This is a genomic window from Undibacterium hunanense, assembly GCF_014284335.1.
Lineage (GTDB): Bacteria > Pseudomonadota > Gammaproteobacteria > Burkholderiales > Burkholderiaceae_D > Undibacterium > Undibacterium hunanense.
This window is the reverse complement of sequence record NZ_JACOGF010000007.1, coordinates 115,343-221,167: the sequence shown is the minus strand read 5'-3', so window position 1 is coordinate 221,167 and position 105,825 is coordinate 115,343. Positions and strand designations below refer to the sequence as shown.

Here is a 105,825-nt window from a genome sequence, read left to right as displayed (position 1 = left end):
AAACAAAAACAAAAACAAAAACAAAAACAAAAACAAAAACAAAAACAAAAACAAAAACAAAAACAAAAACAAAAACAAAAACAAAAACAAAAACAAAAACAAAAACAAAAACAAAAACAAAAACAAAAACAAAAACAAAGTCAACAGCAACAGCAACAGCAACAGCAACAGCAACAGCAACAGCAACAGCAACAGCAACAGCAACAGCAACAGCAACAGCAACAGCAACAGCAACAGCAACAGCAACAGCCTCACCACGTTTCACGCATCGTTCTTCTCAATTCCCACCTTTACAGTCCTGTACGAATTGATTGGCTATCCATTAAGAAGCTCACAAATAAAATACAAATTTCCTTAAACAATCCAAAAAATGTCGTAAACGTACAATACACACTGCAATCAAGCGGGTAGTATCCACATCATGCATAAGACTGACATAAGCACCAAGGCGCAAACTCATATCTGGCCGGCCAGTGGGCAGGTGGCTGAGCATGTGTTGATGTATGTGGTGCGGGATACCCGTGGTAGTGGTCTGGATGGGCCGGATCAGTTGAATCATTTTCCCGCTTCGCCTTTTTGTTGTATTACCTGGATGCTGGAAGGGGAACTTGCTCTGGTACAGCAAGGTAAAGCGGAACGTGACCAGCGTTTGCCACAGATATTTCTGGCTGGATGTCAGAGTCAGTATGGGATTTCCGGGAATATCGGTGAACGGCATAGTTTTATGGCGGTGTTTTATGCGGATGCTTTTCATGCCTTGTTTGAACTGGATTTGTCGATAGTGCAAGATCTCTTTGTCGATGCCCGGACAAGTTTGAATTTGCAGGGCCGGGCTTTGCTGGAAGCGGTTGCCCTGGCCAGGGATGATGCAGAACGGTGTCAACTGATAGAAAGCCATGTGGCGCAATATGCCAGTCCTTTGTTTGCCAACCCCTGGTCGCGCTTGCGCAAGATGGGGCAAAATCTGAGCCTGCGACTGAGTTGCAGTTTGCTTGGTGTCGGTGAGCGTCAGGTACAAAGACGGGCCAGAAAAGAAGCAGGTTTACCTTTATTGGGCTTGTCCAGATTGTGGCGTGCCAAGCGCAGCCATAGCCAGGTCTTGCTTGGTCTGGGGCAGGGGCATACGCCAAATTGGGCTGAGCATGCCAGCACCCAGGGTTATGCCGATCAATCTCACCTGATCCGCGATTGCAAAGATATTTCGGGTCGCAGTCCACAACAATTGCTGAACGATGCCAGGAACAGGGAAAGCGACTGGATGTATCGTTTGTAGCAGCTTCCAAATCTTGAGAGCAGGAATATATGAATACAAATCAGCGCCTGCATTCCCTCGACAATCTCCGGGCCATCATGATGTGGCTGGGCATCGTGGTGCATGTGTCGGTCAATTACATGGTCAATCCGGCACCTACGCCCTGGCGTGACAGCCAGACCAGTTTGCTGGCAGATTTGTTGATTATTTTTATCCACGCGTTTCGCATGCCGGTGTTTTTCATACTGGCTGGTTTCTTTGTTGCCATGCTGGCTGCACGGCGTGGAACTGCGGCCATGTTGCGGCAAAGAGTGCGCAAGCTGGTTTGGCCTTTTTTGCTGTTCTGGCCTGCGCTGTCTATCGCCATGGGTTTGCTGGTGGCGGTGTATGCGCATTTGAATGCGTATGGAACGATAGGTGTGGACTTCGCGGTTATTCCGCAAATTCCGGACCGGCCCCAGGTATCGTTGCTGCATTTGTGGTTCATCTATTACCTGTTTTTGTATTGCCTGGCGTATGCCTTGCTGCTGCGTCTGTCTGTCCATATTCCCTCTGGGTGGCAGGGGGGCTTTGCCAGAGTCTGGAAAATACTGGGCATGAACTGGTGGGGTATATTCTTGCTGGCCTTGCCGCTGGCTGTAGCGGGTGGTTTTTATCGCAGTGGTGTTGTTACTCCGCTGGGTTCGTTCGTGCCTCATCCGGCAGAGTTGATACACAGCGGTCTGTTTTTCACATTTGGTATTTTTCTTTATCGCTATCAGAGCGAGTTGCTGGAAAATTTTGCACGCAAAAGCTGGTTTTACATGATTGCCGGCTTACCAGTGTTCATCGTGTTTTTGGGCGTGATCAAGCATGTTGGTGGCGCAGAACCGGTAAGCTACGGCATGCAGTGGGTAATGGCATATTTATACAATTGCGTCAGCTGGCTCTGGAGTTTTGCCCTGATTGGTGTATTCCTGCGCTATCTGCCAGGTCAGAATCGTGTGCTCACCTATATGGCCGACAGTTCTTACTGGGTCTATCTGGTACACATGCTGGGAACCATAGGATTTGGTATTTTGCTGTATCACAGTCCCCTGGCTGCTGTAGCAAGAATGATTTGCAATATCCTGCTCACGACATTGTTTTGTCTGCTCAGCTATCATTTTCTGGTGCGCCGCCGTTTCATGGAAGGTTTTTTAAATGGCGGTACACACAAACAGCTTACTGGTCTGGATACCGCAGCAATCCGCCCGAATCAGTGAGTTCACCAAGGGTTTGCCATATCTGTTTTGCCGGTCTCAGCTTATGAGGTAAACGCATTTCCTTCTATTACGAAATGAGTTCTAATAGCACGTACTTTGGTGCATGATACAGGCATCAATATAGTTGCTTCTGAGGATAGGGAATAAGGATATGCAAACTTCAAATAACAAGGCAGGTGTATCAGCATTGCCCAGTGGACATGGTGCTCGCTGGTGGAAATCTTTCGGGCCGCAAATCGTAGTCGGTCTGGCCGCCGGGATACTGGTTGGTCTGGTGGCGCGTAACATGGGCACACAAGGAACAGAAGCGAACTGGCTGCAGGTTGCTCTGGGTGCGGTCGGTAATGCCTATGTCGGCTTGTTGAAACTGATGATCCCACCGCTGATTCTGACTGCAGTGGTCAGCAGTATCGCCAATCTGCGGCGTTTGCAAAATGCGGCGCAACTGGCGACACAAACCCTGATCTGGTTTGCCATTACAGCCTTTATCGCCGTTGCCATTGGTCTGGCGATTGGCTTGCTGGCGAACCCGGGTGCCGGTGCCGTGGTCGATGCAGCCAAGGCAGGTGCGCCGTCAAGGACCGGTTCCTGGTGGGCCTTTTTAAATCAGATACTGCCAGGGAATATTCTGGGTATGACAGCCAGCAGTTCAGTGAAACTGGTGGGTGAGAAGGCAGTTGCCAGCACGCAGCTTGGTTTTAACGTCTTGCAGTTACTGGTGATTTCTATTGCCGTGGGTATTGCCGCAATCAAGATTGGTGACCGTGCAGAACCCTTGTTGCGTTTTGTCGATGCAGTCGGTGGCGTAGTGCAGAAAATACTGTGGTGGATTATTCGCCTGGCACCCTTGGGCACGCTGGCATTGCTGGGTGATGCAGTCGCCAGTTATGGCTGGGATGCGCTGGGTTCACTCGCCAGTTTCAGCGCTTCAGTGTATGTCGGCCTGTTGCTGGTATTGTTTATTGTGTACCCTGTGCTGATACGCATCCATGGCTTGTCAGTGCGCCAGTATTTCAGTGGTGTCTGGCCAGCAGTGCAACTGGGATTTGTTTCGCGTTCATCCATGGGCACCATGCCGCTGACTGAGCGTGTCACAGAACGTTATCTGGGCGTGCCACGTGAATATGCAGCCTTCGCTGTGCCCTTGGGCGCAACCACCAAGATGGATGGCTGCGCTTCGATTTATCCGGCGATTTCGGCGATTTTTATCGCGCAATTTTATGGCTTGCATCTCGATGTCACGCAATTGGGCCTGATCGCCCTGGTGTCAGTACTTGGCTCTACCGCGACCGCGGGCACGACGGGGGCAACCGTCATGTTGACGCTGACCCTGTCTACTGTTGGCTTGCCGCTTGAAGGTGTAGGCTTGCTGCTGGCGGTGGAGCCCATCATCGACATGGGGCGTACTGCAGTCAATGTGGCCGGCCAGGCCCTGGTGCCAACCATTGTCGCCAAGCGTCTGGGATTACTGAATCTGGAACTTTACAATGCCGAGCGCACGGCAGAGGCGCTGGCAGCAGAACCGGTAGAGTTGGCAAAGGCGGCATAAGTTAAGTAATAGACATAAACCGCATAGGCGGGCACCTTCGGTAGCATCTCAGTCTTGATTTTTCGGCGGATGTTGATGACAGCCGTACACAGAAAAATGATGGATTTGATATGTCAGAGCCATAAGTTTCTTTGCCAAAATTACCAGTCTGCATCTGTCTTGCAACACTATCTGAGGTTGCGCTTGTCAGTCGACTGGTATTGTTAAATACTGCCACTGAGCTGGTTCCGCAATCTCCGTCTTTGTCCTTTGGAACGCATTTCATTCCTGTTCATAAATGCGTTCTGTTCATTCCTGTTGTAACAGACGAAGTGCCAGGCTTCATTTGAAAGCCGTTGATCGTGCGTGCAATTGTCTTGCTGTTTTTGTTTTTCGCCTCTACAGACGTGTTTTCCCGTCAGCAGACTGGCGAACGCGAATTGCATTTTACGTCCTCTCTCAGTGAGGCTGGCGAAGCATTCGCCGATAGCAAGCGCTTGCTGGAAAAAGTATGCTATCAATATGGACTCGTATGCAGCCTGGCGGCTTATCCATCCGGCCGTGCCATCAAGATGTTGCAGGATGGTGAAACTGCTGGAGAGTTACCCCGGTTTGAAGAATTTCAAAACATGGCACCAACGGCGGTTCGTGTGCCTGCTGCTCTGGGGCAGTTGAGCTTTAGCGTGCTGACCCATGACAAGGCATTCATCGTCAAAACCATGAATGACCTGAGCGGGCATAAAGTATTTTATGTACGTGGTAATGCTGCCATTGCATTGCACAAGGACGCGGGACAAATGATTGCCGTCAATTCGGAACAGGATTGCGCCAGCATGGTGTTAAGAAAATTGGGCGATGCCTGCATCATCACCCGCTCCATGGCGCGCAAGATACTTGAAGCCAGTCATCAGGCGGCAGACACTTATTTTCTACAAGACCTGTTTTCCAAGCCGGTCTATATCTACCTGTCGCCCCGGTATAAGTACCTGCAAGAACCCTTTGATCAAATTCTCAGGCATGTACGGGCGGAAGAAAAAATTGCCCAATAAGGTAAATTAATACAAAGGTATTTACCTAAGTATTGATTTGAGCTATATTAGTCTGCGCTATATTGATGCGCATGTCTGCCGCTCATGTGCAATTTTCAGCCAACTGTCAGGCAACATTTATGCAACTAGACCAACTGTTTTCTGCCCTGAGCGACACTACCCGGCGCGCGGTATTGGCACGTCTGTGTAAAGGACCGGCGGCAGTCAGCGAACTGGCGCAGGATTTCGATATGGCACTGCCATCATTTACCCAGCATTTGCGGGTACTTGAAGACTCCGGCCTGGTGATGTCGGAAAAAAACGGCAGGGTCAGGACATACCAACTGGCACCACAGGCCTTAAAAGAAGCCGAACTCTGGCTATCCCGGCAGCGCAGCGATTGGGAAAGTCGCTTTAATCAACTCGATGAATATTTAAACAAAATGAAGGAGAATCGCGATGTCTGAAGTGACTGCAGAGGAAAACAAAGAAGAAAACAAATTTGATCTGGTACTGGAACGTATCGTCGATATCCCGCCATCACTGGTCTGGGCGGCCTGGACCACGCCCGCGCATCTGGTCGAATGGTTTACGCCCGCCCCCTGGAAAACAGTAGACTGTGAAATTGATTTGAAAGCTGGCGGTATCTTTCGTACAGTCATGCAGTCACCCGAAGGCGTCAATCACGACAATGTCGGCTGCTATCTTGAAGTCGTTCATGGTCAGAAACTGGTGTTTACCGATGCCCTTGGCCCCGGGTTTCGCCCTACCGGCAATGCTTTCATGACTGCCATCATCACATTTGAAGCCCATGACGCGGGAACAAAGTACAAGGCAGTCGTCCTGCATAAAAATGCAGAAGACAAACAGAAACATATGGACATGGGATTTCATCAGGGTTGGGGAACTGCACTCGATCAGCTGGTCGCCCACATGAAAAAACTCAATTGACGGAAAACCGACCGCATGCAGCATGAGCTCGCTTTTTTACATACCTCGCCGGTACATGCGGACAGCTTTGAAGCCCTGGTGCAGGAACTGGCACCAGGACTCAGGGTGCATCATCAGGTCGCACCGCCCTTGCTGGCAAGTGCCCAGCAACTGGGTGCTTCCGATGCAACTGTCGTCAGGGATGTTGAACATGCGATGCAAGAGGCTGCGGCCAGTGGTGCACGTCTGGTGGTATGCACATGCTCTAGAACTCATTTCATAAATAGGGATGAGTGCGAGCAAGGCGATTCGGGATGCAGTGCAAGGCGTCGTCGCGCAGCTAAGGCTGGTGCCTTAGCAAGCGGCGCAACGAAGCAATGCGCCCGAATCGCCAGCTCCCGAAGGGTTTGCCTCATAACGCGTACTGGACTGCGTTGAACTCGTTGTCAATAGACTCGCTATTGACTGCCTCGTCCGCCTTGCCAGCCCGCGTTATGAGACAAACGCATCTCACCCCTATTTATGAAATGAGTTCTGGCATAGGTGGCGTGGCAGAGCGCATGTCAGTGCAGGCAGATTTTCATACAGCCAGAATAGATCGCGCCATGGCTGACAGTGCTGTCGCCTTGGGCCCACGTATTTTGCTGGTGGCAGCGCTGGAAACCACCTTGTTGCCAACCACTGAATTACTGATGGAATCAGCCCATGCACTGGACAAGCCTGTCAGCATCAGCAATTTGCTGGTCAGTGATGCATGGGCATATTTCCTGCAAGGCGACAGCGACGCTTATCTGCAAGCGATCAGCACGGCAGTCAGAAACCAGATGCAGAAGCATGCGGCCGATATCGATGTCATCGTATTGGCACAGGCATCCATGGCATCTGCAGCACAGACATTGTCTGGCATAGGCAGGCAAGTTTTGTCCAGCCCCAGGCTGGGTGTCGCACGCGCAATCAGTTTTTTGCAACAAGGCTGAATACGCAAGCCGGGGCTGTGATGGCTTTATTCCGGCATTTAACTTTGCTGATAAATCGCGAAAACGGCACCTTGCGGATCGGCCAGAACCGCAAAGCGACCAGTATTGGGAATGTCGCTGGGCGCGACATAGGTAGCAGCACCCAGGGCCTGGGCTTTGGCGGCGGATGCATCACAATCTTCCACACTGAAATACGCCAGCCAGTGTGACGGTGCCATAAGGCCATCTGGCAAGGCCATCATGCCGCCTATGGGTGTGCCGTTATGCTGCCATTCTGTATACGTCATGCCACCGCCTGTACCGGTGCTTGCACCCCAGCCAAACAAGGCGGTGTAATACGCTTCTGCCTTTGCCGTATCGCTGGTATTGAGCTGTCCCCAGCAAAAGGCACCAGGTTCATTGTGGACGCCCAGACCCGTGTTCTTGCCGGGTTGCCAGATATTATGAAACGCACCGGCAGGGTCTTTCAATACTGCCATGCGGCCCAGATCATACACATCAAATGCAGGCATCACGATTTCCCCACCCAGTTCGGCACAGTGTTTTGCTGTTGCTTCTGCGTTCTCGCTGGATATATAAATCATCCAGTGTGGAGGTATGCCGGCCTGACGTTCAGCATGCAGGGTATAAGCGGCAGCGGCATCGTTTCCCTTGCGCTGGAAAATGGTGTACACGCCTTCCGGTCCCATGTCCTGGTCATTGGCAGTCCAGCCGAAAAGTTCACCATAAAATGCCTTGGCGGCCTTTTGATCATTGGTGGCAAGTTCTACCCAGCAAAATGCGCCAGGTTCATGTGCAGTAACGGTACTCATGTTCATATCTCCTTATGTTGATATCTTCTCAGGTTGGAAGCAGGATATGTTTACAACGGTTCACAACTGTTCACTACGGTTCACTATGTACACGACGGACACATATCCTGGAGCGCAGAAGCGCGGGCAGAGCTTGCAGAATTATAGGCCTCCGATGTCAGATTGGAATATTTATCTGCTGACTGCATGAAATTGCATGAGATTGCATCGGCTTATTATTTTGCCCGGTATTGCAGAGTCTGATATTGCTATAGCGCATCATGCAAAAGCCTGGTGTTATGCTATTGTCTTGACCCGCATTTCATCTTTCTGAATCACAATGAAAATATTCCATCACGATCTTTCCGCATTCAGTTACAGCTGCATAGCGGCACTGCTGCTTTTTGTTGGCAATTGCCATGCACAGACAGTCGCTTTCACTTTTGATGATGGTCCCCAGTTAGAGCAGACACCAAAGCTAAGTCCTCAGCAACGCAATCAAGCCATGCTGGATGCCCTGGCCAGACATGGTGTATCGGCGGCCTTGTTTGTGACGGGAGACAATGGCGCGAATCAGCCTGCCGGTTATGCGCTGGCCAAAGCCTGGTCCGATGCCGGACATGCGATAGGCAACCACAGCATGACGCATCCTGATCTGCATAGCGAGAAAGTCAGTCTGGCCCAGTACCAGCAAGAAGTACTCGACTGCGACAAGATCATCAGCAGCTTGTCCGGTTATCAGAAATGGTATCGCTATACCTATTTGCGTGAAGGCAATACGCCAGAAAAACGTGATGGCATGCGCAGTTTTTTAAAACAGCAAAATTATAGGAACGCCTATGTCAGCCTGGACACCAGCGACTGGCGTTTAAATGAAAAACTGACAGCAGTGCTGGAAAAAAATCCGCAAGCGGATGTGACCCCCATCAAGCTGGCTTACCTTGCCCATGTGCGACAACGCGCAGAAGCTTATCGTGCTTTGTCCTGGCAATTGCAGGGGCGCGATATTCCGCAAATCATACTGATGCACCATAACCTCATCAATGCCATGTGGCTGGGTGAGGTGATACAACAATTTCGTGACATGGGCTGGACATTTACCACGCCGGCAGCAGCGTTTAAAGACCCTGTCTATCAATTGATTCCGGAACGCGCAGCGGCAGGGCAGAGTCTCTTGCTATCGATGGCAAAAACCCTGGGCTTGGGCAAGTTTGCCGGATGGGAGCGACTGCTTGATGATGGCGATTTTGAAATTGAGGCATTGAAGCAACAAGGCTGGTAGCAGGCAGATAGAACACAGGCATCACGCAAAGTGACTTTGGTATATGATTGACAGGCACGGTGCAGCAAGCTGTTGCCTTCATGAAATGCACTGACATGCCAGAATGTGACAAAGCGATTATTGCTTTGTCACTAAAGCTGGTTCAGGGTATTTCTCCAGAGGATGCCTGAGGTTGATGAGTTTGGATACTTCGTTTGAAAGCCAGAATGGCAACCCGCGTGACAGCCAGCATGTGCTGGCACTTTACCGCCTCATCCTGGCGGGAATCGCTCACAAAGTCCCCCATGATGAATTATTGCAACAGTTGATTGGCAGCCTGGAACAGAACTATGCGGGTTGTGTGGCTATTCTGTTATTGGCTGGTGCTGATGAAGACCGGCTTGCAGAATGGTTTGCCGCCAGTCTGTCTCAGGACGAACTGAACAGCCTTGTCACCCAGTCAACTGCGCAAGACATATTCGCCATGCTGGGCAGGTCGACAGAAGAGATAGTCGGGGCAGATGTTTTGCTGGAGGCCAGCGTTTTTCGACAGACCAGCCCGGACAACACGATGCTTACGCCACAGCTATGCCTTATGGGCTGTGTGCCTGTCCGCCGTGCCGGGCAAAGCTTGCTGGGCGGACTGATATTGCTGCAACGGGCAGATCATGCATACACCCGGTTGCCAGAGCAGGTGCTGTCCGAACTTCCAGGCATGATCTCCACCATCGCCGAATACCGTGCCGATCAGAAAAAAATACAGGTAGCACACGATATTTCGCGCAAAAGTCACGCCAATATGATGCGCATGGCACTGGCGATAGAAGGCAGCGCAACCGGTATCTGGGACCGGGATATCCAGTCTGGCGAAATTCATTATTCACCCGGCTGGAAAGCCATACTCGGCTATGCCGACAATGAAGTATCCAACCGCATAGAAGACAGTTATACGCGCCTGCATCCGGAAGACCGGGCCTACGTGCAGGACACCATGCAGGCGCATTTCGAAGGCAAGACAGAAAGTTATGTCGTCGAACACCGGGTCCGCTGCAAGGATGGAAGTTATAAATGGATATCCAGCCGTGGCAAAGTGGTCAGCCGGGCAGAAGATGGCAAGCCCCTACGCATGCTGGGCACCACGACCGATATCACCACCATGCGCGCGTTGTCAGAGCGTCTGCAACAAAGCGTTGACCTGGTGACCTGCCTGACCAATGAAGTACCAGGCCTTGCCTATCAGTACCGCATGCAGCCGGATGGCAAGGAGTGTTTTTCCTATGTCAGCGAAGGCATACGCGATATCTATGAACTGACGCCGGCACAAATGAAGGAATGCGTGGACGTGATTCATGCACGTATTCATGCTGAGGATTTTCCGGCTTACCGGGCGGCTATCCTGACATCGTCAAGCCGTCTGGAACATTTGCATCACGAATACCGCGTCAATCTGCCGCAGCAAGGCATGCGCTGGCGTCAGATGGATGCGCGACCACGTCGCTTGCCAGATGGCGAAACTCTGTGGCATGGTTTCATCACTGATGTGACAGAACGCAAACGCATAGAGCAGGAATTGCAGGAACTGGCGACCATCGATTTTCTGACGCAAATTCCTAACCGGCGCAGTTTCATGGGCCGCATGGAAGAAGAACTGGCCCGCATACAGCGTGGGGCCGGTAAGGCATCTGCGGTATTGATGTGTGATCTGGACAATTTTAAAATCATCAACGATACCCATGGTCATGCCGTCGGCGATCTGGTACTCAGACATTTTGCCCATATCCTGGACGATGAATTGCGCAAGACAGATTACGCTGGCCGTGTGGGCGGCGAAGAATTTGCCGTCGTCCTGGCTGGTGCGAATGTGTCGGAAGCGACCGTGTTTGCACAAAGGGTACAAAAGCAAATGCGCGAAACGCCGGTCAATGCGAATGGACAAATTATTCCTGTCACCGTCAGCATAGGCATTGCCGTCATGCAGGCCAGCGATATTGACGCTGATGTGTCGCTGTCACGCAGCGACATGGCTTTGTATCAGGCCAAGGAAAACGGTCGTAACCGCATCATCGTTGCGGTAGATGGCTGATCTGCATATTGAAATCTGCACACTGAAATTCGCATGGAAGTTCGTGAATTGAAGTTTGTGCCTTGAATTCACGCATTTAATTCGATCTATGCGCTTTGCCTGTGTGCCACAGGTCAGGCGCGGGCCAGCCACTCTTCACGGCTCATCACGTATACTGCCGTATCCATGTCATACCAGCGTTCTATGCCACGGTACTGCATGCCCAGCTTTTTCATGACGTGGGCGGATGCCTGGTTTTCCTGATGGCAGACCGCAAATAAAGAATCACCCTTGACCGTCTCAAAGGCAAATGTTGCCATGGCCTGTGCAGCTTCTGATGCATAGCCCATATTCCATTTATCCTTGCGCAGGCGCCATCCAATTTCCAGTGGGTTGGCCGGGTCGCGTCCCAGATATTGTATGCAACCGGCACCGATGATTTCATTGGTGTCCAGTTCGATGAAGCTCCACCACGAAAAGCCGAATTCTACCCAGCGTCCCTTGACGCGTTCTATGACAGACAGGGTTTCTTCCGGCGTTTCTGGTTTGCCTGTGATGTAACGCATGACTTCAGGCTCACTGTTCATGCGCGACAGACCTTCAAAATGGCTGTCAGTAAATGGTTCCAGGCGCAGGCGTGCAGTCGTGAGTATGGTCATGGTCTGACAAGTTGGAGTGGACAAGCCTGTGAGTGTAAGCCCGAAAGCTGACTGTTTCAAGTGCCTCGCAGACTGCCCGGTTTTTTGCCAGAACCAAAACAATCGTCAGGCCCGTAGCACATCCCTGACAAATACGGTAAGGTCGCTGGACTGTGGCATGACACCTGCCTGGTACATCATGTCGCCGACGAAGCCGCGATGGTAAGTGGCATGATTGACGACATGCATCAACATTTCCTGGCAGCTCATGACGCCCTGGCCGCCACCGATGAAATTGAAATGGATGACGCGTTCCAGATCAGCTTCGCTGAGATCCCGGGCAAAATCCCGGTACCACTGATCCATATTTTTTACGGCATCCCACAATTCGTGCAATGGCGGTGTACTGGCCGTATTGCGATCCTGATAGCCATGCTGTTGCCCCAGCAGATGCGCACGAAACACATCATCGATGACGTGGACATGATTCATGGTGTGCAGCATATTGCCAAAGCGCGTCGCCCGGGGGCGCAGGACTTCTTCCTCTGGTATGGCATTGAGCATGGAAAACATCTTGTCATCCGCCCAGGCCTTGTAGTGGGTCAGCATGCGTATATTTGAAAGCGCGGTCATGGCTCTGCTCCGTTTTTGTGTCAGCAGGCAGAATAAGCTTTTTAAGATGGAGGAAATAGATACAGATTGCTGTAATTGAGAGAGATACAAATTGAGATACAAATTAAGATGCAAATTGAGATACAAAGAGACATGCTATTTGTGTATGTACCCATAATTGAAAAAGCCACCACAACACATGGTTCTGATGGCTTTTAATTTCAACAGCACGGGCTTGCAACCGGGGTTGCAACTTTGATGGGTCTATTTCTTGAACTTCGCTTCCGCAATACGATCGGCAACGACACTGGTTGGCAAGCCTTCTGCGTCGGCGCGGGCAAATACTTCTGCCAGGGTGTCACCAATACGGCGCACGTGGGCGACCATGCCGTCTTCCGGCGTGTTCAGATATTCATAGCACACCTTGATGATGCCACCGGCATTGATGACAAAGTCAGGCGCATACAAAATACCCTTTTGACGGCAGATTTCACCCATCTCCGGTGTTGCCAACTGGTTGTTGGCACCACCAGCAACGATCCTGGCTTTCAGGCGTGACAGTGTGTCCGGGTTCAGGGTGGCACCGAGGGCGCATGGTGCGTAGATGTCGGCTTCCACATCATAGATGGCATCGATGGCGACGACTTCTGCGCCCAGCTCTTCCTGCGCGCGTTTCAGTGCAGCCTGATCGATATCCGTCACGATAAGTCTGGCACCGGCTTCTTTCAACTGACGTGCATAGTCATAACCGACATGACCCAGACCTTGCAGTGCCACGGTCAGGCCATCAAAGCTGTCACGTTTTAAATGGTGTTTTACCGCAGCCTGGGCACCAACAAAGCAGCCCAGGGCAGTGTAAGGGGATGGATCACCACGGTCACCCAGTCCGGCTACGTAGCTGGTTTTGCTGGCAACATTGGCCATGTCGGCCGGGCTGGTGCCGACATCTTCTGCCGTCACATAACGACCGCCAAGACGCTCCAGGGCCTCACCCAGAGCTTCAAACAGGGCAGGGGTCTTGTCAGTTTTGGGGTTGCCGATGATAACGCTTTTGCCACCACCGATAGGCAGGCCGGCAACTGCGTTCTTGTAGGTCATGCCGCGCGACAGGCGCAATACATCACGTACAGCTTCGGCTTCATCTGCATAATTCCACATGCGGCAGCCACCCATGGCCGGGCCAAGATTGGTGTTGTGAACTGCGATGATGGCTTTCAGGCCGGATTTGGCTTCAGAAGCGAACACGACTTGTTCGTGGTCGTCGAAATTGATTTCATTAAATACAAAGGCGGTCATGCTTATGGCTCCGCGCGGATTAACCAGACGATCTGCCTGATCAGGCAGATGCGGTCATACCGCAAAAAAGTTAATAAATCGAATAAGTTTTTGGTGCTGGCCTGCAAATAAAAAAGCCTTTGATCACTGGTTGGTGTAATCAAAAGCGTGGGTCGGTGATTGTGTCACGCGCTGCGCAGTATAGGGTAAGAGGGGTGGAAACTCAATCTTGCCAAGAGGCTACGGCAGTGGAATATGGTTCAGGCAGCAGCGCTGATTTGCGTCAGTTCCAGCAATTCTTGCAGATAGCGTTCCTGGGTTTTCAGGCAAAACCCGCTGGAGTAGGGATTCATGAAGCCATGCCTGCTACCTTTGACCAACTCTGCCGCATGACCGCGTCGGCGCAAGTCACTGACCAGTTCTGCCGGTTCAAAGGCCGCTTCCTGTTCGGCAAAGATCAGACGTGCAGGGCAGCCTGGCTGTATGTCACGGTGTTCACGTATGCGTGATCCGTAAAACAGTACCGCCTGTTGCAGATTTGCCATAACCGGATTTTCGCTATTGAGCCATAACGCACTTGCACCGGCACTAAAACCGATGGCATAGCGCAGGCTGGACTGGTTGTCCCCGATTAAACGGGACAGCTTGTCTGCATAGGCAGCAACCCCACCCTGGGCGATAAACGCATGATAGGCCAGAGTTTCGGCCGGGTATTGTATGGTTTCACCGCTAAACGGCGAGGCAATCAGGCAGGGTAAGGGAAATTGTCTGGCAAAGCTGGCAATCGCCGGTGTATTGCCAAAAACATCCGTGACGATCAATAAGACAGGTGGTGAGACAGTAGGTGATGCTGATACGGGCACAATAAGAAGCTGGATGAACGCGAAAGAGGGCGCAGCCTACCGGACTTGTCGCAACATTGCAAGAAATATTGCCATATGACTACTTCTCACCACTAGCTTCAGGAAATCATGCGCGTTGACACCGTACTGTCTGCTCATGGATACTGCGTAACATATTGGAACTTTTTGTTACAAATCAGGTTTTTACCGCCTTATTCCCATGACTCATTACGGAGATTCACCATGTTGCGACCCAGTCTGATTGTCTTATCCCTTGCCCTGGCTTTGAGTGCCTGTAGCAAAGGAAACAAAGACAGTAAGGAATCAGATCAGGCAAAAGCTGCCAAAGCATTGGATAAACCTTTACTGGTAACAGAAGAGGATTTACAGCTTATACAGAACAGTGCCCTGTCTTCCGGCCCCGTGATTACCGGCTCGATACAGCCTGAACGCAAGGCAGATTTGCGGTCTGAATTATCGACCGTGGTCTTGCAGGTACTGAAAGAAAACGGTGAAACAGTCAAACGCGGCGATTTGCTGGTGCGCCTGGATGATACTTCCATCCGCGACAGCCTGCATTCGGCGGAAGAAGCGGCACGCGCATCGGCCCAGACGCTGGAACAGGCAGAACGCCAGTTTCAACGCCTGAAAACCCTGCGTGCCTCCGGCATGACATCGACGCAATTACTGGAAGATGCAGAAATGCGTCGCAATAACGCCCAGAGCGATCTGGTGGCAGCCAGGGCGCGCTCAGTCCAGGCCCGGCAGCAATTGCAACGCACCGAAGTGCGTGCACCATTTGATGGGGTCGTCAGCGAACGCAAGGTGTCGGCCGGTGATACTGCCCAGATAGGCAAGGAACTGGTAAAAGTGATAGACCCGACCAGTATGCGTTTTGAAGGCCTGCTGTCTGCCGACAAGGTCAACAATGTCAAGATCGGGCAAATGGTCAGCTTCCGCGTCAATGGTTACGGTAATCAGGGCTTTACCGGCAAGGTCAAGCGTGTTGATATGGCAGCGAATGCCACGACCCGGCAGGTTGAAGTACTGGTGGCATTTGCCGACAGCAATCCACCGCGTGTTTCTGGCCTGTATGCCGAAGGACGGATCGAGACCGGTTCCACCCAGACCTTGATGATCAAGAGCACGGCACTGCTGCGGGATGGCGACAAAGCCTATGCCTGGCGTGTCAGGGATGGCTTGCTGAAGAAAGTCAGCCTCATCGTTGGTGAACGTGATCCGCGCCGTGGTGATTTTGAAGTCCGTAGCGGTTTGGTCAATGGCGACAAGGTGGTACGTAATCCGGTATCGACCCTGATGGATGGGCAAAAGGTGCAGATGATTGCCTCTGTTGCATCCAACGTCCCTACCGCAAGTGCACCAGCTGCCGCACCCGTAGTTGATCCGGCGTCAGCTTCAGCCGCATCCGCATCCGCAGCCGCAACTACAGCCTCCACACCACCAGCCGGGAAATAAGCCATGTTCCTCTCCGATTTCAGTATCAAGCGCCCGGTGGCGATGATCGTGATCATCATCACCCTGATGTGTGTGGGTTTGCTGGCGCTCAAGAAACTCAAGGTTAACCAGATTCCCGATGTGGAAGAACCGGTGCTGTCCATAGGTATCCCTTACCCGGGTGCGTCACCGGAAACCGTCGAACGCGAGATCATCAATCGCCTGGAAAAATCCCTGCAAAGCATTACCGGCGTGTACCAGGTACGATCTACCGCCAATGAGGGCAGTGCCAGTATCACCATCGTCTTCAACTTCAACAAGAACATGATTGAAGCCTCGGAAGAGGTCAGGAATGCGATTGCATCGATACGGTACAAGATGCCGGTGGAAATGCGTGAGCCCGTCATCGAAAGACGGGATCCCTCGGCACAACCCATCATGCAACTGGCGCTGACGTCGGAGGGCCTGACCCATGCAGAAATTTCACGCATGGCAGAAGATGAATTGTCCGATAAATTCCGCGCCATAGATGGGGTGGCAACAGTCTCCGTCGATGGTGCCTTGAAGCGAGAACTGACCGTCTTGTTACGCGCACAAAAACTGCGTGAATACAATGTGTCGGTAGCAGAAGTGGTAACCGCTCTGCGCAACCAGAACACCACCGCACCGGTAGGCAAGGTCAGGGGCAGGCTGGACGAACAAAGCATACGCCTGATCGGGCGCATAGAATCACCTGCCGAATTCCAGAACATCGTCATCAAGCGACGTGGCAATGAACTGGTCAGACTGGCGCAGGTGGCCGATATTGCCGACAGCTTTGCTGAAATCAATGGTTTCAGTGTGCGTAATGGCCAGCCGAACGTGGGTATCTCCATCACTCGCTCACGCGATGCCAGTACGGTCACTGTTGCGGGCAAGGTACGCACCCTGGTTGCTGACATCAACAAGACTTTACCGGCAGGTACCAAGATTGAAGTCACCCAGGATGGCGGCAAGGATGCACAAAGCAGCCTGAACAATGTGATCGAATCGCTGATGTTTGGTGCCGTGCTGACGATCTTCGTGGTGTATGTATTCTTGAATTCCTGGCGTTCCACGCTGATTACCGCGATGAGCTTGCCGACTTCGGTGATCGCCGCCTTTATCGCGGTCTGGCTGTGTGGCTTTACGCTCAACTTCATGACCCTGCTGGGTTTGTCGCTGGCGATTGGTGTACTGATCGATGATGCGATTGTGGTGCGGGAAAATATCGTGCGGCATATGGAAATGGGTTCTGACCGACGTACTGCCGCCAGCAACGGTACCAAGGAAATTGGTCTGGCAGTGGCCGCCACCACCTTCTCCATCATTGCCGTGTTTATTCCTGTGGCTTTCATGCCTGGTGTGTCGGGTGAATGGTTCAGACCCTTTGCACTGACAGTGGCCAGTTCAGTTCTGGTCAGTCTGTTTATCTCTTTCACGCTCGACCCCATGCTGTCTGCGTATTGGGGTGACCCGGTCGGGCATCATCTGGAACCCAAGCGCGGCATCAGCCTGGTATTGGCCAGATTCAATACCTGGTTTGATCATCAGGCCGACCGTTACGGTAACGTGATCGCCTGGGCCTTGCATCACCGCGTCTGGATGGCATTGATTGCTGCCCTGAGTTTTGCCGGGGCACTGGCCCTGCACGCGGCCAAGGGTGGCACCAGCTTTTTGCCTACGGCTGACAATGGCACCATCATGATCGATGTCCGCACGCCATCCAGTTCCAGTCTGGAGTATGGCCGCCTGAAAGTGGAAAAAGCAGCCGAGCTGGCGCGTACCATCAAGGAAACCAAGGTCACCAACAGCATCATCAACAGTACTGGTGGTCGTGTGTATGTGGATATTGGCAAGAGTACCGAACGAGTACGGTCAGCAGTAGAGATCGCGGTTGAATTGCGCAAAAAAGTCGGCAGCATCATCGGAGCTGAATATGTGGTGCAGGACGATTTGCAAAATGGTGGCCGCAAGCCGGTGCAGATACAGTTTTCTGGCCCTGATTCGCGCAAGCTGATGCAGATCGCCAATGACTTCATGGAAAAGCTGAGCAAGGTCAATGGTGCCGTCGATGTCGGTTTATCCGAGCAGGATCCGAAAGATGAATTGCAGATAGAAATGGATCGTGGTCTGGCAAATTCACTCGGTATTTCCGTCAATGATGCGGCGCAGGCCCTGCGTGTGGCATTTGCCGGTGTCGAGATCGGTGACTGGGTTGATCCTACCGGTGAAGCACGCGATGTCGCAGTACGTCTGCATCCGGAAGACCGCATCAGCGCTGAAAACATAGAGCGGCTGCCAATCGCCGTGGCTGGCAGTGACAAGATGGTTCCGCTGGAACAGATTGCCACCATCACCATGGGCAAGGGTCCGGCCAAGATTCAGCATACTGATGGCAAGCGCATGATTGCCGTATCTGCCAATGCCCAGGGCAGGTCGCCTGGTGAAGTAACAGCAGATGCGCTGGCAATCGCCAAGTCAATCAATTTCCCTACCGGTTTCGGTATTGAGTTGGGTGGTGCTGCACGCTCGCAAAAAGAGCTGTTTACTGAAATGACGATTGCGCTGGTATCCGGCATCGGCCTGATGTACCTGATTCTGGTCATGCAGTTTGGTTCTTTCACCGCACCTATCGCCGTCATGCTGTCGCTGCCGCTGAGCCTGATCGGTGTGGTGGTGGCTTTGCTGCTGACCAAGGGTACACTGAACCTGATGAGCTTCATCGGCATCATCATGCTGATGGGACTGGTGGCAAAAAATGCGATTCTCTTGCTGGATTGCGCCCGCAAGCGGGAAGAAGAAGGCTTTGACCGTGAAGAGTCATTGATGTATGCCGGCCGCAAGCGCCTGCGTCCTATCCTGATGACCACCTTTGCCCTGATTGCCGGTATGCTGCCGGTAGCCATTGGCCTGGGTGAGGGCGGTGAATTCTACCGTCCACTGGCGATTGCGATCATTGGCGGCACCATCACGTCAACCTTCCTGACTCTGCTGGTCGTGCCGACTTTCTATGACAGCATAGAAATCAGCTTTGACCGCATGATGGCAAAATTCCGTCGCCGCGAAGCGCGCTGGAATACGTTTTTTGCCTTCGTGCTGACCTTCATCGAAGCCTTGCTGACCTTGCTGATGATACGGTTTATTTATCGCCTGCCGTTCAAGGCCTGGCGCTTGATGAATGGGCGTCCGGCTACGGCCTAGCCGCCGGATGCAGTATCTGAAGCAAAATACCCACCTTGCCGGTGGGTATTTTTTTGTTTCGTATGGCATTGCACAACAAAAAGAATTTTTATAATTTATAAATTATTTTCTGTAAAACCATCCATAACCATATTGATCTGCACCCATGAGTATTTTGCGTTGACGTATGGCAGAGCTATTATCCATGCGGGTTTTCACTTGATTGAGTGAGCTGCGGATGACTGATTTCAATGATCGTCTGGCATCATTTTCCTGAGGTCGAAATTCTTGCCTCGCCGTGCACGATATTCTTCACTATTCCGTAGCATTTTCAGGCTTGACGGCATCCCCGCAAATACGGATACTTCGCCCACTGTTTTTCTGGTTGATCGTCACATGAACAGCCAGCAAAACCTGTCTACTTTCCATCGCAAATAATTCCGGCCTTTAAAAAAGGCCGTTTGTCTTGGTGTGATAAAAACAATTGAACAGGAGAGACGAATGACTCAATCCGTGACTGTGGATAGTGCCGACCAGGCGCGAATGCCAAAACAGATACCGTATATTATTGCCAACGAAGGCTGTGAACGTTTCAGCTTTTATGGCATGCGCAATATTCTGACACCATTTCTGATTACCAGCCTGCTGTTGTCCATGCCGGAAAACATGCGTGCCGGTATGGCAAAAGAAGTGTTTCATACCTTTGTCATCGGTGTTTATTTTTTCCCATTGCTGGGTGGTTGGCTGGCTGACCGTTTCTTTGGTAAATACAATACGGTGTTCTGGCTGAGTCTGGTGTATTGCTGTGGCCATGCCTGTCTGGCGATTTTTGAAGATAATCGAAACGGTTTTTATACCGGACTCTTTTTGATTGCCTTAGGGTCGGGTGGTATCAAACCGCTGGTCACGTCGTTTGTCGGCGATCAGTTTGACCAGTCCAACCGGTCTCTGGCACAAAAGGTATTTGACGGCTTTTACTGGATCATCAACTTCGGTTCTTTCTTTGCATCCCTGCTGATGCCTATCTTCCTGAAGAAACTGGGTGCCAGCATTGCGTTTGGCATCCCTGGCTTGCTGATGTTGATTGCTACCATTATTTTCTGGTCTGGCCGCAAGAGGTATGTGCATGTCAAACCTGCACCACGTGATCCGCATTCTTTCCTGAACGTCGTGCGTACTGCATTGACCACGGATGCCCCGGGTCAGGCAAAGAGCGGTTACTACATGGCTGTGCTGGGGGCCTTGCTGGCAGTCGGCTCCCTGTTCCTGATTCCTAAAGTCGGTATCGTTGCTGCTTTGTGCCTGGCGCTGGTGCTGGTACTCGGTTTTGGCGGCATGGGCGCATGGATGCAACTGGAACGTGCCCGTGGTGTGCATCCTGACCATGCGGTAGATGGCGTCCGTTCCGTATTGCGCATACTGGTGGTATTTGCCCTGGTGACACCGTTCTGGTCCCTGTTTGATCAAAAGGCATCAACCTGGGTATTGCAGGCAGATAAAATGACCAAGCCGGAATGGTTTGAACCTGCACAGATGCAGGCGCTGAATCCCATGCTGGTGATGTTGCTGATTCCATTCAATAACCTAGTGCTGTACCCGCTGCTGAAACTCAGGGGCATGGAACTGACACCCTTGCGTCGCATGGGCCTGGGGATTGCATTTTCCGGCCTGGCCTGGATTGTCGTCGGTTTCATGCAGTTAGCTATCGATGGTGGCAATGCGATCGAAATCACCTGGCAAATACTGCCGTATGCCTTGCTGACTTTTGGCGAAGTACTGGTATCGACCACCGGTCTGGAATTTGCCTATAGCCAGGCACCATTGGCGATGAAAGGTGTCATCATGAGCTTCTGGAATCTGTCAGTGACTATCGGTAACCTGTGGGTCTTGCTGGCCAATTCCAGCGTCAAGAGCGATGCCGTGACCGAACAGATCAAGAGCACAGGCATGAGCGTTACTGCCTTCCAGATGTTCTTTTTTGCCGGCTTTGCCCTGCTGGCTGCTTTCCTGTTTGCCCTGTATGCAAGGGGTTACAAGATGCAAAATAATTACCGGCAAGCCGGGTGATATATTTTTCCGGTAAGCTGGGCTAAGCAAAAAGCCGCATGATTCATCATCATGCGGCTTTTTTGTATTGGCAAGCTATTGGTAATCTATCAAAGCGGATGGCCGTTGGTACTCTTAACGCAGGGTTTCTGTCAGTACCCGGCCTTCTGAACCTGATGGCGGACGTACTCTTAACAAATGCGCCAGGGTAGGGGCAATGTCCATGACTTCGGCGTATTGGCCATAAGCGCCTGGTTTGAACCATGGCTTGCCCATGAATACCAGCGGCACGTTGGTGTCATAGCTGTAGGGGGAACCATGTGAAGTACCATGGGAACCGCTACCGAAATACCAGTAAGGCTTGGTAACCAGCATGATGTCGCCAGAGCGCTGTCTGTTCCAGGCACGTTGCATCAGCGTGCTCAGCCTGTTTTGTGGCAGGGTACCGTTTTCAAACTGGGTACGGGTAAAACTGTTGGCAATGCCGGGTACGGTCAGGGCAAATCTGGCTGCTGCCGTTTCTACGTCTTCACGTTTCAAGCCTTTTTGTTCTATGAGTTTGTAGTCGAGCAGGATGCTGGGATTGCTCCAGGTGGACGCCAGTTTGTCCTGACCAAATTTCTCGGACAGGTACTTGTTCATACCTTCCAGTACTTTCTTGCCATCCAGTCTTTGCGCATCACGCCTGGTTGCTTGTGAAAATTCCGGTACGTTGGGGAAGCCGTGGTCAGCCGTCAGCACTACCATGGTGTTGTCCAGACCTACACGCTTGTCCAGGTAGCTGAAGAATCCGGCCAACTGGCGATCCAGTCTTTGCAGGTGGTCATGCGACATGCGGCTTTCCGGGCCGAAGCTGTGGTTCACATAATCGTGACTGGACAGGCTGATACCCAGTACATCCGGCACACCAGCGCCGTTCTGGCCCAGTTTTTCGCCTTCTATTGCGGCACGGGCAAAATCCAGGGTCATTTCATCCAGATATGGCCCAGTGTTGAGCTTGCCATAATATTCGGCATCGGGTTTGCCTGATTTGCTGGTGTAAGTGAAAGGAAAACGCTTGTCTTTTTCACTGGCATCGCTCAGCAGATTATCGTTGGCGTCATTGGCATAGGCTGCATCGGGCAGCAAGGGACGCCATTCTTTGCCGTAGAACCGGTCTTGTGGCTTGCCTGTCTGGTATTGCTGCACCCATTCAGGATGGTTTTTCATGTAATAAGTGGAACTGGCAAAGTTGCCGGTTTTCCCCATATACATATAGGCCGTACCTGCCTTGCCCGCCAGCAGAATCGCTCCCCTGTCCTTGCCGGATACGGTGATGACCTTGCTGCGGTCGCCGCTGGCATAACGCAATTCATCGCCCAGTGTGCTGACGCGCAGATTGGCTGGCGATGTACCATCGCTGGCCTTGGTTTCTTCACCGATATAGGTGTATGCCGTATCTTCCGTGCAATATACGGATGCCAGCGTTACCGGGTCTACCCAGTTATTGGCAATGATGCCATGCTGGTAAGGATAGGCACCTGTCAGCACCGCAGAGTGGCCGACTGCCGTCACTGTCACGCCATGCGCCTGATGTGCATCGCTAAACCAGGCACCCTGGTCCAGCAGACGGCGAAAACCACCCTGACCGAACTGATCGCGGTAACGTACAACTTGCTCTTGTGGCAAGCCGTCCACAACCAGCACGACCACCAGCTTGGGCTGGGCCGGTTTTTCAACTGCATAAACCGGCGTAGCGCACAGCGCGCTGGAGGCGGCAAGGCAGGTCAGTAAAAATAATCTACGCATGGGCTGCGTGGTGCGCAAGGCGGCTGGCAGTAGGGTCTTCATGAATGAGATAAGGTCCTGGTTGGTTACAAAAATGAAAGCAAAAGCAAGTGGATGAAACAGGCAAACAAGCCAGCGTAAATACATTGGCAAAAAAAAGCCGACTATCATTCTGGTCGGCGTGGCTGAGGCGGCTGGCTAACACCATGCTGCGGCAACATGCATAGGGCAACTCGGGCAATGACAGCACGGTCCGGAGTTGTCATTGCGATAGCTATTTGTGTTGCGAAGCAAAAACATTCAATCAAGAATTGTATTTTATTACTTTACACCCAGTTACCTGACGGTAAAATGAAACTGCAATCCTGATCCTGTTAAGCTTTAACATTGCCAGAAATCGAGTCATTCTTGAGCGAAGATACTACTGATACCTACCTGTTCGACATCACGCCGACTGCTATTGTAGTCATCATTGATGACAAGCTGGTGAAACTCAATCAGGCCGCAGTGTCCCTGCTTGAGGCCAGCGATGAACAAAGTTTGCTGGGTCTTTCCGTCAACGACTTTATTCATCCGCTGGATCAGCCACGATCCCAGGGGCGTCTGAGGAAACAGGGCGAAGCCTGGACCAATGCCCCCAGCAAGTTTCGCATACACACCAGCAAGGACAATTACCGCATGCTGCTGGTACGTAGTCGTGCCATACAGTTTCAGGGCCAGGAAGCCGTCATGATCAGCGGCATGGACGTGACTGAACACAATGAGATGGAAGAACAACTGCGCCTGAGTGAATTCAATTTCCGGCGTTTGTTTGAAAATATGCAAGATGTCTACTACCGTACCGATGTCCGGGGCATAGTCCAGAAGGTCAGCCCGGCCATACGCACGGTACTGGGTTATGAGCCGGAAGAGATAGAAGGGCTGGAAGTGGAAGCTTTTTATCCTTCCATGACTGACCGTGATGCCTTCATGAAGGCAATACTTGAATTTGGCATGGTGACCGATTTCCCCGGACGCATGCTGCACAAGGATGGCACGCTGATCGATATCTCGGTCAATAGCCAGGCACTGTATGACGATGAGGGGCAGTTTTCCGGTGTGGAAGGCATATGCCGCGATGTCACCCAGCGCAAAATGCTGGAACGCGAACTGCAACGCCTGGCCACGACTGATTCGCTGACTGGCATTGCCAACAGACGTGCTTTTCTTGAATATGCCGAACATACCTTCAAAAGTTGCCAGCGTTATCAGACACAAATGACTTTGCTGATGCTGGACCTGGATTTTTTCAAGAACATCAACGACCAGTACGGGCATCAGTGTGGTGACCAGGTGTTGCTGCGCTTTGCTGAAACCGTCAAGGTGGAACTGCGTGAGTCTGATCTGTTCGGCAGGCTGGGCGGTGAAGAATTCTGCATTATCCTGCAGCAGGCCAGTCGCACCGAAGCGATGCTGGTGGCGGAGCGCATACGCAGCAATGTGCAGTCACTGATGCTGACATCGGCTTCGGGTGAGGTGATCATCCTGACAGTCAGTATCGGTATCGCGACCTACAGAATCGAAGACGATCGCCTTGGCCGTTTGCTGGAACGTGCGGACAAGGCTTTATATCAAGCCAAAAGCCATGGCCGTAACCGGGTTACCTGGGAAGCCTAGAGGCCGGGCTTTTCCCAGTTACAGGCTACCCACTGATCAGGCGCTCAAGCTCAAAATCAGTAACAGATAAATGAGCAAAGAACATCCTGCCACGAACAGCAAGGCTATCGTGCGCCACAGGCTGGCAGCTATTCCCAATTGATAGGCTTGACGTAACTGCCTGAACATATGGACGGGTGGCACAAAAACAAATAGCAGTATTGCTGCGGTGCTGAAGCTCAAGGTATTCAGTATGGCCGTCGTCATCAGAAGCAGGGCCATGAAGGACAGGGAATACAGTGAAAACACCGCATGATCAAACATGCTGAATCTGCGCTTGAAGATGAACAGCAGCCATAAAAACGGCAATGAGATAGGCATGAGCATAAAGGCAAGCTTCGATGCATTGCTCTTCATTTTGTATAAGGTCAATTCAGGCGTATTGACCGCATGCCTGATTTTTTCCTGTATGCCCGGGAGAGAAGAGGTAACTGTTATCTTTTGTTTTGTCTCCGCTTCTTTTGTCTGTTTCTCTTCTATTTTTTTTAACAGTTTTTCATCCAGTTTTTGCGCTATTTTTCCCATGGCATCATAGGTGCCGTCAGCTTTTTTCTGGCTGGTTTCACCATTGTTCATGCCGAGTAAATTCAAGGAGCTTTCCAGTGCAGTGATCGCTGACTGAAGATTGGATATATTTTGATCCAGTTCTTCCAGTTTCGGGTCTCCTGCCGGCAGTTGAGCACGTTCACTTTGCAGGGTTGTCAGCTTCGCCTGATTATCTTGTAATGCCTTGCTGATACCTACTTTAGTCTGTGGTTTGTCAGAAATGCTCTCGAGCGGATTACTCGTCGTGAAAGAAAACACAAAGAACATCAAGAAGATCAAAAACAAAAACAGGGCCAAAGGCGATACATGGCGCGTGCGCTGGCCTTCTATATAGTCGCGGGTTAATTTTCCAGGAGACCAGATCAGTTTTGGAATAGTCCGCCAGGCCTTGGTCTCAAAGTGAAGTAAACCGTGTAAAAGCTCTTCTACCAAATGCAGGAGTGAGCGATGTATATGTGCCGCTTGTCCACAGGCATGGCAAAATGCTCCTTGCAGGCTGGTGTTGCAATTGGCGCAGGCATGATGATGTTCATCAGCGCTGCTTGCATGTGCACCGCCTTTTTGTGCTTCGTTGACCAGCACGGCTGCTGTTGCCACATCTGTCGCGATTTCCACGTCCACGTTCATACATTTGCTCTCTGATTTTTTGATTGTGCACTATATTGAGCTTCCCTCAGTCCGGCAAGATAGCACAAAATCAGGTGTGGATTTGATAGTATGCCAAGATTTTTCCCGCCATTGTGGTATCAAAAATCAAGGCGACGGACAAGCAAGTTGAGATTGTTCCCATGGAAGTATCCAGGGTGTCTGGCGATGCCAGTGCCAGGAAAGTCGATTTCATACTCGCCAATCCCAACCAGATCCTGATGCGCAAACAGCAGGCATCAAAGGCTTTATCGAACCGCTGAGTACATCCACGCTGTAAAACGCCATACGTGCTAAACAAAACGCATCACCATATTGCTGTGGTGATGCGTTTTACTTTGATGAATTTCATGGACTTACTGGTGAGCGGTGATGGCACTAAAATATACATCCCGCCTTGTCACAACCAGCCGGATTTCCTGAAACGGTAATACAGGTAAGCACAGGCCGAGAACATGATACCTACCGCCATCGGGTAACCATAATGCCATTCCAGCTCTGGCATGGCCTTGAAGTTCATACCCCAGATACCGGCAAAAGCAGTAGGTACTGCAAAAATCGCAGCACCTGCTGCCAGACGCTTGTTGACTTCACTCTCATCAATCGCGACCATCGACAAGTTCACCTGTATCGCCGTGCTGATGGTGTCACGTATGGTTTCGATTGAGGTATTGATACGGTACAGGTGATCATATACATCGCGGAAATACTCCTGTGTATTCACGCACAGGGCCGGCACGCGGCCGCCAAACAGTTTGCTGCTGGCTTCCATTAACGGCGTTACAGCATGTTTGATCACCATGATCTTGCGTTTCAACTGATACAGGCGCTGGATATTGGCGCGTTCACTGCCCTTGGTGAAGATCTGTTCTTCTATCAGTTCCAGTTCATTTTCCAGCGCTTCCACTACCGGGAAGTAGCGGTCAACGATGGCATCAATCAAGGCATAAAAGACAAAGGATGAACCATGCTTGAGCAGATGCGGTTCACGCTCGCAACGCTGGCGTACGCCCAGGAAATTCTGCTGGCAGCGGTTACGCACGGACAGTACATAATTTTCACCAACAAAGAGATTCAGTTCTCCGATGTTCAGCTCACCATTGATCATTTCCACCGTATGGATGACAGCAAACAGGGAATCCCCATATTCCTCTATCTTCGGTCTTTGATAACCATGCCGTGCATCTTCAACAGCTAGTTCATGCAAGTCAAACTCGACCTGCATTTCCTGCAATTCTTCATCCGAAGCATCGCGCAAGGCCACCCAGACGAACTGGTCCTTATGTTGTACATAGTCGCTGATTTCTGCCACGGATATATCGGACAGTTTACGACCTTCCTGGTAAGTGACGCAGTTGATTAACATAGATGGTGTAGTCTGGATGATAGGAAGGAACGATACAGATTTTAATGTAGCACTATCGTACTGGCAAAACTATATTTCCAGTATTTCCTGCCATTTCCAGCCATTTCCAGCCATTTTCTGGCCTTATACTGTTGGTTCAGCATCAGGAACCGGTGGTAGCAGGCGCTCGTATTCTTTGCGGACCATTTTATAACATTCGCAGACGCGGGCTTCCATTGCAGGGCGGTCCAACACTTTGATATGACCACGCCTGACGGCTATCACTCCATCCTTTTGCAATTGACCAATTGCCTGCGTCACATTCTCGCGACGTACCCCCAATAAATGGGAAATCATTTCCTGGGTGATGACGATATCTTCTGAATGCAATCTATCCATACTCATCAATAGCCAGCGGCACAGTTGCTGATCGAGTAAATGGTGCTGATTGCAGACGGCGGTTTGTGATGTCTGACAAATCAGGGCTTGCGTGTACAGCAAAGAATACTGCTGCAACTTGCCACCCAGGGAAAATCCCCTTTTCATGACCTTTCTGCTGAGTTTGTATGCCTTGCCGGTACTTTGTACTTTCGTGCTGGATGGCATACTGTCGCCACCCATAAAAATGGAAATACCCACCATACCTTCATTGCCTACCAGTGCCACTTCACTGGATGAGCCATCTTCCAGTGCGTAGATGAGCGAAACGATGCCAGAGATAGGGAAATAGAGAAAATGGACATGGTCACCAGATTCCAGCATGATCCACTTCAAAGGGAGAGAAACCAATTCCAGATCAGGCAATATGCGCTCAAAGTCTGCCGCTGGTAAGGCTGCCAATATACTGTTTTGCTTTGGATTTTCAGACCACACTGCCTTGCTGTTTTTTGTCCTACGCACCTTGAGGTAGGTTGTTTTGTCTATCGCAGGCTTGTGCAGTCTGTAACTTCAAGGGACTCTACAGGGTTTCTCTTCCAAACAACAGGCGATATTGCCTGGATAGGAGAAATAAGCCTGCTGTTTTTTAAATACATACGATGTGCTACCCCTGTGTATTTTTTGCCAAGAATTGAATCCAGCAATGAAGGCTGTGTAGACCGGTAAAGAGCGTGCCATAGCACGACTACAGTGCGTCATAGACTGTCAAAAAGGGATCAGGTCATCAGTAAATGGCAAAAAAATACCAGAAAAACAACTCCACGGTTATTTCGGACATCACTTGATAGGTATATCAGAAAGTCATACTGCTTTCTGAAGAGGCACATGCCCAATCAGGACTAAGTTAAGGCAGCGATCGAGATCTTGTCGAGATGTCTATAAATGAATTGGACTCAAGCAGATGCATCACTCGCCAGAGCTTGTACCAGAGCTGCTTTGAGGGCACCGGCAGCAAGCGGTTTGTGCAATAAGAGGGCGGCATGCCCCTGGGCTTCGCGCAGGCGTTCTGGATGGGTGTCGCCAGTGACGATGATGGCTGGCAAGACAAGTTTTTTGTCTGGCGTATTGTGGCTGATAGCCTGGCGTACGGCACGGATGATGTCACCGCCGGTGACGCCGCCGCGCAGGCGATAGTCGGTGAGCAAGACATCGGGTAGCTTTTCTGCGGTTTTTGCAAGAGCGTCTTGCATGCCCTCCGCCAGACTGACATGGCAACCCCAGCTTTGCAATACAGCGTGCAAGCCTGCTCTGACGGCTTCATCATCGTCTACCACCAGTACGGCAATGCCTTGCAAGAGCAAGCAGTCTGGCTCGGTATCGACGCAGGCCTGATCATCCGGGTTGGCATGACGTTCCGTTTTGCGCATGCCTTGCAACGGCAGTACCAGCGAAAACACTGAGCCCTTGCCGGGCCGGGAGGCGACTTCTATGCTGGCTCCCATACTGCGGGCCAGGCCCTCGGCTATCGCCAGGCCCATGCCCAGACCCTTGCGGTGATCTCTTTCCACATTTCCCAATTGATGAAACTCGCGAAATATTTCCTGATGCTTGTCAATCGGTATGCCTATGCCAGTATCCCACACTTGTAGCATGACATGCTGTTGCCTGCGGCGTGCTGCGACCAGCACGCCACCGCTTTGCGTGTAGCGCAAGGCGTTGTTGACCAGGTTGCGCAAGACCAGCGCTATCAGTTGCGGGTCACTTTCTATCCAAATATCGCTGGACCGGGTGCGGTAGAGCAGTTTTTTCTTGTAGGCTTGCGGTCCAAATTCCTCACCCAGCTTATTCAGTATGCTCATCAAGTCCATGCGTCTTTGCTGGGGATTCAGGACCCCTGCTTCTATGCGTGAAAAATCAAGCAGGGTTTGCAGCATTTCACTGGCGGCAAGATTAGCTGCACTGGCATGCTGCACCATAGTGACCTGCCTGGTATTAAGGTCCGAGCTTGCCAGCGCATCAAGGAACAAACTCAATGCATATACTGGCTGGCGCAGATCATGACTGGCTGCTGCCAAAAATCTGGTCTTGGCCATGTTGGCCGATACAGCCAGCGCCGTCTTTTCTTCCAGTTGCTGCACCAGCAAGGTATTTTGCAAACCCAGACGAATGGAGGCAATGATGGATTTATGATGGTTGCGCGCAAACACCAGTTGGCTGATCAATAAAATCATCATGCCGAAACCTATCCCCCAATAATAAGGTCCGCCACCGCGCAGCCAATACAGGCTGATCTGGGCAAGGAAAGGTGGAGTGATCCAGAGCCAGTACAAAGGCAGTGACGCTGATAAGATCGGTACAGAAGCTGCCGCCAGGCCGCCAAAAATGGTCAGCATGAACATCGAAAAAGCAAAATTTTCCGGATCAAAAAACAGCACAGGTATAGCCACCCACAGTAAACTGAAACCGCAGACAGAGAGGGCGTAAATGCGTTCCAGTACTTGATAACTGGCAGCAGCGTTATGGTGTCGTACTAGCAGGAAAATCAGCGTATAAGCCGAACCGGCGGTCGCCCATTGCCAAGCAAGGTTTTGTTGCGACGGGAGCATCAGGCTGATAGTCAGGCTCATCAGCATCATGGTGACCCAGTTGCAACCTGTGAGCCAGTTGATACTGAGGGCAGCATGGGCATGCAAGGCCTTTCTCACGCTGCCTGGTGGCAACCTTGGCGTGGCGCTGATGGCGGTACTCATGACCTGCTGCTTACTTTAACAGGCCCAGATCGCGCGCCCGCCGTATGGCTTGCAAGCGATTGATCACGCCCAGGCCATTGAGGAGGGCGGTCACGTGATTCTTGACGGTTTTTTCTGCCAGGCCCAATTGCAGGGCGATATCGCGATTTGTCATCCCTTTTTCCAGCATCAGCAGTACATCGAGTTGCCTTGCCGTTAGCGGGTTTAATGCTGCCAGTATGTCTGCGCCAACCTGGCGGGCACTAGCCGGTGCACCGCCAGTCAGGGCTAGTTTGATGGCATTGATCACATCGGAGGAAGTCTTGCTTTTGGGTACAAAAGCTGCAGCACCCAGCTTCATCATGCGCTGTATGGTCGCATCGGATTCATCGGCAGATACCAAGACCACGGGTGCACGGCCTGCACGTTGCGACAAGGCATGGATCAGGCTGCCACCATCGGCATCGGGCAGCCCGCAGTCGAGCAGGACGGCATCGAGTGGGGTGTGGTATTCGGCCTGTTCCAGTGCTTCGGTAGCCGTGCCTGCCATGTAGATGCTGGCACCGCCAGGCAGGGCAGACACCAGCATGGCCAGACCTTCGCGCACCAGTGCATGGTCATCTATGATCAGGATTTTGTAAGGCATGACAGGCTTTCATGAAGACCTACAAAGTGCTCTGGCTCAGCGCTAACAAATGCATGTTTTTTGTCCGGGCCAGTTCAGTTCTCATCATAAGGCAAGCATTCCTGCGTTGTCCAAACCGGGACTTTGGTCCCGGTCACATGGCAAGGGGAGATGCTGATTCTAATATTCATCTGTGTCATCAAGTGCTCACGCCGCTTTTTTTGGCCTGGCTTTGGGCAGGATGCACTGACGCATTATAGGTGATTCTATACCTGGTTATTTCAAGAAAATTTCTTAATGGGGCACATCATGAGTACACAAACACACAACACTTTTACAAAGGAAGATTGCCAGTTGCAACTGCAATCCTCGCTTGAGCCATTATTGGAGGCAGGCTTTATATCCCACGATTGCTATGCAAAAGTCTATGCCGAGCTTGATCAGTTTTATGCACTGCTACGCGCAGAGGATACCGATAGTGACGAATACTGGACAATATTCCAGCGACAGTTTGATTTCATCAACGCAGGGCCAGGTACGGTCAAGGTGCCGATGAATGCCGCCAATCTCTGCCCTGAGCCACGGCCCTTGTTGATAGCGGCCAATACTTTGAGGTTTGAATTCAACCGCAATGTCGCGCAGCAGACCAGGATGCGCGGTGGCCCGCGTGCCCAGCAGTTTGACCAGGCCCGTGAAGCACTGGCTGTTAGCCTGGGTATCAAAAATTCCAAAGACCTTGCCATCGTGCGCAATGCCAGTGAAGCCAATAATGCCATCAATGGTGGCTATCGAAAATGGAGCAAACCTGGTGCTGACGGCACAAGAGATAATATCGTCTTGTGGGACCAGAATCATCCAACCAATCTTGCTGCTTGGCAATTGCGTGGCGGCAAAATAGTAAAGGAACCCACTCACGATTCAGGCGAGGGCGGGCACATCTTCGATATCCATCTGGTCAGATTGCCTGAGAAGATAAGGCCAGAACAGGTGGCGGAGTATTTCATCACGCATATCAATGAACACACTCGCTTCGTCTCTTTCTCTGAAACATCCAATGGCAATGGGATGCGTATCCCTGAAATGGCGATACAGAGTATCTGGAAACATGTAAAGGAGAATGCAGCGCTGCACAACTGCCATATACACATAGATGGCACCATGGCTTTTGGCGCGCGTCAACTCGATTTTTCACAACCCTTCTGTCATAGCTTCGTATCCAGCTGTCACAAATGGTTTCTGGGGCCGAAAGAAACCGGCATCCTGTATGTGGATCCGGCCAAGGCAAAAAACTTTGAACCCAATATCTTTGCCTATGACTATAAGATAGATATCCTGAACTGGAACAATCTACCTCAAACTGCTGAGCGCTTTGAATTGCTGGGCCAGCGCGATGACGTCAACATCATCACCTTGAGCTTGACAGAATTAATGTGGAAGAACATAGGATATCCACGTGCATACGCGCGGGTGAAAGAGCTGGCGGGTGTACTGATGACTGAGCTGAAAAAAAATAACTGGACAGTCACTACCCCGGATGATCCTGCCATGAGCCTGGGTGTGGTGTGGGTTGATGTGAAGCAAGGGTCGCAAATAAAAAAACTCAGCGACGAGCTTTACGACAAAGGTATTGCTGCTTCATTTGATCCAAAAACAAACCGTCAAAGTGAAAAAAAAGTCAGGCTGTGCCCGCATATTTACAACACCATGGCGGACATCAGGACCGCTGTCAATATCATGACTAGATGGCGCGATTCTGTTGCTTGATCATGCGCATTATCAGCGTTGTATTCAAGCGGTAAAAACGCACTATGCATAGCTCATTTATGGCTCGCTTGACGACGGCGAGCCATATCTGAATGCTGAGAAATTGAACGCCTGCTAATCGATTGCAGCCTTTAAGGGATATGACAGGTCAAGCTTTCTTTTGCAGTGACTTATCCACTTTCCTCTGCAATACAAAAATAGGCTGCGCCCATTCTGTATCTTTTTTCTTCTTGCTGGTGATCAGCGTCAGTTCGGACGGATCATAAACGTCGGTGTTATGCGTCAGTGGTGTGGTCATTAGGTACTGGGCATCGGTATTTTTCAGGAACTCGCCAACCAGCTGGATATTACGTATATCCAGATGGGCGAAGGGTTCATCGATGAAGACAAAACCACCGGAACCATCGTCAGATTTCAGCAAGCCTATCAGCAGGATCAGTGACTTCATGACTTGCTGGCCGCCGGATGCTTCGCCGTCATTCATGCCTATCGGGCCCTTGCCGTCAAACTTGAAGCGCACGTGCAAGCCAGCCTGGGCCAGTTGTATGTCGTCATTTTCCAGCTTGACCGGGTCGGTATGTACTTCTATGCCTGCCAATTCACCGAGTTGTTTGATGTTCTTGCTGTACGACTTGATCGTGAAGCGCAATCTGTCCATATAGGCGGCGCGGGCATTCACGGTGGCTTCTATCGCCCGGTTATTCTGGTAGCGACGTTCATCGGTTTCTGCCTGGCGGCCTTGCAGCAGGGCATTCAGGCGGGTGTACTGATCGACGACGGTGGAATCGGTTTCCCAGTCATCGCGCGCCAGGTTATTGGTCAGGCTGCGTATGCGTAATTCGATCTGATGGACGTTTTCATGTTCGGCCACCAGTTCCTTGCGGTGCGAGGCACGTTTCCAGTTATGCGGCAGGGTATGCCAGGTATCACGCATGGCACGCAGGGTTTCAAACTGGACCTTGCGTTCTTCGGCATGGCGTTTTTCTGATGTGCGCAATTGTGCTTCCGCATCGGCAATCGCTGCCTTGGCCTGTTCCCATTTCAGATGGGCGACCGAGCGTTGTTCGGTGGCGGCTTTCAGCAAAGGTGCGATTTCTCCAAGACGGCCGCCGACTTCCATGCGCTGTTGTTTCAGCGGCTGAGTATTGCGGCTGGCTTCTTCAAATTCCGCATGACGGGCACTCAGTTCTTTTGCCGCATCCACACCTGCCAGACGTGCCTTGTAGGCGCTGATTTCACCTGCCAGTTTGCTGATCTGCATGGTCAGCACATCTTCTTGCGATTGCAGGCGCGGCAAAGACTTCAGCAAGGCTTCCAGGCGCTGGGTACGGCCCGCATTACCAAAGCGATAGCGCGACACTTCAACGAACAGCGAACGGCCACCACGGCGCTCGAAATGATAGGCGTCAGGCGTGATCCATTCCTGGTTCTTCGGCAACTTCATGCCCAGTTCAATCGAACCTACGGTATCAATGCGCTGCAATTGCTCGATCAGCCAGCCCGGAGCCTGACCGGTGAAGTTGACGACAGACAGCAGGCTCTGGTCCTTGACCACCGGTGCGCTGATGCGGTCTGGCACGATAAAGTGGCTGTAACGCTGTTTTTCACCAATGCGGTAAGCAGCAGAGGCGTCAGTTGCCTTGTCCAACAAGATGACTGAGGTATAACCGCGCAATACACCTTCCACTGCGGCCTGCCATTTTGGATCGGTGACTTCGACGATCTCTGGCAACATGCAATGCGGGATATTGGCATCCGTCAGGGCACGGCGCATCTGGCGCACATTTTCCGGATCGGGCAGGGCAGATTTACCTTGCAGGGCGGCGATGGTTTCCATCTCGCCAGCGATACGCTGGGTCAGGGCATCACGTTCCAGTTTCTGGCGTGACAGCTCGGCTTCTTTTTTCTCCAGATCGTCAGCGATATTGGCGACATCGGCATCCGCTTCGGCGGCCAGTTTTTGCAAACGCGCCTTTTGTTCCAGCAGGCTTTCTTGCGGCTTCAGTTTGCTGTTGATCTGTCCCAGCTTTTCACGCAAGGATGATTCTTCTGTTTCCAGTGCGGCTTCTGCCTGCTTGGCATCGGACACTTGCTGCGCCTGTTGCGCCAGGTGCTGGCGACGGTCAGACAGCGCATGATCTTGCGTCTTCAGGAAACGCTTGCTGGCACGCAGGGTTTGGCTGGTGCTGCCAGCCTGTTCCAGTGCTTCATGGTATTGCAGGGTGGGCAGTATCTCTTCCTGCAGATCGCGTTTTTCCTTGCTCAGGCTTTCATATTGATGGTAATTGGCAACGCGCAGGCGCAAGCCTTCGAGGTTGGTTTTTGCACCTTCAAGTTCTGTTTCAAAACGCTGCAATTCGGTTTCTGTATCACGCTGATGGCGTTTCGCATCATCATAGGCATCCAGCACTTCCTTGTCGCCAAATACCTGGAACACCAGGTCCAGCAACTGGCGTGGTGCGTATTCACACAGCTTGTCAGTCTCCCCCTGTTCCAGTGCCAGCACCTTGCCCATGGCATTCGACAAACCGGCATGTGACAGGCGCTTGCGATAGCTTTCCACACCCAGCCAGTCATTCGCTTCCTGCACTTCTTCTATTTCGGTTTTGCCGCTGCGCATCAGGTATTGGCGCTTCCAGTCACCGCCATTTTTTTCTATCTTGCAGAACAGCGTAACTTCATCTTCATACAGGCCCGACATGCGGAAAGGGCGGTTGGAAATCTGCGGGCCCACCGCACTGTTATCCACCACTGCGCGTATCCATGCCGTTTGCTGGCCAGAGTGACGGGCATAATGTTTATATGAACGTCCCATCGAACATTCCAGGCCAAACAGGGTGCGCAAGGCATCCAGCAAGGTGGTTTTACCAGAGCCATTTTGCCCGGCGATGGTGATGATCTTGGCATCCAGCGGGATGTTCTTGATGCGTTGCCAATAATCCCAATGGACAAGTTCCAGCGATTTGATATGAAACATGGTTCTTATTCTTTTCCGGTATGGATGTTGAGATCAGCATTGCTGTCAGTAGCGGCATCAACCTGGATATCTGCGGCAGTTTGCGTTGTGTCGTCTTCGCCTGCTGCGGCTGCAGCAACTGGCTCAATGCTATCTGCGGGTTCGATGATGGCTGGTGTGCGCGGTGCCGGGATCTGGAAAATATCTGACAGCGCACCATTGATGATGCGGTCTTTCAGGGTATCGGTATCCATCAGCAAATCCAGCAACGGCCCTTCCAGTATCAGGTCTGCCTTGCGCTCGATAAAACCGACGCGTGCCAACTGGCCCAGGTTCATGTCCATACGGGTTTTCTTGCCCAGTTTTTCACCAAAGTCTGCCAGCAGGGCACGGTAAGAAATACCTATCGAGGTATCTTCTGCACGCGGCATGGGTTTGTCCTTGCCGAACATATCGTTTTGGTCTTCTTCTGCCAGTTGATGGGCTTCCTGGCGTTCACGCTTGGGCAAAATAATCAGCGACCACAACACGACCAGCAGGGCCACACCGTCGCGTGCCAGGCCGAAATTATTGTTTTGCCAGGTTTCTTTGGTGCCGAATACTTTGGATTCACTATCGCGTGTCAGTGCCAGGGTGACATAGTCGGCATACACGTTATCAACAAACTTCATGCCGCAGGCTTTCAGACGTGTGTCGATTTCTGTGCGGAATATTTCATCTGACAGCGCACGTTTGACCAGCTTGTCTTCACGGCGCAGGGTCTGGTGCGCCAGCAAGCGGGCGATCAGGATTTGTGCATCTTCGGTCATGGTGTTTCTCTCGTTGGTGCTGAGGTGGCAGAAGGCAAGGGTGCTTGTTCAGCGACGGTGGCCGTTTTTACCCTAGTGGCTGGCGTGCTGGCCACAGTCGGTATGGTACTCAGGCTGGCGATGGAAATCGCGGCCACATGATCATCATGTACCTTTTGCATTTTGTCTTTGGAATTGAATACCAGCGGCAGACGGGCCAGAATAGCCGTGGCACCCTGCAAGGCAGATTCATTGGCGTCGCCCAGCAAGGGCAGCATGGAGGCGCGGTAAGAAGCAATTGCAAAACTCGATGGCAGCAAGATATCCTGCAAGACTATCGGCTTGTCGCTGGCATCGGCTTCAGTCAGCAAGGCCAGCCAGTGATCCAGTTCATGCAGGGCATCGCTGTCTTCATTGGCGACCGACGGTGCATTTTCACCGGCAGGCAGGGCACCGGCCAGGGCAGATACGCGGTGGCTCAGTAATTCGCTTTCTGCCACGTCTATCATTTCTGACGGCGTGATAAACATGGGCGTCACAGGCTTTGCCAGCGCATCGTCTGCCAGGGATGCCAGGTCTTCTTTTTGCAAGAGCCAGGTCTTGATATCCGTTGTCGACAGGCCAGACTGCCCCAGATGCACGCGCTGGCGTTCGATCTGGTTCAGGGCCCGCGAAAACATGCCCTGCATGTTCAGCAGCGCACTCTGGGCACGGCCTATGGCCTGCGCCGCTTTGTGGGTGGCCGAATCGGCCCGGCTGTCATTGGTGATGGCATGAATGATCTGCGAGCCTTTTTCTACCCAGTCGCAGGCGGTATGCCATTTTTGCTGGGCCGTGCGCAACTGGAATTCGGAACCGGAGGCAATCGCATCCGAAAATTCTTCTGTCAGTTCTATCAGCCGTCCCAGCAGATGATGCAACTGCTCTACCGATACGCCACCCACTGCCTGCGCACCGGCGACCTGGGTCAGCATATAGCTCATTTCGGCCTGGTCATTGTGCTCTTCGATATGCAGCAGCGATTCCAGCGCCGCCAGCACATTCCTGGCGGTCGGGGTGATGCGATACACAGACTGACTGGCATCCCAGATCAGCAAACCGGTGGTGCGCAGGCGCGACAGCACGGTTTCCAGCGCGTCCGGTTCCAGATAGGCCAGTTTGGTATTGATATCGGCACGGCTCAGCGACGGTGTTTCCACGTCTGCTGTCAGTTCACGCAAGACCAGCAGGCGTAGTAATACACCGTTGAATCCGCCATGAAACAGCGCCGTGAACGCCTGCAATACAGGCTGGGCACGTCTCAGGGGGAATACAGCGGAAACGTCGTCAGGAGTGATGCCAGTTTTGAAATACGTCTGCAGAGCGAGGTCTTCCCCGGTCTGGACGTGAGCGTCGTCACTAAAATTCTGCATGCTTTATTTAATGATTCCTTGCTTTTTTATTCGTATATTTAGCGCTTATTTTACCTTACGTTGAGTAAGCGTCGGCTCAATAAGTCAACAAGACATGTGCATGTGAAATTAGCAATATTTATTCCAAAGGAGCGCGAGCCTTTTTGAATTTGTTAATTCTTGAATTTGAGTCCCGCTAATTACGCCCCTACCACTCATAACACTTGCATTATTTAGCTTCGCTATTTCTAGACTGAGGGTCTTTCAACTGTGATGCAGCGAATTCTTTGGTTCTGTTCTGTTCTGTTCTGGTGGAGCACAAGCACAGGTGAGAAAACTATTGGCTATCAGTACAGCTTGAAAAATTTTAGGCATAGTGAGAGAGGTATTAAAAGTGACAATCCATCACGTTAGCACGTGGAAAATTTTGCATGTTGCACAACTAAATAAATATAACAATTATTTATTTTATTGCTATTTAGGGGCAAGCTGTCACGAATGAAGGAACTTACTAATTTCCAGGGTGCGAGTGTAGTAGTGCAGGCGATTAGCCATCATCCAGTCAAGTTTTGCGTTTGCCAGTTGTTTTTACATCTGGCGGCATTTTATCGAAAACGACTATATAACTTGTCTTGCTCCCATAGCCTCCTGTACCCATGATTGTTTATGGGCGCTGTGGTTCCAGCCGTTTTCAAGCTGTTGGGGACGAGGTAGATAGCCTCTGTGGGCAATAATAGCGTTTCTCTCCTGGAGAGATTTTCGTCTTAGCTATCAGGCCGTAGTTCCTCAACACAGCAACCCTGGAGCCTTGGAAGTCGTGTTTGATAATTGGAGCATGGTAATCAGGCCATGTATCTGTGTGTCACTTGTCCAGGTCGTTACCCGTTGCTTCAAGGCAGGCAAACTTGCTACTGCGACCAGGAGTGTAGTGGGTACACATATGGACTCTCCATGCAAATGCTATTGAAAAGTGGACATAACAACCACGTATAATAAGTTATTGGACTTAATTTGCAAGAGAGCTTCTCTGACAGCAACAGAGTCCATTTCGTGGCACATAGTGCTGTTTTTAGAGATAACCAGGACTTATAAATGGAAAAAGTAGCTGTCATACAGGTACAAGCTTATGATCTGGACGTCAAAGCTGGTGAAGCTAAAGTGCGTGCAAACAAATTTTATTTCATTAAATGCGCCATGGGTGATAATGGGATGGCAAAGGTAAAGGAGCAGTTGGTAAAGGAACAAGAGGTAGAGAAATATTACAAGTTTGATTGTCGCTACGCCGGTGCAATGCATGTACCTGAGAATTTTGTCGATCATTGCGATCCACCGTTATGTAGAGGTGTAGCAGCATATTTTATTCCCCCTATAGACGTAATAAAAGTTTTATCTGAGCCTTTAAAGTAACTGCGTAAGTTTTCACTGAACTATTGGTGAGCTGATGCGCTCACCAAATTCTATATCAAAGCGATTCAGTGCTTGTCGCCAGTGTTGTATAGGCATGAAATGCAACAAATTTGCACTCCCCCGACAATGCATCAGGCTTTAGCTTTCACTAAGAAACTCGCCACGGGATTTCAATAAAATTATATAAAGTTAGCTCAGTGCAGGCGCTTTTTGTCGTAGCGATATTCCACGATTTGCTGATGCAATGCTTCGCGGTCGTCCTGGCTGGCGTGCAGCAGGCGGGTGACGGCTTTTCTTTGTACCCGGAAGTAACGACGGCGGTTTTGGCGCATGTCCAGCGTGCGCCAGCCTTTTTCGGTCAGCCAGTCCCATTGCTCATAGTCGATGGGAACGATTAATTGCATTTTTAATCGCTTGAGCACGATGGTGCTGCCAAACGCAGGTTTGGGGCCGGCGGGTGTCACGGCGCGCTGGTTGCGTACCCTGAAAATATTTCTGAGACTGTTTTTGATGACGTCGATTAGCATGGCATTTAATTCAATAACAGAAAAGTAATCAATGCTGCGCAGGCAGCGACCCTGAAACAAAACCCGATTTCGTGATTCATTTCGTGATTCATTCCGCGACGCTGCAAGCTGATGTCTGGAGGAAGAAGCAATGACGAAAATATTTTCTAAAAGTTTTGCTAAAAAGCAATAAAATCGGGTTCGATATTCTATGCGTATATTAAGTTTAACTATATAAATAGTTGTGTAATTTTTTGTAAGTAAACGGTATTGAAGTTACATTTTTGCGTTGATCTGCACTGATTTCCGCTGATTTGTGCTGACTATTTTGGTCGCTGCAAATGCTATTGGTTTCGGTCAGCAGCAGGCCCCAGAAAATCCCCCAGCGCCTCAATGGCAGCCTGTACTTTTTGCGGTTGCAGGGCACGTTTCAGTGTGACGGCATACACTCCGGCCAGCGGCAGTGTCCAGTCTTTCAGCACGGCAATCAGCCTGCCATCACGCAGGGCGTTGGCAGCTGCGTAGGAGGGCAAGCGGGCCAGGCCAAAGCCGCTGATTGCCATTTCTGAAGACAGCCGCACGCTGTCTGTCATGGCGGCAGCAGGCAGGCTGACTTTGACTGTATGCTCTGCTGCGTTTTTCAGGTTCAGAGTGCAGGGATCATTCAGTCTCGTCATACCGATCATGTGATGTTGCGATAAATCATCTGGTGTCTGTGGAATGCCCCGTTTTTGCAGATAGGATGGGGCCGCCACCAGCACCTCATGCAGGTCCGCCAGCTTGCGTGCCACCAGTGAAGAATCGCGCATCCAGCCGGAGCGTATCGACAAGTCGATTTGCTGTGCTGCCATGTCAACGATATCGTCGGCTACCTGTATATCCAGCAATAACCTCGGATGTTTCAGCGTCAGGGGTGTCAGTGCCGGCAGCAGAATATTGTCGGCAACATCGGAAGCCGCAGAAATGCGCAGCCTGCCAGCGATGTCGCCCGAGCTTTCTGCAATCAGGTTTTGCGCGGCTTCAGCAGATGCCAGCATGTCTGTGCAGCGGCTATAAAAATCCTGGCCCAGCTCTGTCAGTGACAGGCGGCGCGTGGTCCGGTGCAGCAGGCGCACGCCCAGTTCGTCTTCCAGCTGCGAAACTGCGGTACTGAGGACCGAAGTAGCAAGATTCATTGCCCTGGCAGCGGCGGAAAAAGAGCCATGCCGCACAACCTGGGCAAACAGGGCCATGCGGCGTAGTTGATCAAAATGCATTATGCTAAGAATCCATGATGATTGTTCTGTTTATCAGAAAGATGATTTTTATCATACGCGCTTTTTCTTGCATCTGGTAATGTATACAATAGCAACACCATTCGAACTTAGAGGACGCAGGCATGGAAGCCAGATTACATATCGTGTTTGACCCGCTTTGTGGCTGGTGTTATGCCGCCAGCCCTTTTCTGAGACAGTCACAAACACATTTCTCTGAGCGCCTGTCCATGGTGTTTCATCCTGGTTTGCTGTTCCCCGAAATCAATGTCATCCCTGCGGCCTATCGTGAGCATATTATTTCTGCTGATCAACATATTGCCAAGTTATCCGGTGTGCTGTTTGGTTCTGCCTATCTGAGCAAGGTAAAGAATACTGCTTCACTCAGTTATTATTCCGTGCCGGCAGCTACTGCCGTAAGCGGCGTGGCTGCCCTGGCTGCGGTGGGTGAAATCGCGGCGGATGCCGGACTTGGCATGCTGGAAAAAATACAGCACGCCCATTATGTCGATGCTGCCGATGTCAACGACCTGTGGCTACTCAGTCAACTGGCAGCCGGGCTGGATGTCACGGCAGAAATGTTCAAGGATTGCTACGCCAAGGCGCAGGCAGATTTGCCGGGGCAGACCAGGCTGGCTCACCAGTTATTACGCCAGGTGGGTGCACAGGGTTTTCCAACTTTCATTCTGGAAGCCAATGGACAATTCCTGCGGTTGGATCACAGCGCAGCCTATCAGGATGGCAGACTTTTCGTTGAGCAGATAGAACAGGCGCTTGTCTCGCGTAATACAGCTTGAGTTGATTAATCCGCTGCCACGGCGGGCAGACTTACCGCAAATGTAAGAAAATGCTCCCCATGACGACTAATGAGTCTTGACAGGGAGAATGTAATGAACACGACATCAACTGAATTTGCCACATTGGGCGGCGGCTGTTTCTGGTGTACCGAGGCAGTATTCCAGCAAATCCGTGGTGTATCGAAAGTGGAATCCGGTTACGCTGGTGGTAGTGTGCACCAGCCCAGCTATGAACAGATCTGTACCGGCAAAACGGGCCATGCCGAAGTTGTGCGTCTGACTTTTGACCCGGCAGTTGTCAGCTACCATGATTTGCTGCAGATATTCTTTACCATTCATGACCCGACGACGCTGAATCGCCAGGGCAATGATGCAGGTACGCAATATCGCTCAGTCATTTTCTTTCATGATGAACAGCAACAGGCAATCGCCAGACAGGTGGTGGCGGACATGGCCAAAGTCTGGGATGACCCCATCGTCACTGAAATCAGCCCGGCCCCCATGTTTTATCTGGCAGAAGCCTATCACCAGAATTATTATCGCCAAAACCCGCAGCAAGGCTATTGTTCGTTCGTGGTGGCCCCCAAAGTGGCAAAGGCCAGGAAACTGTTTGCCAGCAAGCTGATTGCCTGAAAACAGGGATGCTCATGCCCACGATATTTGAAAGACTGATGTCGGGCGACTTGCCCTGTGCCATCGTCTATGAAGATGAACTGGTGTTTGCCTTCATGGATGCAGGGCAGGTCAATCCTGGGCATGTACTGGTTGCCACGCGCCAGCCCTACCAGACGCTGATGGATGCTGATGAAGCATCTGCCATGGCGATGATGCGTGCCGCCCGTCATATAGCAAGAGCCGTGCAGGATGTGTATCAACCTGAAGGCATTACCGTCTTGCAGGCCAACCGCGAGGCGGGCTGGCAAACCGTGCCGCACCTGCACCTGCATGTACTGCCCAGGTATCTGGGCGATGGTGTCGACCTGGGCTGGCCGCGCAAGGAACCCGGGCTGGAAGTTTTATACAGCCACGCAGAAAAAATCAAAAACAGCGATGTTTTGCAAGCGCTGATTGCAACGACACATCGCTGAAACCAGGCATGATACCTGCCCGCCACGGGTTTGCCTTGCCACACGAGCATGCATTTGAGTATCGCTACAGATAACTTAAAAAATTGTCATACTTGTTTGTTTATTTGATATTATTCTCCCAGTCTGTGCATAGGTTCTGAATGCAGTTGGTAATTACTGATCCGAGAACCTGTTTACGATCTGTAGCGAGCGTCAGCGGGGTGAAGAGCAGCGCAAAAAGCGGAATGTACTTGTAGTACATGAGCATTTTGAGCAGCACATGAGCCCCGATCACACTCGCGCAGTAAGATCGTAAACAGGTTCCAAGAATCAGGTTCACTCTGCTTTTCATCCTTGCATGGCTTACCCATGCCAATAACAGGGAGAAAAAAATGGCGCTTCGTGAAGTGAATCAGGCAACCGTTAATCTGGTCAAACAGTTTGAAGGCATACCAGACGGCAATCCAGCCACCAGCAATATCGACCCCTATCTCGACCCCGTGAATATCTGGACCATAGGCTGGGGCCATGCCATCACCTATCAGGGGCGTTTCCTGAAAGGGCAGGCAGATAGTCTGCAAGTGAAAGCTCTGTATCCGGACGGCATTACCCTGGCGCAGGCTACCACTCTGTTGCAGACGGATCTGATGAGTGCAGGTCGTGACGTGCTGTCCGTGGTGACGGTGGCCCTGAACGACAATGAATATGGTGCGCTGACCAGTTTTACTTTTAATCTGGGTATAGGCAATCTGAGAAGTTCCACACTTCTGAAAAAACTCAATGCGAATGACAGGGCAGGGGCCGCTGACCAGTTTGGTCGCTGGACCATGGCCGGCGGCAAGACACTGCCAGGACTGGTCACACGTCGCGCCGCTGAACGCGCTTTGTTTGTATTGCCAGTAACTAACTGAAGAGAGAACAAGATGCCGCTCCTGTTAAAAAAAATGCTGATGTGTACGCTGCTTCTGTGCGCGGGACTGGTACAGGCAAATGAGGCCGTCAAACCTGGTGGGCCGATAGAAATTGATCTCAGCGGGGATATCGACATTCCCGCTGCTGGTGTTTGCGCCTCTCTGGCAACTGACCAGTTCGATCTGGTTGAACTGCGTATCAATGGCATACTCAGTCAACGGAAACTGAAAGATTGCAATCCTGATCCTGTCATGAACAAGCTGGTTTTTCATTTGCCACAGGCAGATACAGGTAATTCGGCGCTGGAACGTGAATCCCTGATGGGTTCTCCCTGGCAGGAAATGCGGCACAATTACCATCGGGACTTGCCGTTCAACGTCAGTTTCAAAAATGGTGGCAGCACCGCCATCCTGACAAGCGGAGTCTTGCGTTTCCAGGTACTGAAGCCGATTTGTGTTTTATTTGGTTTTGGGTTTATCGCTATTGTTGGCTATGCCCTGTTCCGGCTGGGACGGGATTCTGGCCTGCTGCGTGACAGCTCCTCTGCCGCGGTCGGTGAACGTACTTTCAGTCTGGCGCGGGTACAAATGGCGTGGTGGTTCTTCATTGTGCTGGTATCGTATATCTGGCTGTGGATAGTGGCTGAAGGCATTCCTACTATTTCACCGCAGGCCCTGGGTTTGCTTGGCATAGGCAGCGCTACTTACCTGACAGCGGCTGGTGTGGATGTCAGCAAGCAAAACCAGTTTGGTGAAAGCAAAGGCTTCTTTAAAGACGTCCTCAGCGACAGCCAGGGTCTGACCCTGCATCGTTTCCAGATGCTGGTATTCAATGTCCTGATTGGCGTGTTGTTCCTGGTCTACGTGATACAGCACTTCGATATGCCCTTGTTTGATGGCAATATCCTGACATTGCTGGGGATGAGTGCCGGTACTTACGCAGGCTTCAAAATCCCTGAGCAACAGGGCAAGGCTGCGCCGGATGGCGCCAAGGTCGCGTCCGATGATCCCAAGGCTGGCTATACTGCGGAGACTTAAGCTCAGAAAATACGCAGCAGATGCCAAAACGGGGAACCCTGGGTTCCCCGTTTTTTTATTGCAGGAAGAAGAGGATAAGGGGATGGCGATCAGCGCAGCTTGTTTCTCAATGCATCCATCATCTTGGGTATGCTGTCCTTGCTCATGCTGTCAACGATCCAGCCCAGTCCCATGGGTACCGGGCCCGGGTCGGTAAAGACCTGGTATCTGACCACTGTTTTATTGGGATTGCCTGCCACTGTCGTCAAGTCCCAATAGCCGCTGGTATCTGCAATGGTTTCTTCCTGTTTCAAGCCTTCCCATGGCTGTAATTTCCAGCTCAGGTAACAAGTGGCCAGGCTGGCCTTTGGCATCATTTTCAGGCGATATTTTTTCACTTTGCCCAGCGGCAGATTCAGGGTGAAATCTACCAGTGCAGACTCATCTGGCTGGCGTGCGACTTTGGCTTTGGCGGTATTCGGCATGAAGCTGGGATAATCTTCATACGCCTGCAATATAGCGCATACCTTGCTGACTGGTGCATTCAAGATGGTGCCTGCGACAAAGGTTTTGCCGTTGCTGTCGGGCTTGCTCTGGTCCAGCAATTGCACGTCGGTGTCATTGAATTTGCTGACATCCAGTTGCGCGGCCCCTGCCTGTGTCTGTATCTGTGTAATGGCCAGCAGACTGCATACCAGCGCATGTCTTGTAAACTTCTTGGTCGATATCATGATTAAACTCATGGTTGAACTACAGCTTGACGAATTTTATCGATATCCACCTTACGCAGATAATCGGGAATATTTTTCCACATGCTATGGTAGCCATAACCACCTTTGGTCAACTCTTCCAGTGCCTGGTCCCTGGTCCAGCCCTGGTTAAGGATGCGGTACATGGCCGTCACCAGTCCGGTACGGTCGGCACCATGCATGCAGTGCAATAGTACCGGGCCATCCTTCTCGGCTGCCTGCAAGGCGCGCAGGGCGGCAATCACATTCTTGTCGTTGATATCCCAGGTATTGATGCCTATGCGTTGCAGGCGGATACCGGAATTTTTCAGCACTTCCTCATCAGAGTGGAAGGACCGCAGGCTGACCACCGTTTTGATACCCAGAGACTGCAATAGCGCCAGGTCCTTGCTTTGCAATTGGGCGCTGCGATAAAACACCGGTGTTACGCGAAACAGGTTCTGTGTAGCGGCTACCGGGCTGGCCCATGCGGCAGGGCGGGCCTCTTCAGCGATGGCGGAGGATGATGACAAACTGATGCTGAGTGCTGCCATGCATCCCAGTAACAGTTGCAGTAGAGGTTTCGACTTTGGCTTAAGTTTGTACTTGCGCATGTGTCTTGTATGAAAAACGATAAAGAAAAAAACCTGCGATCAGGCCCAGCAGATAATCAACCGGAAAGCCCAGCAACCAGTGAACATGCCATTTCACTTCCACTGGATTAAAGCGGGCAAATCCATAGGCCGGGTTCAGGATAAACCACATGAAATCTTCGACTATCCAGAAGGTGATGATATTGGCGATGGCACGGCATTCCAGCTTCCCCGTCCATTGCTGCATCATGACAAAGGGAAAATGGAAGAACAGGGCGATGAAGGGAAACACCCAGGCATGGTAGCCCGTCATGGCGCGTCCACCCCAAAAAATATCCAGCAGCCAGTGTTTTTCTATGCGCCAGGTCGGCAGGTTGGCGGCCCAGCCTGCACTGCCCTCTATCTGTATTTCTACCTGGGCAAAAAACACAGCCAGTAAAACGGCGAACGCAAATGTCAGCACAAAGGATTTGAATGAAGATTTCATCATCTTGTCCCTGCTTATGATGCCTGGCCCAGAATCTGCTGCAAGACCTGGCTGGCGGCATGGGGTTTGCCCAATGCCCTGGCCTTGTCATGCATGTCCCTGAGTTTGTCAGGGTGCTGCAACAGATAATTGACCCGGTACGTCAGGCTGACATCATCATACGCCTTCATTGCCACACCCTGTTCCAGCAAGAAATCGGCATTGCGTTCTTCCTGCCCGGGTATCGGTGAATTGACTATCATGGGCAAACCCATGGCCAGGCATTCCGAGGTTGTCAGGCCACCCGGCTTGGTGATCACCAGATCAGAGCAAGCCATCAGGCGTTCCACCTTGTCCGTAAATCCCTGGGGCAAAAGACGGCCAGGATAGCGCTGTGCCAGTTGTTGCAAGGCGTGCAGGGCAGGTGCGTTATTACCGGCCAGTACTATCAGCTGGAAATGTCCTGGTAGCGACAACAGGCGTTCTGCCACTTTGTCCAGTCCGCCCAGGCCCGCGCCACCACCCATCAGCATGAAGGTCTGGCATGCCGGGTCCAGACCAAATTCGCGGGCACAGACAGTCCGGTCAAGGTGCTGGGTGAAGGCGGGCATGATGGGAATGCCGGTCACATGAATCTGTCCGGCAGCGATACCATTTGCCCGCATGCGGTCAGCGACTTCTTCACTGGCGGCAAAATAGCCGGCCATGTGTTCATGCACCCACATGCGGTGCAGATCAAAATCGGTAACCTGTACCCACACCGGGCAATGCAGTCTTTCCTTGCGCAGCAAGCGCGACAGCATTTCTGCAGGTAAAAAATGCGTGCAGATGATCACATCCGGCTGGAAATCGGCAATTGCCTGTAGCAGTGGCCGCGCATTCAGGCGCTCTATGCCACGCCGGAGTTTTTCCATGGTGCCGTCAGCCTGTGCCTCATTCGTCGCATGGTAAAGATAGCCCCACAAGGTCGGTGCCTTGTTGACCAGCTTGATATAAAAATCCGTATAGACTTTACGAAAACCTGCAGTCACAAAATCCATCACATCAAGGTGACTGACTTCCAGTTCTTCAGACTGTTGCAATGCCGTTGCCCGTATTGCCTCGGCGGCCCGCTTATGACCGGCACCAGCGGAAACGCTTAATAACAAGATTTTTTTCTTCTGCATGGGCATCGGCGAAATGATAAAAAAACACCGAGAATACCATGCTCCGCAAGACCGCCGCCAAAATCGAGGCCTTGCAGACGGGTGTTCTTAAGGTTGCAGACGCACGATACTCCAGTTATCGTCGATATCACCAGTATTGCGGGTGTAGACGATGCGGTCATGCAGGCGCGAGCTGCGGCCTTGCCAGAATTCGATTCTGTCTGGCACCAGACGGTAGCCACCCCAATGCGCCGGTCTTGGCGGGGTATCCCCGAACTGACTGACGACAGCAGCCAGTTGCTGTTCCAGCACGTCGCGGCTGGCAATAGGCTGGCTTTGTTGCGACGCATGCGCACCCTGCTGACTACCCAGCGGGCGGCTGAAGAAGTAGGCATCGTTTTCGGCATCCGTCAATTTCTCTATACGGCCTTCTATACGCACCTGCCGTTCCAGCGCAGTCCAGAAAAACAGCAGGGCGACATGCGGATTGTGTGCCATGTCCTGGCCCTTGGCACTTTCATAATTGGTGAACCAGGAAAAACCGCGCTGATCGAATTCCTTGATCAGCACTATCCGTGAACTGGGACGACCCTCTGCATTCACTGTAGACAAAGTCATGGCATTCGGTTCGGCTACATCGGCTTTCAGGGCCTGGTCGAACCAGTTGGCAAACTGGGTAAAGGGGTCGGCACTCACATCCGACTCGGACAGGCTGGCCTGGCGGTAGTCGGTACGTATATCAGCGATGGACATGTTTTTCCTTGATTATTTAGATAAATTGAGCAAAGCAGAATTCAGGTCTTGATACCCCGGCGTGCCTGCATGGCGGCCCCAAGGTCTGCCATCTGCGCGGCAGAAAACAGGCGCTTTGCCATGGGAGCGATATGTGTTTCTTCAATCTGCATGTGTTCATCATAAAGGGCATTGAATGCCTGCACATCGGTGGCCGACAGACTGGCCGGGGCGCAGTCTGCGCTTGCGACGATGACACGCAATTGTTTTTCCAGTTGCTGCCACTGGGTATTCATGATGCCATGCTGGTCAAGAATCGTGGGTGCCAGCCTGGCCAGCAGGGCTGCATCGTCTTCTTTGGCAGTCCGCTTCAGTTCCGGCAACAGATTCACTTCCTCATCATCATGATGCAAAGGGGCGGCTTTGGTGAAATAATTCAATACTGCCTGCGCCGCCTGCCTGGCTTCTTCGTCCGCGCCATGCCCGGCCAGGTGCGTGCCCAATTTGCTCAGGGTTGCCAGTTGCTTGCGTATGCGGTCATGGCAATGCTTGAGAACTGCCAGGGGCTGATCAAATCCTGGTGCGCTGTCGAATAAGGTGTTCATGCTGTTGTCCATGTTGGGTGGCAAAAATGCGGCTCGTGCTTCCTGCCCTTATTATGCAATAGACACGGCACACACGCTTGCGACATATCAACATGGCTGAGCAAATGCCCGGGCAGATCTTTCATTTCAGATAACAATGGTATGGAATGTAAAACGGCGACAGGCTGCTTCAAGTAAAATAGCGCCTGCTCTTACTGTCAGGCTTATTGGCCAGCTCTTCAACATGCAACAAGAAACAGATATCGATTTTGACCGTCGCTTTGGTGGCATTGCCCGCCTGTATGGTGCTGCTGCGCTGGAACGTTTCAGACAGGCTCATGTCTGTGTCATCGGGGTGGGCGGGGTCGGCTCCTGGGTGGTGGAAGCACTGGCGCGCAGTGCGATAGGCCAGATCAGCATGATTGATCTCGATAACGTCGCCGAATCGAATATCAACCGCCAGATACAGGCCAACACCGACACCATAGGCAAGGCCAAGGTGACGGCGCTGGCAGAACGCATCGCCCTGATCAATCCGTATTGCCAGGTCCACCAGGTAGAAGATTTCGTCACACCAGACAATCTGGATGTCATGCTGGGCAAGCCCGGTTTTGATTACGTGATTGATGCCATCGATAATGTGAAGGCTAAAACCGCCCTGATCGCCTATTGCCGTCAGCATGCCATACCGCTCATTACCATTGGTGCTGCCGGTGGCCAGACTGATCCGGGTAAAATCGAAATCCGTGATTTGTCCCGTACTGAACAGGAACCCTTGCTGGCCCTGGTGCGCAAGCGCCTGCGCCAGAATTACGGTTTTCCGCGCGGTGCAAAAAGCAAATTCGGTATCGATGCCGTATTTTCCATGGAAGTGCTCAGCATGCCGGAAACGGCAGAAGTGTGTGAAGTCGGGGCCGATGCCAATACTAATACCAGTGCTGACACCAATCCGGGTGTTACCGGCCTTAACTGTGCCGGTTTTGGTTCTTCCATCGTTGTCACCGCCTCTTTCGGCCTGATGGCTGCAGCCCAGGTCTTGCGCAAGCTGGCAACAACTGAACCTTGAACACAGAATTCCTGAACGCAGAATGAATAATCGCCCCGGTCAGGGGCGACTATAGTAAGACGAACAGCAGACAGGCTTGCAGAAGTGATGCGCTATTATTTTGCGCTCATCTTGTGCGTTTCAGCGTTTAATTATCCAGCTTGAAATTAAATTCCAGCATGGTCGTTTGCGGTTTGGAAATGGGTGCATATTTCCACTGCGATGCAGCAGCAATCACTTCCTTGTCAAAATGCTTGGGTGGATTCGCTTTTACAATATCCACTTGTGACACTTTGCCGTCGGCATCGATATGTACACGGGCACTCACCACACCGGAAGTGACACCGGCACGTACTGCGCCGTTAGGGTATTTGGGCTGAACACTGGAAACGACTTTCAACACATTGTTTTCTACTGGTGCCGGTGCTGGCGCAGCAGGCTTGGGTGCCGCAGCTGCGACAACGGGGGCAGGGATATCAACAGGTTTGGTCGCAACCGGTGCTGCTACCACAGCCGGTGCCACCCTCACAGGTTCACGCGCTTTGGCTGCCAGTAATTTGGCATCCGCTGCCGCTTTCGCGTCTGCTGCAGCTTTTGCATCTGCTGCTGCCTTCGCTTCTTTGGCATCCTTCGCTGCTTTTTCTTCTTTAGCTATCTGTGCTGGCGTTTTGTTTGACGCCATGTCCATCCACTTGGTGACGTCTGCCGTGTCAGAGTGTTTTACCGGATTTTTTACCAGACCTGTAGGCATGGGCGCAGTGGAGGCCGGTGTTTCTGGTGTACTCGCGGCTGTCTCTGAAGGGCTTTTTTGACATGCTGTATTCAGCAGCACGCCAGCCAGCAGACTCAAAGCCAGAACTGATAACTTCCCTCTTTTATTATTGACTACTGTTTTCATATCACTCCAGACAACGCGATTTTTAAGCTAAAGTTAAAAGAGCAATCGAGAGCACCTGCCGACCCAATTTGCTTGCAATGAAATGGTGCATGGCAGACATTCTTGCCATCTTGCAGTGCAAGGCCAATTGGCCAGGTGCCAAGAAAATTTTCACTAATGTGAGTGGCTATGCTGCCATGGAAGTAACTCCATGGCAATAATCAAATCACGGAAGTGATTGGAAAATGTGAAAATTCAGGCATCAAAATCACAGTTTTGTTCATTTCCATGCAGGAACTGTGCCAAAAACTGCGTAAATTGTTTTAACTGCATATTATGAGTCTGGCCGGACCTGGAAAATAATGTAAAAAAGCCAAGCTTTATTCAGCCTGGCTTTTGTCTGTAAAAATGAGATGAAATGATATAAATAATTCAGCGCAGGATGCGACTGCATTCCTGGAGCATCAGGATTTCCCGAAGACTTCATTCAATTGCTGAGTTACGCGTATGAAGGTAGTGCGCTTGGTCAGCTCCTTCAATTTGTGTGCACCTACATAGGTGCAGGCCGAACGCACACCACCCAAAATATCCTGTAGGGTGTTTTCCACCGCACCGCGATAAGGGATCAGCACTTCCTTGCCTTCTGACGCGCGGTATTTGGCCACACCGCCCGCATATTTATCCATGGCTGCGCGGCTGCTCATGCCGTAAAAGCGTTTGAACTGCTGACCATCACGTTCCACCAGATCACCTGCACATTCGTCATGTCCGGCCAGCATGCCGCCCAGCATGATGAAGTCGGCACCGGCGCCAAAAGCCTTGGCCAGGTCACCCGGTACGACACAGCCGCCATCGGCACAAATCTGCCCGCCCAGGCCATGTGCTGCATCGGCGCATTCTATGACAGCAGACAATTGCGGATAGCCTACACCCGTCATCTTGCGTGTGGTACAGACCGAGCCTGGTCCTATGCCCACCTTGACGATATCGGCACCAGCGAGTATCAGTTCTTCGGTAATATCACCAGTCACCACATTGCCAGCCATGATGGTCAGGTGCGGGTAGGTGGTGCGGACTTTTTTCACGAAATTGATAAAGCCTTCCGTGTAGCCATTCGCCACATCGATGCAGACATATTCGATGGCATTGCGCGCCCGTGCCATGACTGCTGAAAATTTCTCAAAATCGGATTGCGTGATGCCCATGGAATAAAAGGCCGTGGATTTCTTTTGCAGCGCAGAAAAATAATCGACCAGCACGTCTTCATCATAATGCTTGTGCAGCGCTACCGATAACTGGTGCTGTTCCAGTGCCTCTGCCATTTCCATGGTGCCGGTGGAATCCATGTTTGCTGCAATGATGGGAATGCCGTGATAAGTCTTGCGCGAATGATGGAATATGAATTCGCGTTCCAGATTGACCTGGGAACGGGAGGTAAGGGTGGAACGTTTAGGACGTATCAACACATCCTTGAAATCCAGCCTGAGTGTTTCTTCTATATGCATGACGACCCCTGTATGCGCCTGGCGGACGCGGGAAACGACGACCTGCTGCAGTCATGCAATCAAGTCGTTGAGCCGTACTTGAGTATAGTTCAAAAATTTTCTTTAGCCTGATCCAATTCGTAAATGAGGCTTATCACACAAGACGTATACTGAAACCTGCGAGTAGCACTTACCAGGCCTAATGACAGCTACCCTTACCCTTGTCGGTGAAACTCTGTCCTGGTACTGGCAAAAATTCCCATTCGTAAGACTTGTCATGCAGGCTCAGCTTCAGTACCCCATGGGTGGAATTGTCGCGGATTTCAGTTGACCCCTTGGGTAAAAACATGGGCGTCAGTTTGGCACCGCCAGTGCCGACTACAAAGCTGCGTATGCCTTGCTTGTCGTCGCGGTCGCCATTGGCATCCAGCGGCGCAAAGCGTTCGTAATCATGGTCATGCGAAGTCAGTACAATATCCGCTTTGGCTGCCGCGAGCATTTTCCAGGCAGCTTGCATGTTTTCATTGTTGCCGTGGCCACCTGAGCTATAGACCGGATGATGCCAGAATGCCAGCGTGCAGCTTTGTTTGTTGTTGGCCAGTTCTTCTTTCAGCCAGCTTAGTTGTGCCTGCATCTGTGGTTGGTCCAGATTGCTGTTGAGTGACAGTATCTGCCATTTGCCCAGTCGCGTCGCATAATAGCCGCGCCGATCCGGCCCGGCCAGGTCACCGAAATAATTGTAATAGCCCAAAGCCTTGGGCATGCCGTAATCATGGTTGCCGGGAGAAGGCAGGGTCTTGTCCTTGAAACGACCCCAGGTCGGGTCATAACATTTGGTGAATTCACTGGGGTTACCGACAGGATAAGTGTTATCACCCAGGGTGATGGCCCGGGCAGTCTTATCCTTATCCAGCCCGGCAGCGATCAGCTCTGCGGTCCTTGCCGCCATGCTTTCTTCAGCAGGTTTTTTTCTGCAATCAGCTATATCACCGGCCACATACACTGTCACGCTGACGGGTTTTATCGGCGGTTTTTTGCCAGCTTGCTTCGTATTATCGGTAGCGTGGGCAGAACAGAAGAGCAGGGCAGGGATACAAAAAGCCAGGATGGAAAGACGCATGAATTTTTCTTGTTAGGTAGGCAATAACAGGGACAGGCGCGTATTTTACCTGTTCCTGCCGCAATGCCTGACTTGTCGCACGAAACTTGTGGCATGAAAATAGCGACATGACTCCTTCACTGTTTCCAGATATCCCCCTGAACTTGCCTACAATTTTGCCTTGCGCAGACGCAGCGCATTGCTGATCACCGATACCGAACTCAGGCTCATCGCGGCACTGGCGATCATGGGGCTGAGCAAAATGTCGAACCACGGATACAGGAGCCCGGCAGCGACAGGCACACCGACAAAATTATAGGCAAAGGCAAAGAACAGGTTTTGCCGTATATTCTTCATGGCTTGCTGGCTGAGGGAGCGTGCTTTCACAATGCCGCGTAAATCGCCTTTCACCAGCACCACATGGGCGCTGTGCATGGCGACATCGGTGCCACTGCCCATGGCAATGCCGACATCAGCCTGGGCCAGTGCCGGGGCATCATTGATGCCATCACCTGCCATGGCAACCACGCGACCCTGGGCCTGAAGTTCCTGAACGATGCGGAACTTGTCAGCTGGCAGCAGGTCGGCCCGTACATCATCCAGCCCCAGTTGTTTGGCTACCGCCTGTGCCGAGATGGCATTGTCACCTGTCAGCACGATGATATGCATGCCCTGTTGCTGTAATTGTGCGATGGCTTCCTTGCTGTTGGCCTTGATCTTGTCGGCCACACTCAGCAAGGCCACCACTTTTTGATCAACGGCCATCAGCATGACCGTATGGCCCAGTGCCTGCCATGCCGCAACTTGTGGTTCAAATTCCTGCATGGCTATTGCATGCTCTTTCAGCAGCGCCGGATTACCCAGCAATACTGCTTTGCCATCAATATTGGCACTGACACCCTTGCCAGTGACGGACATGAAATCGCTGATGCTGACTGCTTTGCTGCCACGTGCTTCTGCATAGCTGACGATGGCATGCGCGACCGGATGTTCACTGCGCTGTTCCAGCGTCATTGCCAGTGCCAGCAAATCAGCTTCCGGTTCACCCGCTACAACTTCACCCGCTACAACTTTAAAGTTTTGCATGCTTGGCTTGCCCTCGGTCAGCGTGCCGGTTTTATCTATCACCAGGGTATCGATTTTTTCCAGCCTCTCCAGTGCTTCAGCATCCTTGATCAATACGCCATCATGCGCGCCGCGGCCTATACCTACCGTGACTGATATCGGTGTCGCCAGGCCCAGTGCACAAGGGCAGGCAATGATCAGTACCGATACGGCGGCCATCAAACCATTCGCCAGTGCCGGTGCTGGTCCCCACGCAGCCCAGCCAGCAAATGCCAGCACGGCAGCAGCTATCACACCCGGCACAAACCAGCCCGATACCTGGTCGGCCAGTTTCTGTATTGGTGCGCGTGAACGCCCGGCCTGATTGACCAGATCAATAATACTGGCCAGCAAAGTATCTTTGCCTATGCGCTGCGCCTGCATGCTGAAACTACCTTGCTGGTTGATGGTGCCAGCGCTGAGCTTGTCCCCGACTTGTTTACTGACTGGCAGCGGTTCCCCGGTCAGCATGGCTTCATCCACATTGCTATGACCATCCAGCAATACCCCGTCAACCGGGATATGGGCGCCCGGTTTGACGCGCAAACGGTCACCGACCAGCACCTGATCAAGCGTGATTTCAGCCTCGCTGCCATCATCAGCAATCCGTATTGCTGTCGCCGGTGTCAGGCCCAGCAATGCCTTGATGGCTGCATTGGTTTGTGAACGCGCACGCAGTTCCAGTACCTGGCCCAGCAAGACCAGGCAAATGATGACCGCAGCCGCCTCAAAATACAGCGGTGCCATGCCATCCATCTTGAAGGCGGCTGGCAAGGCATCCGGCAATAATAATGCGACCAGGCTGAACAGATAAGCTGCTGCCGTACCTACACCGATCAGGCTGAACATGTTCAGATGCATGCTCTTGAAGGACGCCAGCGCCCGCTCAAAAAATGGCAGACCAGCCCACAGCACGACAGGTGTCGCCAGCAGGAACTGCAGCCAGTTGTAGACCGTCATACCCAATAGCCCGTGAAAAGACACGCCAGGCAACATATCACCCATGGTCATGATCAGCAGTGGCACGCTCAGCACCAGACTGAACTTGAAGCGACGCCGCATGTCATCAAGCTCGCTGGTGTCTTCTTCCATGCTGGCTTCTTTTGGTTCCAGTGCCATGCCGCACAGGGGGCAGGTGCCTGGGCCGATCTGTTCAATTTCCAGATGCATGGGACAGGTGAATATCGCATCTTTTGCCACCGCCTTGGGCGCAGGGCGTTTGGCCGGGTCCAGCCAGGCAGCAGGGTCTTTGCGGAATTTTTCCAGGCAAGAATTACAGCAAAAATAATAGCTTTGGCCTTCATGCACCAACTGGTGCTTGCTGTCAGCATTCACGCGCATGCCACACACAGGGTCTTGGTGCTCGCCCTGGGCGTCGCTTTGCATAGTATCGCCAGCATCAGCGCCAACATCTGCACCAACATCTGCGCCAGCGCCACAGCAGGATGCTGCTTCTTTGGTGCTGGTCGATACAGCAGTAGCGACTGTAGCCGTACCTACGCTACCCATGGCTATGATCTTTTTTGCCTTGATATAGTTTTCCGGCGTCGCATTGAACTTGCTGACGCAGGAATTACTGCAAAAATAGTAGGCAATACCCTGGAAACGGGCCGTTTTCTCTGGATTCTTGCTGACTTGCATACCGCAGACCGGGTCTGTGTACTTCTTTTCTGCTGCGGGTTCTGCGCTATGCTTGTGTCCACAGCAACTATCACCATGCTGGTGCTCTTGATGATCTTGCGTCATTTCCAGTCCTCCACTACATAATTTGTTTGATTGCCTTATCATAGACTCCGTACCCAGGAACAGAGTCAAGGACTTTTCAGCGATGTTTGATACAGATCATGATGCAGATCAATATACGATAGGGCAATTGGCTAAAGCGGCCGGTGTCGGCGTGGAAACCATACGCTATTACCAGCGTCGTAATCTGTTGCCGGTGCCCGAGGTTGCCACTGGTTTCCGGACTTATCCAGCCAATCTGGCCGAACGCATACGGTTTATCAAGCGGGCGCAGGAACTGGGTTTCAGCCTGGATGAAATCGCCAATCTGCTGACGCTGGAAGATGGTAATGACAGGCAGGCGATACGCGATGTGGCGCAAGAACGTTTGACGCAGGTGCAAGCCAAACTGGCTGACCTGCATCGCATGGAAGATATGCTGACTGGTTTGATACGGCAATGTGCTTCATCGGATCAGCAAGCGCAGTGCCCCATCATACAGGCGCTGGCCAGCAGAAAACCAACTGACGGCATGGCATGCCATAGCCAGGACTTGTGAGTAATTACTCGCCGTCAGCGACCCAGTCAGGCTGTTCGGTGCTGATGTAATGGATCAGGGCATCCACCACGGCCGGGTCAAACTGCTTGCCGCTGCGGGATTTGATGTATTCGATGGTGTCCTTGAGCGACCAAGGTTCCTTGTAGGGGCGGCGGTGCAGCAGGGCGTCAAACACATCCACCACCGCAACAATACGGGCTGACAGCGGGATATCCGCGCCTTTCAGGTGGCGAGGATAGCCCTGCCCGTCAAAATGCTCATGATGGCTGCCGGCTATCTGTGAGCCATACGTCAGGTAACTGACGCCATCCACCATCGTGGCGGCGCGTGCCAGTACTGTTTCGCCAGCCAGCGCATGGTATTCCATGATTTTTCTTTCACTGCTGTCATGGCTGCCAGCTTTCAGCAATACGGCATCCGGCGTTGCTACCTTGCCGACATCATGCAGAATGCTGGCGATACCCACCATCTCCATGAACTGCGGCGTCAGGTCGGACGGAAAACTGTCACGCCGTTTCAATTCTGCCGCGATGGCATTGGTCAGCTTGCAGACGCGCTGCACATGGCCACCGGTATCGGTATCGCGTGATTCTGCCAGGTCGGTCAGGGCCACCACCGATGCTTCCTGGGCTCTTTGCAATTGCTCGTTCAGGTAACGATTATCAAAGGCAGCGGCAATGCGGTCGCAGAATAATTCCAGCAGGTCGCGCTGCATTTGTCCCAATGGCCATGGTGGTGTCACCAGGATGGCGAATTCATGTCCCTGCCGGGTGTGGATGAACAATACATCAACAGGATGCTGGAACTGGCTTTTCTTTTCGAAAAAGGCTTTTTCAACGATGGCTGTCCATTCGCAATCAGGTGGCAGGCGATCAAGGCCAGCCCAGTCGCTGTAACTGCCGGTGGCAGCAATGATGCTGGTGTTCAGCGACGTACCATTGCTGCCGGCAGGAATACTGCCCGGGCTAGCGCAGGCCGAATTGCGCGACAGGCACAACACCCCGTCTGCCCCCACATCCAGAATGGCACCGATCTGGTTCAACACGCCAGATGCAAATTCCTTCAGCGATTTCAATTCATACAGATTGGCCGATGCCTGCAAGATGCGGGTCAGGCCCACGCGGCTGCGTTCTATCGACAGCAGGCCCTCATATGCACGCAGCGAGGCAATCACGGTGGTGAACAGGCGTTGCGTCGTCAGTTCGGTCTTGGTTTTATAGTCGTTGATATCGTAATCGACGATGACACTTTTTTCTGGTGCCTGGCCTGGCTGGCCGGTACGCAATACGATGCGCACCATCTGATTCTTGAGTTCTTCGCGTATGCGTTTTACCAGACGCAGACCGGCGTCTTCGGTTTCCATTACCACGTCCAGCAAGATCAGGTTGATGTCGATTTCTCTGCTGAGTATTTCAAAGGCCTGGGCCGCACTGTGGGCAGACAGAATGTCTAGATGACGTCCCTTGAAGACGATATTGTTCAGGGCAAGGCGGGTGACGGCGTGGATGTCTTCTTCGTCATCAACAATCAGCAGGCGCCAGGGTCGGTTTTCAAAAGAAGCATCAAGCTGTTCCTGCGACTTGTCATGCGTATCATCTTCGATGATCCAGTCTTCTTCTGATCCCTGTTCGTGATTCATACACTCCCCCGGTCATGGTTTGTTGCTTGCTGCTGAACCTGCTAATTTGAATCTGTGCTGAACCTGTATTGAATATGGACCTGCTGCGCTACTGACGGTGCGTGACGTTGCGTGCGTGACGTTGCGGGCGACCATAGGTGACTGCTAACATCCTGCCACTCTTGTTGATGGCTGGCAAGTCTTGTTCACAATTGTTGACCGTGTTGTAAATATCTCTTTTTAAAATAATAGGACTTACGCAAAATTGTCCCAGCAAGGCTAACGCTTTTAGGAAACCTCCCTTGCAGGGGAGGTTAGTTACGTCGGCAGACAACATGTTGTCTGAAACCCCGACTACACCGTAGCGACGAAGACAGTACTTTAGTACGCGGCTCCTAGGAGAGGAGCTGCAACGCAGCTGGGGCGGTTTTGCGTAAGTCCTAAATAAAAATGTCTGCTTGGGCAAGCAGACATCCGGATGGGGAAAATATAATTTTTCAGGATCAGCAAACGTGATTGAGTACCATTTCCACGATCATTTTCTCTGCTTCCTGGAAATCATGTTCATTCAAAGGGCTGTGACCCAGCACCAGGCTCATCTGGGCAGAAAAATCGGCATATGATTGTGTCATGGCCCAGATCGCAAACAGCAGGTGCGTGGTATTGACGGCAGCGATCTTGCCAGCGGCTATCCAGGCTTCAAACACCGCGATATCTTTTTGCAGCAGTGGCAAAATTTTATTCCGCATGGTTTCTGCATACACCGGTGCACCACTGATGACTTCCATCGCATACACGCGCGAAGCCTGCGGCTGTTCACGCGAAAAGCGCAGCTTGGCAGCTATATAGTTGCGCAATAGCTGCGCCGGGTCCTGGTCCGGGTCGGCCAGGATATTCATGCGTTCCAGCCACTGATCCAGCACCTGGTCCAATACCTTTTCATAAAGGATCTGCTTGGTAGAAAAGTAATACAGCAAATTCTGCTTGGAAAGACCCGCCCGTTCAGCGATGGACGCCAGCGAACTACCGGCATATCCGGCTTCGGCAAATACCTCCACCGCAGCCTGCACAATGCGTGCTTCCAGTGCATCGCGCGAGCGCGTCAGTTTGTCTGGCGCCCTATCCATGACGCTGCTTCATCAAAAAGTTTTTCAGTACATCCGCATCGCTGTAGGCGATATTGAAACGGAACCACGGGTGTTCATTCGCATGCAGACTAAAAAATTCATCCGGTGCCAGCAAAATGCCCTCCTGCAAAGCCTGGCGTGCGATATCGCTGGCATTCGCCTTGCTGTCCTTCCAGCCAGCGCTGATGAACATGCCGCCACGTGGTACGGCCAAAGGTGTCAAACCGGCGGCCAGCAACATGTCCATGCTGGCATTGCGTGATGTTTCCAACTGGCGTTTGAGTTTTTCCAGCATACGCCGGTACAGGCGTGAACTGATCGCATGCAGTACCGCACGTTCATTGATTTCGGAAGTGGTTAGGCCGGCCAGCATCTTCACCCTCAGCAATTCACCTATCAGTGAATGCGATGCACAGACTGAGCCTACGCGCAGGGTAGGTGACAGTGTCTTGGAAAAACTGCCTACCCGTATCACGCGGCGCAAGCCATCCAGCGCCGCCAGCGAAGGTTCTGGCCGTGGGCACAGTTCACGATAGATATCATCTTCGACCAGCCAGAAATCAAACTGCTCCGCCAGCGCAAGCAGACGGTGCGCCTGGCTGGGTGTCAGGCTGGTGCCCAGGGGGTTTTGCAGCACAGTGTTGACAAACATCAACTTGGGCTGGTGCAGCAGGGCTTTTTCCAGCAGGCTATCGAGGTTCAGCCCCTGTTCATCGCGGGCGATGCCTATCGGTATGCAACCGTGATGGCGTATGAGGGACAACAGATTGCTGTAACCGGGGTCTTCGACCAGTACAGTGTCACCCGGCTTGCATAGCGTGCGCAAGATCAGGTCAAAACCATGGGTAGCACCATGGGTCAGCAAAATCTGTTCTGAATCCACACTGAACAGTTCCTGCGACAAACTGCTGGCAAGGTGCTGGCGCAGGCTGGGAAAGCCCAGAGGGTTGCCATAACCGCGCAGGCGCTGGGTAGGGATGCGCATCGATTGTTTCAGCGCATCCAGCAAAATATCATCGCCATACCATTCCGGTGGCAACCAGCCTGAACCCACGGGCAGGGCGCTGGATACGCCAGAATACAGATCCGGGCTCAACGCATCCAAAGCGCTGGGTACCGCCACCTGCGCCAGCGGCTGTGGTGTACAGGCCGGTTTGGTGACAAAATAACCAGAACCACGGCGAGAACTGAGCAAGCCCAGGGTAATCAGCCGCTCGTAAGATTCCACAACTGTAAAGGTGCTGACCGCATTGCATTTGGCAAACTGACGCACCGAAGGCATCTTGCTGCCCAGCGGCAAGTGATTCTGGCGTACCAGCCGCGTTACCTCTTGCACAATCTGGTCGACCAGACTGGCCTGACGGCTACGCTCCAGCGCCAGTTGCGGCCAGACCGGGCTTTGTTCTACTGCCTGCTGTTCTTTTACGGCGTCCATGCTTTTACTCCTCGCTGAACATACTCAATCTAATGGAACTTGCACAAAATCGTCCCAGCAAGGCGTAGCGACGAAGACAGTACTTTAGTACGGCTAGGAGCTACAACGCAGCTGGGGCGGTTTTTTGCAAGTTCCAACGTAACTGTGTTGTTCTGGCTACCAATACGGTTGGATGAAATTAAACTGGCTGTATATGTCATTACTGCATATGCTTATTTAGCATTTCAGCATATTTTTACCACTTGGTAAATTGTTTTCAGGAGAAGCCCATGCTCAGCAAACAACAACTCAATTCCTACTGGATGCCTTTCACGGCTAACCGTGACTATAAAGAGGCACCGCGCCTGGTGGCGTCTGCCTCTGGCATGTACTACCGCGACCAGAACGGCCGCGAGATACTCGACGGTACGGCAGGCCTGTGGTGCGTGCCGCTGGGGCATTCTCACCCGACTGTGGTGAAAGCGGTGCAAGATGCCGTCGCGACACTGGATTACGCACCGGCTTTCCAGATGGCACATCCGGATGCATTTGAACTGGCCGCACAGTTGATTGAATATACCGGCAACAAATTCGGCCAGGTGTTTTACACCAATTCCGGCTCAGAAGCCGTCGATACAGCCATGAAAATGGTCCTGGCTTATCATCGCAGCCGTGGCGAAGCACAACGTACCCGCTTCATCAGCCGCGAACGCGCTTATCACGGTGTAGGCTTTGGCGGCATGTCACTCGGTGGTTTGCCAGCCAACCGCAAACAGTTTGGCACTTTGCTGGCCGGTGTTGATTACCTGCCGCATACGCATAACCTGGAAAAAAATGCCTTCACACGCGGCTTGCCAGAATATGGCACACATCTGGCAGATGAACTCGAACGCCTGATTGCCCTACACGACATTTCCACCATCGCTGCCGTCATCGTTGAACCACTGGCTGGCTCTGCCGGCGTCATCCTTCCATCAAAAGGCTATCTGAAACGCCTGCGTGAACTGTGTGACAAGCATGGCATCCTGCTCATATTTGATGAAGTCATCACCGGCTTTGGCCGCATGGGCACGCCGTTTGCGTCTGATTATTTTGGTGTGACACCAGACTTCATGACCACTGCCAAAGGCCTGACCAATGGTGTCGTGCCTATGGGCGCGGTGTTCAGCAATCAAAAAATCTACGACACCCTGATGGATGGCCCGGCAGGCATAGAACTGTTCCATGGCTACACCTATTCTGGTCACCCGCTGGCCTGTGCCGCTGGCCTGGCTTCGCTGAAAGTCTTCAAGGAAGAAAAAGTGCTGGAACATGCACAAAGCATGACCGCCTATTGGGAAGATGCCCTGCATTCCCTGAAAGGCCTGCCACACGTCATAGATTTGCGCAATGTCGGCCTGATCGGTGCGATAGAGCTCGAATCCATGCCAGGCAAGGTCGGTGCACGCGCCATGGCCGCCTACAAGAAAGCCTTTGCTGAAGGTGTGCTGGTGCGCACGACCGGCGACATCATCGCCATGTCACCTCCATTGATACTGGAGAAAAAACATATCGATCAACTGTTCGGCAAACTGACCGACATCCTGAAACACCTGGATTAATCTGGCGACCATCATGACCCACTATCAAGTCAATCATTACATCAACGGCGAACTGCATCAAAGCGTGCAGCCACGCTATGCCGACATCTATAATCCGGCACTGGGTTCCGTGCAGGGGCAGGTCGCACTGGGCACCACGCAAGACGTGGACATGGCCGTGGCCGCTGCCAGCAAGGCATTTCCGTCGTGGTCAAATACGCCAGCCCTGTCACGCGCCCGCGTGCTCATGGCTTACCTGAACCTGCTGCAACAGCACACCGATGAATTTGCGAATCTGCTGACGCAGGAACACGGCAAAACCCTGGCTGATGCCAAGGGCGAAGTCGCACGCGGTATAGAAGTGGTGGAGTTTGCCATTGGTATACCACAACTGTTGAAGGGCGAATATTCCGAACAGATCGCCCGTGGCATTGATGCCTGCAGCATGCGCCAGCCGCTGGGTGTAGTCGCCGGTATCACGCCATTCAACTTCCCCGTCATGGTGCCGATGTGGATGTTCCCTATCGCTATTGCATGTGGCAATACTTTTGTGTTGAAACCGTCAGAGCGTGATCCATCCGCATCCTTGCTGCATGCCAAACTGCTCAAGCAGGCGGGTTTGCCTGACGGTGTTTTCAATGTCGTGCAAGGTGATAAAACGGTCGTCGATGCGCTGCTTGATCATCCGGAAGTACAGGCCATCAGCTTCGTTGGTTCCACCCCGATTGCGCAGGCAATTTATGCCCGTGGCTGCGCCAACGGCAAGCGCGTGCAGGCACTGGGCGGCGCAAAAAATCACATGGTTGTCATGCCGGATGCTGATCTGGACATGGCAGTCGATGCACTCATGGGCGCAGCCTATGGCTCTGCCGGCGAACGCTGCATGGCCATCTCGGTCGCAGTTGCCGTTGGTTCTGCCGCAGATGCCCTGGTTGATGCCATGGCAGCACGTGTTAAATCTCTCAAGATCAATAACGGTCTGGCACCGGATGCAGAAATGGGCCCGGTCATTACCCATGCCGCCAAAGAACGCATAGAAAGCCTGATCGGCGAAGGCGTGACAGAAGGCGCAAAACTGGTCGTTGATGGACGCAACTTCACCGTGCCAGGTCACGAAGAAGGTTTTTTCTGCGGCGGTAGTCTGTTCGATCACGTCACGCCAGAAATGACAGTCTACAAGCAAGAGATTTTCGGCCCTGTTCTGTGCGTAGTGCGTGTGCCAGATATGGCAGCGGCGGCAGACCTCATCAACAAGCATGAATACGGCAATGGCGTTGCTGTATTCACCCGCGACGGCGGCACGGCGCGTGAATTCGTGCGCATGATACAGGTCGGCATGGTCGGCGTGAACGTACCTTTGCCTGTGCCTATGGCTTTCCATAGTTTTGGTGGCTGGAAGCGCAGCCTGTTTGGTGATCATCATATCTATGGACCAGAAGGTGTGCGCTTTTATACGCGCGTCAAAGCCGTCATGCAGCGCTGGCCAGACAGCATCAGTAAGGGCGCGGAGTTTTCTTTCCCGCAAAATAAATAGAGATGAACTTACGCAAGCCTGCACCAATTCTGCACCAATTGCGTAAGTTTTTTGAGAGGTTTAGCTGTCACGAAACTTGCTTAGATAAATGCAGTAAAAACGAATTTAGTAATTAGAGATCGATTGGAGCCACCATGTTGGAAGCCCTTAAGCATTTACCCCAGGCAGAAGAAAGTCAGGAAACGCTGCGTTCGCATTTCACTGATTTGAATCCGGCACTGAACAAGCGCCAGGCAGCGATAGAAAGTTACCGCTGCCTCTATTGTTACGACGCTCCCTGCACACGCATCTGTCCGTCAGAAATTGACGTACCCAGCTTCATCCAGAATATTGCTGTCGGCAATATCAATGGTGCAGCCAAAGTTATTCTCGATCAAAACATACTCGGTGCAAGCTGCTCGCGCGTTTGTCCGACCGAAATTTTGTGCGAGCATGCCTGCGTGCGCAATCATGATGCAGAAGGTGCACCAGTCAAGATCGGTCTGCTGCAACGCTTTGCACTCGACAATGCAAAATTTGAACAACATCCTTTCCAGCGCGCTGCCAGCAGCGGCAAAAAAATCGCCATCGTCGGTGGTGGACCCGCAGGTTTATCCTGTGCGCACAGGCTGGCAACATTAGGCCATGATGTCGTGGTTTTTGAAGCCAAACAAAAATCCGGCGGCCTCAATGAATACGGTATCGCCAAGTACAAACTGACAGAAGACAGTGCTCAACGCGAGGTGGAATTCCTGCTGCAAATTGGCGGTATCACCGTCAAGCATGAGCAGGTACTGGGTCAAAACCTGCACCTGGCAGACTTGCGCCGTGATTACGATGCAGTCTTCCTTGGCTTGGGTCTTGGTGCCAGCCGCCAGTTGGGCCTGACAGGTGAAGATGCACCTGGTCTGATGGCAGCGGTTGATTACATCGCCGAGCTGCGTCAGGCAGAAGACCTGAGCAAATTACCCGTGCCCAAACAATGCGTGGTCATCGGTGCCGGTAATACCGCTATCGATATGGCAGTGCAAATCGCCCGCCTTGGTGCGGAGCAGGTTACGCTGGTGTATCGCCGTGGTGCAGAACATATGTCTGCCACCCATCATGAACAGGACATCGCCAAAGCCAATCAGGTGCGTATCGTCACCTGGGCGCAACCGCAAGAAGTCTTGTGTGATGCCGAAGGCAAGGTCAGCGGCATGCGCTTTGCCCGCACCAAAGAAGTGGGCGGCAAATTGCAAGCCAGTGGCGCCACTATCGATATTCCCGCACAAGCCATTTTCAAGGCCATCGGCCAAAGCATGGACAACAGCAGCCTGTCTGATGATCTGGCAAAAGACCTGCAAAAGCAGAATGACAAAATCCATGTGGATGCGCAGTACCGCACCAGCGTATCCGGCATTTATGCCGGTGGTGATTGTATCGCTGACGGGCAGGACCTGACCGTGCAGGCAGTCCAACATGGCAAGCTGGCAGCGCTGGCGATTGATAATGATTTGAAAGCGAAGGTGTAATATGGCTGACCTCTCGATTAACTTTGCCGGCATCAAGGCACCGAACCCATTCTGGCTGGCTTCTGCACCACCGACTGACAAGGCCTACAACGTCATCCGCGCTTTTGAAGCAGGCTGGGGCGGCGTGGTCTGGAAAACCCTGGGTGAAGACCCACCACCGGTCAACGTCTCTTCGCGTTACTCCGCCCACTTTGGCAAGAACCGTGAAGTCATTGGCTTTAATAATATAGAGCTCATCACTGACCGCAGTCTGGAAATCAATCTGCGTGAAATCACGCAAGTCAAAAAAGACTGGCCAGACCGCGCCATGATCGTATCGCTGATGTACCCCTGCGAAGAAGAAAGCTGGGCGCGCATCCTGCCACTGGTAGAAGCGACAGGTGCCGACGGAATAGAACTCAACTTTGGCTGCCCGCACGGCATGCCAGAACGCGGCATGGGCGCAGCCGTAGGGCAGGTGCCAGAATATGTGGAGATGATCACGCGCTGGTGCAAAAAGTATTGCTCACTGCCCGTAATCGTCAAGCTTACACCCAACATCACCGATGTGCGCGTGCCAGCCCGCGCTGCCTTCAATGGCGGCGCTGATGCGGTATCGCTGATCAACACCATCAACTCCATCACGTCTATCGATCTGGACCAGATGATCGCCCGCCCCATCGTCGGCACGCAAAGCACGCATGGCGGTTACTGCGGTAGCGCAGTCAAGCCTATCGCTTTGAACATGGTGGCAGAAATCGCCCGTGACCCGGCCACCAAGGGCCTGCCTATCTCTGGCATAGGCGGTATAGGTAACTGGCGCGATGCAGCAGAGTTCCTGGCGCTGGGTGCAGGCTCGGTGCAGGTCTGTACTGCTGCAATGCTGCATGGTTTCCGCATCGTCAAGGAAATGACAGACGGCCTGTCGCGCTGGATGGATGAAAAAGGCTATGAGCGCATCAGCGATTTTGCCGGTAAAGCCGTCGCCAATACGACAGACTGGAAATACCTGGACATGAACTATGCCGTCATTGCCGAGATCGACCAGGACAAATGCATACAATGCGGCCGCTGCTACATTGCCTGCGAAGACACATCGCACCAGTCCATCGCGCAACTGATCGCCGACAATGGCACCCGCAAATACGAAGTCATCAAGGAAGAATGCGTAGGCTGCAACCTCTGCCAGATCACCTGCCCGGTAGAACAGTGCATCACCATGGTGCCCCAGGCAACTGGCAAGCCATATATGAACTGGACGCAAGACCCACGTAACCCGCGTGCTGTGTTGAAATAATTGCTTGTACTTGGAGGGGAGTGGGGGTATAAATTCTTTGTGTATAAATGGCGCAAATTATTTCCTGCAGACGTATAAAAATGTGAGATTTTGGATTAGCTGAAATATTTGCAAAGGCTCGATATAAGCCCCTTCCCCTTCAAGGGGAAGGTTGGGATGGGGATGGGGTTCTGTAGCAAAGGCGTGAATGATAGAGTTTTACCGAAACCCATCCCCACCCTAGCCCTCCCCTTGAAAGGGAGGGGATATCTGCCAAGGTTTGATAATCACAAAATTGATGCAGGCATACGTGTTTGAAAAAAAGAGACTAGATTTTCCCCCCAACGTTTGCACATCATCAGTATCTGGAATAAAGTTTGCTACAGCTTTTGTACCTGAAATTTTTTCGAATATTCCACCTGGAGAAGAGTATATGCAGACACAAAGCGGGCAACTTTGGAATGAAGATTTAGCACCTACTTCAGAAGCACAGCGCACCTGGCGCTGGTATCACTTTGCCGCTTTGTGGGTGGGTATGGTCATGTGTATCCCGGCCTATACCCTGGCAGCCAGCCTCATCGAAGGCGGCATGTCAGGTTACCAGGCGGTAGTGACCGTATTTATTGCCAATGCCATCGTACTCGTCCCCATGTTGCTGATAGGCCATGCCGGTGCCAAATACGGTATTCCCTATGCCGTGCTGGCACGTACTTCCTTTGGCGTGCGTGGTGCACGTCTGCCTGCTTTGATGCGTGCCATTGTTGCTTGTGGCTGGTATGGCATACAAACCTGGTTTGGCGGGCAAATGATTTATACCCTGGGTGGGGTGTTGATCGGTCATCCTCTGGGTGGTGACAATATTGCCGGTCTGGGCATTAACGCAGCGCAACTGGTCTGTTTCCTGATTTTTTGGGGCATACAGTTCTGGTATATCTTCCACGGCATGGAATCCATACGCAAGCTGGAAACCTATACCGCACCGCTTAAAATACTTATCTGTTTCGTTCTGCTGGGCTGGGTCTATAACAAGGCTGGTGGCTTTGGCCCTCTACTGGATCAACCATCGCAATTCGTCGAAGGCGGTAAAAAAGCCGGGCAATTCTGGAGCACCTTCTGGCCTTCACTGACAGCAATGGTTGGCTTTTGGGCTACCCTGGCCTTGAATATCCCCGACTTTACCCGTTTCGCCAAATCACAAAAAGACCAGATCCTCGGCCAGACCATAGGCTTGCCCGCCCCCATGGGCTTGCTGGCCTTGCTGGCAGTGATTGTCACCTCTGCCACTGTTGTCCTGTACGGCAAAGCCCTGTGGGATCCGGTAGACCTCGCCAGCCGCATGACTGGCGTTGCCGTATTGATCGCCTTGCTGATCTTGCTGATAGACACGGTATCCGTCAATCTGGCTGCCAACCTGGTTGGCCCGGCGTATGATTTCTCGGCCCTGAACCCTAAACTGATTTCATATAAAACCGGTGGCTACATCACCGCATCCATTGCTCTCATCATGATGCCGTGGAAGATTTTGGAATCTACCCAGGGCTATATCTTCACCTGGTTGATAGGCTATTCCGCCTTGCTTGGCCCCATAGCCGGTATTTTGATTATTGATTATTACTTCATCCGCAAGACAGAAATTGATGTCAACGCCCTGTATCAGGATGAAGGCAAGTACAGCTATAAAAATGGCTGGAACATGGCCGCCGTGATCGCTTTCGTGATCGGCGTCTTGCCGAATATCCCGGGTTTTTTGAACGCGGCTTTCCCTGCCAGCTTCCCGGCTATTCCAGAAGTATTAAAAACCATCTACACCTACGCCTGGTTCGTTGGCCTTGCCTTGTCCGGTGTGGTGTATATGGGTTTGATGAACGGTAAGAAGGTTTGAATGTGCAAAATAGCGGAGCAGGTTGCAAGAACGTAGGTTGGGCTACGGGGTATCAGCCCAACACTGGGCTTTAACTTACGTATACGTTTTTTAAGGCCGAGTGTTGGGCTGGTGAAGCGTAGCCTAGCGAGGCCCGGCCCAACCTACGATACTTCGCCCAACCTACGAGAAGCGACTTCCGTAATTTTGCACACCCAATGAACAATGAAGGAACTGTCATGACCATACTGATACGCGGCGGCACTGTCGTCAACGCAGACCGCGAATTTAAAGCCGATGTCCTCTGCGACAACGGCAAGATCATCGCCGTCGGCGACAAGCTCGATGCACCTGTCGGTGCCGAAGTCATCGACGCTGGCGGCCTCTACGTCATGCCCGGCGGCATAGACCCGCACACCCACATGCAATTGCCTTTCATGGGCACGGTCACGCAAGATGATTTCTTTACCGGCACTGCGGCTGGGCTGGCCGGTGGTACCACCAGCATCATCGACTTCGTCATCCCCAATCCGCAACAAAGCCTGATGGAAGCCTTCAACACCTGGCGTGGCTGGGCAGAAAAATCTGCCGGTGATTACTCCTTCCACGTCGCCGTCACATGGTGGGATGACACAGTCCATGCCGACATGGGCAAGCTCGTCAACGAACATGGCGTCAACAGCTTCAAGCATTTCATGGCCTATAAAAATGCCATCATGGCTGATGATGAAATTCTGGTAAAAAGTTTCGCCCGCGCCGTAGAGCTGGGTGCCATGCCCACCGTACATGCAGAAAACGGTGAGCTGGTTTTTCTCTTGCAACAAGAAATGCTCAAGCAAGGCAAGACCGGGCCAGAGGCACACCCGCTGTCACGCCCACCTGTAGTCGAAGGTGAAGCAGCACAGCGCGCCATTGCTATCGCCAATGTCATCAACACGCCGCTGTACATCGTCCACGTATCCTGTGCCGAATCACTGGATGCCATCACCCGCGCCCGTGCCCACGGTCAGCGTGTGTTTGGTGAAGTGCTGGCAGGTCATCTGGTCGTCGATGACAGCGTTTACAAAAATAAAGATTTCGTCCAGGCCGCAGGCCATGTGATGAGCCCACCTTTCCGCAGCAGCCAGCATCAGGAAGCCTTGTGGCAAGGCCTGCAAGGCGGTAACCTGCATACTACGGCCACCGATCACTGCACCTTCTGCGCTGCCCAAAAAGCCGCAGGCAAGGACGACTTCACCAAAATACCAAACGGCTGTGGCGGCATAGAAGAACGCATGATGGTACTGTGGGATGCAGGCGTCAATACTGGCCGCCTGACACCTTCAGAATTCGTCAAGGTCACCTCTGCCAACTGCGCACAGATTTTTAATATCTACCCGCGCAAAGGCGTGATTGCAGAAGGCGCAGATGCCGACATCGTCCTGTGGGATGCCGCAGGCACCAAGACCCTGTCCGTCAAAACACAATTCTCCAAAGGCGACTTCAATGTCTTTGAAGGCCGCCAGGTCAAGGGCATACCAACGCACACCATCAGCGGTGGAAAACTGGTTTTCAAACAAGGTGAATTAATGGCGGAGATGGGAGCAGGGCGGTATATCAAACGTCCATCCTTCTCACCCATGTTTCATGCGCTGAATAAAATGCGCGCATAAAAAATTATCAAGAAAGATTTATATGACTACCGCAAATCTACGCAAGGATTTACGCATAAACGGTGACCGTCTCTGGGCATCGCTGATGGAACTGGCACAAATCGGTGCAACACAAAAAGGTGGCGTCAAACGCCTGGCCCTGACTGATCTCGATAAACAGGGGCGTGACCTCGTCGTCTCCTGGGCCAAACAGGCTGGCCTTACCGTCACCATAGACCAGATAGGCAATGTCTTCATGCGCAGGGCAGGCAAGAACCCGGCGCTGCCCCCCATCATGTCCGGCAGCCATATCGATACCCAGCCCACCGGCGGCAAGTTCGACGGCAACTACGGCGTGCTGGCCGCGCTGGAAGTCGTGCGCACCCTCAACGACCACAACATAGAAACCGAAGCACCAATCGAAGTCGCCTTCTGGACCAATGAAGAAGGCTCACGCTTCGTCCCCGTCATGATGGGCTCAGGCGTATTCTGCGGCGCATTTTCGCTGGAAACAGCCTATGCCGCCAAAGACACCGAAGGCAAAACCGTAGGCGATGAACTCGAACGCATAGGCTACAAAGGCACAGAAGTACCAGGCCAGCACCCAATAGGTGCCTACTTCGAAACCCATATAGAACAAGGCCCGGTTCTAGAAGATGCCGACAAGGTCATCGGCGTCGTCCCCGGTGTGCTTGGCCTCTCATGGTACGACTGCATCGTCACCGGCATGGAAGCCCACGCCGGCCCCACACCCATGGCCCTGCGCAAAGACGCCCTGCAAATCTCAACCAAAATCATGCAGGAAGTCGTCAACATCGGCAATCGTTACCCGCCCTATGGCCGTGGCACGGTAGGCATGGTGCAGGTATTCCCCAACAGCCGCAACGTCATCCCCGGCGAAGTTAAATTCAGCATAGACCTGCGCAACGTGTCGTCCGAATTACTGGACACCATGCACAATGAAATTCTCGCCTTCGTCGATAAAACCAGCAAAGACAGTGGCCTGAGCATCAGTGTAGAACGCGTATCCTACTACCCCCCATGCCCCTTCCACCCGGACTGCGTCAACGCCGTACGCGAAGCCACAGCCACCCTGGGCTACAGCACCATGGACGTAGTATCAGGCGCAGGCCACGACGCCATCTACACCGCCAGACTGGCTCCATCCGGCATGATCTTCGTGCCCTGCAAGGATGGTATCAGTCACAATGAAATTGAAGATGCGAAGTCAGAACACCTGGAGGCAGGGTGTAATGTGTTGTTGCATGCGATGCTGGGGAGGGCTGGGTAAGCTTATCTGGAAAAATTCAGATAGGCCGTGATGGATGCTTGCTGTTTAATTTGAAGTTTTTGACTTTGTAGATTTCTACTGCAAGCATCTTTCTTAGGTTTTAACTGCATCATTTCATGCAATCCACACCGCCGCGCCTTGAGCACTTGCAAGCTCGCAGGCGCGGATAATATTGCCCATTCTATGCTGATAGGTTTCGTCATGATCTAAAGCATCAAGCAAGGCCGTGACTTCTGTCTTCAATGTGACAATATCACTCCCAAGTACAAGAATGTTCTGATGCTTGAGTGCGTATAGTAAAGAAAGCCCGAGTTCGGCACTTCTCTGTGATCCATAAACTGAGTTTCGCCACTGCTCAGGACCTGCCAACTTTGCTCCTGCTGAGAGTGGTATCTCGTTTGCAAATCGCCATGTTAACTCATCCACATATATTACAGTAACTGTAAGAGTCATTTTTGTGTGTTACCAACCTATTTTCTGAGGCTTTGAACTGATGAATTTGATTATAAAGTGGATCAAATTTGATTTGTCCAGATTAATCGTTTTTGGAGAATATTTTTTTTGCTGCTTCGCTGATTTTATAGTTCGCGCCGTTGTTTTCAGCTATAAGTAACATGCAATTAATTGGATATCGTAAGTCGGATAGTTTCGGTTATTTACCTCTTAAATTTGCAATTTTTTTCTAAGCCTCTTAAAAAATCGGCTCGTTCTTTGATGTTTGAACTGCTAAATTTTTTAGATTATCATCCTCTGTTAGATTCGCTGCATTTACATTTTCTCACTCACTCTAGTTAGCCCTCAACCCTTGGCTACGCCGCACACTGATGCCAACTATACCTGGTGAAAGTCTCCTGGCTGAATGGCAGGTACTGAAAATAGACACAGACCAATGAGTGACGATCTCAAAGCATTGGAACAATGGGCAAGCGTTCTGTTTGCTCAACTCGACCCGGCACAAAGACGTAAAGTGAATTTGCAGGTCGCCCAGGACTTGCGTCGCAGCCAGCAACAGCGCATCAAATCACAGATGACGCCGGAGGGTATCACCTATACTCCAAGAAAACCACGCAAGGATATACGTGGTAAGAAGGGGCGCATAAAAAGGCAGAAGGCCGCCATGTACACCAAGCTACGGACCTATACGCACCTGAAAGTGAAGGCAGACGTCAATGAAATTGCAGTAGGATTTTTTTGGACGCATGGAGAGAATTGCGCGAGTGCATCAGTTTGGCTTGAATGACCGCGTGGCAAAGAATGGTCAAGAAATTAAGTACGCAAGACGAGAATTAATAGGATTCAACTCGGCAGAAAGAGTACAGATAAGAATTTCATTATTCAAATATTTTCAACCTTAATACTTAGTGTAGCGCTGGGAATTTTTAACAATTTCATCATTTAAGAAATTACTTGCTACTCCGTAAACTTCACCGATCTTAGCAAATTTTTTTTGCTTCTCTGGAGTTTGTAAATAACCAGTAGCTATGGCACGAACTGCACTCGTTCCACATGCAACATAATAATCATTCGTATGTTGAATCAAATCAGAAAAAGCATCTATGTATTTTTTTACAGGATCACAAAGTTCAGGGAAGTATAATTTTGCAATTAACATTGCCTTGTTCGCATCATCGAGAAGCATAATCTCCATGATGTCTGAACTTGTTTCGCAACTATATAATTTTGAACTTTGCTTTCTTGACTCAAGAAAAATATTTGAAAATTCCTCATATTTCTCTCTAAGTAGAATTTGGTGTTTATGTTTCCTTTCTCTATGTGATTGAAATACTGAAACGGCCTGAGATAAAGCCACCCCAGCCAAAGCACACGCAGCTCCCAAAATAGTGTTGTCAGCCATTATTTCTCCAAAGATTTATATGTTTATTTAATACTTTAAACAACAGTTTTTTATTATAATAAGAATAATATTAAAAACTGCAATAGAATGGTATTGAAGATTATCGCCTGAAAGTAAATATGCCAACTCTCAAAGCTTACGTAGTGAATTTCATGTTTATTGGTGAAAATTTCACGGATAAAAATGGACAATTGCAAATGGACGAAATAGTTTTTGAATGTGGGAAATTCAAATTCACTTTTATTCAAGACATGAAATTTGCAAAGGCCCCTGCAAAATATCGTGGAACAGTTTGTCAAACATCTGAAGTTTTCGTTCATGATGTGAAAGAAAGTGATTTAACTCCAGTTATTGAAACACTTGAAAAACTATGCTGGTTATTGTCATTTGTAGGTCTATGCCGTGTCGGATGTGCTGGTTATGAATTTCCAGTTGAAACAAAAAAGAAATTTATCTCATTAGTTGCTGAATCCAACTTTCATCTTCCATCCTTGAGCGACATTGGCGATAGATCATATATTAGAAAATTTGTAGAACAAGTCTTTGATAGATACCAAGGCATTTGTAACACAAGAAAACTTAATGTAGTTTTCGACTACTTAATACATTCAGACAGAACTCGGCAGCCAACTGAAGTTAAATTGATTTTAATGTTTGTTTTATTAGAGAATCTCAAAGACACTTTTGCAAAAGAAAAACAAATTCCATTTACAGATGGAGCATTTCGGAAGCCTTCAAAGTTGATTAAAAATAGAATGGTTAGCGTTGCATATTCATTTAGAGAATTATTAATGATGATGTTTGCAGAATACCAAATGAAGCCGAAGCTACAGCATATAGTTAAATTCAGAAATGAAATGATTCATTCCGGTCTATCGACTTCAAACACTCCCGCTGAATTAGAGGTTGTGTATGCCGAATGTCACGATCTAATAAGAGAGTACATTTTTAGGCTTCTCGAATTTAAAGGAACTTTTCCTACCTATAAATCAAGAAACACAGAATTTGTGGTCTTGCAATAAAATTAATCTCTCCAAAAGAATTTGATGTTATGGGGCAATAAATTTTATTGATCTAGTCGCAGGCGCCGTATTTCCCATTGTCGCCAGCGTCAAATAGAGGATAGACTTGGTTATATGGTTGATACATAGCTTTTTTCAGACAACAGCATTCGCAGTATTACTGAGTTTGTGCCAACTGGGGGGCATGGCGTAGGATGGACATCTTTTAGCTCATGTTTGGTGACCTTTCAAGCGTTTTCTTATTTAGTGCTTCGGCGTAGCTCTTATTGGAGAAATACTCAGCAATGACGTCAATAACAACCTTAACTCGCGTTGTACGCGCAATATAACCTTGCTTAACTGACTACATCATAGCTTTCGTGGTGATCTGCCTACAGGCCGTTCAGAAGGAGGCATTTTCTGCGAGGTGAACAGTCAGTTCTGCTATGCTGATGTCGACGCGGATATCTACGATGGGGTAGTTGCAGTTTTTTCTGCGTGGCGAGGTGCAATGCTGTGTTAGTCGGTGGTGATGCCATGGCCGTCCAAACTCTTGCTGTATGGTTAGGTCGGATGTCTCCTCGCGCAGGATTTGGTGGCGAACGGGCCTCATTTGCACTTTATCTAGTGATGGGTTACCACATTAGGATCAGTGGACCTGATTAAACATCTCAAAATCTGTTTACATGAAAATAAATGGTTTCCCTAATGAACGCTCTTTATGAGAAGTTTGAAGTGACGCAGATGTTATGTAAGTAAATCAATTGTGATTGCCGTCTTACGAAACCCCAACCGCGTCCACATCACCCCGCTATTCCGATTCCCTTCCTGAACAGACTCAGTCCGCACAGTCAGTATCGTCTCCAGTCCTTCAGCGGCTGCTAACCGTATAGTCTCCACAGCAGACACTTCAAACATGCGTCGCCCATGTGGGATGGGGCCATGTCTGAGGGACATGATCAACAGGCCGGATTCATTCAATAGCGATGCCAGTCTGGGCATGGTCTGTGTCCGCTGTTGCTCGTCCAGATGCATCCAGACTGCGCTGAGCATGATCAGGTCGAAGCGCTCATCTCTGCGATGCAGCACAGATAAATCAGGCAGGCTGTCATCCAGCCATTCGATATGGTCTGAGTCATGCAGGGCGATGGCTGCTGTGCGGAATTTTTTTATCGGTTCAACGGCGATGACCGTGTGGCCCATGGCGGCAAGTGCGGCAGCGTCTGTTCCTATGCCTGCGCCGATATCAAGAACCTTGCATGGCTTTACCGGTATCAGATGCATGACTGGCGCATGTTGATCTGCAAAAGAAATTGCCTGCCATTTATCGATCAGAAAATCGGCGGCTTCTGCATAGCCTTCGGTTCCACTTACCTGTGGCATATTTATGCTGCTAGCGGTCGTAGGTTTTACCACCGGTGGATATGCTGTACAGCCATGGGCTGTAAGGCAGGCGCAAGAGGATTTTGGAATTTTTGATGACGCTACCCATCATCATGCCGCGGCAAAACAGGCTGACGCCATCCTGTATTCTTTCGCACATGGCATCGGGGCTGTCAATGAATGCTGTTTTTTCAAAGCGGGTGATGATGACGGTCTTGCCTTCGGGCAGCAAGCCAATCGGCGGTACGACAAAGATGGTGATTTGGGTGTAGATGGTGATGGCCAGGATGACTACAATAGCGAGGCTGATTTTTATGCTTTTTTTCATTGTTGGGCTGAATAAGTGATTATGGATGTGTATCTGTCTGGCTGATGTATTGTTCGATAATTTGTTTACGCAATTTTTCCAGTTCACCGCTGGCTTGCATGCTTCTGATGACTTGCTCGACTCTGGGTATCAGGTCTTTATGTTTTTCATGCAGAAAATGATAAATCTCGATTTTTTGTAAAGGTGGTGTCAGTAAGTGGATTCTGTTTTCCAAGTGTAGTTTTTTGATCGCAACCATACCACTAAATGCGTCTGATACGGCAACATCCATGCGATTTTCTGACAGCATGATCATGAGTTGCTCCAGGTTGTTTGCCATGTATACGGTCTTCATACCCTTGGTGCCATCTTCTGATGTGCCAACTCCCCGTACGATGCCGATACGATAGTCCTTTATGTCGTCCCAGGCTTTGACCTCGAATTGATATTTCGCTGAGAATACAGATGGCTCAATATAATTGATGGCGGGGTGCACTGCTTTCAGCGTGGTGTATTGGCTTTCGACATGGATATTTCTTTGTACTTCGCCATCCAGCACACCGGCGCTTGATTCCATGAGTGCTCTTTTTGCCGGGCGATCAACCAGTTCCATAGGGATGTTCAGGCGTTTGTAGACGACCCTGAGAATTTCACCACCGACGAACTGATCTGGTATTTTTTCAATACGCGCAATATGCAATGGGGTTTGGGCCCAGGTAGTCGCGCACAATCCCAGTGTTAACAAAATTGCCAAAGCGGTCAACATTGCTTTCACGCCAATCCCTTCAGATCAGATTGTTGAGTAACAACTAAGGTATCAATGCATGACGACAGGTTTTGATCTGAGCTTGATCCGTGTCTGTGTTTCAACTTGCTGTTTCAACTTTGCAATTCAGCTCATTCTTCTCGCGATTTTAGGACTGATTAATGTACATGGGGTGGTTTTTTAAGCAAAGGGGCAGCCATATTCATAATGTGTTGTCCGGAAATACATGCAGATATTATATTTGTATCCGGTATTGATATTCCAAATTCATATACTTAGTCGTAGTTTATTCATATTTTGAATTGGACCTGCCGCCATACACTCTTTACTTCAATAATTACGTTATTTGGTCATGAAAATCATCAAGTTGATTATGTATCGACTGCCCCGGAGGTGGTGGTTGGTGCGCTGATAACTGTGTTTGCCAGGGCTTTTCAATGGCTTGGTACATACGCATGAATACCGAAAATAACGACGATAACGGCGATAACGACAGTAACAACGATAACAACCAGGAAATGGTAATGCAAAATAATACGAGACAAAACGAAGTCAAAAAAACATTTTCCAAAGCTGGCAAGCGTACAAAAATTGCGCTTGCCTTGTGCACACTCTGGCTGGCATGTTCACAGGCACAAGCGGCTAGTTTGTTGAAGATAGATGCCAGCGGTTTGACGCCGGACCCGGTATCGGGTCATCTTAAAATGGGTACTGCGGTATCCCCCGGCGGCGAACGGCTGGGGGCAAATAACCAGTATCTGACGCGCAACGGCCAAGCCTGGTTGCCTGTGATGGGAGAGTTCCATTATTCACGCAGCCCGGCAGCCAGTTGGGAAGCTGAACTGCGCAAGATGAAATCATCCGGTATTGATATCGTCGCCAGCTATGTGATCTGGAACCATCATGAAGAACGTGAAGGCCAGTTCAACTGGAAGGGTAACCGCGATTTGCGGCACTTTATTCAGTTGTGCGGCAAAGTTGGTTTGAATGTCGTGGTGCGTGTTGGCCCATGGGCGCATGCAGAGGCCCGCTTTGGCGGCATACCGGACTGGGTTGTGGATGCCATGCCAACGCGTGGTGACGATCCGCAATATATGCAATTTGTTGAACGTCTGTATGCGCAGATCGGGCAGCAGGTACAGGGGCAGTTATGGAAAAACGGTGGCCCTGTCATCGGTGTCCAGCTGGAAAACGAATACAATTTGCGTGGGCCAGGCGAAGGGGAAGGGCATATCCTGGCACTCAAACGTCTGGCGCTGAAAGCGGGAATGGATGTTCCCTTATATACGGTGACAGGCTGGGATGGCACCGTTTATCCGTCGGGGGAAGTAACGCCGGTATTTGGTGGGTACCCGGATGAACCCTGGGGCGTCAGCACCAAGGAATTGCCACCCAAGGAAACGTATGCTTTCCGTTTTGATAGCCGTGTCAGTGGTGATCTGGGCGCGCAAACAGCAGCCACAGCGCCTGGTACTGCAGAAACCGATATTGCACTCACACCTTTCCTGGGGGCCGAATATGGCGCAGGCCTGCCCGCCATGTATCGTCGTCGCACCCTGGTGTCGCCAGACGATATTGCATCCATGTTACCGGTGCAACTGGGTTCTGGTGTGAACCTGATGGGCTACTACATGTATCACGGCGGGCGCAACCCTGTCAGTCAGCCTTCGATGGAAGAAAGCACGCTCAGTGGCGGCTATAACGATACACCAAAGATTACCTATGACTTTAATGCCCCCCTCGGGCCTGATGGCCAGCAACGGCCTGTACTGACGCGCTTGCGTCCTTTCCATTATTTCTTGCATGATTTCGGCCCACGCCTGGCACCGATGACCGTACGCAAGCCGGAACTGGTACCTGCATCAGCGCAGGAATTGACTACCCCACGTTTCTCGGTAAGAAGCAAGGGCGACAGCGCTTTCCTGTTCGTGAACAACCACGTGCGCCAATATGCAATGCCCTTGCAATCCGGCTTGCAGTTTTCTGTCAAGTTGCCGCATGAAACACTGGTTTTCCCGCAGCAGGGTGTTGACGTGGCCGACGGCAGTTATTTTATCTGGCCGATTAATTTTGATCTTGATGGCACGCTGTTGAACTACGCTACAGCGCAGCCGGTAGCGCGGCTGGACAATGGCAAAGATGGCGTGCTCTACGTGTTTTCTGCCGCCAGGGGCATACCTGTGGAACTGGCGTTTAATGCTGATGTGGCACCCTATCTGAATGCTCCATCTGCCAGGCTGAACAAGCTAGGTAGTCGCATTGTTCTCGATAAGCTCACTCCAGGAACATCATCAACTCTGACGATCAATCGCCCCGGCTCCAAGCCAGTGACGATTCTGGTATTGGCACCAGAACAGGTTCAGCAATTGAGTATTGGCGTGCTGGGCGGTCAGCGTCGCCTGGTCATGAGTGAACAGGATGCCTATTTTGATGCAGGCAGCTTGCAGTTGCGGTCTGCCGGACAGGAAAATTTCAGGGTAGCGATTTACCCCGCTCTTGCCAAAAAACCTGCAGCCAATCAGACACTGACTGCCGCAGCGAATGACGGTGTGTTTCAGGTATTTGAAGCGCATTTTCCAAAATTGAATGCTGATGTCAGTATCAAGCAGACCAGGGCAGCACGAAAAATGCCTGCGGTAATGATAGGTGGCCTGGCCAAGGCAGCCATGCAGCCCATTCCTGAACATTTCAGTCATGCTGCGACTTGGCAGATATCGGCACCAAAAGCACAACTAAAAGGTTTGGATGATGCCTTGCTGGAAATTGATTTTGTAGGTGATATCGGACGATTGTTTTCTGGCACCCGCATGCTGGATGACTGGTATTACAACGGCCAGAAATGGCAAATCAATTTGAAGTCGCTTGGCGCGTCCCTGGATCAGGGGCTGACGCTGAACGTGCTGCCATTGCGCTCTGATGCGCCGATTTATTTACCCAAAGAGCACCGTCCTCAGTTTGATGAGCAGGCACAAATCGCAAGCCTGCGCAATTTGCGTGTTATCCCTGTTTATCAACTGCGTTTGAGTACTAAGTAAATAAGCGAGGCGCGTCAATAACTATTGTTATTGGCGTGCCTGACAAGCTTCCTGATGATGGTGATAATGGTAGTGCTTCAGCGATTCAAAAAATTTGAAAATAGGACTTACGAAAAATTGTCCCAACAAGGCGCAGCGACGAAGACAGTACTTTAGTACGGCTAGGAGCGGCAACGCAGTTGGGGCGGTTTTGCGTAAGTCCTAAAAAAATAAATACGAGACAATCATGAAAAAACACATGGCACGAACTATCTGGTTCCGTCTGCTTGGCAGCGTGCTGACAACTGCTTTCTGCTCGCTTGCTGCTAGTTCACCAGTACTTGCTGCTGATCCGGTAAAAATCGGTTTTCTGGTCAAGCAGGCAGAAGAGCCGTGGTTTCAGGACGAATGGCACTATGCAGAACAGGCTGCCCGCGAAAAGGGTTTTACCCTGGTCAAGATCGGTGTTCCCAATGGTGAAAAAATGATGGCTGCGATTGACAATCTTGCTGCGCAAAAGGCACAGGGTTTTGTCATTTGCGCACCAGATGTCAAACTGGGTATGGCGGTGGAGCGCACGGCCAAGCGCCATAACCTGAAAGTGATCTCGGTTGATGATCAGCTTATAGACGGCAGTGGAAAAGCGATCAGCTCTATCCCGCACATGGGTATCTCTGGCTACGACATTGGCAAGCAGGTTGGACAAGGGTTGCTCAATGAAATCAAGGCGCGTGGCTGGGTGCTGTCTGAAGTTGGTGCTATGCGTCTGGCATTTGATCAATTGCCGACTGCGCAACAACGCACGATGGGTGCGGCAGATGCACTCAAGGCAGCAGGGCTTCCGGCCGCTAATGTCTTCGACGCTGCACAGGCAAAGACAGATACAGAAAGCGCCTTCAATGCTGCCAACATCGTGTTCACAAAACAGACCAGATTCAAACACTGGGTGGTCTTTGGGCTGAATGATGAAGCCGTGCTGGGCACGGTACGTGCAGCCGAAGGCCGGGGATTACGCAACGACGCCGTGATTGGTATCGGCATTGGTGGCAGCAAGGCTGCCCTGAATGAATTTGCCAAACCCAACCCCACTGCGTTTTATGGCAGCGTCCTGATCAGTTCCAAACGCCATGGCTATGAAACGACAATGAATATGTATAAATGGATTACAGAAAACAAATTGCCACCACCGGTGACGCTCACCAATGGCGTGTTGATGACGCGCCAAAATCAGGCCGCCGTGCGCGCTGATTTCGGACTTTGAAAGCAAGGATGTCCGGGCCATGCTCGTTGGTTTTCATTTGCCCGCGTTGAAATGATTTCTAAATAGGACTTACGCAAAACCGCCCCAGCAAGGCGTCAGCGACGTAGACAGTACTTTAGTACGGCAAGTTGCTGCAACGCAGCTGGGACAATTTTGCGTAAGTCCTACTAAATAATTTTAAGCATTTTCCCAACAGTGGTCGTACGACCATTTCAAACGAATTCATAGCTGCAAAATCAGGTATATGAATTTCACATAGTATTCGCGAAATAATTCATTAGCTTGCAATGAATTCGATCAATAAGATGATTGAAACTCATTTCATCAATAGGGGCCTTATTTATTCGGATGGATGAAGCGAGTTAAAAAACTCTGGAACTTAGAAAGAGTTACATCCTGCCACTAACCCGGCAGTGTTATAAAAAAATCAGGAGACAAAATGAAGCAAAAGAAAATCAGCTGGATGATTCACGCCTTGTTCGTGATGCCAGCAATCAGCGCCACAGCCTTTGCCCAGGAAAAACCAGCAACACCAGCAACCGATGAAGTGCAGCAGGTTACAGTGAGCGGCATCCGTGCCTCGGTGCGCAATGCGCTTGCAAGCAAAGAAGCATCCAACAGCATGATAGAAGCCATTGCTTCAGAAGATATAGGTAAATTGCCGGATACCACCATCGCAGAATCGCTGGCGCGCCTGCCTGGCCTGTCGTCAGGATTGGATCGTGGCAATGCAAGCCAGATCGTGGCGCGTGGCATGGGCCCGCGCTTTATTGGTGCGACACTCAATGGTCGTGAATTGGCATCCACTGAACCGGCCCGTGCCGTGCGTTTTGAACAATTCCCATCAGAATCTTTAAGCGGTGCAACCGTCTACAAAACACAATCTGCTGAAATTACAGAAGGCGGTATTGCGACAACGATTGATTTGCAGACAGTGCAGCCACTGAAATTCAAGGATCGCCAGATTTCTTTGAGGGCAGATGCCTTGTATTATCCTATGGGCGATCAAATCCCCGGTGCAAAAAGTAAAACACCACGTGTGGGTGGCGTGTATATCGACCAGTTCAATAATAATACCTTGGGCGTTGCGCTGGCTTTCAGTTATCAGGACCAGCCTTCACTCCAAAAAAATATAAAACATTGGGGTTTTAACGAAGATCATTCAGCAGATTTGAATGGTGACGGCAAGGTTGACAAAACACCCTGGGGTTTTGGTGACGATGTCAAACGCGGTACAGATAAACGTACCAGCCTACTCGGCAAAGTCGAATGGAAGGCCAGTCCCAACGCCTTGATTACCGGTGACGTTTATTATGCAAAAGCAGCCATTAATGAACCGGGTTTACAGCACTGGACCGGCGATGTCGGTAACTGGGATGGCTGGCAAAAAGCCAATTACAGCAACGTCGATATCCGCAATGGCTATGTGGTGGGCGCGACAGTAAAAGACGTTGGCCTGACCACCAATGACTATAAGTGGGTGCAGGACAATAGCAATGTGGCTGGCGGTATCAATGGCAAATTTACGATAGGCGACTGGAAGGTAGAGACAGACTTGTCAACATCGCGCGCGAAACGTGACAGCCAGTGGCGTGACTTGCGCCTGTTTGCAAAAAACAATAGCACACTCACCTGGTCGTTTACCGGGGATGACCGTCAGGTTTACAGCCTGGGACAGGATTCTGGAAATCCGGCAGCGTTTGGTGCGCCTACGATGTATGTGGATACGGATGGTCACCTGAGGGATGAATTGAATGGCATCCACCTGAATGCTGCCCGTGGTGTTGATTGGGGTGCGGTAAGCCGTATCAAGTTTGGTGCCCGTTTTACTGACCGCGAAAAATCATATAACCAAACAACATGGAGTGTATCGCCAACGGGAACGATACCCGATTCGGCCTATGAAACCATACGCGTTGACGGTTTTTTGCCATTCATTGCGCTGAAAAATTTTGATGCGTCTTCTTTCGCTGCTTTTGGTCCCAATGTATTCAGTGCTAACGGTCGTCCGCAAACGCAGAATGATTTACTGTCGGGCTGGAAAGTCAAAGAGCGCAGTTCGTCACTCTATGCACAGGCTGACCTTGATGGTACGTTCCTGGGAACAGGATATCGCGGTAATGCCGGCGTGCGTGTAGTACATACCAGCCAGACTGGCGAAGGCATGCAGTCATTGAGTGGTGCAGCGCCGACACCAGTGCAGGGTGGCACTTCTTATACCGAGGTATTGCCCAGCCTGAACCTGATATTTGCGATGGATGACAAACAGGAAAAGCAGGTGCGTTTCAGTTTGGCACGTGCCATGTCACGTGCGCCACTGGATGAAATGCGTGCTTCACGTAATTTGAATGTCGACCCCAATCCTGTACAGCCTTTGACAGGCAATGCCGGTAATCCGGAATTGAAACCAATGATGTCGAATCAACTGGACCTGGCTTATCAATGGTATTTTGCCAAAGGCGGTTTGGCATCGGCTGGCGTGTTCTATAAACAGGTCTCACGCTATATAGGCATTACGGAAGACAAGACCAGCATCAATGGTCGCAGTGCGGTGATCACGCGTTCGGTGAATGGTGGCGGTGGCAATGTCAAGGGTCTGGAACTTGTGTATCAGCAGGCATTTACCGGCTTGCCTGCGCCATTTGATGGCCTGGGTGTGCATGGTAATTATGCCTACACAGAAAGTGACATCAAGGAAAATATGCCTTCCGTGAATCCTTTCCCTATCGAAGGTTTGATGAAGCACAATGGCGGCATCACTGTCTGGTACGAAAAAGCCGGATATGAAGCGCGGCTTTCTGCCAATTACCATAGCGCCTTCGTACGCAATCCCACCTGGGCTGCCGGTCAGTTGATATTGAATGGTGCCGAGACTTACCTGACCCTGAATCTGTCCAAACAGATCACACCGCAGTTGCAAGTGCGATTTGGTATCGACAACATGACTAACCAGAAAGTCGTGTATACCAGCGCAAATAATCCATATCAACAAGAAGTCACTGAATTTGGCCGTCGTTTTAATTTTGGACTTACTTACAAGATGTAATTTCTGATGAAGAAGGGCGATGCAAATCGCCCTTTCTTTTTGACAGATTTGCATTTATATCATTTTTATCAATTCATGAAATTCGATCATTTTTTTTCTGGAATATGTTTGGCGCTGATGATTTGTAGCAACGCCAGCGCACAAAGTTTGTCAGCTGCAGGCAAGATAAAAAATGTGCCTGATTATCCTGCGCAAGCAGGAACGACACAAGGCTTTGCCAAAGGATCAGACATTAGCTGGCTGTCAGAAATGGAAGCATCCGGCTATGAATTTTTTAATAAGGCAGGTGTCAGACAGGATATTTTCCTGACTTTAAAAGAACAGGGTATGAATGCCATGCGTTTGCGGGTATGGGTGAACCCTGTCGATGGCTGGAATGGCTTGCCAGATGTACTGGCCAAAGCGCAACGGGCAAAACAGGCCGGTATGCGCATTATGATCGATTTCCATTATAGCGATACCTGGGCGGACCCAGCACACCAGACCAAACCAGCCGCATGGAGTCAGCATAGTATTGCTGAACTGCGTACAGACATCGCGCAACACACCTCTGCGACCCTGCTAGCCCTGCGTGATGCAGGCATTACACCCGAATGGGTACAGGTCGGCAACGAAACCAATGACGGCATGCTGTGGGACAGTGCACGGCCCTCCAAATCTGCCGACAACATGAAAAATTACGCGGAGTTGACGACATCAGCCTACGATGCCGTCAAGCAGGTTTTTCCTGCGACCCTGGTCATCGTGCATCTTGCCAATTGCCATAATAACGAAGGGTTTCGCTGGATTTTTGATGGTTTGAAAAAACATGGCGGCAAGTTTGATGTCATCGGTGCGTCGTCATATCCACTGGAAGCCCCTGGTCACACTTGGCAATCAGCAAACAATGCCTGCCTTGCCAATTTGAATGATATGACAGACCGTTATCAAGTACCGGTCATGGTGACCGAAGTCGGCACACCCTGGGATCACCCGCAGGCGAAAGCTATTTTGAGCGATGTTATCGCCAAGGTCCGTTCGGTTAGTCAGAACCGAGGCCTGGGAGTGATCTACTGGGAAGCGCAAGCCTATAAAAACTGGAAAGGCTATTCCTTCGGTGCTTTTGATAGCACAGGCAAACCTACAGAGGCTCTGGATGCATTTTTACATTAGAGGGCAACAATGAATGCGGGTATTTAGGTAAAGCGTTCTTGAATTGCCATGTGTGATGACACGTATAGTGATCGCCTGGTTTACAAATACGCATGTATATCAAATTCATCAATCTGTTCGGCATTCATGAACTGTTTTCCGTATTCCAGATAAGCACCTGATTTCAAAAACAGCCCAAACAATTCTGCATCGATGTGCTGGTCTTTTTTCATGAAGCTCATGATCTTGATGGCTTCTGACAGGGTTTTGCCTTTTTTGTAGGGGCGATCGGCAGCGGTCAGGGCTTCGAAGATGTCGGCTATGGCCATCATGCGGGCGGGGATGCTCATGTCGGTGGCGCTAAGACGTTTGGGGTAACCGGTGCCATCCATTTTTTCGTGGTGACCACCAGCGATTTCTGGCACTTTGGCCAGGTGGCGCGGGAAGGGCAGTTTTTCCAGCATCATGATGGTTTGTATCATGTGTTCGTTGATCTTGTAGCGTTCTTCTTCTGACAGGGTGCCGCGTGCCACGGTCAGGTTATACACTTCGCCGCGGTTGTACAGGTGTTCTGGCACCTTGACCTTGAAGCCCCATGGGTTATCTGGGGCGATTGTGTCGCGCGGTGATCTGGTGAAAATGTGTTCGGTTTTGTCGCTCAGCAGTTGTTCCTGCACAGGCAGTGCGGGTTCAGTTGTGCGGTTCTTGCGTTCTTTTTCATCGTGAGAAATGCCGATGCGATCAGACAGGGTTCTTAGCCAATGGCGTCCAGCAATATCTTGTATGCGGGCGATTTTGTCGGGGGCCATGAATTCGCCGCCCTCGTTGCATTCCGCCAGGAAGGCAAAATCGCTATCCAGCTGGGCGATGGTGTCGTCCAGTTTTTTCTTGAGTTCTGTTGCGTCATTGCCGGCACTGTCATTCGCCACTGCTTGCCAGTAGTCGATTTGTGCATCGCGTTTCAAGACTTCAAAGCGCATGCGTATTTCATGGATGCGGTCGTACAGGGTTTCCAGTTTGGTTGCCTTGTCGACGATGTATTCGGGGGTGGTGACTTTGCCGCAGTCATGCAGCCAGGCGGCGATATGCAATTCTTCCCATTCTGTATCACTAAGCTGGAAACCGGCAAACGGGCCTTCGGTTTCCTTGCAGGCAGCCTGGGCCAATAGTTTGGTCAGCACAGGTACACGCTGGCAGTGGCCGCCGGTATAGGGGCTTTTGGCATCGATGGCGCTGGCGATCAGTTGTATGAAGGCTTCCAGCAAGGCTTTTTGTTCCTGTATCAGGCGCTGGTTTTCTATGGCGACGGCGGCGGCACCAGATACGGCTTCGGCCATGGCTTGCCTGCCGGGGTCGATATCAGCATCATCAATCACCAAGGCAATTGCACCGACCAGGATATTATTGCGATCCTTTAAAGGAATGGCAATCAGGGTGGTGACGTGGTTGGTGGTGGGCAGGGCGCTGAAGAAGCGCGGCAAGTCTGTCGCCTGCAACTGGCAGATGCTGCTGCTGCGTGATTTGCATGCCTGGATGACGGGGTGTTCTCCATCTGTCATGGCAATGTGCTGGGCATCGCTTTCCAGTACCTGGTGGTCTACATAGACTTGCACCACTTGCATGGATTGGTCCTGTGGCTGGTACAGATAGAGGATGCCGGATTTGGCATCGGTGATTTCCGACATTTCTTTCAATACCCGCGCGAGCAATTTGTCATAATTGGTTTCTGATGCCAGGCTGCTGGCAATATCAAGGAAGGAACGTATGGTCGCTTTCATGCCGCGCATGGAATGTGTGAGGTCGGCAATCTCCTTGATGCGTGACTGGATATTGATGGGGCTTTTGAAATCGAAGCGGGCGATCTTGCTGGCTTCGTCGTTCAATTGTTTCAGCGGTTTGGATGCCAGGCGTGAAAAATAAATGGTCACACCTATGCCTATCGCCAGCATTACCAAAAACAGCATGATGGTTTGCTGGCGCATCTTGATGATGTCGGCCAGCAGTTCATCATGCGGGCTGGCGATCAGGATGTGCAAATCCTGGCCACCCGGGATTTGTATATTGGCCTGATAACTGGCCCAGGTTTGTCCTGCGACATCCAGCGCCTGGCTGGTATTGCCCGCAGCGCTTGCCAGTTCACGCACTTTGTTCAGTACAGGGGCATCCTGTTCAGCCAGGGTGGGCATGCTTTGCGTGCCATCCAGTTTGGTGACGATTTGTGGTTTGTAGGCGGCTTGCCTGCCATTTTTCCAGGCCAGCAATTGGCCCTTGCGGTCTATAAGCGCGATGCTGGTCGATGGTGTGACGCTGCTGTTCTTGATGGTTTCATGGATGGTGGGCAGTTCTATATCAATGCCGACGACGGCATCCACATCGACGATTTTTTGTGCGTAGGTGACGCCTATCTGTCCTGTGGTGAAGAAGTAATACGGTTCGGAGACATTCGCCTGGCTGGGATTTTTCATGGCGTTTTCATACCAGCCACGCAGGCGCGGATCATAGTTGCGCAGTGGGATTTGCTGGCGGCTGATTTCATTGAGTCTGTCATCCAGATAGACAACATGCTCAATCAGCTTACCCGCTTCCAGGCTGGTGCTTTGCACTATCCACTCTGTTCTGGCTGGTGCCTTGAAGACATCTTTATTGCCATTTGACTTGGCGTACTGACGCAACAGGAAAAATTCGCCATCAGCAAAACCGACATAGGCTGAAGTGGCAGATTTGACACTGATGATGGCCTTGGCCAGGTAATTGACATGGCTTAAGCGTTCATTCAGGTTCTTGCCAGAAATGGGATGGGCTTGCGCCAGTATCTCGGTCTGGCTTTTTACCGGCTCATAGATGTCCTTGACGTTGCTGGCGACTTCATTGCCTATCAGGGTGTAGCTGCTGTCTGCTTGCGCCAGGATGATTTTACTCATGCGGGTGAACTGCACGGTGCCCATGGCGATGGCGAACAGCAACATCAGACCGGTAAAAAAATACGCGATATAGATATAGAATTGAACGTTCTTTTTGATGCTCATCGACAGGCCCGCCCAGAGTAATGTCATGCCACCACGGAGCATCTGTTTTTGTCAATAGATTCAGATGCTTAAAATGCAAGTTCTATGGTAGTGGTTTATTTTGCATCGCGCAAATGAAAACTTTTTGCATGGATGCCACAGCGACGGTTATTTGATCGAAAAGCACGATGTTCAGCGCAGGGGCCGCACTGAAGTGCATCCTTTCAGTGCGGCTTTGACAAAATAGATTTAATTGCCTGGATCTTTGGGTGAGATGGGCAGGTCGATATAAAACTTGGCTCCGCGTCCCGGGCGCGATTCAAAGCCGATATTGCCATCCATTCTTTCAACCAGTTCACGGGTAATCGCCAGGCCCAGCCCTGTACCGCCGTTCTGGCGTGTATCCGATGAATCTGCCTGGGCAAACTTTTGAAATATCCTGTCCCTGAATTCGTTTGGCACACCCGCACCATGGTCAATCACATTGATGCGCACGCGGCGTTCGCTGGCTATGGTGGTGATGTCTACCATACCGTTTTCTGGCGAATACTTGATGGCGTTGGACAGCAGGTTGGACAGTACCTGCATGAATCTTTGTATATCGACCGATATATTGACAGCCGGGACCGGATGCGCCAGACGCAGCGATACCTGACGTTGTGCACCAAAAGTCTGATTCGATTCTATGGCCTGTACCAACACATCAGACAGTGGCACAGTCTGGAAATGGAAGACCATTTTACCCGCCGACAGTTTTTCCATATCCAGCAAATCATTGATGAGGAAAGTCAGGCGCAGGCAATTTTTAATGGCGATGTCCAGCATCTGCTGTATACGATCGGGGAAGCTGCCAAGAGCACCACCCGATATCAGACCCAGCGCACCAGAGATGGATGTCAGTGGCGTGCGCAGCTCATGGCTGACGGTAGATATGAATTCATTCTTGATCTGTTCAATACGCTTGCGTTCGGTGATGTCGCGCATCAGGCCTATGTACAGGGGCTTGCCCTGGCGTTTGACGGCAGACATCGATACATCAAGCGGGAACAGGCTGCCATCCTGTTTGCGCCCGGTGATTTCACGGCCTATGCCAATGATGTCTTTGACACCGCTGACGCCGGTCACCTTAGCGACTGATTCTTCTTTGTCCTGTGCCAGTGTGTCGTCACCTGTTGCTGTTGTTGATGCTGCGGGTTCCCCTGCCAGATCGATAAATGCCTGTGGCATCAATTGGCGTATGTGCTGGCCGGGCAGGTCATCAATGTCATAACCAAAAATATTGGCAGCGGCATTGTTGAGGCTGAGTATGTATTCATCTTCATTCAGCGTGATGATGCCATCCAGTACATTGTCAACGATGGTGCTGGTGTGGGTCGCGTGATCGCGCAGGGATTCTTCGGCAGCCTTTCTTTCGCTGATGTCCTGGAAGGTACCGTACAGACGCAGACAGACATCGTTTTCAAACTGCGGAAAGCCGATGACATGCACGCAACGTTCATTACCGCGCGCGGTAATGATGCACAATTCGGTATCAAAGGCCTTGCCTTCACGCAGTGCGTCACCCACCATCTGGGTTATCTTTTGCTGGTAGAGTTCATTCTTGTAGAAACTGATGGCATGTTCTACGGTACAACTGAAATCTTCATCCACTTCATGGATTTGCCGCGTGACCTTACTCCAGTGCAGTTCCCGGGTCTGTGCATCCAGTTCCCAGGTACCTATGCGGGCTGCTGCATTTGATTTTTCCAGTAACTCAAGCGCGTGTTCCAGTTCTGCTTCGGCTTCTTTTTGCGTGGTGATGTCGGCGTGGCTGCCGGACATGATCAGCGGCTGGCCATCGGGGCCCCAACTGACTACACAACCGCGATCATGTATCCAGATCCAGCGGCCATCCTTGTGCCGCATGCGGCTTTTGAGATCGAAATACTCTACCTCGCCACGGAAGTGCTGATCAATCAAGGCACTGGTCATCTTCAAGTCTTCCGGGTGACACAGTTTCAGCCAGGTATCCACCGTCGTGGGGCTGAGTTCAGCCAGGGTATACCCCAGCATTTCTGCCCAGCGTTCGTTGTAGATGGTTTCACCGGTGACGATATTGCATTCCCAGGTACCGATATTGGTACCCTTGATCACGTTCGCCAACTGACGTTCGGTTTCATATCTGTGCTTTTGCACACGGGCCGCGCTGATCAATTGTCCCAATGTACTGAACAGTGGTTTGAGAAAGGCGATCAATGCATCATCTGCGCTTGCGTCATGCTGGCGATTGGCAATGCCGACGATGGCAATCAGTTCACCATCGTAATGAACTGGAATGCCAAGGAAATTTTCAATCGGCCTCAGATGTTCTGGAAAAATGATATCCAGTTCTGCCAGCTCTGGTGTATGCAGCAGCCTGGCTTGCAAGGTATTGTCCTGGACACCAAACAGTGTCGTCAGATACTGTGCTACCTGATCTTGCACGTCTTGCCCCAGAGGTGTACCTACGGTCAGCTCCTTATTGGTATTCCAGGCCAGTACGGTTGATTTCAGGACGATTTCACCCTGCTTGCCGCGCAAGACTTCACTGATGAAGCCACATTCGCTGCCGGTCAGGTTCAGGGTTGCTGCGAGCAGGGATTCAAAGCCTTTTTCCTGATCGCTTTCGCTGATAAACAAGGCCTGGGTTTGGGCGATGGCATCACTCAGCATACGCTGTTGTTGCAACTGGCTGTCCAGTTCCTGGCGTTTCAGTACACCGCTTACCCAGTCACCCAGCAAACGCACGAATTCAATTTCCACATCTGAAAATGGGAACAGGCGTGCATGCACATCTGAAAAATTCAGAGTCCCATATTGGTGCTCATTCATGTACAGGGTGACCGAGATATAGCTGGCCACGCCCAGTTGCGTATAGCCGGGGTGGCGCAGATACGGGCTGTCAAATACGTCAGCGATATGAAAGACGGTATTGCTGGCTACAGTCAGTGATGCAAACGAATGGGATAGTGGGACTTTCTCGCCCTCATGAAAACGCTCGTCACCGGATTGCCGCAGGACGATTTCACATATCCCATCCTTTATTTTGACGATGTGCCCGGTACCGATACCCAGGTAATCACAGGCCATTTCCAGTGCCTGTCGCAACAGGTTTTCGGGGTGCTGATAGGACAGCGAGGTAATTTCGGTCAGGGCTAGCAAGGCATGATGCTGGCGTTGCTGTTCTTCCCTTGAAAATTCATGCTCTACGCAATCGGCAAGATCGCGCAGCGCGATGATGTCATCCTGGCTCAGGGTTCTTGGCACGCTGTCTATGATGCACAGTGTACCCAGCCGCTGGCCGTTTCTGGCACGCAGTGGTGCGCCGGCATAAAAACGTATATTGGGACCGGTAGTGACCAGCGGGTTATCAGAAAAACGCAAATCCAGCCTGGCGTCCGGCACATACAAGACATCTTGCGACAAGATGGCGTGGCCGCAAAATGAGATATCCCTGGGTGTCTGTGTGGCATCCAGCCCCTGACGTGATTTGAACCACTGGCGGTCAGTATCTATCAGCGACACCAGGGCAATCGGTGTCTGGAACAGATGTCTTGCCAGCCGCGTCAGCCGGTCAAAGCGCTCTTCTGCCGGGGTATCGAGGATGGCACATGCCTGTAGCGTCTGCAGGCGTAGGGTTTCATCGCTTGGGAGGGCTGGTGCTTGCATGAGAATCACTCAGTTCGCCGGTAAATTGGTCAACCATGTTTGCAGGGCTTCGCCGTACAGCGGCTTGCTGGCAAAATAGCCCTGCATGGAATCGCAGCCTAACATACGCAAGGTTTCGCGTTCTGCGGCAGTTTCTATGCCTTCTGCAATCACGCTCAGCCCCAGACCATGACCCATGGCAATGATGGCCTTGACCAGACTCTGGGTGCTGGGCAGGGCATCGATATTGGTCACAAAGCTGCGGTCTATCTTCAACTCACTCACCGGCAGGCGCTGTAAATAAGATAGCGAAGAGTAGCCGGTACCAAAATCATCAATCGACAGATCCAGCCCGATATCGCGCAAGCGCTTGAGCAGCAGTATGGTGCTGTCGGGGTCTTCCATGATGCCGCTTTCGGTGATTTCCAGTTTCAGCAAGGCCGGGTTGACGGCATGGCGCTGCAACAGTGCGGCGATCTGGTCTGGAAAACTGGTATCCCGCAAATCATGGGTGCTGACATTGACGGCAATGGTTTGCTGCGGATAATTCTGTTGCCAGCCCAGCAGGGTGGTGATGGCTTTTTCCAGCATCCACATGGTCAGCATGCTGATATAGCCGGTGCGTTCGGCAAAGGGGACAAATTCGGCCGGTGAAATAAAGCCACGGGTCGGATGTTGCCAGCGTACCAGCGCTTCAAAGCCATAGGCCTTGCCATCGACCAGATGCAGTTTGGGCTGCAGCCACATTTGCAGTTCTGAATCCCTGACGGCAGAACGCAGATCAGACAGCAGGCTTAAATGACTGAGACGTGAGGCTTCTTGCGCATCGGTATACCAGGCTGCTGCACTGGCACTGCGCTTGGCCGCATACAGGGCCACTTCGGCATTGCGTATCAGGGTCATCAAGGGCAATGCAGTGTCGATGGTGATGGCCAGGCCGTACACCAGGCTGACGTCGACAGAGTGCTGGGCACACTTGACCGGTTCGGCCATGACAGCATCAATACGCTGATGCAGGTTTTCCATGGTGCTTTTGCTGGTATCAAAGCACAGTATGGCAAAGGCACCGCCAGCCAGTCTTGCCAGCCAGGGTTTGCGCTCGCCATCGTCCTGGCTGACTACCGATTTGAGACGCGTGGCCACATCATAGATGACGGTATCTCCGGTATCAAAACCCAGGGTCTCATTGATGATTTTAAGGCGCGCCAGATCCATCAGTATCAGCCCCTGGTGTGGCTCACCTTTGCCGTCATGGGTTTTCAGCATGAAGGTGCGATTCGGCAGATCGGTCAGTGGGTCATAGTAAGCCAGGTGCTCGACGGTTTGCTCGCGTATGCCGATGGCAGTGGCCATCGCATTCAGGGCTTCGCCTACACGTGCCACTTCTTCTGTCTTGCCGGGTGTCAGACGTGTCTGGTAATCACCGTTGGCGATTCGCAGTGCGCTGGCCTGAAGTCGCGCCAGTGGCCGCACCACACTTCGGGTTGTCAGCCAGGCCAGAACCGCTGCTACCAATACCGCAAAGCCTGACAGCAGCGCCACCATCATGCCTGTGCGTTCAAAGTCTTGCTGGGCTTCGGCTTGGTGTTGCTGTATCAGCTTTTGTTCACGGTCGAGGAAAGTTTTTGATTCCTGCAGCAGGTTACCCAATGCCGGCTGCACCTGTTTCAGAAAAGTGGATTTGGCAGCTTCCTGTCCTTCATCTTCGAGCTGGTTGACGGTGACAATATAGTTTTGCTGGTAAATATTGCGTTTTTCCTTGAGATTCTTCAGGGTCTGCAATTGTTCGTCATCGCTGAGTGAAGCTTCCAGGGCGCTGATGAGTTTGTCGATCTGGCGATTTTTCTCGTCTACGGCGGCATATTCGGGTATGCGCTGTTCATAGGGTACGGTCAGCAGTTGCAGCAGAGCACGTCCGACATTTTCTGTGGATAAACTGAGTTCCTGTACATACAGCAGGCTTTGTATTTCCTTGGTGGCAAATTTATTACTCTGCGCCGTCATTTTGCGAATTTGTGAGATTGGCAACAACAGGACGATGGTAAACAAGCCCAGCAACAAGGCATAGCTGAGCGCCAGTCTTACCCCTATGCGGCGCAAGCGCAGTATATGTATCAGGCGGTCAAAGCTGTTACGCATGGCAAAGCAGTCTACAAGTGAATATCTGCCCAATGTTAATACACTATTAATTATGAGGGCAATATCATTATTCACACTCAGCCTTATTTATGAACTGAGTATCTACAAACAGTTGCAGTATGCATCATGCCACGGGTGCAAGCGGGTTTTGCTTAACGTGCGATCAGCAGATATACCAGCAAGAGGTTGGCGACGATGGAGATGACGGCCAGCGCACGCCACAGCGACAGCGGGTCGCGCTGGGCCAGTGGCTTGATGCTGGGGGCAGGCAGGGGATGGGCGGCACCGCGTTCTAGTGCCAGCAGAAATTCTTCTGCTGTTTCAAAGCGATCTTGCGGGTCACGGGCAACCGCTTTCAGCAAGACATTTTCCAGCCAGTGTGGCAAGTCAGGGCGATAACGACCCGGCGTCACCGGCTCACCGAACTTGGGGCGCTGGAAAGGTTCTACCTCTCCATAGGGATAATGCCGGGTCAGCAGGTAATACAGGGTCACGCCAGTGGCGTAGATATCCGTCGCCCTGGATGGTGGTTCCCCCTGGAATTGTTCCGGTGCCAGAAAAGAGGGCGTGCCTGCCAGATTGAAGTTGCTGGCTGGTGAGCTGTCCTTGCTGTCAAAGCCGGACTGCGCCACACCCAGATCGAGGATGCGGATTTCATCATCGTCGCCCAGATGTACATTCGCAGGTTTGATGTCCCTGTGCAAGATGCTGCGCCTGTGTAGCGCACCGACCGCACGCACCAGTTTGCCACCGCAGACGACGGCTTCGGGTACGGTAAAATGCTGCCCGGCATCCAGCCGTCTTTGCAGCGAATCACCAGCGTGCCAGGTAGACAGGTAATACAGGTAATTTCTTTGTTCTGGCGTGATCACCTGGGGAAAGAAGCGGGCGACCACGCGTTTCGCCAGCCAGGCTTCATGCGCAAAGGCAGAACGTTCCTGGGCGTCTGTGGCGCGGTCGGGGTGCAGGGTCTTCAGCACCAGCTTGCGGTGATGGACTGGATCGGTCACCCGGTACAGCAGCGTGGTCTGCGAGGTATGCATGACTTCATCTATCACATAGCCATCCAGCGTCTGGCCAGGTTTCATGCGGGGTGGTACGGGCAGGACATGTAATTCGGTAATGGCATCGCGCAAATCACCTTCCGGCAATTCATTGACACGCACGACCAGGGCACTGCAATTGTCTTGTGAGCCGGCCTTCATGGCGGCTTCACACAGGCCAGTGCAGGCCAGGTCCGGGCTCAGGCTTTGGGCGCTGACTTGTTGCAGAAAATCATTCAGGTCATATTCGCTGATGGCAGCCCAGACACCGTCACTGGCCAGCAAGAACACATCACCGGCACGCAGTTCACCCATGCCATGGTCGATGACCAGGTGCGAATCCAGGCCTATCGCCCGCGTCAGCACATGCTGCATTTCCGGTCTGTCCCAGACATGGTCCTGGGTCAACTTCTGCAAGTTGCCATTACGCAGCAGATAGCAGCGGGTATCGCCGACATGGGCGCTGTAATACATGCGTCCACGCAATACCAGGGTAGTCAGAGTGGTGGCCATGCCAGCCAGCTCGCGCCTGACCGAGCCTTGCTGCTGTACCCAGCTATTCATGGCGACCACGACTTTTTCCAGTGCCGTGGTGACTTCCCAGGTATCCGGGGTGGCGTAATAATCAGTCAGTAAACCGCGCACGACATATTCTGCCGCCTCGCGCCCGCCTTCACTGCCGGATACGCCGTCGGCGACGGCCAGTATCATGCCCTTGCTTGACAGTTCCGGCTCACCGGGTGTCACCATGCCGACAAAATCTTCATTGCGGCTACGCACGCCTGCGACAGACTGATAGCCGGTGGTGACGATGAGTGGCATGGTGTGGGATAGCTCTCAGTTGATCAGATTTTTGCAGTGGTCATGGCAGCAGAACCCCAGGTGGTGCGCCAGCGCTTCTTCACCAATGATAAACCGAGCAGGGCGACAATCGCCAGACCGGCAAAAATTGACAGACCCAGTTGATAGCTGCCGGTGATCTGGCGTGAATAACCCATACTGGCCGCCAGATAAAAACCACCGACACCACCGGCCATACCCACCAGACCGGTCATGACGCCCATCTCTTTGCGGAAGCGTTGCGGTACCAGCTGGAACACTGCCCCATTACCGGTACCCAGTGCCAGCATGGCGATCACAAAGACGACCACGGCAGCCACGGATGACTGCAAGCCAGTCGCAGCTATAAACAGGAAGGCCGCAGCAACGGTGTACATCACCGACAGTGTCTTGATACCACCGATACGGTCTGCAATGCGGCCACCGAACGGACGCACCAGTGAACCAGCAAATACACAGGCCGCAGTGAAATAACCAGCGTGGACAGGCGACAGACCATATTGCGTATTGAAATAAATGGTCAGTGACGATGCCAGGCCAGAAAAACCACCGAAGGTCACACTATAGAAGAACATGAACCACCAGGCATCCTTATCCTTCAGTACGGCCAGGTATTCACCCAGTGATTTGCTGGGTGTTTCACCCGGCGCATCCTTGGCAAAAATCAGGTAGACAATCAGTGCCACTATCAATGGGATCAGGGCCAGTCCAAACACATTCGACCAGCCGTAGGCAATCGCCAGTGCTGGTGCAAACAGGGCAGCAAAAGCAGTGCCGGAATTACCCGCACCGGCAATACCCAGCGCCGTGCCCTGATGCTCTGGCGGATACCAGCGCGACGCCAGTGGCAGTGCAACCGCAAAGGCAGAGCCGGCCACACCTAAAATCACACCCAGAAATAATAACTGTTCATACGTATGTATATTGCCCAGCCATGCCCAGCACAGGCCTGCCAGCACCACGACCTGACCAATAAGACCGGCTTTTTTGGGTTTCAGATGATCGACCAGGATACCCATCACGATGCGTAACAATGCACCAGCCAGCAACGGGGTGGCAACGATCAGACCCTTTTGTGCGGCGGTCAGCCCCAGGTCTTTGGATATCTGTATCGCCAGCGGACCCAGCAGTACCCAGACCATGAAACTCAGATCGAAGTAAAAGAAAGCTGCTAGCAGTGTCGGCGGATGGCCTGCTTTCCAGAATGATGTTTTTTGCATGATCGCTCCAATGATGAACGAGCATGCCACTTGCAAGTGCCGTGCCATGAAATCGTGCAGGAAATGGGCTGTTTACTTGCTTGCAGCAGAACGAAATGTGCAAAAAATGTGCGTCACGTAAATTAAATGGTGCAATGCACCAGTTTGGCCAATTTATTTTTTGTAAAAAATAGGTTTTTGATATCACGCTTCAGCAAGTGGCATTACTCATCCTGCTGATTGATTAATTGTTGGTTTTACCTGTGCAAAGCTGTTTTATATATGGTTTTATTGGTGCGCGCAGAATAAAGCGAGAAACTTGGCTACCTGGAAATTTCGAACTGGCATTGCTCTTGCTTAGAGATTGCGGAGACATGTAAAGGAGCAGCCATGAAGAAATTAAAGCTAGTGATGGTCGGGAATGGTATGGCAGGTGTGCGTACCCTTGAAGAGTTGATCAAGATTGCCCCGGATTTGTACGACATTACCGTTTTTGGTGCAGAACCCTATGCCAACTACAACCGCATCCTATTGTCACCGGTGCTGGCGGGTGAGCAGACGATCAAGGACATCATGCTCAATGATGTCGATTGGTATGAAGAAAATAATATCACCCTGCATCTCGGTAAAAAAATCACCAAAATCGATCGTCACAAACGCATCGTGATTGCCGAAGACGATACACAGACCGAATACGACCGCCTGTTGCTGGCGACCGGTTCCACTCCTTTCATGTTGCCGGTACCTGGCAAAGACCTCAAGGGCGTGATCGCCTACCGTGATATCTACGACACGAATACCATGATAGAGGCGGCAGAAAAGCATACGCACGCTGTCGTCATCGGTGGCGGCCTGTTGGGCCTGGAAGCAGCCAATGGCTTGAAAATGCGCGGCATGAGCGTCTCAGTCGTGCATCTGCCTGGATGGTTGATGGAACGTCAGCTGGATCCTGTTGCCGGCAAGATGCTGCAAAAATCCCTGGAAGACCGTGGCCTGAATTTTCTGCTTGAAAAAAATACCGAAGCCATCACCGGTGATGAAAATGGCCATGTGAAATCCATACGCTTTACCGATGGCCTGGAAATCCCGGCGCAACTGATCGTCATGGCTGTCGGCATACGCCCCAACACGGCCCTGGCAGAATCTGCCGGTCTGTACTGCAATCGCGGTATCATCGTCAATGACACCATGCAGACCTATGATCCGCGTATTTATTCCGTCGGCGAATGCGTGAACCATCGCGGCACGGTGTATGGTCTGGTCGCACCTCTGTTTGAAATGGCCAAGGTCTGTGCCAATCATCTGGCGAATTTCGGGATTGGTCGTTATCAAGGTTCAGTCACATCCACCAAACTGAAAGTGACTGGCATCGATCTGTTTTCTGCCGGTGAATTCATGGGGGGTAAAGATACTGAAGAAATCATCTTGTCTGACCCCATAGGTGGCGTCTACAAGAAGCTTGTTGTCAAGGATGACAAGCTGATTGGTGCCTGTTTATATGGCGATACTGTCGATGGCAGCTGGTATTTCAAACTGCTGCGCGAAGGCAAGAATATTTCTGAAATCCGCGATTCACTGATGTTTGGTGAATCGAATACCGGCGACGTGGGTCATGAAGGCCATACCAAAGCCGCTGCCATGCCGGATGAGGCCGAGGTCTGTGGCTGTAACGGCGTCTGCAAGGGCACCATCGTCAAGGCCATCAAGGAAAAAGGCCTGTTCACGCTGGATGACGTGCGCAAGCATACCAAGGCATCAGCATCCTGCGGTTCATGTACCGGGCTGGTAGAGCAGATCATCATGTTCACCGCCGGTGGTGATTATTCAACGGCTTCAAAAGTCAAACCCATGTGCTCGTGTACTGATCATAGCCATCAGCAAGTGCGCGATGCCATCAAGGCCAACAAGCTGCTGACTGTTGCAGGCGTACAGGAATTCATGGAATGGCGCACACCGAATGGTTGCTCCAGCTGCCGTCCGGCCATCAATTATTACCTGATTTCCACATGGCCGCGTGAAGCCAAGGATGATCCGCAATCGCGTTTCATCAATGAACGTTCACACGCGAATATCCAGAAGGATGGTACTTATTCCGTCATCCCGCGTATGTGGGGTGGTGAAACCAATGCCAGCGAATTGCGCAGGATTGCCGACGTCGTCGATAAATTCAACATACCGACAGTCAAGGTCACCGGTGGCCAGCGTATCGACTTGCTGGGGGTGAAGAAAGAAGACTTGCGCGCAGTATGGCAAGACCTGGGCATGCCATCAGGCCTGGCATATGCCAAGGGTTTGCGTACCGTAAAAACCTGTGTGGGTAGTGAATGGTGCCGCTTCGGTACGCAAAATTCCACCCTCATGGGACAGCAGCTGGAACGAGAACTGGCGCGCATGTATTCACCGCACAAGGTCAAGCTGGCCGTATCCGGTTGCCCGCGCAATTGCGCCGAGGCCGGTATCAAGGACGTTGGTGTGATCGGTGTCGATTCTGGTTGGGAAATTTATGTAGGCGGCAATGGCGGTATCAAAACCGAAGTCGCGCAATTCCTGGTCAAACTGAAAACCCATGAAGAAGTCATGGAATATACCGGCGCTTTCCTGCAACTGTATCGCGAAGAAGGCTGGTATCTGGAACGCACCGTGCATTACCTCGCCCGTGTCGGTCTTGACTATGTGAAGAAAATCATCCTCGAAGATGACGAGCGTCGCAAAGACCTGTACCAGCGTCTGCTGTTTGCCCTGGAAGGTGAATCTGATCCGTGGCATGAACCAGAAAAAGCCCAGGTCGATACGCGTCAATTCGAACGCTTGCCAGCATAAGGCCAATTTAGTTGAGAGGAAAGAAACATGAGTCAGGATTGGCAAGTAATTTGTCGTGTTGAAGATATTCCCGTACTGGGTGCACGGGTAGTGGCCCGTGCCGCCAAACCGGATGTGGCCATTTTCAGAAATAGTGAAAACAAGGTCTTTGCTTTGCTGGACAAATGTCCGCATAAGGGTGGCCCCTTGTCGCAAGGCATAGTCTTTGGTGAAAAAGTGGCTTGCCCGCTGCATAACTGGAATATTGAACTGCCTACGGGCTGTGCCATTGCACCCGATGAAGGCTGCACGCAAAAATTCAGTCTGAAAGTGGATGCAGATCAGGTGTATCTGGATGCGAATGAATTGCGTACACTTGCAATAGAGGCTTAGAACCTGTTTACGATCTTACTGCGCGAGCGCAATTAGAGACTACGCGGGGCTCATGTGCTGCTCAAAATGCTCATGTACTAGAGTACATTCCGCTTTTTGTGCTGCGCTTTTGTTACCCTTACTCCCGCTGACGCTCGCTCGCTACAGATCGTAAACAGGTTCTTAGAAAAAATGCGCTGCATCACATTTTTTGTGATGCAGCGAGCACTTAAAGGCATGTATGACTGAAACCAAATCTACCTGTTGTTATTGCGGCGTTGGTTGCGGTGTAGTAATTGAAAGCGAAGGCGGGCAGGTTGTGGGCGTACGTGGTGACGCGGATCACCCAGCCAATTTTGGCCGCCTGTGCAGCAAGGGCAGCACCCTGCATCTGTCGGCAGATGCCCGGATACAGCAACAGGTCAGGGCACTGTATCCCGAAATGCGTGCGCCATCTGCGGGGCGGGATCAGACACGCCAGCGCAGTGACTGGGATACCGTCATCGCCACCATGGCCGGCAAATTTACCGACACCATCAAGACACACGGCCCCGATAGTGTGGCTTTTTACATTTCCGGTCAGTTGCTGACCGAAGATTATTATGTCTTCAACAAACTCGCCAAGGGTTTGGTTGGTACCAATAATATCGACAGCAATTCGCGCCTGTGCATGTCCAGTGCCGTAGCTGGCTACAAACAGACGCTGGGTGCCGATGCGCCACCTGCCTGTTACGAAGATATCGACCTGGCGGAAGTGATTTTTATCGTTGGCTCCAACACGGCCTATGCACATCCCATCCTGTATCGCCGTCTGGAACAGGCCAGGGAAAAAAATCCTGACCTGAAAGTGATAGTCGCTGATCCGCGTCGTACTGATACTGCGCGTGAAGCCGACTTGTTCCTGCCCATTTTGCCGGGTACTGACGTGGCCCTGTTCAACGGCATGCTGCATCTGTGCCTGTGGGAAGACCTGATCGATCTCGACTATATCCAGGCGCATACCGAAGGCTTTGCCGAACTTAAACAAACCGTACGTGACTATACGCCAGCAGCCGTAGCCAAGACCTGTGGCATCAAGGAAGCCGATCTGGTGCAGGCAGCGCGCTGGTTTGGTCAATCCAAAGCCAGCCTGTCCCTGTATTGCCAGGGCTTGAATCAATCTTCGGCGGGCACTGCAAAAAATGCGGCCCTGATCAATCTGCATCTGGCAACCCATCAAATCGGCAAGCCAGGTGCTGGACCGTTTTCCCTGACCGGTCAGCCAAACGCCATGGGCGGGCGTGAAGTCGGTGGCATGGCCAACCTGATGTCTGGTCACCGTGATCTAAGCAATGCTGAACATCGTGCAGAAATAGCCGCTTACTGGGGTGTTGATGATGTACCGGCTGCACCAGGCAAGACAGCAGTGGAAATGTTTGAAGCAGTCAGATTGGGTGAGATCAAAATCATCTGGATAGTCTGTACCAATCCCGCACAATCCATGCCTGAACAAAACCTGATACGCGAAGCCTTGCAAAAAGCCGAGCTGGTCATCGTGCAGGAAGCCTATGCCAGCACGGCCACCGTGCCGTATGCCGACATTCTTTTGCCTGCCAGCACCTGGGCCGAGAAAACTGGCACCGTCACCAATTCAGAACGCCGTATCTCGCGTGTACGCCCCGTCATACCCGCACCAGGCGAAGCCAGGCATGACTGGCAAATCGCCAGCCAGTTTGCGCAAGCCCTGGCACCTTTACTGGGCAAGTCAGCGGTCAATTTTGCGTACGACAGTGATGAACAGGTGTGGAATGAACACCGTGACAGTACCCGTGGTCGTGATCTCGATATCACCGGCCTGTCGTACGCCATACTGGAACAGCAGGGGCCACAGCAATGGCCTTATCCGGCTGGTGCCAGCACAGGCAAGCAGCGTTTGTATGAAGATGGCATCTTCCCTACAGTCAGTGGTCGCGCCCGTTTCATCAATACCGTGTATCAGCCGGTCAAGGATGCGGTGGATGCCCGCTATCCATTCTCTTTGAATACTGGTCGCCTGCGTGATCAATGGCATGGCATGAGCCGTACCGGCACCGTGGCGCAACTGTTTGCCCATGTGGCCGAACCTGGCATCAGCATGGAAGCAACGGACATGCAAAGGCGCTTCCTCAAACCAGGTGATCTGGTACACGTCAGCAGCCGGCGTGGCACAGTGATTTTACCCATAGTCGAAAGCGATGAGCAGCGTGCAGGCCAGGTCTTCGTCGCCATGCACTGGGGTGAAGAATATGTATCCGGTCGTGGCCATGCACAGAATGCCAGCTATGGCGTGAATGCCCTGACCTCGCCAGCAATCGACCCCAGTTCCAAACAGCCGGAACTGAAAGCTGCTGCGGTCAAGATACTGAAGGCAGAACTGCCCTGGCGCTTCGTGGTATTTGCCTGGCTGGATAGCGAAGAAGCATACCGGGTACAGACTGCCTTGCGACCTTATATGCGTGAATTTGCCTATGCCTCATGCACACCGTTTGGCCGCGACAAAGTCGGCGTCATCTTCCGCGCTGCGAACGAAGAAGCTGTGGCAACAGATGTGCTGGAAAAAATTGAACAACTGTTTGGCATACATGGCACCGATGTGCTGCGCTATGACGACAGGCGTCGCAGTGTTTCACGCCATATCGTGGTGAAAGACGGTAGCCTGGCCGCCGTCGCGCTGGCTGGTGATGTGAGCGCTGAAAGCTGGCTCAAGGATTTCCTGCAAGCGCAGGAATCTGTCGCCAGATTGGGGCGTTTGTTGCTGATGCCAAGCACTACGGCACCACAGGGTTTTACTGCACGCGGCAAAGTGATTTGCAGTTGCCTGAACGTGACCGATACAGCAATCACTGCAGCACTGAAGGGCATGGATGGCTTGCCGGCTGATGTGTTGACGGCATTGCAGAACAAACTGAAATGCGGTACCAACTGTGGCTCCTGTGTACCTGAACTGAAGAAAATAATCAGCATCGGTGTACAGCAAAAAGCCGCATAGGATCTTAAACAGTCATAAACGGAAAATGAACATAGAAAAACTGGATCCGGCTTCCGACGCAGCAGGCAGGTTGATAGCCTTGTCTGATGTGTACATGGCTGCGCTCTATCCAGCTGAAAGCAATCACCTCGAAAGCCTTACCGCACTGGCGCAAGACAATGTGATGTTTCTCGGCTGCCATATCGATGGGCAACTGGCCGCCTGTGGTGCTGTCAAGATACTGTTTGATGTCGATGCCCAGTTAAACTATGGCGAGATCAAACGGGTGTTTGTGCCAGATGAGTTTCGCGGCAAAGGTTTGTCGAAACTGATCATGCGGGCGCTGGAAGATCATTTGCTGGCGCATGACATACGTGTCGCCAGGCTGGAAACCGGTATCAGGCAGCCCGAGGCCCTCAGCCTGTATTTTCGTCTTGGTTATGCCGAACGGGCTGCTTTTGGTGACTATGAAGAAAATCCCTTGAGTGTCTTCATGGAAAAAAATCTGCTGGCCTGAAAGCGGGGGACCGTAAGCATGTCCCCAGTAGCAATCTCTCAGGCCGTCTGCCTGCGCAAACTCAACAACATTGCCCCGAATGAAATAAAGGCAGCACCAACAACGCGGTTAATCCATTTGGCGAAACGTGGCTTGACCAGGATGTGCATGGCGCGTGCGGCTAATTGCGCATACATCAGGTGGGCCAGGTAAGACAGACTCATGAAGATGGCCATCAGTGCAAAAAACTGCGGTGCCAGTGCTTCACCCGGCGTAATGAAATGCGGGAACAGGGCCGTAAAAAACATCAGTGCCTTTGGGTTGGTGGCCGCTGTCAAAAAAGCTTCGAAAAATAATTTGCGCGGGCGTGGTGTTGTGACTGACGACACATCCTTTACCTCATGCGTGAATGCATTGCTTTTTCCAAACAATTGTTTGATACCTATATAAAACAGGTACAGCGCACCGATAATCTTGACTGCGGCAAACAGCAACGCTGAGGAATTCAGCAAGGCACCCATACCCAGGAAGGCGGTCGTAGACAGGCAAAAGATGCCACACACATTCCCAAATGCCGACCACATGACAGCACGTGCACCATAACTCGCACCGTTTTTCAAAGACAATAAAATCGCCGGGCCGGGGCTGAGTACAGCCAGGCTGGCAATGGCGGTAAAGGCAAGCAGAGTCTGGGTTTGCATGGTTAAAATCCTGATTATGAATAAAAATCCTGCCTTATGGCATGGCCGCGCCAGTCGCCTGCCGTACCGGAATACCCGCAGGGTCAAAATTTTCCAGGCAATAGACATTGATACCAAAATTGTCCGGCGTGACGCGCTTGCGATGAAAAGGATAAATACCGCAAGTCTTGCAAAAATAATGATGTGCCGTATGGCTGTGAAACTGGTAGTCGCTCAGTGATTCTGCGCCAGCCAGCAGCTTGAAACGGCTTTCATGCACCTTGACCATCAGGGCATTCTTGCGCCTGCATATAGAGCAGTCACACATCGTCAGTTCGGGGAAATCAGTCTCTATTTCAAAACGCACGGCACCGCAGTGGCAACTGCCCTGATAGCTTTGCATGGGGCGATGGCCCGGTAGTTGATCTTGCATCCTGTGCTTCCTGAGTGATTTGAGTACTATAGGGTCATACTACCGGTACAGACCGGTGCCGTACCGGTACAATTTTCTTTAAACCAGTACACTGCCATGGTCGTTCTACCATGACAATTTCCGAGATGCATTTTTCTGTGGTTTCCAGGCCATATCCTGCGTTGCTGGACTGTTTAATATGTGTCCAAATGTAATCAAACGCCTGAGTTGATTGTAATCATTTGGCAAGCCTTTTATTATGCCCGATTGGCGTTTTGCAGTCTCTTTGGAATTGCCCCGTTTATCCATCAGCGTATATTTTATGTCATTTACTATTCAGCATCAGACCGCAGCAAGCACCAACAGGAAACATGGCGGCCATCATTCATGCTGAATTATGTAATGAGTCAAAGGCGTTTCAAGCTTTGTTTTTCTGCGTGGGCAGGCTGTATCAGTCTTGCCTGTGGTGTGCCGGGCATGGCCAGCGCAACGCCAGACCAGCCCTTTGCACTGCCGCCGGTGCAGGTCAGTGCCGCCGAGGTGCTGGTGAAAGAAGTCCGGTTCAGCGGCAATAGCATCCTGACGACAGAAGAGTTGCAAAAAATGGCGCAGGCGTATGTTGGGCACCGTGTTACGCTGGCCGAACTGGAAGAACTGCGCATCAGCATTACCCGTAAATACATCGCCCTGGGTTATCTGAACTCTGGCGCCGTGCTGGTGGTGGCTGATGGGCAGGATGCATTCCCCGATGGC

At 51.6% G+C, this 105,825-nt stretch carries 83 protein-coding genes (1 of these 83 running past the window's edge); 42 read left to right on the top strand and 41 right to left on the bottom strand.

Annotation, left to right across the window (positions count from 1 at the left end):
• The 8 genes from H8L32_RS15295 to H8L32_RS15260 all read left to right on the top strand — a co-directional run.
• A partial coding sequence (locus tag H8L32_RS15295) for a hypothetical protein (RefSeq protein ID WP_186948111.1) occupies positions 1 to 411 on the top strand: 411 nt, incomplete at its 5' end.
• A 10-nt stretch (positions 412 to 421) separates the two neighbouring features.
• On the top strand, positions 422 to 1,273 hold the full coding sequence (locus H8L32_RS15290; RefSeq protein WP_186948110.1) for a helix-turn-helix domain-containing protein: 852 nt from the start codon (positions 422 to 424) through the stop codon (positions 1,271 to 1,273).
• A 29-nt stretch (positions 1,274 to 1,302) separates the two neighbouring features.
• Positions 1,303 to 2,496: an acyltransferase family protein gene (locus H8L32_RS15285; protein ID WP_186948109.1), complete on the top strand. Its 1,194-nt coding sequence runs from the start codon at positions 1,303 to 1,305 to the stop codon at positions 2,494 to 2,496.
• Positions 2,497 to 2,647: 151 nt separating this feature from the next.
• Positions 2,648 to 4,045 carry a dicarboxylate/amino acid:cation symporter gene (locus H8L32_RS15280; RefSeq protein ID WP_186948108.1) on the top strand — a complete coding sequence of 466 codons (1,398 nt, stop codon included), beginning with the start codon at positions 2,648 to 2,650 and terminating at the stop codon, positions 4,043 to 4,045.
• 341 nt (positions 4,046 to 4,386) lie between these two features.
• Positions 4,387 to 5,073, top strand: coding sequence for a transporter substrate-binding domain-containing protein (locus H8L32_RS28165; RefSeq protein WP_186948107.1), 687 nt, complete (start codon positions 4,387 to 4,389; stop codon positions 5,071 to 5,073).
• 119 nt (positions 5,074 to 5,192) lie between these two features.
• Positions 5,193 to 5,519, top strand: coding sequence for an ArsR/SmtB family transcription factor (locus H8L32_RS15270; RefSeq protein WP_186948106.1), 327 nt, complete (start codon positions 5,193 to 5,195; stop codon positions 5,517 to 5,519).
• Positions 5,512 to 6,003 carry an SRPBCC family protein gene (locus tag H8L32_RS15265; RefSeq protein WP_222619373.1) on the top strand — a complete coding sequence of 164 codons (492 nt, stop codon included), beginning with the start codon at positions 5,512 to 5,514 and terminating at the stop codon, positions 6,001 to 6,003. The genes H8L32_RS15270 and H8L32_RS15265 overlap by 8 nt, the downstream gene beginning before the upstream one ends.
• 506 nt (positions 6,004 to 6,509) lie before the next feature.
• Complete coding sequence (locus H8L32_RS15260) at positions 6,510 to 6,959, top strand: hypothetical protein (protein WP_222619372.1); 450 nt, start codon at positions 6,510 to 6,512, stop codon at positions 6,957 to 6,959.
• Between the two features lie 38 nt (positions 6,960 to 6,997).
• Here the strand turns inward: H8L32_RS15260 and H8L32_RS15255 are convergent, their stop codons facing one another.
• The gene (locus tag H8L32_RS15255) at positions 6,998 to 7,771 is read right to left on the bottom strand and encodes a VOC family protein (RefSeq protein WP_186948104.1); all 774 of its coding nucleotides are present in this window, start codon (positions 7,769 to 7,771) and stop codon (positions 6,998 to 7,000) included.
• A 319-nt stretch (positions 7,772 to 8,090) separates the two neighbouring features.
• Between H8L32_RS15255 and H8L32_RS15250 the strand changes: the two genes are divergently transcribed.
• Both H8L32_RS15250 and H8L32_RS15245 read left to right on the top strand, forming a co-directional pair.
• A complete protein-coding gene (locus H8L32_RS15250; protein ID WP_186948103.1) occupies positions 8,091 to 9,032 on the top strand; it encodes a polysaccharide deacetylase family protein in 942 nt (313 codons plus the stop codon).
• Between the two features lie 175 nt (positions 9,033 to 9,207).
• The gene (locus tag H8L32_RS15245; protein WP_230412238.1) at positions 9,208 to 11,094 is read left to right on the top strand and encodes a sensor domain-containing diguanylate cyclase; all 1,887 of its coding nucleotides are present in this window, start codon (positions 9,208 to 9,210) and stop codon (positions 11,092 to 11,094) included.
• 113 nt (positions 11,095 to 11,207) lie between these two features.
• Here H8L32_RS15245 and H8L32_RS15240 read toward each other — a convergent pair whose 3' ends face one another.
• From H8L32_RS15240 to H8L32_RS15225, 4 genes are all read right to left on the bottom strand, one after another.
• The gene (locus tag H8L32_RS15240) at positions 11,208 to 11,732 is read right to left on the bottom strand and encodes a GNAT family N-acetyltransferase (RefSeq protein ID WP_186948102.1); all 525 of its coding nucleotides are present in this window, start codon (positions 11,730 to 11,732) and stop codon (positions 11,208 to 11,210) included.
• A gap of 105 nt (positions 11,733 to 11,837) precedes the next feature.
• Complete coding sequence (locus H8L32_RS15235) at positions 11,838 to 12,344, bottom strand: DinB family protein (protein ID WP_186948101.1); 507 nt, start codon at positions 12,342 to 12,344, stop codon at positions 11,838 to 11,840.
• 243 nt (positions 12,345 to 12,587) lie between these two features.
• Entirely contained in the window at positions 12,588 to 13,619 is a 1,032-nt protein-coding gene (locus H8L32_RS15230) for a Glu/Leu/Phe/Val family dehydrogenase (protein WP_186948100.1), read from the bottom strand.
• A gap of 239 nt (positions 13,620 to 13,858) precedes the next feature.
• Positions 13,859 to 14,461: a dienelactone hydrolase family protein gene (locus H8L32_RS15225; protein ID WP_186948099.1), complete on the bottom strand. Its 603-nt coding sequence runs from the start codon at positions 14,459 to 14,461 to the stop codon at positions 13,859 to 13,861.
• A 222-nt stretch (positions 14,462 to 14,683) separates the two neighbouring features.
• Here H8L32_RS15225 and H8L32_RS15220 point away from each other — a divergent pair, with 222 nt between their 5' ends.
• From H8L32_RS15220 to H8L32_RS15210, 3 genes are all read left to right on the top strand, one after another.
• Entirely contained in the window at positions 14,684 to 15,916 is a 1,233-nt protein-coding gene (locus tag H8L32_RS15220; RefSeq protein ID WP_186948098.1) for an efflux RND transporter periplasmic adaptor subunit, read from the top strand.
• A gap of 3 nt (positions 15,917 to 15,919) precedes the next feature.
• Entirely contained in the window at positions 15,920 to 19,117 is a 3,198-nt protein-coding gene (locus H8L32_RS15215) for an efflux RND transporter permease subunit (protein WP_186948097.1), read from the top strand.
• A gap of 480 nt (positions 19,118 to 19,597) precedes the next feature.
• Positions 19,598 to 21,163: a POT-type proton-dependent oligopeptide transporter gene (locus H8L32_RS15210; RefSeq protein WP_186948096.1), complete on the top strand. Its 1,566-nt coding sequence runs from the start codon at positions 19,598 to 19,600 to the stop codon at positions 21,161 to 21,163.
• 114 nt (positions 21,164 to 21,277) lie between these two features.
• Here H8L32_RS15210 and H8L32_RS15205 read toward each other — a convergent pair whose 3' ends face one another.
• On the bottom strand, positions 21,278 to 22,972 hold the full coding sequence (locus tag H8L32_RS15205; RefSeq protein ID WP_230412237.1) for an alkaline phosphatase family protein: 1,695 nt from the start codon (positions 22,970 to 22,972) through the stop codon (positions 21,278 to 21,280).
• 345 nt (positions 22,973 to 23,317) lie between these two features.
• Here H8L32_RS15205 and H8L32_RS15200 point away from each other — a divergent pair, with 345 nt between their 5' ends.
• Positions 23,318 to 24,565 (top strand): sensor domain-containing diguanylate cyclase, encoded by a 1,248-nt coding sequence (locus tag H8L32_RS15200; RefSeq protein ID WP_186948095.1) that lies wholly within the window; start codon positions 23,318 to 23,320, stop codon positions 24,563 to 24,565.
• Positions 24,566 to 24,601: 36 nt separating this feature from the next.
• On the opposite strand, the gene H8L32_RS15195 is transcribed toward H8L32_RS15200, so the two are convergent.
• The 5 genes from H8L32_RS15195 to H8L32_RS15170 form a co-directional block, all read right to left on the bottom strand.
• Positions 24,602 to 25,777, bottom strand: coding sequence for a DUF3667 domain-containing protein (locus H8L32_RS15195; RefSeq protein WP_186948094.1), 1,176 nt, complete (start codon positions 25,775 to 25,777; stop codon positions 24,602 to 24,604).
• 418 nt (positions 25,778 to 26,195) lie between these two features.
• Positions 26,196 to 27,161 carry a magnesium/cobalt transporter CorA gene (corA, locus tag H8L32_RS15185; protein WP_186948092.1) on the bottom strand — a complete coding sequence of 322 codons (966 nt, stop codon included), beginning with the start codon at positions 27,159 to 27,161 and terminating at the stop codon, positions 26,196 to 26,198.
• A 123-nt stretch (positions 27,162 to 27,284) separates the two neighbouring features.
• The gene (locus H8L32_RS15180; protein ID WP_230412236.1) at positions 27,285 to 27,980 is read right to left on the bottom strand and encodes a Crp/Fnr family transcriptional regulator; all 696 of its coding nucleotides are present in this window, start codon (positions 27,978 to 27,980) and stop codon (positions 27,285 to 27,287) included.
• Positions 27,981 to 28,471: 491 nt separating this feature from the next.
• Positions 28,472 to 30,268, bottom strand: coding sequence for a hybrid sensor histidine kinase/response regulator (locus H8L32_RS15175; protein ID WP_186948091.1), 1,797 nt, complete (start codon positions 30,266 to 30,268; stop codon positions 28,472 to 28,474).
• A 10-nt stretch (positions 30,269 to 30,278) separates the two neighbouring features.
• Entirely contained in the window at positions 30,279 to 30,893 is a 615-nt protein-coding gene (locus H8L32_RS15170; RefSeq protein ID WP_186948090.1) for a response regulator transcription factor, read from the bottom strand.
• 288 nt (positions 30,894 to 31,181) lie between these two features.
• Between H8L32_RS15170 and H8L32_RS15165 the strand changes: the two genes are divergently transcribed.
• Positions 31,182 to 32,636 carry an aminotransferase class V-fold PLP-dependent enzyme gene (locus H8L32_RS15165; protein ID WP_186948089.1) on the top strand — a complete coding sequence of 485 codons (1,455 nt, stop codon included), beginning with the start codon at positions 31,182 to 31,184 and terminating at the stop codon, positions 32,634 to 32,636.
• A 148-nt stretch (positions 32,637 to 32,784) separates the two neighbouring features.
• On the opposite strand, the gene H8L32_RS15160 is transcribed toward H8L32_RS15165, so the two are convergent.
• From H8L32_RS15160 to H8L32_RS15150, 3 genes are read right to left on the bottom strand one after another with little or no spacing between them, the layout of a single operon-like run.
• Positions 32,785 to 35,613: an ATP-binding protein gene (locus H8L32_RS15160; RefSeq protein ID WP_186948088.1), complete on the bottom strand. Its 2,829-nt coding sequence runs from the start codon at positions 35,611 to 35,613 to the stop codon at positions 32,785 to 32,787.
• 5 nt (positions 35,614 to 35,618) lie between these two features.
• Positions 35,619 to 36,401, bottom strand: coding sequence for a hypothetical protein (locus H8L32_RS15155; protein ID WP_230412235.1), 783 nt, complete (start codon positions 36,399 to 36,401; stop codon positions 35,619 to 35,621).
• On the bottom strand, positions 36,398 to 37,792 hold the full coding sequence (locus H8L32_RS15150; RefSeq protein ID WP_230412234.1) for a hypothetical protein: 1,395 nt from the start codon (positions 37,790 to 37,792) through the stop codon (positions 36,398 to 36,400). The genes H8L32_RS15155 and H8L32_RS15150 overlap by 4 nt, the downstream gene beginning before the upstream one ends.
• A 1,071-nt stretch (positions 37,793 to 38,863) precedes the next feature.
• Between H8L32_RS15150 and H8L32_RS15145 the strand changes: the two genes are divergently transcribed.
• Complete coding sequence (locus tag H8L32_RS15145) at positions 38,864 to 39,178, top strand: hypothetical protein (protein WP_186948087.1); 315 nt, start codon at positions 38,864 to 38,866, stop codon at positions 39,176 to 39,178.
• A gap of 194 nt (positions 39,179 to 39,372) precedes the next feature.
• Here the strand turns inward: H8L32_RS15145 and H8L32_RS15140 are convergent, their stop codons facing one another.
• On the bottom strand, positions 39,373 to 39,705 hold the full coding sequence (locus H8L32_RS15140) for a hypothetical protein (RefSeq protein ID WP_186948086.1): 333 nt from the start codon (positions 39,703 to 39,705) through the stop codon (positions 39,373 to 39,375).
• 323 nt (positions 39,706 to 40,028) lie between these two features.
• On the bottom strand, positions 40,029 to 40,940 hold the full coding sequence (locus H8L32_RS15135) for a LysR family transcriptional regulator (RefSeq protein ID WP_186948085.1): 912 nt from the start codon (positions 40,938 to 40,940) through the stop codon (positions 40,029 to 40,031).
• Positions 40,941 to 41,062: 122 nt separating this feature from the next.
• Here H8L32_RS15135 and H8L32_RS15130 point away from each other — a divergent pair, with 122 nt between their 5' ends.
• The 5 genes from H8L32_RS15130 to H8L32_RS15110 all read left to right on the top strand — a co-directional run bounded on the left by H8L32_RS15130 (position 41,063) and on the right by H8L32_RS15110 (position 44,750).
• Positions 41,063 to 41,734, top strand: a complete 672-nt coding sequence (locus tag H8L32_RS15130; protein WP_186948084.1) for a DsbA family protein — start codon at positions 41,063 to 41,065, stop codon at positions 41,732 to 41,734.
• A gap of 93 nt (positions 41,735 to 41,827) precedes the next feature.
• A complete protein-coding gene (msrA, locus tag H8L32_RS15125; protein ID WP_230412233.1) occupies positions 41,828 to 42,367 on the top strand; it encodes a peptide-methionine (S)-S-oxide reductase MsrA in 540 nt (179 codons plus the stop codon).
• 14 nt (positions 42,368 to 42,381) lie between these two features.
• Entirely contained in the window at positions 42,382 to 42,822 is a 441-nt protein-coding gene (locus H8L32_RS15120; RefSeq protein WP_230412232.1) for an HIT family protein, read from the top strand.
• A gap of 371 nt (positions 42,823 to 43,193) precedes the next feature.
• Positions 43,194 to 43,712 (top strand): lysozyme, encoded by a 519-nt coding sequence (locus H8L32_RS15115; protein ID WP_186948081.1) that lies wholly within the window; start codon positions 43,194 to 43,196, stop codon positions 43,710 to 43,712.
• Positions 43,713 to 43,724: 12 nt separating this feature from the next.
• The gene (locus H8L32_RS15110) at positions 43,725 to 44,750 is read left to right on the top strand and encodes a hypothetical protein (protein WP_186948080.1); all 1,026 of its coding nucleotides are present in this window, start codon (positions 43,725 to 43,727) and stop codon (positions 44,748 to 44,750) included.
• A gap of 89 nt (positions 44,751 to 44,839) precedes the next feature.
• Here the strand turns inward: H8L32_RS15110 and H8L32_RS15105 are convergent, their stop codons facing one another.
• The 6 genes from H8L32_RS15105 to H8L32_RS15080 all read right to left on the bottom strand — a co-directional run bounded on the left by H8L32_RS15105 (position 44,840) and on the right by H8L32_RS15080 (position 48,998).
• On the bottom strand, positions 44,840 to 45,460 hold the full coding sequence (locus tag H8L32_RS15105; protein ID WP_186948079.1) for an SRPBCC family protein: 621 nt from the start codon (positions 45,458 to 45,460) through the stop codon (positions 44,840 to 44,842).
• Between the two features lie 8 nt (positions 45,461 to 45,468).
• Complete coding sequence (locus tag H8L32_RS15100) at positions 45,469 to 46,011, bottom strand: dual specificity protein phosphatase family protein (RefSeq protein WP_186948078.1); 543 nt, start codon at positions 46,009 to 46,011, stop codon at positions 45,469 to 45,471.
• 40 nt (positions 46,012 to 46,051) lie between these two features.
• Positions 46,052 to 46,540, bottom strand: a complete 489-nt coding sequence (locus H8L32_RS15095) for a hypothetical protein (RefSeq protein ID WP_222619371.1) — start codon at positions 46,538 to 46,540, stop codon at positions 46,052 to 46,054.
• 11 nt (positions 46,541 to 46,551) lie between these two features.
• The gene (locus H8L32_RS15090; protein WP_186948077.1) at positions 46,552 to 47,682 is read right to left on the bottom strand and encodes an MGDG synthase family glycosyltransferase; all 1,131 of its coding nucleotides are present in this window, start codon (positions 47,680 to 47,682) and stop codon (positions 46,552 to 46,554) included.
• An 87-nt stretch (positions 47,683 to 47,769) separates the two neighbouring features.
• Positions 47,770 to 48,414 carry a pyridoxamine 5'-phosphate oxidase gene (gene pdxH, locus H8L32_RS15085; protein ID WP_186948076.1) on the bottom strand — a complete coding sequence of 215 codons (645 nt, stop codon included), beginning with the start codon at positions 48,412 to 48,414 and terminating at the stop codon, positions 47,770 to 47,772.
• Positions 48,415 to 48,455: 41 nt separating this feature from the next.
• Positions 48,456 to 48,998 carry a hemerythrin domain-containing protein gene (locus tag H8L32_RS15080; RefSeq protein ID WP_186948075.1) on the bottom strand — a complete coding sequence of 181 codons (543 nt, stop codon included), beginning with the start codon at positions 48,996 to 48,998 and terminating at the stop codon, positions 48,456 to 48,458.
• A 223-nt stretch (positions 48,999 to 49,221) separates the two neighbouring features.
• On the opposite strand from H8L32_RS15080, the gene H8L32_RS15075 reads away from it, so the two are divergent.
• On the top strand, positions 49,222 to 50,043 hold the full coding sequence (locus H8L32_RS15075) for a tRNA threonylcarbamoyladenosine dehydratase (protein WP_186948074.1): 822 nt from the start codon (positions 49,222 to 49,224) through the stop codon (positions 50,041 to 50,043).
• 127 nt (positions 50,044 to 50,170) lie between these two features.
• Here the strand turns inward: H8L32_RS15075 and H8L32_RS15070 are convergent, their stop codons facing one another.
• The 4 genes from H8L32_RS15070 to H8L32_RS15055 all read right to left on the bottom strand — a co-directional run bounded on the left by H8L32_RS15070 (position 50,171) and on the right by H8L32_RS15055 (position 56,332).
• Entirely contained in the window at positions 50,171 to 50,920 is a 750-nt protein-coding gene (locus tag H8L32_RS15070; protein ID WP_186948073.1) for an energy transducer TonB, read from the bottom strand.
• Between the two features lie 443 nt (positions 50,921 to 51,363).
• Positions 51,364 to 52,404, bottom strand: a complete 1,041-nt coding sequence (locus H8L32_RS15065) for a GMP reductase (RefSeq protein WP_186948072.1) — start codon at positions 52,402 to 52,404, stop codon at positions 51,364 to 51,366.
• A gap of 178 nt (positions 52,405 to 52,582) precedes the next feature.
• Positions 52,583 to 53,503, bottom strand: coding sequence for a metallophosphoesterase family protein (locus tag H8L32_RS15060; RefSeq protein WP_186948071.1), 921 nt, complete (start codon positions 53,501 to 53,503; stop codon positions 52,583 to 52,585).
• Between the two features lie 147 nt (positions 53,504 to 53,650).
• Positions 53,651 to 56,332 carry a heavy metal translocating P-type ATPase gene (locus tag H8L32_RS15055; RefSeq protein WP_186948070.1) on the bottom strand — a complete coding sequence of 894 codons (2,682 nt, stop codon included), beginning with the start codon at positions 56,330 to 56,332 and terminating at the stop codon, positions 53,651 to 53,653.
• A gap of 82 nt (positions 56,333 to 56,414) precedes the next feature.
• On the opposite strand from H8L32_RS15055, the gene H8L32_RS15050 reads away from it, so the two are divergent.
• Positions 56,415 to 56,867, top strand: a complete 453-nt coding sequence (locus tag H8L32_RS15050) for a MerR family transcriptional regulator (RefSeq protein WP_186948069.1) — start codon at positions 56,415 to 56,417, stop codon at positions 56,865 to 56,867.
• A 4-nt stretch (positions 56,868 to 56,871) separates the two neighbouring features.
• Here the strand turns inward: H8L32_RS15050 and H8L32_RS15045 are convergent, their stop codons facing one another.
• The 3 genes from H8L32_RS15045 to H8L32_RS15035 form a co-directional block, all read right to left on the bottom strand.
• Entirely contained in the window at positions 56,872 to 58,506 is a 1,635-nt protein-coding gene (locus H8L32_RS15045) for a DUF3369 domain-containing protein (RefSeq protein WP_186948068.1), read from the bottom strand.
• 482 nt (positions 58,507 to 58,988) lie between these two features.
• Complete coding sequence (locus tag H8L32_RS15040) at positions 58,989 to 59,612, bottom strand: TetR/AcrR family transcriptional regulator (protein WP_186948067.1); 624 nt, start codon at positions 59,610 to 59,612, stop codon at positions 58,989 to 58,991.
• Positions 59,605 to 61,047: an aminotransferase-like domain-containing protein gene (locus H8L32_RS15035; RefSeq protein ID WP_186948066.1), complete on the bottom strand. Its 1,443-nt coding sequence runs from the start codon at positions 61,045 to 61,047 to the stop codon at positions 59,605 to 59,607. Before H8L32_RS15035 ends, H8L32_RS15040 begins: the two co-directional genes overlap by 8 nt.
• 269 nt (positions 61,048 to 61,316) lie before the next feature.
• Here H8L32_RS15035 and H8L32_RS15030 point away from each other — a divergent pair, with 269 nt between their 5' ends.
• The 7 genes from H8L32_RS15030 to H8L32_RS15000 all read left to right on the top strand — a co-directional run bounded on the left by H8L32_RS15030 (position 61,317) and on the right by H8L32_RS15000 (position 71,671).
• Positions 61,317 to 62,627, top strand: a complete 1,311-nt coding sequence (locus tag H8L32_RS15030) for an aspartate aminotransferase family protein (RefSeq protein WP_230412230.1) — start codon at positions 61,317 to 61,319, stop codon at positions 62,625 to 62,627.
• A 13-nt stretch (positions 62,628 to 62,640) separates the two neighbouring features.
• A complete protein-coding gene (locus H8L32_RS15025; RefSeq protein WP_186948065.1) occupies positions 62,641 to 64,140 on the top strand; it encodes a CoA-acylating methylmalonate-semialdehyde dehydrogenase in 1,500 nt (499 codons plus the stop codon).
• 134 nt (positions 64,141 to 64,274) lie between these two features.
• Positions 64,275 to 65,633: an NAD(P)-dependent oxidoreductase gene (locus H8L32_RS15020; RefSeq protein WP_186948064.1), complete on the top strand. Its 1,359-nt coding sequence runs from the start codon at positions 64,275 to 64,277 to the stop codon at positions 65,631 to 65,633.
• Between the two features lies 1 nt (position 65,634).
• On the top strand, positions 65,635 to 66,909 hold the full coding sequence (preA, locus tag H8L32_RS15015) for an NAD-dependent dihydropyrimidine dehydrogenase subunit PreA (RefSeq protein WP_110255749.1): 1,275 nt from the start codon (positions 65,635 to 65,637) through the stop codon (positions 66,907 to 66,909).
• 412 nt (positions 66,910 to 67,321) lie between these two features.
• Positions 67,322 to 68,770 (top strand): NCS1 family nucleobase:cation symporter-1, encoded by a 1,449-nt coding sequence (locus H8L32_RS15010; protein WP_186948063.1) that lies wholly within the window; start codon positions 67,322 to 67,324, stop codon positions 68,768 to 68,770.
• A 218-nt stretch (positions 68,771 to 68,988) separates the two neighbouring features.
• Positions 68,989 to 70,401, top strand: a complete 1,413-nt coding sequence (gene hydA / locus H8L32_RS15005) for a dihydropyrimidinase (protein ID WP_186948062.1) — start codon at positions 68,989 to 68,991, stop codon at positions 70,399 to 70,401.
• A gap of 22 nt (positions 70,402 to 70,423) precedes the next feature.
• The gene (locus H8L32_RS15000) at positions 70,424 to 71,671 is read left to right on the top strand and encodes a Zn-dependent hydrolase (RefSeq protein ID WP_186948061.1); all 1,248 of its coding nucleotides are present in this window, start codon (positions 70,424 to 70,426) and stop codon (positions 71,669 to 71,671) included.
• A 114-nt stretch (positions 71,672 to 71,785) separates the two neighbouring features.
• Here H8L32_RS15000 and H8L32_RS14995 read toward each other — a convergent pair whose 3' ends face one another.
• A complete protein-coding gene (locus H8L32_RS14995) occupies positions 71,786 to 72,124 on the bottom strand; it encodes a hypothetical protein (RefSeq protein WP_186948060.1) in 339 nt (112 codons plus the stop codon).
• Positions 72,125 to 72,560: 436 nt separating this feature from the next.
• On the opposite strand from H8L32_RS14995, the gene H8L32_RS14990 reads away from it, so the two are divergent.
• Both H8L32_RS14990 and H8L32_RS27730 read left to right on the top strand, forming a co-directional pair.
• On the top strand, positions 72,561 to 72,911 hold the full coding sequence (locus tag H8L32_RS14990; protein ID WP_230412229.1) for a phage virion morphogenesis protein: 351 nt from the start codon (positions 72,561 to 72,563) through the stop codon (positions 72,909 to 72,911).
• Positions 72,871 to 73,026 carry a phage virion morphogenesis protein gene (locus H8L32_RS27730; protein WP_230412228.1) on the top strand — a complete coding sequence of 52 codons (156 nt, stop codon included), beginning with the start codon at positions 72,871 to 72,873 and terminating at the stop codon, positions 73,024 to 73,026. The genes H8L32_RS14990 and H8L32_RS27730 overlap by 41 nt, the downstream gene beginning before the upstream one ends.
• On the opposite strand, the gene H8L32_RS14985 is transcribed toward H8L32_RS27730, so the two are convergent.
• The gene (locus tag H8L32_RS14985; protein ID WP_186948059.1) at positions 73,023 to 73,526 is read right to left on the bottom strand and encodes a hypothetical protein; all 504 of its coding nucleotides are present in this window, start codon (positions 73,524 to 73,526) and stop codon (positions 73,023 to 73,025) included. The genes H8L32_RS27730 and H8L32_RS14985 overlap by 4 nt on opposite strands.
• A 119-nt stretch (positions 73,527 to 73,645) precedes the next feature.
• Here H8L32_RS14985 and H8L32_RS14980 point away from each other — a divergent pair, with 119 nt between their 5' ends.
• Complete coding sequence (locus H8L32_RS14980) at positions 73,646 to 74,548, top strand: hypothetical protein (protein WP_186948058.1); 903 nt, start codon at positions 73,646 to 73,648, stop codon at positions 74,546 to 74,548.
• A 726-nt stretch (positions 74,549 to 75,274) separates the two neighbouring features.
• Here the strand turns inward: H8L32_RS14980 and H8L32_RS14975 are convergent.
• The 3 genes from H8L32_RS14975 to H8L32_RS14965 are packed head-to-tail and all read right to left on the bottom strand — an operon-like array spanning position 75,275 to position 76,992.
• The gene (locus H8L32_RS14975; RefSeq protein ID WP_186948057.1) at positions 75,275 to 75,910 is read right to left on the bottom strand and encodes a class I SAM-dependent methyltransferase; all 636 of its coding nucleotides are present in this window, start codon (positions 75,908 to 75,910) and stop codon (positions 75,275 to 75,277) included.
• Between the two features lie 10 nt (positions 75,911 to 75,920).
• Positions 75,921 to 76,238, bottom strand: a complete 318-nt coding sequence (locus H8L32_RS14970) for a hypothetical protein (protein ID WP_186948056.1) — start codon at positions 76,236 to 76,238, stop codon at positions 75,921 to 75,923.
• Positions 76,239 to 76,257: 19 nt separating this feature from the next.
• Positions 76,258 to 76,992, bottom strand: coding sequence for a substrate-binding periplasmic protein (locus tag H8L32_RS14965; protein WP_222619370.1), 735 nt, complete (start codon positions 76,990 to 76,992; stop codon positions 76,258 to 76,260).
• Between the two features lie 446 nt (positions 76,993 to 77,438).
• Here H8L32_RS14965 and H8L32_RS14960 point away from each other — a divergent pair, with 446 nt between their 5' ends.
• The 4 genes from H8L32_RS14960 to H8L32_RS14945 all read left to right on the top strand — a co-directional run bounded on the left by H8L32_RS14960 (position 77,439) and on the right by H8L32_RS14945 (position 85,456).
• Complete coding sequence (locus H8L32_RS14960; RefSeq protein WP_230412227.1) at positions 77,439 to 80,018, top strand: beta-galactosidase; 2,580 nt, start codon at positions 77,439 to 77,441, stop codon at positions 80,016 to 80,018.
• Positions 80,019 to 80,256: 238 nt separating this feature from the next.
• Entirely contained in the window at positions 80,257 to 81,258 is a 1,002-nt protein-coding gene (locus H8L32_RS14955; protein ID WP_186948055.1) for an arabinose ABC transporter substrate-binding protein, read from the top strand.
• A 439-nt stretch (positions 81,259 to 81,697) separates the two neighbouring features.
• On the top strand, positions 81,698 to 84,304 hold the full coding sequence (locus H8L32_RS14950; protein ID WP_186948054.1) for a TonB-dependent receptor: 2,607 nt from the start codon (positions 81,698 to 81,700) through the stop codon (positions 84,302 to 84,304).
• A 174-nt stretch (positions 84,305 to 84,478) separates the two neighbouring features.
• A complete protein-coding gene (locus tag H8L32_RS14945) occupies positions 84,479 to 85,456 on the top strand; it encodes a glycoside hydrolase family 53 protein (protein ID WP_329605189.1) in 978 nt (325 codons plus the stop codon).
• Positions 85,457 to 85,536: 80 nt separating this feature from the next.
• On the opposite strand, the gene H8L32_RS14940 is transcribed toward H8L32_RS14945, so the two are convergent.
• From H8L32_RS14940 to H8L32_RS14920, 5 genes are all read right to left on the bottom strand, one after another.
• Positions 85,537 to 88,488 (bottom strand): HD domain-containing phosphohydrolase, encoded by a 2,952-nt coding sequence (locus tag H8L32_RS14940; RefSeq protein WP_186948053.1) that lies wholly within the window; start codon positions 88,486 to 88,488, stop codon positions 85,537 to 85,539.
• A gap of 201 nt (positions 88,489 to 88,689) precedes the next feature.
• Positions 88,690 to 92,127 (bottom strand): PAS domain S-box protein, encoded by a 3,438-nt coding sequence (locus H8L32_RS27725; RefSeq protein ID WP_186948052.1) that lies wholly within the window; start codon positions 92,125 to 92,127, stop codon positions 88,690 to 88,692.
• Between the two features lie 9 nt (positions 92,128 to 92,136).
• Entirely contained in the window at positions 92,137 to 94,245 is a 2,109-nt protein-coding gene (locus H8L32_RS14930; protein ID WP_186948051.1) for an EAL domain-containing protein, read from the bottom strand.
• Positions 94,246 to 94,397: 152 nt separating this feature from the next.
• The gene (locus tag H8L32_RS14925) at positions 94,398 to 96,110 is read right to left on the bottom strand and encodes a bifunctional protein-serine/threonine kinase/phosphatase (protein WP_186948050.1); all 1,713 of its coding nucleotides are present in this window, start codon (positions 96,108 to 96,110) and stop codon (positions 94,398 to 94,400) included.
• Between the two features lie 23 nt (positions 96,111 to 96,133).
• Positions 96,134 to 97,348, bottom strand: a complete 1,215-nt coding sequence (locus H8L32_RS14920) for a nitrate/nitrite transporter (RefSeq protein WP_186948049.1) — start codon at positions 97,346 to 97,348, stop codon at positions 96,134 to 96,136.
• A gap of 369 nt (positions 97,349 to 97,717) precedes the next feature.
• On the opposite strand from H8L32_RS14920, the gene nirB reads away from it, so the two are divergent.
• The 4 genes from nirB (at position 97,718) to H8L32_RS14900 (ending at position 104,001) form a co-directional block, all read left to right on the top strand.
• Entirely contained in the window at positions 97,718 to 100,147 is a 2,430-nt protein-coding gene (nirB, locus tag H8L32_RS14915; RefSeq protein ID WP_186948048.1) for a nitrite reductase large subunit NirB, read from the top strand.
• A 27-nt stretch (positions 100,148 to 100,174) separates the two neighbouring features.
• Positions 100,175 to 100,519 carry a nitrite reductase small subunit NirD gene (nirD, locus tag H8L32_RS14910; RefSeq protein WP_186948047.1) on the top strand — a complete coding sequence of 115 codons (345 nt, stop codon included), beginning with the start codon at positions 100,175 to 100,177 and terminating at the stop codon, positions 100,517 to 100,519.
• A 220-nt stretch (positions 100,520 to 100,739) separates the two neighbouring features.
• Positions 100,740 to 103,505 (top strand): nitrate reductase, encoded by a 2,766-nt coding sequence (locus tag H8L32_RS14905; protein WP_186948046.1) that lies wholly within the window; start codon positions 100,740 to 100,742, stop codon positions 103,503 to 103,505.
• Between the two features lie 25 nt (positions 103,506 to 103,530).
• Complete coding sequence (locus tag H8L32_RS14900; RefSeq protein WP_186948045.1) at positions 103,531 to 104,001, top strand: GNAT family N-acetyltransferase; 471 nt, start codon at positions 103,531 to 103,533, stop codon at positions 103,999 to 104,001.
• Positions 104,002 to 104,039: 38 nt separating this feature from the next.
• On the opposite strand, the gene H8L32_RS14895 is transcribed toward H8L32_RS14900, so the two are convergent.
• Both H8L32_RS14895 and H8L32_RS14890 read right to left on the bottom strand, forming a co-directional pair.
• Positions 104,040 to 104,681, bottom strand: a complete 642-nt coding sequence (locus H8L32_RS14895) for a LysE family translocator (protein WP_186948044.1) — start codon at positions 104,679 to 104,681, stop codon at positions 104,040 to 104,042.
• Positions 104,682 to 104,715: 34 nt separating this feature from the next.
• On the bottom strand, positions 104,716 to 105,093 hold the full coding sequence (locus H8L32_RS14890) for a GFA family protein (protein WP_230412226.1): 378 nt from the start codon (positions 105,091 to 105,093) through the stop codon (positions 104,716 to 104,718).
• Positions 105,094 to 105,459: 366 nt separating this feature from the next.
• Between H8L32_RS14890 and H8L32_RS14885 the strand changes: the two genes are divergently transcribed.
• Positions 105,460 to 105,825, top strand: partial view of a ShlB/FhaC/HecB family hemolysin secretion/activation protein gene (locus H8L32_RS14885; RefSeq protein WP_222619369.1) — the 5' portion only. Its footprint extends 1,272 nt past the window's final position; only the first 366 of its 1,638 coding nucleotides appear in the window; its start codon is at positions 105,460 to 105,462; its stop codon lies beyond the right edge, outside the window.

Excerpts from the sequence above, each read along its gene's own strand:
- H8L32_RS15290 (WP_186948110.1), top strand. The coding sequence starts at position 422 with ATGCATAAGACTGACATAAGCACCAAGGCGCAAACTCATATCTGGCCG.
- H8L32_RS15285 (WP_186948109.1), top strand. The coding sequence starts at position 1,303 with ATGAATACAAATCAGCGCCTGCATTCCCTCGACAATCTCCGGGCCATC.
- H8L32_RS15280 (WP_186948108.1), top strand. The coding sequence starts at position 2,648 with ATGCAAACTTCAAATAACAAGGCAGGTGTATCAGCATTGCCCAGTGGA.
- H8L32_RS15270 (WP_186948106.1), top strand. The coding sequence starts at position 5,193 with ATGCAACTAGACCAACTGTTTTCTGCCCTGAGCGACACTACCCGGCGC.
- H8L32_RS15265 (WP_222619373.1), top strand. The coding sequence starts at position 5,512 with ATGTCTGAAGTGACTGCAGAGGAAAACAAAGAAGAAAACAAATTTGAT.
- H8L32_RS15260 (WP_222619372.1), top strand. The coding sequence starts at position 6,510 with ATGAGTTCTGGCATAGGTGGCGTGGCAGAGCGCATGTCAGTGCAGGCA.
- H8L32_RS15255 (WP_186948104.1), bottom strand. The coding sequence starts at position 7,771 with ATGAGTACCGTTACTGCACATGAACCTGGCGCATTTTGCTGGGTAGAA.
- H8L32_RS15250 (WP_186948103.1), top strand. The coding sequence starts at position 8,091 with ATGAAAATATTCCATCACGATCTTTCCGCATTCAGTTACAGCTGCATA.
- H8L32_RS15245 (WP_230412238.1), top strand. The coding sequence starts at position 9,208 with ATGAGTTTGGATACTTCGTTTGAAAGCCAGAATGGCAACCCGCGTGAC.
- H8L32_RS15240 (WP_186948102.1), bottom strand. The coding sequence starts at position 11,732 with ATGACCATACTCACGACTGCACGCCTGCGCCTGGAACCATTTACTGAC.
- H8L32_RS15235 (WP_186948101.1), bottom strand. The coding sequence starts at position 12,344 with ATGACCGCGCTTTCAAATATACGCATGCTGACCCACTACAAGGCCTGG.
- H8L32_RS15230 (WP_186948100.1), bottom strand. The coding sequence starts at position 13,619 with ATGACCGCCTTTGTATTTAATGAAATCAATTTCGACGACCACGAACAA.
- H8L32_RS15220 (WP_186948098.1), top strand. The coding sequence starts at position 14,684 with ATGTTGCGACCCAGTCTGATTGTCTTATCCCTTGCCCTGGCTTTGAGT.
- H8L32_RS15215 (WP_186948097.1), top strand. The coding sequence starts at position 15,920 with ATGTTCCTCTCCGATTTCAGTATCAAGCGCCCGGTGGCGATGATCGTG.
- H8L32_RS15210 (WP_186948096.1), top strand. The coding sequence starts at position 19,598 with ATGACTCAATCCGTGACTGTGGATAGTGCCGACCAGGCGCGAATGCCA.
- H8L32_RS15205 (WP_230412237.1), bottom strand. The coding sequence starts at position 22,972 with ATGAAGACCCTACTGCCAGCCGCCTTGCGCACCACGCAGCCCATGCGT.
- H8L32_RS15195 (WP_186948094.1), bottom strand. The coding sequence starts at position 25,777 with ATGAACGTGGACGTGGAAATCGCGACAGATGTGGCAACAGCAGCCGTG.
- corA (WP_186948092.1), bottom strand. The coding sequence starts at position 27,161 with ATGTTAATCAACTGCGTCACTTACCAGGAAGGTCGTAAACTGTCCGAT.
- H8L32_RS15175 (WP_186948091.1), bottom strand. The coding sequence starts at position 30,268 with ATGAGTACCGCCATCAGCGCCACGCCAAGGTTGCCACCAGGCAGCGTG.
- H8L32_RS15170 (WP_186948090.1), bottom strand. The coding sequence starts at position 30,893 with ATGCCTTACAAAATCCTGATCATAGATGACCATGCACTGGTGCGCGAA.
- H8L32_RS15165 (WP_186948089.1), top strand. The coding sequence starts at position 31,182 with ATGAGTACACAAACACACAACACTTTTACAAAGGAAGATTGCCAGTTG.
- H8L32_RS15160 (WP_186948088.1), bottom strand. The coding sequence starts at position 35,613 with ATGTTTCATATCAAATCGCTGGAACTTGTCCATTGGGATTATTGGCAA.
- H8L32_RS15155 (WP_230412235.1), bottom strand. The coding sequence starts at position 36,401 with ATGACCGAAGATGCACAAATCCTGATCGCCCGCTTGCTGGCGCACCAG.
- H8L32_RS15150 (WP_230412234.1), bottom strand. The coding sequence starts at position 37,792 with ATGCAGAATTTTAGTGACGACGCTCACGTCCAGACCGGGGAAGACCTC.
- H8L32_RS15145 (WP_186948087.1), top strand. The coding sequence starts at position 38,864 with ATGGAAAAAGTAGCTGTCATACAGGTACAAGCTTATGATCTGGACGTC.
- H8L32_RS15140 (WP_186948086.1), bottom strand. The coding sequence starts at position 39,705 with ATGCTAATCGACGTCATCAAAAACAGTCTCAGAAATATTTTCAGGGTA.
- H8L32_RS15135 (WP_186948085.1), bottom strand. The coding sequence starts at position 40,940 with ATGCATTTTGATCAACTACGCCGCATGGCCCTGTTTGCCCAGGTTGTG.
- H8L32_RS15130 (WP_186948084.1), top strand. The coding sequence starts at position 41,063 with ATGGAAGCCAGATTACATATCGTGTTTGACCCGCTTTGTGGCTGGTGT.
- msrA (WP_230412233.1), top strand. The coding sequence starts at position 41,828 with ATGAACACGACATCAACTGAATTTGCCACATTGGGCGGCGGCTGTTTC.
- H8L32_RS15120 (WP_230412232.1), top strand. The coding sequence starts at position 42,382 with ATGCCCACGATATTTGAAAGACTGATGTCGGGCGACTTGCCCTGTGCC.
- H8L32_RS15115 (WP_186948081.1), top strand. The coding sequence starts at position 43,194 with ATGGCGCTTCGTGAAGTGAATCAGGCAACCGTTAATCTGGTCAAACAG.
- H8L32_RS15110 (WP_186948080.1), top strand. The coding sequence starts at position 43,725 with ATGCCGCTCCTGTTAAAAAAAATGCTGATGTGTACGCTGCTTCTGTGC.
- H8L32_RS15105 (WP_186948079.1), bottom strand. The coding sequence starts at position 45,460 with ATGATATCGACCAAGAAGTTTACAAGACATGCGCTGGTATGCAGTCTG.
- H8L32_RS15100 (WP_186948078.1), bottom strand. The coding sequence starts at position 46,011 with ATGGCAGCACTCAGCATCAGTTTGTCATCATCCTCCGCCATCGCTGAA.
- H8L32_RS15095 (WP_222619371.1), bottom strand. The coding sequence starts at position 46,540 with ATGATGAAATCTTCATTCAAATCCTTTGTGCTGACATTTGCGTTCGCC.
- H8L32_RS15090 (WP_186948077.1), bottom strand. The coding sequence starts at position 47,682 with ATGCAGAAGAAAAAAATCTTGTTATTAAGCGTTTCCGCTGGTGCCGGT.
- pdxH (WP_186948076.1), bottom strand. The coding sequence starts at position 48,414 with ATGTCCATCGCTGATATACGTACCGACTACCGCCAGGCCAGCCTGTCC.
- H8L32_RS15080 (WP_186948075.1), bottom strand. The coding sequence starts at position 48,998 with ATGAACACCTTATTCGACAGCGCACCAGGATTTGATCAGCCCCTGGCA.
- H8L32_RS15075 (WP_186948074.1), top strand. The coding sequence starts at position 49,222 with ATGCAACAAGAAACAGATATCGATTTTGACCGTCGCTTTGGTGGCATT.
- H8L32_RS15070 (WP_186948073.1), bottom strand. The coding sequence starts at position 50,920 with ATGAAAACAGTAGTCAATAATAAAAGAGGGAAGTTATCAGTTCTGGCT.
- H8L32_RS15065 (WP_186948072.1), bottom strand. The coding sequence starts at position 52,404 with ATGCATATAGAAGAAACACTCAGGCTGGATTTCAAGGATGTGTTGATA.
- H8L32_RS15060 (WP_186948071.1), bottom strand. The coding sequence starts at position 53,503 with ATGCGTCTTTCCATCCTGGCTTTTTGTATCCCTGCCCTGCTCTTCTGT.
- H8L32_RS15055 (WP_186948070.1), bottom strand. The coding sequence starts at position 56,332 with ATGACGCAAGATCATCAAGAGCACCAGCATGGTGATAGTTGCTGTGGA.
- H8L32_RS15050 (WP_186948069.1), top strand. The coding sequence starts at position 56,415 with ATGTTTGATACAGATCATGATGCAGATCAATATACGATAGGGCAATTG.
- H8L32_RS15045 (WP_186948068.1), bottom strand. The coding sequence starts at position 58,506 with ATGAATCACGAACAGGGATCAGAAGAAGACTGGATCATCGAAGATGAT.
- H8L32_RS15040 (WP_186948067.1), bottom strand. The coding sequence starts at position 59,612 with ATGGATAGGGCGCCAGACAAACTGACGCGCTCGCGCGATGCACTGGAA.
- H8L32_RS15035 (WP_186948066.1), bottom strand. The coding sequence starts at position 61,047 with ATGGACGCCGTAAAAGAACAGCAGGCAGTAGAACAAAGCCCGGTCTGG.
- H8L32_RS15030 (WP_230412230.1), top strand. The coding sequence starts at position 61,317 with ATGCTCAGCAAACAACAACTCAATTCCTACTGGATGCCTTTCACGGCT.
- H8L32_RS15025 (WP_186948065.1), top strand. The coding sequence starts at position 62,641 with ATGACCCACTATCAAGTCAATCATTACATCAACGGCGAACTGCATCAA.
- H8L32_RS15020 (WP_186948064.1), top strand. The coding sequence starts at position 64,275 with ATGTTGGAAGCCCTTAAGCATTTACCCCAGGCAGAAGAAAGTCAGGAA.
- preA (WP_110255749.1), top strand. The coding sequence starts at position 65,635 with ATGGCTGACCTCTCGATTAACTTTGCCGGCATCAAGGCACCGAACCCA.
- H8L32_RS15010 (WP_186948063.1), top strand. The coding sequence starts at position 67,322 with ATGCAGACACAAAGCGGGCAACTTTGGAATGAAGATTTAGCACCTACT.
- hydA (WP_186948062.1), top strand. The coding sequence starts at position 68,989 with ATGACCATACTGATACGCGGCGGCACTGTCGTCAACGCAGACCGCGAA.
- H8L32_RS15000 (WP_186948061.1), top strand. The coding sequence starts at position 70,424 with ATGACTACCGCAAATCTACGCAAGGATTTACGCATAAACGGTGACCGT.
- H8L32_RS14995 (WP_186948060.1), bottom strand. The coding sequence starts at position 72,124 with ATGACTCTTACAGTTACTGTAATATATGTGGATGAGTTAACATGGCGA.
- H8L32_RS14990 (WP_230412229.1), top strand. The coding sequence starts at position 72,561 with ATGAGTGACGATCTCAAAGCATTGGAACAATGGGCAAGCGTTCTGTTT.
- H8L32_RS27730 (WP_230412228.1), top strand. The coding sequence starts at position 72,871 with ATGGAGAGAATTGCGCGAGTGCATCAGTTTGGCTTGAATGACCGCGTG.
- H8L32_RS14985 (WP_186948059.1), bottom strand. The coding sequence starts at position 73,526 with ATGGCTGACAACACTATTTTGGGAGCTGCGTGTGCTTTGGCTGGGGTG.
- H8L32_RS14980 (WP_186948058.1), top strand. The coding sequence starts at position 73,646 with ATGCCAACTCTCAAAGCTTACGTAGTGAATTTCATGTTTATTGGTGAA.
- H8L32_RS14975 (WP_186948057.1), bottom strand. The coding sequence starts at position 75,910 with ATGCCACAGGTAAGTGGAACCGAAGGCTATGCAGAAGCCGCCGATTTT.
- H8L32_RS14970 (WP_186948056.1), bottom strand. The coding sequence starts at position 76,238 with ATGAAAAAAAGCATAAAAATCAGCCTCGCTATTGTAGTCATCCTGGCC.
- H8L32_RS14960 (WP_230412227.1), top strand. The coding sequence starts at position 77,439 with ATGAATACCGAAAATAACGACGATAACGGCGATAACGACAGTAACAAC.
- H8L32_RS14955 (WP_186948055.1), top strand. The coding sequence starts at position 80,257 with ATGGCACGAACTATCTGGTTCCGTCTGCTTGGCAGCGTGCTGACAACT.
- H8L32_RS14950 (WP_186948054.1), top strand. The coding sequence starts at position 81,698 with ATGAAGCAAAAGAAAATCAGCTGGATGATTCACGCCTTGTTCGTGATG.
- H8L32_RS14940 (WP_186948053.1), bottom strand. The coding sequence starts at position 88,488 with ATGACATTACTCTGGGCGGGCCTGTCGATGAGCATCAAAAAGAACGTT.
- H8L32_RS27725 (WP_186948052.1), bottom strand. The coding sequence starts at position 92,127 with ATGCAAGCACCAGCCCTCCCAAGCGATGAAACCCTACGCCTGCAGACG.
- H8L32_RS14930 (WP_186948051.1), bottom strand. The coding sequence starts at position 94,245 with ATGCGTAACAGCTTTGACCGCCTGATACATATACTGCGCTTGCGCCGC.
- H8L32_RS14925 (WP_186948050.1), bottom strand. The coding sequence starts at position 96,110 with ATGCCACTCATCGTCACCACCGGCTATCAGTCTGTCGCAGGCGTGCGT.
- H8L32_RS14920 (WP_186948049.1), bottom strand. The coding sequence starts at position 97,348 with ATGCAAAAAACATCATTCTGGAAAGCAGGCCATCCGCCGACACTGCTA.
- nirB (WP_186948048.1), top strand. The coding sequence starts at position 97,718 with ATGAAGAAATTAAAGCTAGTGATGGTCGGGAATGGTATGGCAGGTGTG.
- nirD (WP_186948047.1), top strand. The coding sequence starts at position 100,175 with ATGAGTCAGGATTGGCAAGTAATTTGTCGTGTTGAAGATATTCCCGTA.
- H8L32_RS14905 (WP_186948046.1), top strand. The coding sequence starts at position 100,740 with ATGACTGAAACCAAATCTACCTGTTGTTATTGCGGCGTTGGTTGCGGT.
- H8L32_RS14900 (WP_186948045.1), top strand. The coding sequence starts at position 103,531 with ATGAACATAGAAAAACTGGATCCGGCTTCCGACGCAGCAGGCAGGTTG.
- H8L32_RS14895 (WP_186948044.1), bottom strand. The coding sequence starts at position 104,681 with ATGCAAACCCAGACTCTGCTTGCCTTTACCGCCATTGCCAGCCTGGCT.
- H8L32_RS14890 (WP_230412226.1), bottom strand. The coding sequence starts at position 105,093 with ATGCAAGATCAACTACCGGGCCATCGCCCCATGCAAAGCTATCAGGGC.